We start from the raw sequence: 89529 nt of genomic DNA on the forward strand, positions 1-89529 counted from the left end.
GGAAGAGATGGTGCGGTCGGGGTTGGTGATGGCCTGCCGCTTGGCTACCTGACCCACCATGCGCTCGCCGGTTTTGGAAAACGCCACCACGGACGGGGTCGTGCGGTTGCCCTCCGGGCCGACGATGACGACGGCTTCGCCGCCCTCCATCACTGCCACGCAGGAGTTGGTTGTACCCAAATCGATACCGATTACTTTAGACATAAAAATAACCTCCTATTAGAAACATAAAATAAACTTTTCAGAAAATTTAATTCGCCACGCGGACGGTGGCAAAGCGGAGAACCTTTTCTCCCATCATAAAGCCCGCCTGAAAAACATCCACCACCACGTTCTCGCCCACGTTTTCATCGTCAACGTGCATGACGGCATTGTGCCGGTTGGGATCAAAGGGCTGGCCAAGAGATTCCATCTCTGTAACGCCCAGTTTGTTCAGAACCTCTTTATACTGGGTGAAGATCATTTCAAGCCCCTTTTTGTGGGGGGAATCCTCGTCGCCCTCCGTTTTCATAGCTCGCTCCAGATTGTCGTACACGGGTAAAAAAGCGGTCACGGTGTCCATCTTGGCATCCTGATAAATGGACTCCTTTTCCTTTGTGGTGCGCTTGCGATAGTTTTCATATTCAGCAGTCAGCCGGGTAAACTGATCGGTGACGGCGGCCAATTGGCTTGCCGCCAGCTCCGCGGCCTCCATCTGCTCCCGAGTCAGCGTGAAGGTTTTCTCTTTCTTCTTGGACTCCTTTTTGGACTTTTCGTCCTTCTTGGGGGCGCTCTCCTGCGTCTCCGTCTGCTCCACTTCAGGGACAGTTGTCTGGTCCGTTTCCTGCTCCGGCGTTTGGTCAACCGGTTCTTTCTTTTCTTCGCTCACGTTTCCGAGTCCTCCTTTTTGGAAGGTAAATCTTTCTTTCCGAACATCCGCGCCATGCCCTCTGCAAAATAGCTGAGCCGCGCGGTGACAGATCCGTAATCCATGCGGGTGGGACCGACCACGCCGATCAGACCCCGCATATCGTCGCCAATGTCATAGCTGGCAACCACGACGCTGGTATCCAGCAGGGCCTTGCTTACGTTTTCCGGCCCAATGAGAATTTTCATAGAGGCGTTTTCGTCCGGGGTGGGCAGCTCTGCGCCCTCGTCACTGAGATAGCTCATCAGCTCGTGCGCCTTGTCCGCGTCCCGAAACTCCGGCAGCTTTAAAAGCTGGCTCGCGCCCACAGTCTGAACCTCTTTGCGCCCTGCCTCGTCCAGCACGTCCGTGGCGTATGCCACGGTTTGGCTCAACAGCAGGAACATTTGGGGGGAGATCTGGTCCGTCATGTGAAACAGCCGCTCGCTCATCTCGTCGGCGGTGCAATTGACGAAATGGGAGTTCAGCAGGTTCACAAGCGTTGGCACCTGCCCCGTGTCCAACTTCAGCTGGAGTCGGAGCAGCTGGCTCTTCACCCGGTTGTCGCCCATCATCATCACGGCGATAAAACTCTTTTCGTCCACCGGGAGAAGATCAAAATGCCGGGCAAAAAACTTTTTGCGTCCGGCAGTGGCGGTGTACACGGGATAACCCGCCAGCGCGCTGACAGCCTTTCCCGCCTGAGACACCACCCGATCCAGCTCCTCCATTTTTAAATGAAGTGCCGAATTCAGCTTCTCCGTCTCCACCACGCTGAGTTTCTGGCGTTCCATCAGCTCGTTTACATACAGGCGGTAGCCCTTGGGAGAGGGCACGCGCCCGGCGGAGGTGTGGGGCTGCTCCAGATATCCCTGCTCCACCAGGTCCGCCAGTTCGTTGCGGATGGTGGCGGAGCTGATCCTGCCCTCCATCTGCGCGGCAATGGCTTTGGAACCCACCGGCTCGGCGGTGGAGACGTAGTCCTCTACCACTGCCTTCAGTATTTGCTTTTTTCGATCTGTTAAGTCCATGATCCGCTCCTTACCAGAACGGTAAAACGAAGATTAGCACTCATTCTTCCTGAGTGCTAAAGCGAGTGTACCACCAGAGAAAACGATTGTCAATGGACGGATATAAACAAATTGTAAATAAAGGACTTTGCTCACAGTTTTTTTACAATCATGTGCTCTTTTTTGCTTTTTCGCAGAGACTGATTTTGCAAAAAAACCGGCCCGCAAAAGCGGGCCGGTTCCATTCATTCCATTGAAAAGGGAGCCGCTGTCTTCCACTTGAGGAGAAGCTGGCGTGCCTCCTCCGTGGTATTGAGGCATTCCGCTCGATCCAGCAGATAATTTGCGGCGTCCCGCCACTGGGCGGCGGGATAATCCTCCGGTAAAAACTTCAGCGCTGCGCAGACTGCCTGATTCTGGAAGTCAGCCGTTCTCAGATCGGAGAGATATACACAGTTCAGTTGCTTCATCAGGTCTTCCAACAGATTTCTGTCTTTTCTCATAATCCACCCCCGCCAAAAGTATTGTTATTTACTCTCATAATACAATATTACTCGCTAAAAGTAAATAATATTATTCTATCAGTCTGTAACAAAAAGCGGCTAATTTTGATAGGATGAAGTCAAATCGAAACCAATTGAATCCTGAAAGGGGGCGGAATCCGGCTTGCGCGAAAAATATCGAGAAAAATATCGGCTCTTGGGACTACGAATTTCTTATTATCGAAAGCTGCGGGGCTATACGCAGGAACAGCTGGCGGAATTGATCGGAAAAAGCTGGTCGTTTCTCAGTCAGATAGAGGCTAACAACGGAGCAAAGCTGAAGGGAATTTCTCTGGAAACCCTTTTCTCTATTTCTGAGGCACTGCAAGTCCCGGTCAGCCGGCTGTTTGACCAAGATTAAATTGGCTTTTCGCTAAATGGCGGAATTCCATTAAAATAAAAACGGATCGAATTAAGCGCTGTATTTTGAAAGCAAGTCCGTAACGGCTGTAAATAAGAAGGAACCCCAGCAAAAGCTGGGGTTCCTTCTTATTTATACACTTACGCCCACCGCGCAAAATCAGCAAAATGCTTTTCCGGCGGTTATGCGTTGGGAGCGGCCTCCGCAGCGGCCTTGGCCTTTTCAGCCTGAGCCTTCTTGATGGCCTTGTACTTTTCCTTCTCCTCAGCCGTTGCCTGGGGAAGAATCGCATCCCGGGGGCAGACCTTGGTGCAGAGCTTGCAGTTCACGCACTTGGCATAGTCGATAACGGCCACACCGTTCTCCACATGGATGGCGTCCTTCTTGCACTCCTTCTCGCACAGACCGCAGCCGATGCAGGAGTTGGCGCACACGCTCATTGCAGCCTTGCCCTTGTCCTTGTTGTTGCAGGCCACACGAACCTTTTTCGCCGCGGGGACGGAAACGATCAGCTTGCGCGGGCAGGCAGTGGCGCAGGCCATGCAGTCGGTGCACTTCTCGGGGTCCACAACGGCGCAGCCGTTGGGGCCGATAGACATGGCGCCAAATTTGCAGGCGGTCACGCAGGACCCAAAGCCCAAGCAGCCAAAGGAACAGTCCAGCGGGCCTGCGGCCACCTTGGTGGCGGAGATGCAGTCCTGCACGCCCCGGTACTCAAAGCGCTTTTTGGCGTTGGTGCCGCCGTTGCAGCGGACGAAAGCCACCTGCTTCTCGCTGGAACCGGCCTCCACACCCATGATGGCGGCAATCTTATCAGCGGAATTCGCACCGCCCACGGGACAGGCGTTGACAGGGGCAGAGCCGTCGAGAATGTGGCTGGCGCAGTCAGAGCAGCCGGCAAAGCCGCAGCCGCCGCAGTTCGCGCCGGGCAGCGCTTCCACAATCTCAGGCAGACGGGGATCGGTCTTCACGGCAAACACGATGGACGCCACGGCCAGAATCAGGCCGAAGATACCACCCAAAATGCCGAGGACCAGAATGGCATAGACAATATTCATGATTTCTTCTCCTCCTTAACCAAAGACGTTCGCCCCGGAGAAGCCCATGAACGCCAGCGCCATCAGGCCGGCGGTAACCAGCGCGATGGGGAAGCCTTCAAAAGCCTTGGGAGGATCGGCGAACACGGTGCGCTCCCGGATGCTGGCGAACAAAACGATGGCCAGCAGGAAGCCGAGACCGCCGGTGATACCGTACACCACGGACTCGATGAAATTGTAACCGTTCTGCACGTTCAGCAGGGCCACGCCCAGCACAGCGCAGTTGGTGGTAATCAGTGGCAGGTAGATGCCCAGAGCCGTGTACAGCGCGGGGAGCGATTTCTGAAGGAACATCTCCACGAACTGCACCAGCGCGGCGATGATAAGAATAAACGCCACGGTCTGCATGTACTCCAGTTTCAAAGGCACCAGCAAGAACTCGTTGGCCAGCCAAGTGAACGCGGACGCAAGGCCCATAACGAACGTGACGGCCACGCCCATGCCCACAGCGGTGTCAACTTTCTTGGAAACGCCCATGAAGGGGCAGATGCCGAGGAACTGGGAGAAGATGAAGTTATTGACCAGAATCGCGCCTAACGCGATGGAAAAGATCTCTTTCATGGCTTACTTCTCCTCCTTTGCGGCCTTTTTCGGCCTATTCAGTGCCCACTGCATCGCGGCAATCAGCGCACCCAGAACCATAAAGCCGCCCACCGGCAGCGTCAGCACGCCGATGGTCTGATAGCCGGAGGGCATGATCTGCACGCCGGCCAAAGTGCCCGCGCCCAGCAGTTCACGGACAATGCACATGGCCAGCAGCACCAGCGTATAACCAATGCCTTGGCAGATGCCGTCAACCGCGGATGCACCGATGCTCTCCTTAGAGGCGAAGGACTCCGCACGGCCCAGAATGATGCAGTTCACCACGATCAAGGGGATGAACACGCCCAAAGAGGACGCAATGGCGGGCAGGAACGCTTGCAGCAGCAGGTCCACGCAGGTAACGAAGCCCGCGACGACCACGATGTACATGGCGATACGAATCTTATTGGGAACGATTTTGCGGATGGCGGAAATCGCGATATTAGAGGCTGTCAAAATAATGAGCACGCTGACGCCCATGCCAAGGCCGTTCATGATCGAAGTCGTGATCGCCATGGTGGAGCACATACCCAAAAGCTGCACCAACACGGGGTTGTTGGTGATGACGCCTTCCTTAAACTGTTTTCCGAAGTTCATTGTTCAACTCCCCCTTTCTCAGCCCATAGCTTCCACGACGGCCAGCGCGCCGTTCACGCCGCTGGTAACGCCCTTGGAAGACACGGTAGCGCCGGTAATGGCGTCCACATTGGTGCCCACGGCCAGATCGCCGTCGGCATGGCTCATACCCACAAACTGGTCCAGCACACCCACGCCGCTGTTCGCCAGCGCTTCGTTGTTCATAACCCGGGTGCCGATGCCGGAAGTCTCAGCGTTTTTAACGATGGACACGCCGGTGACCGCACCTTCGCTGTCCACACCCACCATCATCACGATGGTGCCCTGAGAACCGCTGGCGTTTACCTTGACGGCATAGCCTGCGGCGGCTCCGTTGCTCTGCACTTCGTAAATCTCAGACACGGTGGTCTTATACTGTGCGGCAGCGGCGGTCATATCGTCAGTGATCGACAGCGGGTCGGAAAATGTACTTGCGGGGTCGGCAACCACGGCGGCCATAGCCTTTTCCGTGTTGGCCTTGTTGATGGCGGCAATGTTGGGGGCGGTCAACTGATTGACCAGACCCAGCAGGCCCGCCACAATGACGCAGGTGATCAGCAGAGTCAGCGTCAGTTTTATGATGTACTTGGGGTCCATGACCACCTTTTCCTTGGTCTTCACTTGTTCACTCATTTCGAAGCCGCCTCCTTCTTCTCGGATTTGACGACGCCGAAGCGCTGAGGCTTCACGTATTTGTCAATCAGAGCAGTCAGCAGGTTCATCACCAGAATGGAATAGCACACGCCCTCGCTATAAGAGCCGAAGTACCGGATGAAAATGGTGATGAGGCCGCAGCCGATGCCATAGATCAACTGGCCCTTGCCGGTGACGGGGGAGGTCGCGTAGTCGGTCGCCATGAAGAACGCGCCCAGCATCAGTCCGCCGCCAAACAGGTTGAACAGCATCCACGTCACAGGGTCATTGCCCCGGGGGAAGATGAGCGTCAGCACGGCCACGGTGGCGATGTACGCCACGGGGGTCTGCCAGGAAATGATCTTGCGGGCCAGCAGATAAATGCCGCCTGCAATGACCAGCAGGGCGGAAACTTCGCCCAAGGAGCCGCCGATGCGGCCCAAGAACATGTCCGTCACCGTAACGCCGGAATCCATCAGGCCCTGCAGATCATTGGCATGCAGGAACGCCATCGGGGTGGCGGCGGTCACCACGTCGGCCGTGGAGCCGAAGAGGGGGGACTTGGCCTGAAATTGGGCCCAAGTCGTCATGGTTCCGGCAAAGGAGGCCAGCATCATAGCACGGCCCACCAGCGCGGGGTTCACAAAGTTTTTACCAATGCCGCCGAAGAGCTGCTTGGCGACGATGATGGAGAAAAAGCTGCCCACAATGATGGCGAAATAAGTCACGTCCACAGGGCAGACAAATGCCAGCAGCATGCCGGTGACCACCGCGCTGAGATCGCCCACAGACTGGGGCCGCTTCAAAGCCTTGCGATACAGCCACTCCCACACCACGCAGCAGATCACGCTGGCGCAGGTAATCGTCAAAGCCCGCACGCCGAAGGCCCATACGGACCAAACCAGCGCGGGCAGCATGGCGATGATGACATCCAGCATAATGGAGCGAGTGTTTTCCGCGGCGCGAATGTGCGGAGAAGACGTGGCGATCAGTTTCAGATTCTTATAGTCGGTCATCTCTCACGCCTCCTTCTTCTCGTGTTTTGCGGCCGCCTCGGCGGCGGCTTTTTCAGCAGCGGCCTTGTCGGCGGCTGCTTTGTCCTTCACCAGCTGCTTACCGGTCTTGAACATATGGGTCAAATGCATCCGGGCGGGGCAGACATAAGAACACGCACCGCACTCCATGCAGTCCATGATGTTGGCGGCGCTCAATTCATCGGTCATTCCCTTAGAGGCGTACTGATACATGAACAGCGGCTCCAGATGCACCGGGCAGGCGGAAACGCACTTGCCGCAACGAATGCACTGGGGATGCTCCACGGTCTGCTCCTCGTTCTCGCAGAACGCCAAAATAGCGCCGGTGCCCTTGGCCACGGGGATATCCGCCGTGTACTGGGCCATGCCCATCATGGGGCCGCCGGCAATCAATTTATATGTATGCTCCTTCAGGCCGCCGCAGGCGTCCAGCAGGTTTGCCACGGGGGTGCCGATGGGGCACTCCAGATTCTTCGGGTCAATGACGCCGGAACCGGAAACGGTGACCAGCTTGCGCACCACGGGCATACCGGTGGTAATGGCCCGATAGATCGCGCAGGTGGTGTTGATATTGAACACGGCACAGCCAATGGCGGAAGGCAGTCCTCCGGGAGGGACCTGCTTGCCGGTAACGGCCTGACAGAGCTGTTTTTCACCGCCCTGAGGGTACCGGCAGCGCAGCGGCTCCACCACTGCGGGCGCGTGTTTTTCAGCGATGACCTTGTTCATGGCGTCGATGCCGTTTTTCTTGTTGTCCTCAACGCCGATAACGACCTTGTCCACGCCAAACATTTTCGCCAGATACACGCAGCCGCCGATGATCTCCTCGGGACGCTCCAGCATGGTGCGGTGGTCGCCGGTGATGTATGGCTCGCACTCCGCGCCGTTGATGATGACCGTGTCCACTTTGCCGATGCCGCCGGAGATCTTCACATGGGTGGGGAACGTAGCGCCGCCCATACCGACAATGCCGGCGTTTTTGACGATCTCAACCATTTCCTCGGCAGTCAAAGCGTCGGGGTTTGCAGGGGCTTTTACTTCTTCGCTCAGTTCGTCCTTCATGTCGTTTTCGATCACGATGGACATCATGTTGCCGCCCATGGAATAGGGGCGCGGCTCCACAGCCTTCACCGTACCGGAAACGCTGGCATGGATCGGTGCTCCCAACCCGCGGAATTCGCCGATTTTCTGGCCCATCTTCACATGATCGCCGACTTTGACAACGGGAGTGCACGGTGCGCCAAAGTGCATGGACATGGGAATGACCACCTCAGCCGGGGGTGCCAGCTGTTCGATGGCCTTTTCATTGGTGGCGGCTTTCATGTCGTGGGGATGAACACCGCCAAAGAACGCTTGTGCCATAGTTTTCACCTCATTTTTAGTCCTGGTGAGCGCTTTTAAAGCTGCTCTACCACATACTGCGGTTTATTTTACACCAAAAGCGAATAAATGTCCAGACTGTGAACACCGGTTTTCACGGAAATTTGTGCTTTTTTTAACGAATATTGTACGCCGCCTCCCTTGCCTGCTTTTCTTCGGACTTGCCAAGTTTCCCTCCGCGTGATACACTGGCAATACGATGTGCCGTCATTGTGCGCATTGCGCTATTATATACGAACCGCTCCGTGGTTAGTATATATTGGTTAAAACATATATGCCATAATGGCGCACGCGCCTATGGCATATGCTATCAGGATACCGCCGCCGATTTGCGGCGGTACGGAAGGAGCGTTTTTATGGGTGAAGTGATCGACCGGCCGGGTCTTAAGGCAGAAATGAAGGAACTTTTGCGCAGCGCAGAGGTAAGTCCCAAGGGGTTTGTGGCATTATATCTGCTGCTGACTTTAGTAATGAGCATGGTAGATGCCTTTGCGAATACCAGCGGCGTCTCTTACGCCAACCCGCTGGGAATATTTGTGCGCATTTTGACCTCGCTTTTGGGCGCTGTGCTGTCCATTGGGTTTATCCTGTACTGCATGGCGGTGCGCCGGGGCCAGCGGGCGGAGTATATGACGCTGTTTGACGGATTCTCTTTTGCCGGAAAGGTGATCGGCCTTGCCATTGTGCAGGCGTTTTTCATCTTCCTGTGGTCCTGCCTGTTCGTGATCCCGGGAATCATCGCGGCGTATCGCTACCAGTTCGCCTATTTCAATCTGTGCGAAAACCCGGAGCTGGGCTGCATGGACGCGCTGGATTTAAGCAAGAAGCAGACCATGGGCTATAAGGGCCAGCTGTTTACGCTGGATCTGAGCTATATTGGCTGGGGCATACTGGCCGCTCTGCCCATGTCTATCTGGACGGGTTACCTCTCCTACACAGCGACTTATACAATGCTGTCGGGGGCGGAAGCTTTTCCTCTGTCCACCGGCCTGTCGCTGGGTGCCAGTCTGCTGTGCGGCTTGTGGGCGGTTGCGGTGGAGATTTTCTATCTGCCCACTTATCAGTGCACCCAGCTGGGGTATTACGAAACCGCCAAGCGCACCAGCGGCGTCTCTCCGGTGTCGTTTTCCGATCAGCCGGGCATTGACGACGGAAACGACGACAACTCCATGTTCTAATCACTTTTCAATTTTTTTGCGGGAATTCCATTCTTACATTTATTAAAATAACAGTCTATGTTTGATGGCTGTTTCATTAAAGAGACGTATAAAAAAGAAGAACCGGCGGGGCAGCGGCCCCACCGGTTCTTTTTTCTGTATCTGCGCTCAGTCCTTGTGCATACCGCCCAAGCGGCGAAGATTCTCCATCGCCTCGGCGTACTCCTTCGCCATGGCGGAGGGATTGCCCCGCAGAATCCGCAGGGACTGGCGATAGGTTTTGGCGGTGCGGGCCTTGATGACAGCCTGCCGCTCCCGCAGTTTTTTTACCGCGTCGTCAAACTCCGCCCGCTTCTGGGCAAAGGCCTCGCCGCATTCCAGCCGGTCCCGGCAGGACTCCATCGCGCTGGCCACGTTCTCAAGGGCGCTGAGTTTCGCCTCAGATAAGGTGCGCAGTGCGTCGGCCAGACGCTCCTCCCGATGGAGCTTGCGCTCCGCCTTGTTCTCAAGTCGCTCCTGCCGCTCTGTTCTCAAGCGGTCCTGAAGCAAAATGCGCTCCACCTGCGTCCGATCCCGGAACTTTTGAAGGTCCTCCTCCGCAAAGGCGGAGACAATCTCCACCCGCCGGGCCAGACGGCGCAATTCTTCGTTTTCCTCGGTGAGCTTTTCCAGCATGGCCCGCAGATCCAGTGCGGCCCGAACAGACTGCACAGCGTCCACGCTGAACGCCGCCACCAGCGCCAGCGCCAGCGGCACAGCAAACACACTGGGAATCGCCAGCACCAGCCGGGCAATGGGGGGATGAATAAATTTCACCAGCAGAATGGAAAAAAAGCCCCACGCAAACGTGCTGGTAAAACAGATGTATCCGTTCAAATTCAGCTTTTGATTGGAATAATCCCAGTAACGCACTTTAAAAAGCCGCTCCATCACCGCACCGGTGACGTATTCCAACAGCGTGGCTGCCGCGGCACCGCATAAGTACAGCAAAACCGGGTAATTCCGCACCGGAAGGGTGAACAGCAGAATCAAAATGGCCCCCGAGCCATAAATCGGAAGCAGCGGCCCGTGGAGAAATCCCCGGTTCACCCACCGACGCTGGCGGGCGGAGACGTAACAAGACTCCCAAACCCAGCCGCACAAGCAATAAAAAAAGAAAAACAGGACCCACTGGTCCGCCGTATAGGCGCGCAAGAAAAACCCCTCCCAGATCATAGTCTCGTCAGTCTACCCCAAACGCTTTAAAAAATCAACCACCCAATTTTAAATTTTTAAAAGAGCGGGTGAAAACCCGGACCGTAATACGGTCCGGGTTTTCCTGCATGTTTCTTTTACAGAAGGTTATAAAGGATCTTGGCCATCTGGCCACGGGTGATAGCGGTGTTGGGACGGAACGTCTTGTCCTCATAGCCGCCGATAACTTTCTGGGCCACCATGGTCTGAATGTAATAAGAGGCATAGGCCGGGATGCTGGCTGCGTCGGTAAAGCTGAGGGCCGCCGTGGCGTATCCCTTCTGCTGTGTCCGGCCGATCATGGTCGCCGCCTGCGCGCGGGTCAGGCTGGCAGAGGGATGGAAGTAAATCTTTCCATTTTCCTCAGAGCCGTTGAGGATCCCCATGGAGTAAAGAGTCTTAATGGCCGTCTTGGCATACTCGCCGATCTCGCCGTTGTCCGCGAAGGGGAGCGTACGGTCAGCGTACTGCGTCCCGTCCAGCCCCAAATAGCGGTAGAGCATCACAGCAAACTGCTGGCGCGTGATGGATTGGTTGGGACGGAACGTGCCGTCCTCAAAGCCGGTGGTGATGCCGGTGGTCTTCAGCCAATCCACATAGGTTCCCGCCCAGTACGACGCAGTGTCGCTGAACTGGGCCGTGCCGCTGGTTGCGGCAATGTCGCAGGATGCCCGGCCAATGTTGCCGGAGGCGTCCTTGGCAGTGACGGTAACCCGGTGGGCATTGCCGTCGCCAACGTTGAGCGCCGCGGTAAGAGTTCCCTTGGCCGCGTCATAGGTGAAGGAGACGGCCTTGCCGTCCACCGTGACGGCTACGCCGCTCTGGGCGGGGAATTTATCCGCCGCGTCGGTAATCTTGGCGGTGAGCGTCGCGCCGGAGACGGAGGCGGTAACCTCCGGCGGCGCGGTATCCACCACGTTGTTGTAAGACGCCACGATCTGATCCAGATACAGCGTGCCGGAGGAAGTGGTCACCGACCCGTCCGCATTCAGCATCTGGGTGAGTTTGAGTCCTTCAAAGGAGACGGTTCCGGTGGGGAGGGCAACCGTGATCTGCTTCCAGCCGGTAAAGTCCACATTGCCCGCCGGAGTCTCTGCGGTATTGGTTCCGTCAGAAGTCACCATGGTCAGCGCACTGCCGGAGTTGTCGCCGTACATCCAGAAACTCAACTGGGTATAGGCGCTGCCAATGGAATAGGGCGCGGCAACCAGCAGCGAGGCGTTGCCGTCTGCGCCGATGGTATAGTTCACCGCAGCGGCGGCCTTGCCGTACTTCACCACATTCATATCCTTGGTCTGGGCGATGGTCGCGCCATAGCTGTAAGAGGCAAGCGCAGGCACCCCGGCCTCGAAATCCTCCACCGTGGCAAGGGCGATGTTGGATACGGACACTTGGATCGTTGCGGTCTTGCCGCCTGCGGAAACCGTCAGCGTTCCGCTTCCGGGGGAACCGGCGGTGAATTTTCCGGTCTTATCCACTGTGCCGATGTTTCCGGTGACAGACCAGGTAAACGCCTCCTGATCCGCCTTCAGCGCGAAATGCCGATAGACAGCGGAAGCAGTCAGATTCACCGTTCCGCCGGGGGCCACGGTCAGCGTGGTAATGGCGGCGGACCCGTTTTTCACAGAAATGGAGTCCGGCGTGGTAATGGCGTGGACCACAGTGGAGCCGGACTGGCCGCCGCTGGAAGCTGTAACCGTCACGTCGCCGCCGCTGGCGGGCGTATCCAAAACGCCGTCTTGAATCTCTCCGGCGCTGGTACTGAGGGTATAGCTCCTGCCGCTCATGGGAATGTAGTTGGTATCCACAGCGGAAGCCGTAATCTTCACCTTGCTGCCCGCCAAAACATAATCATTGTCGGCGGAAACGTAGAAGTGACCCAGTTCTCCGCTGGGCTGGTTGGAGGACACCAGGAAAATTTGATTGCTGACGGCCCGTTCACTGCCGCCGGAGGGCTTGTTAATAGTCTTTGCGGTTGTGGCATCCGGCTGGGTGACGGTGAACGTGGTGGAGCCGCCGCCATCCAAACACAGCGCGGTGACACAGCCCAGTTCGATCAGCCGCTGGGCCACCTGCGTCATGGACGCGCCGATGGAATGCCCGGTCTTCCGTCCGTCAATCGTGTAAAACACCAGCGTACCGTCCGCCTTTTGGCCCACGGCAGTGCGCGGGTTCACCTCGGAGGGAAGGCCCGAAACCACCGCGCCGTTTTGCACCAGAGAGTACAGCGCACCCACGGCGTACTGTACATCCACCCAGTCGCCGGTGGAGGGAGCGGCGGTCAAAGTCACCGTGCCCCCTACGGGGATATTCTTCAGGGCGTTCACATGATAAGCGTCCGCCTGATTGTTGACGGACAGAACCACCTTTCCCTGTGGAACAGCGGTGCCCGCCGCGTCGGTGAGGACGCTGTCCACCCGAAGCACCAGAGGGTCGCCGTTCATGGCAAGGGTGCCGCTTTCGATGGTGCAAACCACATCCACGCCCGGTTCCGTGGTTCCGGTGGTGTGCTTGGAATTAAAATCGTATGTATAGAGATAAATACCGCTGGTGGAAACGCGGGCCTTATTTACGCTGGTCAGTTGCCGCGTCACGCGGGTAGGAAACCCACTGTCGTCCAGCAGTTCGTAGCCAAGGTCCGCGGTAACCTTCATCACCGGCTTTCCCAGCACGGCGGAGCCGTTTGCCCGGAAGCCGATGGCCCAGTAGCCGCCGTCTGAGCTTTTCAGCTCGCCGTTGGATACCACGATCCCGATCGGCAGGCCGTTGTTCACGTTGTAAAAGTCTCCGTTCATTCCCGCCACCACGCGGTAGCCCTGCTGTTCCAGAGCCGAGGCCGTGGAGGAAATGGTGTTGCAGGAAGAAAGAGCGCCGCCGTAAGTGACGATGGGCGTCACAGAGGTGTTCGGCGTATAGGTCACAAAATTTTCCGTTCGCAGATCACTGTAAGCATTGCTCCAAAAAACATTGGTAGACAGCTGCGTCTCCTGATGCACCAGAGTGTCCTTCTGCGTCAGGTCGTCGCCCAGCGCGACGGACGCTGCGGCGGGAACAGTCAGGGCAAAGAGGATGGACATGGACAGGGCGCAGGATAAGATGCGGCGCAGGTAGTTTTTCATTTTTTCGTTCGTGCCTCCATAGTCGTTTTGGTTTTGATTCCTCGTTCACATAACATTTTCAGAATACCACGGTTTCAAAGAAAAGTAAATCCCGCCCCGGCCTGTTTTCCCAATGTAATCTCTGGAAGTCCCATGACGTACAAGCCTCATTACAAAGACGCTTTTGCGCAAAGAAAAGTTGCAGGCCGCGGGAAAATTTACAAACTTTCCGGCGGCCTGCTTTTCTTTTATTCCTCGGCTTCTTTCAGCCGCTCTTTCAAGGGACTTTCCATGGCGCTTTGAACCGCGGCGGCATCCTTATACCGCTGAACGGCAGCGCCCGCGTCCTTTACCGGCGTGATGGTACCCGCGCCGGCGATACAGCCGCCGGGACAGGCCATGCCCTCCAGCAGGAATCCATCCCGCTTTCCGGCCTTTGCCAGCATCAGCATTTTGCGGCATTCCCGCAGGCCGTCGGCATAGTCGATCAAAACCTCACGATCGGGATCAATGTGCTTCACGGCCTCCACCACTGCGGCGGCCACGCCGCCGCCCACGGCAAATCCCCGGCCTGCGCCGGTGCCCGTGCTGAAATCGTCGGCGGGGTCTTCCTCCAAGGTGGCAAAGTCGATGCCCTTGGCATCAAACATGCCCTGCAGTTCCTCAAAAGTCAGCACATAGTCCACGTCGGAACGGATCGCCTTGCGGTTGGCCTCCAGCTTTTTCGCGGCGCAAGGCCCGATGAAGCAGATGCGCGCCTTGGGGTGCTCTTTTTTCACCAGCCGCGCGGTGATGACCATGGGCGTCAAAGCCATGGAGATATAGTCCTTAAACTCCGGAAACAGCTTTTTTGCCATTACGCTCCACGCCGGACAGCAGGAGGTTCCCATAAAGGGCTGATTTTTCGGCACATTCTCCAAAAAGTCCTCCGCTTCTTCAATCGTGCAGAGGTCGGCGCCGATGGCTACCTCCACCACGTCGGCAAAACCGCAAAGACGCATAGCCGCCTTCAGCTTCGCCGGGGAAGCGTCCTTGCCAAACTGAGAAACAAACGCCGGAGCCACGCAGGCAATTACCTCGTTGTGGCGCTTCATGGCGTGAATAATCTGGAAAATCTGGCTCTTGTCCGCGATGGCGGCAAAGGGGCAGTTCACAAGGCACATGCCGCAGGAGACACACTTGTCGTAATTAATCTTCGCGCGGCCCCGCTCATCCGATTCGATGGCGTCCATGCCGCAGGCGGCGGCACAGGGCCGCTCGATCTTTGTGATCGCGTGATAGGGGCACTGGTTGACGCATTTGCCGCATTTGATGCACTTGCTCTGGTCAATGACGGACCGCTTGTCCTTATCCAGATAGATCGCGTCCTTGGGGCAGACCACCTTGCAGGGGTGGGACATGCAGCCCTGACAGCTGTCGGTCACCCGAACCTGCTTGGGGGGGCAGGCATTGCAGGCAAACGTGATGACGTTGACCAGCGGCTCTTCAAAAAACTTGTCGTCCGCTGCCGCCGCCTCTTCAATTCCGGCGCTGGCGGGGGCGCGCACGTCCACGGGCTGAAGCGGCAATCCGCAGGCCAGCCGAAGCCGCTCCTGCACAATCGCGCGAGCCAAAAAAACATTGCTGCGGTACTGGGATTCCTCTCCGGGGACAATTTTATAGGGGATCATATCGATCCGGGAATAGTCCCCGCCCTCATAGGCAAGCCTTGCCACCTCGGTAAACACGTTTCGCCGGATATCGTCCACGGCGCTGTGGATGCCTCGCACTGCAGTATCCTCCATATTTCTTAGGTTTCTATGACGCTTCCATTCGGAAGGTCTTTCAATTATATACAACGAAAGAGCAGACTTCAAGTTAGAAATCCGTTAATATCACTACAAAACAGCAAATATATTGATGTATCTTGCGCCAAGGGCGTGCGCGTTGGCTTTTCCAATTTCTCCGTCTGGTTTTCCGCCCATTTTTTTCCTTCCTTGCGGCGGGTTCTTCGGTCGTACCGGATCGGAAAAGCGAGGCTTTAGGAGACTGATAAACGCTCCCGCTTTTTTCTTTTGGGGTGAAAAAAGGCAATGGGCCGCCGAAAATCGGCGGCCCATTGCCTTTGAGAGAGAAAAGAGAAAAAGCGTCTCGGGACTCAGGGGCGGCGACCCCGCTTCCTTAAGACTGTTTGCAGTATAGCGGAGAAAGATTAAAAATTCCTTGAAAAAAACAAAAACATTTTATGAACAAACACTTTTTCGTGTACAATGAAAAAAGCAGTCTGCCTGACAAGTCAGAGAAGTCTTAAGTTCTGATTAAGAAACGGCACTTATAATCTCTGATTGTTAAAAAGGGCCTTGCGCCCACCCGCGCAGAACGCGCGAGAATAAAGGAGGGTTTTCTTTGGTCGAAGTGCAAAACCTTGTAAAGTGCTATGGCGGCCGCAGCGCCGTGGATCACCTGAGCTTTACGGTGGAGGACGGACAGGTCTTCGGATTTTTGGGCCCTAATGGCGCCGGAAAGTCCACCACGATGAACATCATGACGGGGTATCTGGCTGCCACGGAGGGCACCGTTCTCATTGACGGACACGACGTGGCGGAGGAGCCGGAGGCCGCCCGGCGATGCATCGGGTATCTGCCGGAGCAGCCGCCGCTGTATCCGGACATGACGGTATTGGAATATCTGCAATTCTGTGCGGAGCTGAAGGAGATTCCGAAGTCCGAGCGGGAAAATCAGATCGGTCAGGCCGTGTCCATGACCCATTTGGAGGATCAGACCCGCCGTTTAATTCGCAATCTCTCCAAGGGTTTCCGCCAGCGGGTAGGCTTGGCGCAGGCAATTCTGGGCTTTCCAAAGGTCATCATTCTGGACGAGCCAACCGTGGGTCTGGACCCCCGGCAGGTTGTGGAAATCCGGGAGTTGATTCACACGCTTGCCAAAGACCACACGGTCATTCTCAGCTCCCACATCCTCTCGGAGATTCGGGCGGTGTGCGACCGGGTGCTGATTATCCGCAAGGGAAAGTTCGTGGTCTGCGACACGCCGGAGGCGCTGGAGGAAAAACTCTCCGCCAACGACCGTCTGGAGCTCTTGGTAAAAGGCACGCAGGAATCGGCCGAGTCTGTCCTTGATACGGTGGAGGGTGTGATCGGCCACACCGTGTCCGACGTGACGGAGGACACCGTGCGTCTGGAAGTTCGCAGCGACGGCGACCGGCGCGAAGCGCTGTTTTACGCGTTTGCACAGGCCCGCTGTCCGCTGCTGGAACTGCGCAGCCGGATGGCCTCTTTGGAAGATGTGTTCTTGGATTTGACGGACGAAAGCGACGAGGTGGCCGCCCGGGCGGCGGCTCTGCTGACGTGCGGCGAGGTCCTTGAGCAAAACGCCCCGAAAACAGCTGCGGCAAAGACCGCCGGGGAAGAAGATACCCCGTTCAGCGCGCCGGAAAAGGAGGAAAACGCACAATGACAGCCATTTACAAGCGCGAACTGCGCGCGTATTTCAACTCCATGACCGGGTGGATTTTCATAGCCGCGCTCAGTGTGTTCATCGGCATTTATTTCACCGCCTATAACCTGCTCAGCGGCTACACTTATTTTTCTTACGCCCTGAGCGCCACGCTGGTGGTGTTCATGGCGCTGGTCCCGGTACTTACCATGCGGTCATTGGCCGAGGAACGCCACTCAAAAACCGACCAGCTGCTGTTGACCTCTCCCGCCTCGCTCACCGGCGTGGTGCTGGGAAAATACTTCGCCATGCTGACGGTGCTGGCCGTGCCGGTGCTGCTGGCGTGCCTGTGCCCGCTGATTATCCGCATGAACGGCACCGCTCACTTTAAGGCGGACTATGCCACGCTGCTGATCTATTTTCTGCTGGCCGCAGTGGAGATCGCCATCGGCATGCTGATCTCCGCCCTGACGGAAAGTCAAGTCATCGCCGCCGTGGGTACCTTCTGTCTGCTGCTGGTCTTGTATCTGTGGAACGGCCTTATCAGCCTGCTGCCCACCTCGGCCGCCGGATCTCTGGCGGGACTTCTCGTGGTTCTGGTCCTTGTCTGCCTGCTGCTGAGTGCCCTGTCCGGCAGCTGGAAGCTGAGTGGAGGCGTGCTGGTTCTGGGTGCTGCCGCCATCATCGCACTTTATAGCAGGGATTCCGGCACTTTCGCCAATCTCCTGCCCAACGCACTGGGAAATTTCTCCCTGCTGGATGCATTCAACAGTTTTGCCTCCGACCATGTTTTTGACATTCCGGGGCTTCTGCTGTATCTGTCCCTGATTGCCCTTCTGGTGTTTTTGACCGTGCAGGTTCTCCAGAAGCGGCGCTGGAATTGAGAGGGGGAGCGCAAAATGTCTATTTTTAAAAATAAACCGGCGGCGCAGACCGCTGTTTCAACCGAAACCGTCACCCTGGCTCGCCGGGACCATCGCAAGGGGATGTTCTCTGCGGGAATCGTTGCTCTGGCAGTGGCGGCCGTGATCGTCTTCAATCTGTTGGTGGCCCAGATTCCCGCGGCAAAATCGCAGATTGACCTGACGGACACAAAGATTTATAATATTACAGACGTTTCGGTGAACTATCTGAGTAATCTCACCGAAGATGTGGCCATCCATGTGCTGGCGGACGAAACCAGCGTGGACTCCCGCATTGTGCGGTTTCTGGACAAATACGTGTCCCTGTCCGACCGCCTGAGCCTTGAATACGTAAACCCCACGGTGTACCCCTCCGTTTTGTCGCAGTACGGCGCGGACGCCAATACCATCGTGGTCACCTGCGCGGCAACCGGGCGGCAGGAGATCGTGAACATTGACGACATCATCGGCATCAACGAGATGATGTACTATATGTATCAGCAGAAGCAGGAAACGGACTTTGACGCCGAGGGCAAGCTCACCTCTGCCATTGACGGGGTTCTCACCGACGCGCGCCACACCGCTTATCTCACCACCGGACACGAGGAGGGCGCGTTGTCTCAGGCCGTCACCGACGCGCTGGGCAAGCTCCACATGACCGTGAAATCCGTGAACCTCTTGACCGAGGGCGCCATACCCGACGACTGCGACCTTTTGATTGTGGATGCGCCCACCCGGGACTTGGCGGACGACGAGCTTGCCATGCTGCGGGCGTATCTCGCGCAGGGCGGGCAGGTGATCTACTCCATGGCCTCCAAGCTGGAGGAACTGCCCAATTTTGCCGCGCTCTGCTCGGATTACGGTTTGAGCGTTGCTCCGGGCCTTGTGACCGATATGCAGCGGTACTATCAAAATACCCCGTTTTTGTTCTTCCCCACGCTGGATACCTCTGTGGACGCAGCCAAAGCTGTGAGCAGCGACGCCACGCTCCTGCTGTACGGTTCCCGGGGTATGACGGCCACCAACCCGGTGCGGGACACCATCACCGTCTCTCCCTTTCTCACCACGTCGGACGACGGCGTCGCCGTTAACGCGGACAACAGTCAGGTTTCCGGCAGCTATGTGGTTGGCGCGGTGGCCACAGAACCCATTGACGACAACATGACCGCCCGGCTGACGGTGTTTGGCAGCGACTCCCTGTGCGGCGACTCCGTCACCTCCAGCTTTGCCAATGTGGACAATGCCGCGCTGTTCATGGCCTCTGTCACCGCCGGGTTTGACGACGTATCTTCCATCAGTGTGGAGCCGGTGTCTTTGGCCGAGGAGAACAACACCGTCACCACCGGCGGGCTGTGGGGACTGCTGTTTATCTTTGTGATTCCCGCCGCGCTGCTGATTTTCGGCTTCGTCCGCTGGACGCGGCGGCGCAAACTCTAAAAGGAGGAACCTTCCCCCATGAACGCAAAACAAAAACGAACACTTCTGATTCTTCTGACCGCAGTGGTGCTTTTGATCGCGGTGTTGCTGGGCGTGCGGGCCGCGAAAAACCGGGCCCAGCAGGCGGAGCAGGACGCTGCCGCCGCGGCAGCCGCCGCCGGCGTGATTACCGACGCCGCCTCGTCCTATAAGGAGCTGTCCTATCACAACGGAAACGCCACGCTCTCCTTTGCCCTCAACGACGATGGACAGTGGTACTGGACCAATGATCCCGATTTCCCTCTGGATCAGGACTATCTCATTAAAATAGTCAACACCCTTTCCGCGCTGAAGCCCCAGCAGACCATTACCGAGGGCGACACGCTGGATGCCTACGGCCTCGACGAGCCATCCCAGACGCTGACCGCCACCTCGGACAACGGTCAGACTACCACCATCGCTCTGGGCAACGCCACTTCCGACGGCAACAGCTATTACATGCTGATGAACGGGTCTGAAACGCCGGTTTATATCATTTCCGACGAGCTTTCCCGTGAAATGGCCGTGGGGATTTACGACATGTGTCTTCTTCCGGACTTTCCCACTCTGACGGAGGCACAGCTGAATTCCGTAACGCTGGCCGGTCCCGTGACCACGGTTCTCACCGCCTCTCATGAGGAAAATTCCGGCGGGGACTCCGCCGCGTCTTCTTCGTCTTCCGGAGAGGAGATCTCCACCGCTTGGCGTTCTGGCGGGGCCAACGTCACCGACAACAAACAGGTTCAGGGCATCGTGAAGCAGATTTTGGGACTGCGTCTGGACGCCTGCGTGGATTACCGCCCCTCCAACGACGCGGCGGCCCTGTGCGGTTTTGACGAGCCCAGTTCCGTCATCACCGTGAAATACACCGGAGACGGCGGCACGGAGGAAACGCTGACCCTGACCATTGGCAATCCGGTGCTGGACGGCGACGGGCGCTATGTCCGTGTGGACGAAGACACCACTGTCTACCGCATGACGGCGGACAAATTGGATATGCTGATGAAGGTGTCCGTCAACGGGTTGGAGAACGCCTCCACATCCTCTGATACAGCCCCCGCCGCATCCTCCGCGGGCTGATTGCTATCTTTCAGCTTATTTGGTAAAATGAGGGGGAATTGATTCCCCCTCATTTTTATCTTAATGGATCTTATTTTTCAGGGAGGTGTTTTCCCATGCGAGTTTTAATCGTGGAAGATGAAACGCGTTTGGCCGCGACGCTGCAGGATCTGCTGGAAATGAACGGCTACACCGCTGATGTGAGTCACGACGGCGAAAGCGGTCTGGACAATGCCCTTACTTCCATCTACGACGTGATTTTGCTGGATGTGATGCTCCCCAAGCTCAATGGGTTCGATGTGCTTCGCCGTCTGCGGGCGGAGGGAAACGCCACGCCCGTTTTAATGCTCACCGCCCGATCCGAAGTCTCCGACAAGGTGCAGGGGCTGGATTGCGGCGCGGACTATTACTTGACGAAACCTTTTGAGCCAAAGGAGCTTTTGGCCTGCATCCGGGCGCTGACCCGCCGGACTCCCGAGCTGCGGGACACCGGAACGTTGACCTGCGGCGATCTGCGGCTGGAAACGTCCAACTTTACCCTTTCCTGTGCCGACCGGTCCGTCCGATTGAGCCGAAAGGAATTTGACATGATGGAAGTGCTGATGCTGAATCAAAAGCTGGTCCTTACCAAGGAAAAGCTGCTGCTGAAGGTCTGGGGCTACGAGTCCGAGGCGGAGGACAACAATGTGGAGGTTTATATCTCCTTTCTTCGCCGCAAGCTTGCGCACCTGCGCTCCACGGTGAAGATCACCACCATCCGCATGGCGGGTTACAGTCTGACGCCGGGGGAGGACCCGACATGATCCGAAAGCTGCGGCTGCAAGTGCTGGCGGTGTGTATGCTGTTGGTGACGGCGCTGCTTGGAGGCATGTTTTTTTCTATGTATGCCTCCGCCAAGCGGGGACTTCAAAACAGCACACAGGAACTGCTGCGCCGCGTAATCGTCAGCGATCCCCGGGTGAATCAGGGCCAAACCGGTATCATGGTGGGCGGCAACCAAGTCCAGCTGCCCTATTTCACCGTGGAGATCTGGAACGGCACGGTCTATGTCACCGGCGGCACCTATTCCGATCTGGAAGACACCGCCGCTCTGCGGGATATTCTGCAAAGCTGCATGGAACAGGGCGCCGAAACAGGCACCGTCTCCGCCTATAACCTCCGCTTCCTGCGGGTGGATAACCACTTTTTCGAGCGCATCGCCTTTGTGGATATTTCCATGGAGATGTCCGCGCTCCACACCATGATGCGCTCCTCCCTGCAGATCGGCGCGGCGGCGCTGCTGGTGCTTTTGGGCATCTCGATTCTGCTGGCTTGGTGGGTCACCCGCCCGGTGGAGCGGGCATGGAACCAGCAGCACCAGTTTTTGTCCGACGCGTCCCACGAGCTGAAAACGCCGCTGACCGTCATTCTCTCCAACGCGGAGCTGATGGGTTCCGTCCCTTTGGACCCCCGGCCCGCCCGCTGGGCAGACAACATTCAATCAGAGGCCCAGCAGATGAAAGCCCTTGTAGAGGAAATGCTGACTTTGGCTAGGGCAGACAACATGGTCCGCACCAGCGTTTTTTCCGCCGTCTCCTTGTCCGACGCGGCCACAGACTGCGCTCTGCTGTTTGAACCGGTGGCATTTGAGGTGGGGAAGACGCTGCGCTATGAAGCCGTCGCTCCGGATATCTCGGTCAACGGCGACTTGGACAAGCTGAAGCAGGTGATCTCCATTCTTTTAGACAATGCCATTAAATACGGCGCCGAAGGCGCACCCATTGAGCTGTCCCTTCAAAAGGCGGAGCGCCACGTAAGGCTTCAGGTAACAAATCAAGGCCCGCCCATTCCGGCGGAGCAGCTGACCCATCTGTTTGAGCGATTCTATCGGGCGGATGCCTCCCGCGGGGAAAAGGCCGGTTTTGGACTGGGCCTGTCCATCGCCCGAACCATTGCCGCGGAGCACAAGGGCACTTTGCGCGCCGAGTCCGACGCGGAATCCACCCGTTTTGTTCTCACGCTTCCTCTTCTCCGAAAATAACGCTTTTTAAAATAAACCGCCGAATCGGACGCTTTTGGGGAGAGCGTCCGGTTCGCTTTTTTTGTCTCGGCTCTTAGCCGTGCTTTGCGGCGGGTGGGCTGACATGAATAATTTTTACAATTCAGGAAACTCTACCGGAAATAACATCGGAGGCGGTTTTATGGATATTTCTACAAAGGAATACGCGCAGCTGGTCAAACAGAAGTCAAAAAAATCCCCCATCGTGAAAAACACGGTCCTTGCCTTCGTCATCGGCGGAGCGATCTGCGTGATCGGACAGCTGATTATGAACGGCTGGGGCGCTGCGGGCCTTGACAAAGAGGACGCGGGAACCGCCACCTCCTGTTCACTGGTGTTTCTCTCCGCACTGTTCACGGGGCTGAACCTTTATAACAAGCTGGCCAAATACGGCGGCGCAGGCACGCTGGTTCCCATCACGGGATTTGCCAACGCCGTGGTTTCACCCGCCATTGATTTTCGCAGCGAGGGCTTTGTCACCGGCATGGCGGCAAAAATGTTTTTGGTGGCGGGGCCGGTGATCGTCTTCGGCACGCTGGCGTCCGCGATCTATGGCGTGGTGCTGATGTTGATGCCGTAGTCCTTGATGCGTCTTGTTTTTAAAAAATCTCCCGCAAAAAAGCGGGCCGTCGCAAAGGGCTGCGGCGGCCCGTTTTTCCGCCCTGAAAGGTAGGAAAAAGAGTACGCATTTTTTAGTGGTTTTTGGCGTTTACATAACAGCGTGGAAAACTCAGTGGAAAATGTGCAAAACCCAGAAACGAAGGTTACTTGATAAGGTGACATATAGGTTATGGTAAAATTTACGTAAGAACATTCGCAGGGAAAAGATTCAGCCGGTGCGATGAAATTTCCGCATCTGCCCCGGTCTTGAATTTTTTTCCGCTGTATGATACGATATTTTTAATATGGCAAACAAAACGGAAAGGAAACAGGCAATGGCAGCAAAAAAGAACTATGGCAACGAGAGCATTTCCTCTTTAAAGGGCGCGGACCGGGTGCGGAAACGCCCCGGCGTTATTTTCGGTTCTGACGGATTGGAGGGCTGCGAACACGCGGTCTTTGAAATTCTGTCCAACGCCATTGACGAGGCCCGCGAGGGCCACGGGAGCCTGATCACCGTCACCCGATATGCCGACCGCTCCATCGAGGTGGAAGACCTTGGCCGGGGCTGTCCGCTGGACTGGAACGAAAAGGAACAGCGCTGGAACTGGGAACTGGTCTTCTGCGAGTTGTATGCCGGCGGAAAATACGACAACAACAGCGGCGACAACTACGAATACTCCTTGGGCCTCAACGGCCTTGGTTCCTGCGCCACGCAATACGCCTCCAAATATATGGACGTTGCCGTCCGCAGAGACGGGAAAAAATATACGCTCCATTTTGAGCAGGGCGAAAATGTCGGGGGCCTGCACGAGGAGCCAACCGACCGGGGAAAGAAGACCGGCACCACCATTCGGTGGCTGCCGGACTTGGACGTGTTCACGGATACCGCCATTCCGGCAGAATATTTCAAGGACGTGATGAAGCGGCAGGCGGTGGTGAACGCAGGCGTGACCTTCCGCTTCCGCAACGAGGCCGTCCCCGGCCATTTCGAGACGGAGGACTTCGTCTATGAAAACGGCATTGTGGACTATGTGACCGAGCTGGCGGGAGAGGAGAGCCTCACCGCCCCGGTATTTTGGGAGACGGAGCGCAAGGGCCGGGACCGGGCGGACAAGCCGGAATATAAGGTGAAACTCAGCACAGCCTGCTGCTTTTCAAACCGGGTCAACATCATCGAGCACTATCATAACTCCAGCTGGCTGGAGCACGGCGGCAGCCCGGAAAAGGCCACAAAATCCGCGTTCGTCTCCGCCATCGACCAGTATTTGAAGCAAAACGGAAAATACCAGAAAAACGAGAGCAAGGTTACCTGGAACGACGTGGAGGACTGTCTAGTTCTGGTTTCCAACAACTTCTCCACCGCCACCAGCTATGAAAACCAAACGAAAAAGGCCATCACCAACAAATTTGTGCAGGAGTCCATGACGGACTTTTTGAAAAGCAATCTGGAGGTCTATTTCATCGAGAACCCCTTTGACGCGGAGAAGATCGCCGAACAGGTTCTCATCAACAAACGCAGCCGGGAAAGCGCGGAAAAGGCCCGGCTGAACATCAAGAAAAAACTCTCCGGCAGCATCGACATTGCCAACCGGGTGGAAAAGTTCGTGGACTGCCGGTCCAAGGACGTGAGCCGCCGGGAAATCTATATCGTGGAGGGCGACTCCGCTCTGGGCAGCGTGAAAATGGGCCGGGACTCGGAATATCAGGGTATCATGCCCGTCCGCGGCAAGATTTTGAACTGCCTGAAAGCGGACTACGCCCGGATTTTTAAAAGCGAAATCATCACCGACCTGATGAAGGTGCTGGGCTGCGGCGTGGAGGTCAAGGACAAGCACGTCAAGGATCTGGCGGAATTTGACGTGGGGAACCTGCGCTGGAACAAGGTGGTCATCTGCACCGATGGCGATGTGGACGGTTTCCAGATCCGCACACTGATTTTGACCATGCTTTACCGCCTGACCCCCACCCTCATCCGGGAAGGATACGTCTATATCGCGGAAACCCCCCTCTTTGAGATTACCTGCGGGGAGAAGACGTGGTTCGCATACTCCGACAAGGAGAAAAACGACATTGTGAAGGACCTTGCTGGAAAGAAAATCAAAGTGGACCGGTCCAAGGGCCTTGGTGAAAACGAGCCGGAGATGATGTGGCTCACCACCATGAATCCCGCCACGCGGCGGCTGATTCGGGTGCAGCCCTCCGACGTTGCGGAGACATCCCGGGTCTTCGACCTGCTGCTGGGAGACAATTTGCAGGGCCGGAAAGACCACATCGCGGAAAACGGGTTTAAATATCTGGAGATGGCGGACATCTCCTGATTCTAGAATCTATAAAAAGGCCGTAAAATGGTTTATATAACGCGCAGCGCGTTGACTGTTGCATCCAATGTACTGACGTGCAAGTGCGGCAGCTCCGGCGAAGGGATTTCACCGGAAAACAATTTACGGATACCGGCAGTCCGGCTTTCCGGATCGGCCTTCTTCCGCGCAAAATTTTCTCAGCCCTTCGCTCCCTGCATCCGCATTTGCAGGGACGGACCGCGCTGGACAAGAAAGCAAGGCGGCCACCGCCGCATATGAGGATTGATACGAATGCCAAAGAAAAAGCGCCCCGAAGAAATTGATCACAAGGAAGTAAACCCCAACGTGATGGGACTGCACGCCGCCGTGGTGGCCCAGCCCATCACCGACACGCTGGAAGTCAACTATATGCCCTACGCCATGAGCGTCATCGTCTCCCGGGCCATCCCGGAGATCGACGGATTCAAGCCCTCCCACCGCAAGCTTCTGTACACGATGTACAAAATGGGACTGCTCACCGGCGCACGGACGAAGTCTGCCAACATCGTGGGCCAGACCATGCGCCTGAACCCCCACGGAGACGCCGCCATTTATGATACCATGGTGCGCCTCAGCGTGGGCTACGGTGCATTGCTGACCCCCTTTGTGGACTCCAAGGGCAACTTCGGCAAGTCCTACTCCCGCGATATGGCTTGGGCCGCCAGCCGGTACACAGAGGCAAAGCTGGCCCCCATCTGCGCCGAGATTTTTAAGGACATCGACAACGACACGGTGGATTTCATTGACAACTACGACAACACCATGAAGGAGCCGGCCCTTCTGCCCACCACGTTCCCCAACATTCTAGTTTCCGCCAACAGCGGTATCGCCGTGGGCATGGCGTCCCAGTTCTGCGGATTCAATTTAAAAGAGGTATGCGACACCACCGTCGCCTATCTCAAAAATCCGGACTGCGCCCTGACCGACACCTTATTAGGCCCCGATTTTCCCACCGGCGGCGAGCTGATCTGCGAGCCGGCGGCGTTGGAGGAGATTTACCGCACCGGCCGGGGCGGCGTGAAGGTCCGGGCCAAGTGGCGCTATGTCAAAGACGAAAACCTGATCGAAATTTACGAAATCCCTTATTCCACCAGCATCGAGGCCATTCTGGACAAGGTTGCCGAGCTGATTAAGGCGGGGAAAATTAAAGAGATTGCCGACATGCGGGATGAGACGGACCGCTCCGGCCTAAAGCTGACCATCGACCTCAAGCGGGGCGTGGACCCCGACCGGCTGATGGCAAAGCTCTTCAAGCAGACGACGCTGCAAGATACGTGCAGCTGCAACTTCAACGTTTTGATTGCCGGAATGCCCAAGGTGCTGGGCGTGCGGCAGCTGCTGGAGGAGTGGTGCGCATGGCGCAGGGAATCTGTACGGCGGCGGGTTTATTTTGTTCTGGGGAAGAAGAAGGACAAGCTGCACCTGCTCAAGGGCCTCAAGCGCATCCTGCTGGATATTGACAAGGCCATAAAAATCATTCGGGAGACAGCGGAGGAAGCCGAAGTCATCCCCAACCTGATGATTGGCTTTGGCATCGACCAAACACAGGCAGAATATGTGGCCGAAATCAAGCTGCGCAATATCAATAAGGAATACATCCTCAAGCGGGTTCAGGAAACAGACGCCTTGCAGGATGAGATTGAGGACTTGGAGGACCTTCTGGAAAGCCCGCAGCGGCTGAAAAAGGTCATCATCAGCGAACTGAACGAGGTTTCAAAAAAATACGGCCAGCCCCGCCGAACCACACTGATTTACAGCCACGAGGTGGAGGTCTTTGACGAAGAGGACACGGTGGAGGATTATCCCGTCAGTGTCTTTTTGTCCCGGGAGGGGTACTTTAAGAAAATTCCCCCTGCGTCTTTGCGAATGAACAGCGAACAAAAATATAAAGACGGAGACACACTGCGCCAGACCTTTGAAACCAGCAATGCGTCGGAAATCATGTTCTTTACCGACCGGTGTCAGGTCTATAAATGCCGTATCTGCGACTTTGAAGACCTGAAGGCAAGCGTCTTGGGAGATTATCTGCCCACAAAACTTGGGATGGACCCGGAGGAAAGCCCGGTGTTCGCCTGTCTGCCGGGAGACTATTCCGGCGCGCTGCTGTTCTTCTTTGAAAACGGCAAGGCCGCCCGAGTGAATCTGACGGCGTATCAAACCACCTCGAACCGCCGGAAACTGACCGGCGCCTATTCCGACAAATCGCCGCTGGCGGCCATCTGCCACCTAAACGAAGAGGAGGAGCTGGCTCTCTATTCCAGCGAACCCCGTGCGCTTATTTTCAGCACCGCTCTGCTCACACCCAAGACTACCCGATCCACGCAGGGCGTGGCAGTGATGACCATGAAGCCCAAGTATCATTTGGAAAAGGCCGTGCCTCTTGCGGAAAGCGCCATCGTCAACCAGAGCCGCTACCGCGTCCGGTCGGTCCCCGCCGCCGGGTCGCTGCTGCGCGGTGAGGATTCCGAGGAAAAGCAGATCGGTCTTCTGGACTGATTTTTACAGCCATTTCAGCCTTTTGGAATAGAGCGGATAGAAAGGATCGGTGGATATTATAAAAAAGATCTTGAGGAGTTACAGCATTATCACCCTAGGGTCCGTTATCTTTGCACTGTCCTTTAACTGGTTTTTTGAAGCGAACCAAATCGGTATGGGCGGCCTGACCGGTCTTGCCCAAGTAATTAACGTGCTGCTGCCTTGGGCGTCGGTCGGTATTTTGTCGGCGGTGCTGAACGTACCGCTGTTCCTTCTGGGGTGGAAGCTCATCGGACGGCATCTGCTGATTTCCTCTCTTTTTTCCATGCTGGTCAGTTCCTTGGCCATCGACGGCATCGCTCTGCTATACAAATTCCCGCCCATGGACACCATGCTGGCCTGCCTTGTGGGCGGGGCTCTTTTGGGCGTGGGCGTGGGGCTGGTCTTTTCTCAGGGCGCCACCACTGGAGGGACCGACATCGTGGCCCGTCTTTTAAAATTAAAATTCCCATGGCTCCCCATGGGAAAGCTCATTCTGATTCCGGACTTTGTGGTGCTGGCGCTGATCGCCGTGGTCTTCGGCAGTGTCAACGCCGCGTTGTACGGCCTGGTCGCCTTGTTTGTCTCCACCGTGGTGATTGATAAGATTCTCTACGGTCTGGATGAATCCAAGGTGGCGTACATCATTTCCAACAGCTGGAGAAAAACGGCGGACGCCATTTTGGCCCGGGACCGGGGCGTCACCATTTTGAACGCTTCGGGCGCCTATACGGGCGACGAGAAGCATGTGCTGTTGGTGGCATTCAAACAGCGGGAGATCGTGGAGGTAAAGCGCATTGTCCACGAGGCTGATCCCGGCGCATTTTTGATTGTCTGCGACGCCCACGATGTGTTGGGCGAGGGATTCGGGGAATATAAGAAGGAGGAGATTTGACGATGGCGGATTTGAAAAAAGCGGCGGAGAATCTGAAAGCGCGCGGTTTCAGTGTCCAGACATTTCAGACGGCGGAGGAAGCGGCGACCTATCTCAACGGGGCTATTGACGGAAAAACGGTGGGATTTGGCGGCTCCGTAACGCTGCGGGATATGGGCTTGTATGAGAGCCTTTCCACTCATAATTCCGTGTACTGGCACTGGCAGGGAACTCCCATCTCCACAGGCGAGGCGGAAAAGGCGCAGATCTACCTGTCCTCTGTCAACGGATTGGATGAAGAGGGCGACCTCATCAACATCGACGGCAACGGTAACCGGGTTGCCTCCATGCTGTATGGTCACGAGAAGCTGTATCTGGTGGTGGGCCGCAACAAGCTGGCCGGTACTTACGACGAGGCGCTGTGGCGCGCCCGAAACATTGCCGCGCCGAAAAACGCCCAGCGGCTTCAGACGAAGACTCCCTGTGCCGTGAACGGCGACCGGTGCTATGACTGCAAGAGTCCCGCCCGCATATGCCGGGGACTGGCGGTGCTGTGGCGGCCCATGAGCGGCATGGAGACGGAGATTGTTTTGATTGATCAGGACCTGGGATTCTAAAAGCGGCGCAAAACGGTTTCCTATTTTTTTCTAACAAACGAAAGGAGGCGCGGACGGATGAAAAAGCGCATGTGTTTGCTGCTGGCAGGGTGTATGCTGCTCTCCGGCTGCGCCTCTCTGCTCGACCGGGAGTACAGCACGGTGGAGGCTCATTCCAGCAAGTTCTGGGAGAGTGAGGCCACCGGCATTCTCCGGGCGGAGAGCTATCAGGACGTGGTCAACGACCTGATGCTGCTGATCGGCCAGCATACGGAGCAGGCAGTAATCCGTCTTTACACCTATGACGACGGCGTCTCCGTGGCGGACGGGCTGGAAAAGGCCGCCGCCGAGGTGCAGCAGGAAACCGCCCTCGGAAATTACGCGGTGGAATATATCACTTCCTCGTCCACTGCCCAAAGGGGATATTACGAGCTTTCCGTCCAGCTGGGCTATCGCCGCACCATGGAGCAAATCGCATCCATCGTCAATGCCACCAGCGTTGCGGCGGTGCAAAGTCTTTTGGAAACGGCGCTGGACGACGGAAAGACAGAGCTGACGGTCCGCGTGGGCTATTGGCAGGAGGAGGATAGGGCCGCGGTGGACCAGACGGTGTCCGACCTTCGGACGCAGCGAGAGCTGGCTGAGACACCGGAATGGACCGTGTCTTACTATCCGGCATCCGGCCCCGTGGGTCTGATTGAATTTAATCTGGCTTCGGCCGCTGAAAAGACCATGCATCCGGTAGAGGCGACAGATGGAACGACGGGTGCATTCCTGGAAAATCCACAAAATCCGTAAATAAGGGTTGACAGAAACCTCTTTCTTTGTTAAAATAACTCTTGTTTCGCGGGCATAGCTCATCTGGTAGAGCGCCACCTTGCCAAGGTGGAGGTAGCGAGTTCGAGCCTCGTTGCCCGCTCCATTGAAGCACTCTCCACCCAATAGGGTGGGGAGTGCTTCTTTTTTGATGCGCAGGACTTTTAGCTGAAATACAGATCTCTCTAAACATCTGGTACACACGCCTTGTTCCGCATACGGCACTTTGAAAGATTTCCTGCAAAGAGTTCGCGAAGAAACCGATATAGCGTCTAAATTGCATATAATTGTAGGCAATATATATGAAAAATCCTTCATTTTTTGTATCCAATTGTGCTTTTTAACGTGTCCCCCCACTAGACATTTCCTCTGGTTTGTGTTAGGCTCGATGATGCGATTACGAGCAAGCTGCTTCAGTTTAAAAGGTGGCATGAACTGAGACAAGGCGTTTGTAGGTCGGCAGAGTGTTTGGAAGAGCTCTGTCAGCTGTGCGGGCAGCCGGAAACAGCTATAATATGAATAAGAGGTATTGAAATGGAATCCTATGAGTTTGTATTTGATGTCGCCATCATTATTTTGGTGACAAAGGTTTTCAGCATCATGTCCAAACGGGTGGATATGCCGCAGGTGGTCGGGTCCTTGGTTGCAGGACTTCTGTTGGGTCCAAGCATTCTGAATCTGGTGCAGCCCAGCGACTTTCTTTCGATGCTGTCGGAACTCGGCGTGATTGTTCTGATGTTCAGTGCAGGCTTGCAGACGGACATCAGTGAACTGAAGAAATCCGGCAAGGCGGCCTTTTTTATCGCCCTGATCGGCGTACTGGTTCCTTTGGCCGGCGGCTACGCGCTGGCTGCGGCCTTTAACGGCGGCGGCGACCCGCTGAAAAATATGTTTGTCGGCACGGTGTTTACCGCCACCTCCGTGTCCATCAGTGTGGAAACGCTGAAGGAGATGGGAAAGCTCTCCACCCGATCCGGCAACGCGATTTTGGGCGCGGCGCTGATCGACGATGTGCTGGGCCTGATCTTGCTGACGCTGATCACCAGCGCATCCAGTGGCAATGTCAGTATCTGGCTGGTGATGCTTAAGATCGCGGCGTTCTTTGTGATGACGTTGATTATGGGATACTTTCTCCACAAGCTCATTCAAAAGTGGATGGTTTCGGCCCGTTGGAACCGCAAGCGCTTTGCCGTCATTTCCATCGCGTTTTGCTTCTTCTATGCTTATGTCGCCGAAACATTTTTCGGCGTGGCAGACATCATCGGCGCGTTCTGCGCGGGTCTGATTATCGCCAACACTGCGCGGGCGATTTACGTACAGTCCCAGTGTGAAACTCTGTCCTATATGTTTCTCTCTCCCATCTTCTTTGCCAGCGTTGGTTTGAAGGTGGTTCTGTCCTCCATGGACGCGCGGGTTATGGTTTTGGCAGTTGTTTCTATCGTGGTGGCAATTGTAACGAAGGTTGTCGGCTGCGGCTTGGGCGCAAAGATGTTTCATTATACCAACGCCGAAAGCCTGCGAATTGGCGTGGGTATGATTTCCCGCGGCGAGGTCGCTCTGATTGTGGCCAACAAGGGCATTGCCAGCGGATTGATGGACCCTGTGTTTCTGGCTCCCATGGTGCTGATGGTCGTCGCCTCCACCATTGTGACTCCCATTCTGCTGCGGGCTGTGTATCCCAAGAGTCCTGCAAAGGATTACAGCGATCTGGTTCACAGCGACTTGGTTGAAAACTTTGAAGAGGTCAAGCAGTTCGATGAGGCCGCCCAGACCATGCTGGAAATCCACAATAAACTGAAGGGAGACGCCCCTCAGGGTCTGCGGCATAAGGAATCGGCAGGGGAAACGTCCTCTGAAGGCGGTAAACCCGTGGCACAGAACCACAAAAAGTGCCCAAAAAAGAATCCGGGAGAAGTCTGAATTCTTTAAAAAAGCAGGCAAGCGCGAAAATGTGGCGCTTGTCTGCTTTTCTTTATATGAAAACTCCTTCCTTTTTTCTCAATTTTCACCTCTTAAGCACCGTTTTCCACAATATTATACCTTTTTGTTGAAAATTTTCCTGTTTACCAATTTTCCTTCTAACGAAAGTATGGAAACTTTTTTTGAAACGTGGTAGACTATCTCCATCATCTAAATAAAAAGCGAGGAGAAAACCGATGGCAACATTAGAAGAGATTAAAAACGACCGGATCAAGCTGAATCGCTTTATGACGTATAACTCCATTGAGCTGAGTTCCTTGGAGGAGGACCGGGCGGAATGCCGCCTGACGCTGCGGCCGGAGAGCACAAACCCCCACGGAATGCTGCACGGCGGCGCATTATACACCATGGCGGACAGCACCGCCGGTTCCGCCGCCCACTCCGACGGGCGCATCTATGTGACACAGAGCAGCTCCATGAACTTCCTGTCCAACATTAAAGAGGGAACCGCGGTGGCAATCGGGACTGTGCGGCACCGGGGCAAAAAAACCTGCCTTGTCAATGTGGACATCAGTGCCGAAGCTACCGGAAAACTGCTGGCCACCGGCAGTTTCACGTTCTTCTGCATTGGTACGGAATAAGAGTTTGCATTTTCAGGTTTTTAACCGCTCAACGAATTTTCCGCGCCCACAGGTTCAATCACCTGCGGGCGCAGATTCTGTCCGATGCGGTTTTTTCCGGGTGAGAAAGTGATATCCGCCTTGCATAAAAGAGCGAAAAACTGTAAAATGGACGCTGCGATTGTAATTTACCGGCAAAGGAGGCCGCCGCCTTGAAAGAAGACCAAAAAAAACTGGGGCTGTACGTCCACATCCCCTTCTGTGCAAAAAAGTGCGATTATTGTGATTTTTATTCCCTGCCCGGCGCGGAGGGACGGATGGATGACTATGTGCAGGCGCTGGAAGCCCAATTGGCTGAGATTGCGCCCCGCGCAGAGCACCATGTGGTGGACAGCATTTATTTTGGCGGAGGCACCCCCACGCTGCTGGGCGTCAAGCATCTGACACGCCTTTTGAAAGCCATTCAAAAGAAATACAGCGTCACAAAGGACGCAGAGATCACACTGGAGGCAAACCCCGAGTCCGCCGGAAACTTTAGAGATCTGCGCGCTTTGCGCAAGGCGGGATTCAACCGCCTGAGCCTTGGTATGCAGTCCGCCAATGACGAAGAATTGCAAGCCATCGGCCGCATCCACACCGCCGCGCAGGTGAAAACAGCGGTGGAAGCGGCGCGGAAGGCCAAATTTACCAATCTCTCTCTGGATTTGATTTATGGACTGCCGGGACAATCTCTGGAGACTTGGCAGAAAAACCTGCATGCCGCCATTGACTTGGCCCCCCAGCACATCTCCTGTTACGGACTGAAGGTGGAAGAGGGAACGCCCCTCTTTTTGCGGCGGGACAGCGAGCAGTTTCCCAGCGACGACGCACAGGCAGAAATGTATCTCTGGACGGTGGACTGTCTCCATCGCCACGGTTTTTTCCAGTATGAGATTTCCAACTTTGCCCGGACAGGCTTTGAGTCCCGGCACAACTTAAAATATTGGACGCTGGGCGAGTATGCGGGCTTTGGCCCCGGAGCGCATTCGGACTTTGGTAATGTGCGCTATGCTTATGAAAAGGATTTGGACGGCTATCTCTCCGGTATGAAGGCCGGAGGGCCTCTGCTCTCCGAAAACGAGCGCATTCCGCCTCTGGATCGGGACACGGAGTGGATCATGCTGGGACTGCGCACAGTTTTCGGGCTGGACCCCAAGGTGTTTGAAAACCGGTTCCGGCGCCGGTTTGACTGCTTTGTGCCATTCCTCGAGGAGTGCCGTCAGGCGGGCTACGCGGTTGAGGAGGACGGTCGCTGGCGCTTGACGCCCAATGGCTTTCTGGTGTCAAACCAGATCATCGGCGGGATGCTGGACGCGCTGGGCGCGGATAAGAAGCGGCGGGAAGCGGCTCGCGCCAGAGGGGATTTCCGCGTGGATCTGGGCTGCGGCAACCCTCCGCAATAAAATAAAACGGCTCTCTCCATTGCTGGTGAGAGCCGTTTTTATAAGATTCGCTGCGTTCTTTTCAATCTGCCGCCCAGTAGAATTCGGGGCGGCAGACTTTATTTGCTTTTTGCCTCCAAGAATTCGGCCATCTGGCGGGCAACCAGCTTTCCGGCCAAAGCGGCCTCCTCCGGAGAGTTTCCGGCGGCCCCCACTTCCAGCAAAAGGGAACCGGTGGTGGCGTGCTGATTATAACGAGAATTTCGTAAGAGGATGGGACGCAGCAGCGTGGGGTACGTCTGCGTGATATTCTGCTGCACCGCCACCGCCAGCTTCAGATTTTCCATCCACTTGGGATGGGGCAGGCCGCTGCCGTCGCTGCCCACCACAATCGTCACCTGTGCGGCATTTCCCACCCCTTCCACCGGAGAGATTACCTTGTATTCATTGCCTTCTGTGTCCTCGATGGCGTCCCGGTGAACGTCCAGAATAAAGTGGATGGAGGGGTACTGCGTGAGATAGCTCTCGATGGCCTTTAAGGACCGATCATACGACCCGGAATAAGAGGGGTAGTCGTACAGCGTCCGGTCATGGAGGACGGAAATGCCCGCCTCGCCAAAGGTCTGGGCCATCACATCACCCACGGCCACTACATTGTATCGGGTGTCGGTACTGCGGTGATTTCCGGAGTATTCCACCTCCACCCCCGGCGCAGGGGTATAGGCCTCGCTTCCGTGAGTATGGATAATTAGAATTTGAGGCTCTTCGTCGGTCAGTCCCGCGTCAAAAGAAGTCGTCAGGTCCTGAATGCTCAGGGCGTGTTCGGTACTGTTGGTAATATAGACCTTGCCTGTGACGGTATACCCCGCATCCCCCGTGGGCACCAGTGTTTTCGCGGTAACGCCGTTTTCCGGGATATTCTCTGCGGGAACCGGAGATGTATCCAACGGCGTTTCTTCCACCGGAGTCTGCGCCACCGGTTCTTGGGGAGCATCCGGCATCTCCGTGGACAAAAGCTGCGCCACGGTTTCCCGCGCGGACAGCAGCAGGGGAGACTCCGCAATTGTCAGCACGGCGGCGGGAGACAGTCCGTCCTCCGGCCCCAAATCGCCCAGTTCCCATTGCAGCGCCGACAGAGGCGCCGACGCCTCCTGCCGCAGGGCCGAAATCGCGGAGGCGATGGTGTCGCTTCCGGCTGTGACCGCCACGCCCCACAGGGTACACGCCGCCAGACCCATGGCCCCAAGCCTGCGGGGACCGCTTCGCTTTTTCGCGGCTGTTTTCATTTGCATCACCTCTGTGGACAACCTATGCGCTATCAGCCAAAAAAAGAATCGCCGGCCTATAAAGGCCGGCGATTTTCACGTCGTATTTTTAAGACATCCCCAGTGCTTATGCAAACAGGCCCTCAGTCCTCGATATACTCCCGCACCCGGTAGGTTGCGCCCACTTCTTCTTCGCAGATGCGGCGGCAATTTTCAATCTCCTCCTTGGGAATCGTATCTACCACGGTCATCATCACCTTGGGGACGTACTGCCGCAGCTCCTTAGCAAAGTCCTTCATCGCCTGATACGCCCCGCTCTGCGCCGGATGGCACAGGGCGTTGTACTTCTCCGCCGTATCGGTATTCAAGGAGATGGAAACCATGTCAAACCGCCCGGCAAAGTCCGGGGCGATGTTCCGTCCGTGAATCAGACTGCCGGTGCCGTTGGTGTCCATCCGGGTAAAGATTTTTTTACCTTGAGCCTTCAGTTGGTCGATCACCCAGCAAATATCCTCCATGCGATAGCTGGGCTCGCCAAAGCCGCAGAACACCAGCTGCTCATACTTGCTCAGGTCCCGCTTTTCGATGTCCGCCAGAATTTCCTCCCGAGTAGGCTCCCGCTCCAGCCACAGGTTGTGCGTATAAATACTGCCGCTGCCCTTGTTGTGCCGCAGACAAAAATTGCAGTTGAAGTTGCAGCGGTTGGTGGTGTTCACATATAGGTTGCCGCCGTATTCATAGGTGATGGTAAAGCCTTTTTTCTTTTCCATGATGTTCAAACCTCAATTCCAAACAATTGTTTTCCGTTTTGCGCGGCAATTTGCGCCAGCTTCTCTGGGGCCATATTTTTCCACAGGGCCAAGGTCTGTGCGATATACAAAAGATTTCTGCTGTCGTTCCGTTTCCCACGGTTCGGAACGGGGGAGAGGTAAGGGGAGTCCGTCTCCAACAGGATGCGCTCCGGCGGCGTCACCGCTGCCACCTCCTGCGCTTTGCGGGCGTTTTTATAGGTAATCGGGCCGTCAAACCCCAGATACCAGCCTCGCTTGAGAAGAACTTCCGCCATTTCCGCACTGCCGGAATAGCAGTGGAACACGCCCCTCGCTTTCGGAAACTCCTCGATGATGGCCAAGCTGTCTCCGTGGGCGTCCCGGTCGTGGATAATCACGGGAAGGTCCAACTCCACCGCCAACGCCAGCTGACGGCGGAAAATATCCTGCTGAAATTCTCTGGGTGGATTGGTGTCCCAATGATAATCCAATCCGATCTCTCCAATGGCAACCGCCTTTGGGTGCGCCGCCAGACGGCGGATCATTTCCACTTCCGCGTCGCCGCACCCACCGCAGTTCTCCGGGTGAAGACCCACGGCGGCGTAGACATGATCAAACCGTTCCGCCAGCGCCACGGCGGCCCGGGAGGATTCCACATCGCAGCCGGGGTCCACCATAAGGTTCACGCCAAATTCCGGCAGGGCGGAGAGCAGCGCGTCCCGATCCGGGTCAAACGCCGCGTCGTCATAATGAGCATGGGTGTCGAACAAGAAGATTCCTCCGTTTCCTGCATTTATGCCATCAGTATAATCTCTTTCCCCACTTCCCGCAAGGGGAAAACGAAACCCACCCCGCCGAATGGCAGAGGTGGGCTTCGTCTATCAAGCATCTTATAGGTTTTTATCGCTTGCGGCGCAAGGAATTGCTCTCAAAAAACGCAGCGGAGCAGACTTTGCCCCAACGACGATTAGCACATTTTCGCGCCGGCGGGAATCGCGTCGTCCACCATCAAAAGGTGAAGGCACTCCTCGCCCTTTTCCGTGTGGACGGCGGAGATCAGCATCCCGTTGGACTCCTGCCCCATCATCTTGCGGGGAGGCAGGTTCACAATGGCCACCAGCGTCTTGCCCACCAAATCCTCCGGCTGATACCACTTGTGAATGCCGGAGAGAATCTGCCGGTCCGTGCCGGTTCCGTCGTCCAACGTGAATTTCAGCAGCTTTTCGGACTTTTTCACAGCCTCGCAGGCCTTCACCTTCACTGCCCGGAAATCGGACTTGCAGAATGTGTCAAAATCCACCTTTTCCGTCAGCTGAGGTTCCAGCTCGATTGCGGGAAGATTTTCCCTTCTGGCGGCCTCCTGCACCGCGTCCAGCGCCTGCAGTTCCTTTTCCACATCAATACGCGGGAAGATATTCTCCCCCTTGTGGACCTTGGCGGCAGCGGGCAGCACACCCCATTTGGCGGCGGCTTCCCAATCGGTCATCTCCGTAGATGCGCCGATCTGGTCAAAAATCTTGGCGCAGCTGTCGGGCGTGAAGGGCAGCAGCAGTGTTCCGCAGATGCGCAGCGTTTCCAGCAGGTTGTACATCACCCGGGCAAGACGCGGCTTTTTCGCCTCGTCCTTTGCCAGAACCCACGGGGCCGTCTCGTCGATATATTTGTTGGCCCGGGAGATGACCTTGAATGTCTCCTCCAGACCGTTTTGCATCTGGAACTTTTCCATCTGGGCCTCGTACTTGTCCCGCAGGGCGGAGGCCATGGCGATCAACTCGCCGTCCATCGGGTCTTCCTCCTGAACTGCGGGCAGCTGGCCGTCGAAATACTTTTCCACCATGGCGGCGGTGCGGGAGAGGAGGTTGCCAAGATCGTTGGCAAGGTCGGTGTTGATGCACTGGATCAAAAGCTCATTGGAGAAATTGCCGTCCTGTCCGAAGGGGAAGGAGCGCAGCAGGAAGAAGCGCAGCGCGTCCGTTCCGTACCGCTCGGCCAGCAGATAGGGGTCCACCACATTGCCCTTGGACTTGGACATCTTGCCGCCGTCCAGCAGCAGCCAGCCATGGCCGTAGACATGCTTGGGCAGGGGCATTTCCATGCTCATCAGCATGGCGGGCCAGATAATGGAGTGGAACCGGACGATCTCCTTGCCCACGAAGTGGACGTCGGCGGGCCAATATTTGTCATAGTCATGATACTGCTCGTTCAAAAAGCCCAGTGCCGTGGTGTAGTTAAACAACGCGTCCACCCACACATAGACCACATGGCCCGGGTCAAAATCCACAGGCACACCCCAAGTGAAGCTGGTGCGGGAAACGCACAGGTCTTCAAGGCCCGGGTCGATGAAGTTGTGGATCATTTCGTTGACGCGGGTGCGGGGCTGAAGGAAATCGGTGTTTTCCAGCAGGTCCCGGACTTTGTCGGCATACTTGCTCAGGCGGAAGAAATAGGCTTCCTCCTCCGCGTCCTGCACCTCCCGGCCGCAGTCGGGGCATTTGCCGTCCTTGAGCTGGCTCTCCGTCCAGAAGGATTCGCAGGGCTTGCAGTATTTGCCCTTGTATTTGCCCTTATAGATATCGCCGTTGTCGTGCATCTTCTTGAAAATCTTCTGCACGGCGGCAACGTGGTACTCGTCGGTGGTGCGGATGAAGCGGTCGTTGGAAATGTTCATCAGCTTCCACAGGTCCCGGATTCCCTTGGGGCCGTCCACAATATTGTCCACGAACTGCTGAGGCGTGACCCCAGCCTCTTTGGCCTTGTCCTCAATCTTCTGTCCGTGCTCGTCCGTGCCGGTGAGGAACATCACATCCTTCCCCTTCAGGCGCTGATACCGGGCGGTGGCGTCCGTTGCCACGGTGCAGTAGGTGTGGCCGATGTGCAGCTTGTCCGACGGGTAGTAAATCGGCGTTGTGATATAGAATCTCTCTTTTTCCATGGAAATTTTCCTCCTTTTCCGCCCCCCGAATGGAAGAGGGCGGTAATAAACGTCTGTAAATTTAAAGTATATGCCAAATAGCGGAAAATAACAACCGCCTCAGGAAGTTTCGTCCGCCAGACTGCCCCGTTTTTTCCACCGGCCGGAGAGATAATAGGTCACACACAGCACAAAGCCGCCTATCCACCCGATTCCAAACCCATAGAACATATAGGCGGGGCCAAAGTGGTTCGCCAGATAGTAAACCGCCGGAACACGCAGCACGATCATGGACAGGATCGTGACCGTCATGGGAAACACGCTTTCTCCCGCTCCGCGCATTGCGCCGTTGAGAATGTACATCACGCCGAACAGGGCATAGGGCGGCATGATGGCCCGGATATAATAGTTCCCCGCCTCCGCCACCGCCGCTTCGGGGGAGAAGAGGTGAAACAACCTGTCGGACCAAACCAAAAGTACCACCGTCATCAAAAGACACCACACCACCGTGGCCGTCACCGTCATGCGCACTCCTTGCCGCACTCGCTCCGGCTTTTTCGCACCCACATTCTGGCCAACAAAGGCGGTAACGGAGTTGGTAAGGGCCTGCACCGCCAGAAATGCCATGCTGTCCAGCTTATTGCCCACGTTGTAGGCGGCGGTGTACGCCGTACCGAAGGTGTTGACTTTGCTCATTACCGTCATCACGCCGATAGACACCAGAGACATCTGAAATCCCGCGGGAAGGCCAATGCCCAACACCTGACGGAAAAGCGTTTTGTCAAACCGAAAACAAAAGGGGTGAATGGCAATTTGAGGGTATTTTCGATTGATGTAAAGCAGACCGAACAGCCAAGAAAATGTCTGGGAGATGATGGTGCCCAGCGCCACGCCGGCAACGCCCATTCCCGCGCAGAGCACCAGAATCAAATCCAGCGCAATGTTCAGTCCCGCGGCAACGGCCAGAAACAGCAGGGTGGTCCGGCTGTTGCCGATACCGTTGAGGATACCGGCGTTGGTGTTATAGCCGATGGTCCCCACCAGCCCGGCGCAGACGATCATCAGATAGACCCAAGCCTCATGATAAGCCGCCTCATCCACCCGCAGCAAAAAGAGCAGGGGTTTGACCAGCAGCAATGCCAGAATCGTCACAGGAATGGCCGACACAAGGAACGTGGTGTAAATCGTGTCCACCGCGTCCCGCACCCGGTCCAGCTTTCCCGCGCCGTAATACTGGGCAATCACCACCGTGCCGCCGTTGGCAATCCCCATAAACAGCGAGGTGAACATGAAGATTACCGGAAAGCCGACGCCCACGGCGGCCAACGCTGCATCGCCCACATAGTTTCCCACGACCCAAGAATCCACCATGTTGTAAAGCTGCTGGAGAAAACTCCCCAGCAGCAGAGGAAGCGCAAACAGGAAAATATGTCGCGCGGGGCTGCCGACCGTCATGTCCCGCAGACCCCGATTCTCGTTTTCCATGAAATCTTCCATCCTTGTCCCATAAAATCACATGATTCTCATTGTACTATTTTTTTCCCATTGGAGCAACGGTTTGGTGCAAAAAACATTGTCATTTTCCACGGTTCCGGGTAAACTGTGAAAAATGACTGTATTACAAGGAGGATTATATGAAGCTGGTATCATGGAACGTGAACGGCCTGCGGGCCTGCCTTGGAAAAGGCTTTTTAGATTTCTGCGCCGAGGCGGACGCGGACGTAATCTGCCTGCAGGAGACGAAAATGAAGCCGGAGCAGGCGGAGTTTGACCTGCCGGGCTATGAAAAATTTTGGAACAGCGCCGATAAACCCGGCTATTCCGGCACGGCGGTATTCACCCGCATTCCGCCACTGAACGTGACCTATGACTTCGGCGGGGACGAACACCGCCACGAGGGCCGGGTCATCACCGCCGAATTTGAAGAATTTTATCTGGTGTGCTGTTATACGCCCAACTCTAAGGACGAGTTAGCGCGAATCGACTACCGTATGCAGTGGGAGGACGATTTCAGAGCCTATCTTCTGGAGCTGGACCGGACAAAACCGGTGGTGCTGTGCGGCGATTTAAATGTGGCGCACGAGGAAATAGACTTGAAAAACCCGAAAACCAACCGGGGCCACGCGGGCTTTTCCGATCAGGAGCGGGGGAAGATGACGGAGCTTTTACGCGCCGGTTTTTCTGACACCTTCCGAACCCTTTACCCCGAGCGGATCGCCTATTCCTGGTGGAGCTACCGGTTCCGCGCCCGGGAGAAGAACGCGGGCTGGCGCATTGATTATTTTATCGTCTCCCAGCGGATGCAGGAGCAGGTGCGGGAGGCTTTGATCTACGATCAGATTTTCGGCAGCGATCACTGCCCTGTGGGTCTGGAACTGGCGCTTTAACCCAGCAGGGCGGCCATGTCCTCAATTTCCAGCTCTTGAAGCGCCCAGTTGACCCCGTAACCCAGCATCCGGGACAGTTCCTTTACCTGCGCGTCAATATCCCGGGGCGTCACGGTGAGGGGCTGGCGGCGGCTGCGCAGCTTTTTCTCGTCAAATTCCGTCACCCCGGACTCTTCCAAAAGGTCTGCCGCCAGCGTGGCCGCGTCCACCACCGTGGGAATTCCCACGGCAAAGACCGGCACGCCCAAGGACTCCTTGTTCAGCGCCGAACGCTGATTTCCCACGCCGGAGCCGGGGACGATTCCGCTGTCGCTGAGTTGGACGGTGGCACAGACGCGGCCCGTTCGCCGGGAAGCCAGCGCATCCACGGCGATGACAAAATCCGGCTCTACCTCTTTTACCAATCCCCGCACCGCCTCGGCGGATTCCACCCCCGTGGTTCCCAAAACACCCACGGAAAAGGCCGACACCGGGCGAAAGCCTCCAAACTGGCGGGGCATGGCGGCCAGCAGATGCCGCGTGATTAACACGCTTTCCACGCACAGCGGACCCACCGCGTCCGGCGTCATAGCCCGGTTTCCAAGACCGATTACCATGGCCGCCCCATCTCCGGGCAGCATGGCCTTTAATTCCGCGCCGAGCGCCCGGACCGCCCGCTCGAAATAGCCCTCTTTCCTCTGCCAATAGTCGGTGAGATCCAGCGTTAGATAGGTTCCCACCGGTTTTCCAAGCGTCTTTGCCCCTTGTCCATCCAAAATTTCCACCCGCGTCACCGGATAGCCCTCCCGGCGGGATTTTCCGGCCTTGACACCTGAGAGCTTTGCGGTTTTTTCCGCGCTCTCCTGCCACAATTCCCGGGCCTCCATCGCCAAATCCGTCCGTTTGATATACATTTTCTGTAAGCCGCCTCCCACTAAATGTTGTGCATTTTCGTTATGTTTTCCGGAAGCAGATACAATATGCAAAAAATCAAAGTTTTTTCTGAAAAAAGGCTTGCTTTTTGTTCAAAGAACTGTTAAAATATCATTCTGCACGGTGAGATCATAAAATCTCACGTATATTGAGTTTGCCAAAGGAGGTGTTTGGTTTGCCGAATATCAAGTCTGCCAAGAAGCGCGTTCTGATCGCCGAGGCGAGAAACGCCCGCAACAAGGCTGAGAAATCCGAGCTGAAGACTGCCATCAAGAAGTTCGAGGCTGTTGCCGCAGAAGGCAATCGCACCGAGGCCGATGGCGTGTACAAGGTCGCAGTGAAGAAAGTCGATCAGGCTGTTGCCAGCGGCGTTCTGCACAAGAACACGGCTGCGCGCCGCAAGAGCGCGATGACCCTGAAGCTGAATAAGATTGGCTAAGAACGAGACGTCCGCATTTGCGGGCGTCTTTTTTTGAGAAATTTTAGTTTTTGCGGAAACACCTTACAATTGCGGCTGTTTATCCGTAAATGGTCTAACTTTTTCAACAATTCTTTCTCGTTTTGTGGAAAACTTTCTTATTCACCCCGAAGAAACGACAATTCGTTTACAGACTGTTCACAGGAAATGCATAATTCCGCCATGTTTATCGGGTATCTTAAGAATCAGCAAAGGGGACTCCCACCCCGATGCGTTTTCTCCCTCCTAAAACACACACAGCAGAAAAGACCGCTTCGGCGGTCTTTTTTGCGTTGATATGCAGAAAATTATTTTACTGTTCCATATCTCTTTTGCAGAGGGTTTTGACGGTATTTTCCGTTCTTGCGAAAAGTCCCTGCGTGGTATACTATAAAGACAAATCATTTTTACTCAGGAGGCGTTTTTGCATGAAAGACGGTTTTATCTCTGTCGCCTGCGGAAGTCCCCGGATTCATCTGGCTGACTGTGCCCGCAATGCGGAGGAGACGTTCACCCTGATGCGCAAAGCAGAGAAGGCGGGCGTTAAAGTTTTGGTCCTTCCGGAGCTTGGATTGACGGGCTATACCTGCGGCGACCTTTTTTATCAGGAGACTTTGCTGCGGGGCGCAGAGGAAGCCCTTGCCACCGTTTTAGAAGCCACCCGGAATCTGGAGGTGGTAACGGCAGTAGGTCTTCCCGTCCGGTGTAATAACAAATTGTATAACTGCGCTGCAATTATACAAAAAGGATGTATTTTAGGAGTCGTCCCTAAGACGCATTTGCCAAATTACAGCGAGTTTTACGAAAAGCGCCAGTTTGCACCTGCGCCGTCAGAGGGTGATTTTATTACGCTCTGCGGGCAGGAGGATGTGCGCTTTGGGGCCTTGCAGACTTTTGCCTGCACAGAAGTTCCCGGTCTGGTGCTGGGCTTTGAAATCTGCGAAGACCTGTGGGCGCCGGATTCTCCCTCTGTGAAAATGGCGCAGGCCGGGGCCACCGTGATTGGAAATCTCTCCGCCAGCAACGATCTCATTGGCAAGGACCAGTACCGCCGTCAGCTGGTGACCATGCAGTCGGCAAAACTTCTGTGCGGATATGTGTACACCAGCTCGGGGGAAGGGGAGTCCTCTTCCGATGTAGTGTTCGGCGCGCATCAGCTGATTGCCGAAAATGGAACCCTTTTGGCGGAGAAGCGGTTTGAGGGCGGCCTGCTGATTTCCGAGATCGACGTGCAGCGGCTCTGCTATGAACGCCGCCGCACGCAGAGTTTTGCAGACCTCTCTTGGGAGGAAAAATACGAGCATACGTTTTCCCTCACCATGGGAAAAACGAAACTGACCCGCTATATTGCGCCCATGCCCTTCGTCCCCGAGGGAAAGGGGGACCGGGATCAGCGGTGTCAGGAAATTTTGTTGATTGCGTCTCTGGGCCTCAAGCAGCGGCTGGAACACACCGGGGCAAAAACCGCCGTGGTGGGCCTGTCCGGCGGGCTGGACTCCACGCTGGCGGTGCTGATTACGGGTCTTGCCCTAAAGATGCTGGATCGGCCCATGACGGACATTGTGGCGGTGACCATGCCCTGCTTTGGCACCACGGACCGGACGAAAAACAACGCCGTGATTTTGGCGGAGCGGCTGGGGGCCACCCTGAAAACTGTGGACATTTCCGCCTCCGTCCGCAGTCACTTCAAGGATATCGGCCATGATATGGCGGATCACTCCGTCACCTTTGAAAACGGACAGGCCCGGGAACGGACGCAGGTTTTGATGGACGTGGCCAACCAGACGGGCGGCCTTGTCATCGGCACCGGCGATCTCTCCGAACTGGCATTGGGTTGGTGTACCTACAACGGGGACCACATGAGCAATTATGCGGTCAACACCTCGATTCCCAAGACGCTGGTGCGGCACTTGGTGGCGTATCTTGCCCGGGATAATCAAGACAAGGACGCGGATCTGACCGTTGTCTTGGAGGATATTCTGGACACGCCGGTGTCCCCGGAACTTCTGCCGGCAGTGCAGGGAAATATCTCCCAGAAGACGGAAGACTTGGTAGGTCCATATGAACTCCATGACTTCTTTCTGTATTATCTGCTGCGGTGGGGCTTCAGCCCGAGCAAAATCTATCGGCTGGCTATGGATGCCTGGGGGAAAAAGTATGACCGCACGGTCATTTTAAAGTGGCTGAAAACCTTTTACCGTCGGTTTTTCTCTCAGCAGTTTAAGCGCAATTGCCTGCCCGATGGGCCAAAGGTTGGCTCTGTGGCGGTTTCTCCCCGGGGCGACTTGCGAATGCCCAGCGACGCAAGTATGAATCTCTGGCAAAGTGAGTTGGATTCGCTGTAAGCATTCATATTTGAGGAGCAAGTCGCCAAAAAAGGGCTCCCACAGCAAAGTCACTTCCTTTGCTGTGGGAAAAGGAGGGGCAAGGAAGCGCGCGAAGTTGTTGCCGCAGGCAGAAACGGAGCAGCGCAGACTTTGCCACGACGCGCGAATGCCCAGCGACGCAAGTATGAATCTCTGGCAAAGTGAGTTGGATACGCTGGAATAAAACCTTGATCTCGGCGTGGAGGCCGTTTTTAACGGCCCCCACGTCTTCTTTTAAAAGGAGTTTTCATGAAAACTGTCACCATCTACACAGACGGAGCCTGTTCCGGAAATCCCGGCCCCGGCGGCTGGGGAGCCGTCCTCCTGTACGGCGCGCACCGGCGGGAACTCTCCGGCGGTGAAGCAGACACCACCAATAACCGCATGGAGCTGACCGCCGTAATTGAGGCGTTATCACTTTTGAAAGAGCCTTGTACCGTCGACCTTTGGAGCGATTCCAAATACGTGATTGACGGGCTTGAAAAGGGCTGGGCAAAGGGCTGGCAGAAGCGGGGATGGGTCAAGTCCGATAAAAAGCCCGCCCTGAATCCCGATCTCTGGGAAAAACTGCTGGCACTCACGGATACTCATACCCTCCGCTACCACTGGGTTAAGGGTCACGCCGATACCGCCGAAAACAACCGCTGCGACGAATTGGCAGTGGCCGAGAGCAGAAAGTTTAAATGACACTCTATTACGGAGCATTTCATAGAGCAAAAAAGGATCAGGAATGGCGCTTGCCATTCCTGATCTTTTTTTATTGAATTTTTCTGTGCCTCACAGACAGAAAGCTCATTTAAAGCGGCTTACGCCTCCGGCTCGTCCTGCGTCGGCTCTTCCGCGGGAAGAACCTCGCCCTCGCCCTGAGAAAGCTCTCCATCCTCCTGAACAGGCTCCGCTTCTTCCTTATCGGTCAGTGCCATGGAGATGACCTGATCCCCGTCCTCCTTAAAGCGCATGACGATAACGCCCTGCGTGGCGCGTCCCGCTACGCGGATGCTGTCCACCGCAGTACGAATCATGATGCCGCTCTGGGTAACCAGCAGAATATCTTCGCTTCCGTCCACGACTTTGACGCCCACCACAGGGCCGGTTTTATCCGTCACCATATAGTTCTTGATACCAAGGCCGCCGCGGTTCGTGATGCGGTAATCCTCCACGGGGGTACGCTTACCATAGCCCTTCTCCGTGATGGAGAGGACGGTATTACCCTCTGCGGCCCGGGCGGCGGCAACCACATAGTCGCCCTCCCGCAGGCGGATACCGCGAACACCCATAGCGTCCCTTCCCATAGGCCGAACGTCCGTCTCGTCAAAGCAGACGGCCTGTCCATCGTGGGTGGCAATGAGAATTCTCATGGTGCCGTCCGTCTCCCGCACGGTAATCAACTCGTCACCCTCGTCCATCCGCAGGGCGCGGATGCCGTTATTGCGCAAATTTCTCAGCGTATTGGCTGGCAGACGCTTCACGGTTCCGTTTCGGGTCACCATGAAGAGGAACCGGCCGTCATCCTCAATGGAGCGGGTGTGGATCATGGCCTGAACCCGCTCGCCCTGCTCAATCTGCAAGATGTTGATGAGGTTTGTGCCCTTGGCGGTCTTGCCCGACTCGGGAATCTGATAGCCCTTCTTGCGGTAGACCTTTCCGGTATCCGTGAAGAAGAGGATATAGTCGTGGGTGGAGGCGGTAAACACATCCACCACCACGTCCTCGTCCCGGGTTGTAATGCCCTTTTTGCCCATGCCGCCCTTGGACTGCGCGGTATACTCGCTGACCGGGGTACGCTTGATATAGCCCGCCTCCGTCAAGGTGAAGACGCACTCTTCCTCCTCGATCAAATCCTCGATATCAATTTCGTTTTCTACATCCTGAATCTCGGTCTTGCGGTCATCGCCGTATTTCTCGGCAATGGCCATCAGTTCTTCTTTCAAAACGGCGCGGATCATTTCATTAGAAGCCAAGAGTTTTTCAAAGTAAGCGATTTTCTCTTCCAGCTCCTTATACTCCGTCTCCAGCTTCTCCCGGTTCAGACCCTGCAAGGCAATCAGCCGCATGTCGCAGATGGCCTGCGCCTGAATCTCGTCCAGACCGAAGCGGCTCATCAAATCCTGCTTGGCGCTGTCGTAGCTGGAACGAATGACCTTGATGACCTCGTCGATGTGATCCTGCGCAATCAGCAGGCCCTCCAGCAGGTGAGCGCGCTCCTGCGCCTTGCGCAGATCGTATTTTGTCCGGCGGACAATCAGCTCTTCTTGGAAGCGCAGATACTCGTCAATGATGTGCCGCAGAGACAAAATTTTCGGCTGAGACTGATTATCCACCAGTGCCAGCATGTTGATGGCAAAGCTGGATTGCAGCGCGGTCTGGGAAAACAGGCGATTCAACACCACCTGCGGATTCGCGTCCCGCTTCAGCTCAATAACCACCCTCATACCGTTTCGGTCGGATTCGTCACGGATGTCGGAGATACCCTCTAACCGCTTGTCCTCTACCTGTTCCGCCATGTTTTTAATCAGCAGACGCTTATTCACCTGATAAGGGATTTCCGTCACCACGATGCGGGTCCGATCCTTGCCAAATTCCTCAAACTCCGTCCGGGCGCGGATCACCACCCGGCCCCGGCCGGTGGCATAGGCCGCGCGAATGCCGCTGCGGCCCATAATAATGCCCTTGGTGGGGAAATCAGGACCCTTTACGTGCTGCATGAGATCAGCGATCTCTGCCTCCGGATTATCCAGCACACAGATGCAAGCGTTGATGACCTCCCGCAGGTTATGGGGCGGGATGTTGGTGGCCATGCCGACGGCGATGCCGCTGGAGCCGTTGACCAGCAGATTGGGGAAACGGGCGGGAAGAACCCGGGGTTCTTTCCGCGTCTCGTCAAAGTTGGGGTCCCAATCCACGGTATCTTTTTCAATGTCCCGCAGCATTTCCTCGGAAATTTTGGAAAGGCGCGCCTCCGTATAACGGTAGGCAGCGGGGGGGTCGCCGTCGATGGAACCAAAGTTGCCGTGTCCGTCCACCAGCACATAGCGCATGGAAAAGTCCTGCGCAAGGCGCACAAGCGCGTCGTACACGGATTGATCGCCGTGGGGGTGATATCTACCCAGAACATCGCCGACGGCCGTAGCGCACTTGCGGAAGGCCTTCTCGAAGGTCAGGCCATCTTCATACATGGCGTACAGAATCCGGCGGTGAACGGGCTTCAAACCGTCCCGCACGTCTGGCAGGGCGCGGCCCACGATGACGCTCATGGCATACTCAATATAGGATTTCTGCATTTCGGAAACGAGGGGAGACTGTTCAATCTTTTGATTGGGGAACCGAATCTCCTCGGGATCATACTGGGGTTTCTTACTCATTTCGGTTCTCCCTCCTTAATAGTCCAGATTGACCGCGTATTTCGCGTTCTTCTCAATAAATTCCTTCCGCGGCTCCACCTTTTCACCCATCAGGATGGAAAAGGTTTCGTCGGCGGCCACGGCGTCATCCAGCGTAATGCGGCGCAGCGTCCGTTTTTCCGGGTCCATGGTGGTTTCCCATAGCTCATGGGGGTTCATTTCGCCAAGGCCCTTATAGCGGCTGATCTCAATCTTTGCATTGGGATTGTCCGCCCGCATTTCGTTGGAGATCACGCGGCTCTCATCCTCGGAATAAGCCACGCGGGAGTTTTTGCCCCGTGTCAGCTTGAACAGGGGGGGAACAGCGGCATAAACATAGCCGTGCTCAATCAAGGGCCGCATAAAGCGGAAGAAAAAGGTCAGCAGCAGGGTGCGGATATGAGAACCATCCACATCGGCATCCGCCATGATGACGATTTTATGATAGCGGAGCCTCGTCAGGTCAAATTCGTCGCCGATGCCCGCGCCCAGCGCGGTAATAACCGGCTGGAGCTTGTCGTTGCCATATACTTTATCGGCCCGGGCCTTCTCCACGTTCAGCATCTTTCCCCACAGAGGAAGAATGGCCTGAAACCGGGAGTCCCGTCCCTGTGTGGCGGAGCCGCCTGCGGAGTCACCCTCGACGATATAGATTTCTGTCAATTCCGGGTTTGCCTCGTTGCAGTCCCGCAGCTTGTCCGGCATAGCCGCGCCGCCCAAAGCGGTCTTGCGGCGAATGGATTCCCGGGCTTTTCGGGCGGCCTCACGGGCGCGGTTTGCGGTGAGGGACTTGTCCAAAATCATGCGCCCCACCTGCGGGTTTTCCTCCAGATAGGTGTCCAGCTTGTTGGAAACAAGATTGTTTACCAGCGTGCGGATTTCACTGTTGCCCAGCTTTGCCTTGGTCTGCCCCTCGAACTGGGCGTCGGTCAGCTTCACGGAAATCACGCAGGTAAGACCCTCCCGGCAGTCCTCGCCGGAAATCTTGTCCCCATCCTTCAGCATTCCGATTTTCTTGCCGTAGGCATTGAGCACATTGGTCAGCGCCCGCTTAAAACCCTCCTCATGCATACCGCCCTCGGGCGTATGGATGTTGTTGGCAAAGGACAGCATGGTTTCGTTATAGCCATCGTTATACTGAATAGCAATCTCCGCCATGGAATCGTCCTTGGTGCCGGACATATAGATCACATCGCTGTGCAGCGCATCCTTCGCCCGGTTCAGCCACGTGACAAATTCCCGGATGCCGCCGGCATAGTGCATTTCGTCGGACTGCTCCCGGCCCTCTCTCAGGTCCACAGTTCGGATCTTCAGACCGGCATTCAAAAACGCCTGTTCCCGCATCCGGGTATGAAGAATGTCATACTCATATTCGGTTGTATCCCGGAACATCTCCGGGTCGGGCTTAAAGGTGACGGTGGTGCCCGTGTGATCGGTGGTTCCCACCACCTTCATCTCCTGCGTAATACCACCGCGGGAAAAACGCATCTCATAGATGTTTCCGTCCTTGTGGACCTGTACGACCAGCCACTCGGACAGGGCGTTGACCACCGATGCGCCCACGCCGTGGAGTCCGCCGGAAACTTTATAGCCTCCGCCGCCGAATTTTCCGCCGGCATGCAGCACAGAGAACACGACTTCAAGCGCCGGACGGCCGGTCTGTGCCTGAATGTCCACGGGAATACCGCGGCCATTATCTACCACGGTAATGGTTCCGTCGGCATTAATCTGCACCAGAATTTCCGTGCAATACCCTGCCAACGCTTCGTCGATGGCGTTATCTACGATCTCATACACCAGATGGTGCAGACCGGAAGACGACGTGGACCCGATATACATGCCGGGCCGCTTACGAACCGCCTCCAGCCCCTCCAAAACCTGAATTTCTGAGGCATCATACTCGTTTTCTGAACCGACTGTGGTTGAATTTAGCATTTCATTTTCTGCCATTTGGTTTCTCCTTCCGTATGCAAGGCAAGAAGAGCCGGGTCCGCCGACCCGCGGGCCCGCTTCTCCTTGCCCCTGAGTAAAGTATTATGAATATTTATACACTGATAAACAGCATTCTTTTTCTCTTTGCCGCCTTTTCAATCAGCCCTGCAAAAAGAAAAATGTTGGTTCTTTTCTTGCTCTCGACTGCAAGTTCGTAAGTGGCATCCTGCAAAGCATTTCAAATGCTCTGTTTTTACAATTCCAATTGCAGGCTCTCCGCCCTGCGCTGCAAAGTCGTGGGACTGAGTTGAGAGAGATAGACGATCTGGGCGTGGTAAGGGTGATCGCACACCACAAAGGATTTTGGCAGAGTACCGGAAACATCCAGCACCACGCCCTCCGCCTCCGCTTTTGCAAGATACTCCCGCGTGCGCTTTTCATAGCTGCATTTGTCCAGATCAAAAATACCGACCACCCGTTTTTCCGGGACAATTTCGTTTTGACCAATGTGAAGATACAAGATACAAGTCCCTTTCTCAACGCGCCTCTTTTTAGAGACTCACGTTTCACGTGAAACATTGTGTTTTCAGGCATTTTAGAATGATTCCAGCACCTTTCCGGCGGCAATGTGAAAGACTTTTCCACCCAGTAAAACCGGCAGTCGGTCATCCTCGCAGCAGGTGATAAAAACCTGCCCCCCTGAAATGCGGTTCAGAACAAATTCCTGCCGCCGGGGATCCAGCTCAGAGAGAACATCGTCCAGCAAAAGAATAGGCGCTTCTCCGGTGACATTTTTATAAATTTCTCGCTCTGCCAGCTTTAAACTCAATGCCGCCGTCCGGGTCTGCCCTTGAGAAGAATAGGTCTTTGCATCTCGTCCATCAATTTCCACCAATAAATCGTCCTTATGCGGGCCGGACAAGCATAATCTGGAACCAAGCTCCGCCTGTTTGTGGGATTCCATATGCGCGCGAAGCTGATCGGTCAAAAGCGGCAGTCCTTCCAACGGATTTAAAACCGTGGAGACTGTTTTGTAATTGACAGAGAGTTTTTCTTTTCCGCCGGAACAGTCCGCATGGTTGGCGGCGGCGCAAACCGCCAATTTTTCAGTAAATTGAGCCCGATAATGAATGATAACCGCGCCGCTTTGAATCAATCGTTCATTAAACTCCGGCAGCATATCCAAAAGTCCGGGTTGTTCCTCACAGTCCCGTAAAATTCTGGTTTTGTGAGCATAGACCCGGCGATACGCCGCCAAGGCCGCCGCATATCTGGGTCGAAGCTGGCAGAGTGCCTGATCAAGAAATTTTCTTCGCGCCGCCGCGCCTTCCCGAATCAAAAGCAAATCCTCCGGACAGAAAAAAACAGTTTGAAACACCTGAGAAAGTTCCGATGAGGTTTTTGCCGGGACCTTATTAACCCAAAGTTTTCGCCGTTTTTCTCGATACAGCTCCGTCCGCAGTACAAACTCCCGATCACGGGCAAAAATTTGCCCCTGAATCAGAGCATTTTCCGCCTGAAATCCTATGAGTTCCCGGTCACTCTTTGCCCGACTGGAATGACCGCAGGAAAGATATTGAATAGCTTCCAGTAGATTGGTTTTTCCTTGGGCATTTTCACCAAATATCACATTGCAGTCTGTGTCAAATGCCACATCCTGTCGGTTATAATTGCGAAAATGTTCAAGGGTAAGACGATCAATCCGCATAAGATGGCGTGCAGTCCTCTCCGTCAATTCGCGCCACATCACCGGGGCGCAGTTTTTTTCCCCTCTGGGTGCAGATCTCGCCGTTGACCAGGACTTCTCCGCCCTGAATCCGTTCTTTCGCTTCGCCGCCGGAGGAAACCAGATTGGCCAACTTCAAAAGATCCTGCAATTTCACATACTCCGTTGTGATTGTTATTGTTTTCATATTAATCCTGCGCTTTCAGCCGCACCGGAAGTACCATATAAAGAAAACGCTCTTCCCCCTCGGTCGGAACAATTACAGCGGGAGAGACTCCGGTGTTCAACTCGATTTTTACCGTATCGGCAGGGGCATAACGCAAAGCCTCCATCAAATAGCGGTTATTGAAGCCGATTTCCAGCTCTCCGCCGTCGCCCGCCAAACGGCAGACATCCTTTGCTTCTCCGTTGGCGGTTTTTGCAGAAAGGAGAACTCTGTCATTTTCAAAAAGGCACCGTACCGGACTTTTCAGCTTTTCAGAGATCACGACGCTGACACGATCAATGCTCTGGATCAATTCCTTGGTATCCGCAACGACAGAAATTGGATTTTTGCGTGGAACCGCGTTTTTATAATCCAAAAATTCGCCTTCCAAACGTCGGCAAATCAGCTGCGTCGTACCCACTTCAAACAAAATATGCCGTTTTCCCAGAGTAATGGAGGCCAAATCCTCCACATCGTCGCAAATTTTTTCAACTTCGCTCAAAGCAGAGCCGGGAGCAACGAAGGAAAAGTAACCTCCGTTGACCTTTTCCAACGGTTCTTTACGAACAGCCAGACGAAAACCATCCACAGAAACGACGGTTAGGCCGTCTTCACTGATTTCAAAGAGGGAACCGGTGTGAACCGGACGGCTCTCATTGGTAGAGACGGCAAAAAGTGTCTCTTCAATCATGGAGCGCAGCGTTTTTTGCTGAAGAGAAACCGAATATTCGTCTTCCACTTCCGGGAGTTCCGGGTAATCCGCGGCGCTCAACCCCATAATATTGAAATCCGCGTCGCCGCAATGCAAATGGACCACCATCTTTTCATCCGAGGAAAAAGTGATGATATCATCCGGCATCCGGCGAATAATGTCACCAAAAAGGCGTGCATTTAGGACCAGATCACCGGGTTCTGTAACGTCGGCGGACAAAAGAGTGCGGATTCCGGTCTGCATATTGTAGCCGGAGACAGTGACGCCTTCTGCCGCGTGGAGCAAAAGACCCTCCAGAGCGGGAATCGAGCTTTTTTGAGACACGGCGCGGGAAGCCACGCCCACGGCACTTTGCAGCAGTGCTTTTTCACAAGAGAATTTCATAGGCCACTTTCCTTTCTGTCGGAGATGTTTCTTTTTTTATAAAAGAAGGCAGGAGCATGAGAAGATTTGCTTTCGTCGTCTTTTAGAAAAGAAAAATAGATCTTTTTAGTCATAGTTGTAGTAGAGGGACGAAAACAGTGGAAAACCTTGAAAACCATTGAAAAACCAGAAAAAGTTTTACTGGGAGCAGTACGGAATAACTCCATGGTTTTTCCACAGGGGGTCAGAAAGAGCAAGTTTTCCACATTTTCGTTTTCCTTTTCCACAAGGAAATGGGGAAAACTCAGTGCTTTGAACTGATGTTTGTTTTGATCTCTTTCACCGTTTCTGCGAAGGCGGCGTCGGACTTCATCTGCTTTTCAACCTTCTCAATGGAATAGAGCACCGTGGAGTGGTCGCGGTTGCCAAAAAACTTGCCAATGTCGTCGCTGGAGAGGTTTGTCATGCTGCGAATCAGATACATTGCCACCTGTCTGGCGGCCACGGCTTCCCGCACGCGCTGCTGCCCCCGAATCACTTCGGCGTCTACACCGTAATACTTGGAAACAAAATCCACGATGGAATCCGGCGTGGGAATGTTTTCACCTCGACGAAGAATGTCCTGAATGGCGCGCTTAACCAGCTCTTCGTCTACATCGTCTCCTAAAAGATCTTTGTAGGCCAAGAGCTTATTAATCGTTCCTTCCAATTGCCGAACGTTCGAGGTAACGCGTTCGGCGATGTAGATAGCCACCTTGTTGGGAATTTCCATGCCCAATAAAGCCGCTTTGTTTTTGATAATGGCAAGGCGCGTTTCATAGTCGGGGGGAGCCACGTCCACCAGAAGACCCCATTCAAAACGGGTGCGAAGACGGTCCTCCAACTGTGTCATCTCAGAAGGGGGGCGGTCAGAGGTTAAAACAATCTGTTTACCGGATTCATAGAGGTTGTTGAAGGTATGGAAAAATTCCTCCTGCGTCTGCTTTCGTCCGGCGATGAACTGCACGTCATCGACCAGCAGGAGGTCCGCTTTCCGATATTTCTCCCGCATCTCAGCGGTTTTTCCCTCTCGAATGGCGTTGACCAGCTCATTGGTCAGGTCATCGCCCTTTACGTAGGCAATTCTTGCGTTGCGGTCATTTTTTTGAATGACGTGGGCAATGGAATAGATCAGATGCGTTTTGCCAAGACCGGAATCTCCATAAATTAAAAGGGGGTTATAGTTTTTTGCCGGATGTTCTCCCACAGACATGGAGGCGGCATAGGCCAGTTTGTTGCTGGGACCCACCACGAAAGTTTCAAAAGTGAACTCGTCAGAGGTGAAGGCTTCCGACTTCTTTTTCTGCACGCCGCCGGAAAATTCTGCGTATTCCTCGGAAGTGAGAACCTTTACCTCAAAATCGGTTGAAAAAATATCATGGAGAACCGCCTTGATATTTTTCATGAACAGACTTTCAATATAATTTTTCTTGAAGTCGTTGGGACAATGGAGATAAAAAACGCCGTCCCGGAGATCTACAGCCTCCAGTTCATCGAACCAAGTGGCAATGGTTGTCTCCGAGAGGTCGCGTTTCAGCTGGGTGAGGACATTTGTCCAGACGTCGGCTACGGAATTCAAAAGAAAGACACCTCTCTCTCCCTGCGGGCAGGGGAAATCAAAATACACTTAATTATAGCAAAAAACGTGAAAAATTACAACACATATTCTAATAAATAAGTACGAAAATGAAACGGGCCGCAACCACAATATCTGGAGAAGATGAAAGAAAAAAACGAATATTTTGTGGTTTTTTAGTTTAGGTTCTCAAAAGAAGGAAAATAGGCGGAAATTTTTGATATTTGCAAGTTTTTATTGACAGTTTTTTGATTTGCATGTATACTAATTCGAGCGCTGGATTTGCGCTCTTATTTTGTTTACTGCGCGGCGGCAACGCCGTGTCGAGTAAGCGCCGCCAAAAGGCGGCCGGAAAAGTTTTTTACAGGAGGTGTCTCAACATGGCAACGAAACGTACCTATCAGCCCAAGAAGCTCCACGGTCAGAAAGTCCACGGCTTCCGCAAGCGGATGGCTACCGCCAACGGTCGCAAGGTTCTTGCTCGCCGTCGCGCCAAGGGCCGTGCCCAGCTCAGCTACTAAGGAGCCGCGTGCGCGGAAATTGCCGCGGGAGACCTGCTGAACAAAATAGACAGGGACGGCAGGAAACCGGTTTTCCTCCGTCCCTTATTGGCTTTGTTCAGTTGGTTCAGTCATCGGAAAGAACGGGAGAATACATGAAAAGAGCCGTAACGCTGAAAAAAAATCATGAATTTCGCCGCCTTTACAGCAGGGGGGCTTCCGCCGCCGGATACGGTCTTGTGATCTACTGCCGGAAGAACCGGCTGGGCCGCAATCGACTGGGAATCACAGTGTCCACCAAAATCGGACACGCCGTGGTTCGAAACCGGGCGCGCCGCAGACTGCGGGAGACTTTTCGACTGAACGCGGATCAGCTGCGGCAGGGGTATGACATCATTCTGGTTGCCCGGCACCGGGCGGTGGACATGCCATGGAAGGATTTGAACGCCAGCTTTTTGAAACTTTCAAAAAAGCTGGGGCTTTTGGAGGAGGTTTCTTAAGTGAAACGGGTTTTGCTGGCCATGGTAAAATTTTACCGTGTGGCAATTTCTCCGTATCGCCCCTCTTGCTGTCGGTTCTATCCGACCTGTTCTCAATACGCGCTGGAGGCCATCGAAAAATACGGTGCGCTGAAGGGTGGATACCTGTCTTTGCGCCGGATTCTTCGCTGCAATCCGTTCCACAAGGGGGGCTACGACCCTGTACCCTGAGCGTAGTAAGACTTGAATACGAAGGAGTCTCCAAATGGGATTTTTCGGAACCCTGGGATATTACGTTTGTATCCCGTTTGCCGCACTTTTGCGGCTGTTTTACAACCTGACCGGCTCCTATGGTCTGTCCCTGATCTTCTTTACGCTGGTAATCAAGCTGGTGCTGCTGCCCTTCCAGATGAAGAGCAAAAAGAGCATGGTGCGCATGAACCGCATGAGCGGGAAGATGCAGGAGATTCAGAAGAAATACGCCAACAACCCGGCTAAACAGCAGGAAGAGACGCAAAAGCTGTATGCCGAGCAGGGCGTGAACCCCATGAGCGGCTGCCTTTGGAGTTTGCTGCCCATGTTTTTCCTGATTGCGCTGTATGCCATTATCCGTCAGCCCATCACTCACTTCATGATGCTGGATTCCAGCGTGGTGGATTCGGCGCTGTCCGCGCTGCAGAGTGCGGGTATTGATATTTCCAACATCGCCATCGCCGCGAAGGACGGCACGATGCAGGTTACCGCGTTTGGTCAGATTATGATGGTCAACGCCATTAATACCCAGCTGCCTGACTTCGCCGCAACCATTCCCGGTTGGATCAGCGTGAATTACAGCTTCTTGGGGATGGATTTGTCCGTTTTGCCCAGCAATGTAATCAAGGCATTCACGTTTACGTGGAGCAATATCGGCGTGGTGCTGATGCCCGTAGTCTCCGCAGCGCTCAGCTTTTTGATGAGCATGGCGTCCATGTCCGGACAGAGCAAGCAGGGTCCTGCCGCCAACCAGATGAAGATGATGATGTGGATGATGCCGCTCATGTCTTTGTGGATTGGTTTCACGCTGCCTGCGGCTCTGTGCGTCTACTGGATTGCGCAGAGTGCTTTCTCCGCGGTTCAGGAGTGGTTTATGGGTAAATTCTATAACCAGAAGATCGAGGAAGAGGAAAATCAGCGTCAGGCTGTGATTGAGGCCGACCGCAAGCGCCGGCAGGAAGAGGCCAAGCAAAAGCAGGAGGAGCAGCGCCGTCAGTCGGCTCAGAAGCCCTCTTTGAAAGAAAAGCGCAAGGCCGCTCAGGATGCCAAGGTCAACAAACCCAAGAAGGCCAGTACCAATGAAAATGGCCGCGTGGGTGACCGTCCCTATGCCCGCGGCCGCGCCTATCAGGAGAATCGGTTCAACGATTCCAACGAGAAATAAGGAGCTTGTTGCCATGAGTTATATTGACGTAACGGGCAAGACAGAGGAGGAGGCCCTCGCCCGCGCTCTTTCGCAGCTGGGCATGGACCGGGACGATGTGTCCGTCCAGATTCTGGAGCGGGCAAAAAATGGATTTCTCGGCATCGGAAGCGCGCCGGCTAAGGTGCGGGTGACCTATGGCGAGGATGAGGAAAAAACCTCCCCTGTCTCTGCAAAGCCTAATCCGGAGAAATCGAAAACCGAAAGAAAACCCACGGAAAAACCTGCGGCTCCGGTTCAAAAACCCAAGGTGGAAAAGCCCGCCGTGAAGGCGCAGGAGCCTGTTCAAAAAACACAGCGGCCCGTGGCCGCTGCGGTGACTGAAACGGCGACCCCTATTGGGGAAGAGGTTCAGGATGAAAAGGCAGACGCCATCCGCACCTTCCTCTCCGGGCTGATGGAGAAGATGGAAGTGGAGAGTCAGGTCCATGTGTATCTGCCCGAAAAGGGACGGTATCAGGTGATTTTGACCGGACCCAATCTGGGCCAGATTATTGGGCGCCGGGGCGAGACGCTGGATGCAATTCAGCAGCTGACCAGCTATTCCGTGAATCGGTCCAGCAGCGGACGAATCCGGGTGACCCTTGACGCGGAAAACTATCGCGCCAAGCGGGAGGAAAGTCTGGAACACCTCGCTCACAAGGTGGCGCTGAAGGTGGTCAAGTACCGCCGCAGCGTGACGCTGGAACCCATGAACGCTTATGAGCGGCACATTATCCACACCGCCTTGCAGGAGGAGCCCAATGTGTCTACCGGGTCCATCGGCACGGAGCCGAATCGGCGGGTCGTTGTGTCCTACGAGCGCTGAACGCGAGCCTTTTGAAAAATACCCGTCCGGTCAAGCAAGACCGGGCGGGTTTTTCACAAAGTTATCAAAAATTGTGGAAAAAGAAAGCGGTTTTTCAGGGGGCGGCATCTAAAAAGCCATGTTTTGGATGAAATTCTGCTCAGTATCCACAATTTTTGAATGTGTGCTGAAAAAAGATGCTTCCAATCAGATGCAAATCATCTTAAAAAAAACGCGGATTAATTGAAAAAAAGCCTTTGTAAATAGATATAGGCAATTCAATTGCAAGGAATTGCCATAAGAACCTTCTTGACAATTGAAAAGAAAGGTGATAAAGTGACACACGATATCTAAAAAAGCTGTGAAAGGGAGTAGTATCCCCCGCTGCCGGGCAAAGAGAGAGGGCGTTTGGTGAAAGCCCTTGCCGGAATGGGGAGAAGGCGTCCTTGAGCTGTGCGGCTCAGCGAAAGCAGGCCGCGCCGGATCCCGCCGTTATCGGGTCAGAGTGCGCATTCGTTTGGATGCGAATTCAGGTGGTACCGCGGACAACCGTTCGCCCTGAGCTTTGCTCGGGGCGTTTTTGTTTTTTTACGATGAAATTTAAAGGCGGAAAGGGAGAATTACTGATGAAAAATACGGAAAAAACCATGGAAAAAATTGTGGCACTGTGCAAAAATAGAGGCTTTGTGTTCCCCGGCAGCGAGATTTACGGAGGTCTTGCCAACAGCTGGGACTTTGGGCCTTTGGGCGTGGAGATGAAGAACAACGTCAAGCGGGCTTGGTGGAAGAAATTCGTGCAGGAGAATCCCTATAACGTGGGACTGGACGCCGCCATTTTGATGAATCCCCAGGTTTGGGTGGCCTCCGGCCATGTGGCCACGTTTAACGATCCCCTGATTGACTGCAAATCCTGCAAAATGCGCCACCGGGCCGACAAGCTGGTAGAGAATTATAATCAGGAGAACAACATCACGGATGTGAATGTGGAGGCGATGACCGGCGAGGAGCTGGTGGCCTATATCCGGGAGAAAAACGTGCCTTGCCCCGGCTGCGGCAAGTCTGAATTTACCGATATCCGCAAGTTCAACCTGATGTACAAGACCCATCAGGGCGTGACGGAGGATTCCTCCACCGAGGTGTATCTGCGTCCTGAAACCGCACAGGGCATTTTTGTCAACTTCCCCGGCATCCAGCGCACCACCCGCCGCAAGCTTCCCTTTGGCGTGTGTCAGGTGGGCAAGTCCTTCCGCAATGAGATTACGCCGGGCAACTTCATCTTCCGCATCCGGGAGTTTGAGCAGATGGAGCTGGAATTCTTCTGCAAGCCCGACACCGATCTGGAGTGGTTCCAGTATTGGCGGAACTACTGCCACGAGTGGCTGAAGAACCTGAATGTGAAGGACGAGAACCTGCGTCTGCGTGACCATGAGAAGGAAGAGTTGAGCTTCTATTCCAAGGCCACCACAGACTTTGAGTATAAATTTCCCTTTGGCTGGGGCGAGCTGTGGGGCGTGGCCGACCGGACCAACTACGATTTGACACAGCATCAGGAGCATTCCGGTCAGGACCTGACCTATTTCGATCAGGAGACGGGCGAGCACTATATTCCCTATGTCATCGAGCCTTCTCTTGGAGCGGACCGCATGATGCTGGCGCTGCTGGTGGAGGCCTATGACGAGGAGGTTGTGGACGCGGAGAAGAATGATACCCGTGTGGTCATGCGGTTCCATCCCGCCATCGCGCCGTTTAAGGCGGCGGTTCTGCCTCTGAGCAAAAAGCTGGGCGACAAGGCCCGTGAAATCCAGCAGATGCTCTGCTCCGACTGGATGGTGGACTTTGACGACACCGGTTCCATCGGCAAACGCTATCGCCGGGAGGATGAGATCGGCACGCCGTACTGCATCACGGTGGACTTCCAGACTGTGGGCGATGCGGAGAAGGGCGAGCCTGCCGACAACTGTGTTACCGTTCGTGACCGGGACACCATGGAGCAGGTCAGAATACCCATCGATCAGCTGAAGGCGTATCTTGCCGAAAAGCTGGCCTACTAAGGCTGTACCGCGTGATTGAGGGCGCATTCAGCGCCGCATTGCGTGGGTTTCCTAAACAATAGAGAGCGGGACACGGAAGCACCGTGTCCCGTTTTCCCCTGAAAGCGAGCGAATGGATTGAAGAAAGCATTTCTGAAAATTGGAAAAGCGGCACTGGTTCTGCTGGCGGCCTTGGTGTTTGGCGGCGCGGCGGCCTTTGCCATGGAGTGGATTGCGCTGGGAGACGCTCAGGCGGCATTGGATTGGTGCCGTGGGGCGCTGGCTCCATTCTGCCTGACGGCAACGTTTTATGGGGGAGCCGCGCTGTTTTTGGCCCTTTTAACCGGTCGGCTCTGGATCGGAACACTGGGAGTCTCCGCCGTGGCGGTGGGGCTGGCGCTGGTGAGCTATTTTAAGTTTGCTATCAACGGTTCTCCGCTGGAGCTGGAGGATTTCGGCATGATCGGCCAGTTGAATCAGGTCATGGGCGTGGCGGGGAATTTAACCATCCCCGGCTTTGCTTGGGCGGCCATGGGTATGCTGGCGCTGGTAACGTTGTTTTTTCTTCTGCTGGGGAAAAAGTTGACACTTGGCTCCGGGCGGACACGGTTTTTGCTGCTGTCTTTGGAGCTTGCACTGATTTTGGGCTTGACAATTGGGCCGGGCGCGTCTGCGCTGGGACAAGCCTTCTCGGTAAACACAGCCGACCGCATCATGTCCACCGTGTCCTATCGGGATTATGGACTGACACTGGGTCTTTGGCGGGATGCGTGTCTTCTTTCCAACCGTGAGCCGGATGGTTATGACGCAGCGTACATGGATGGAGTGGTAAAACGGCTGGATGAGATTTTGAAACCAACGCAGCCCACTGCGTCTGCACAGGATACACCCAATGTGATTTTCATCCTCTCGGAGTCTTTTTATGACATGACCCGCCTGCCGGGACTCAGCCTTTCCGCCGATCCGGCGGAAAACTTCCATCGGCTCAGTGAGGAGGGAATCTCAGGCCGCTTTTATACCAGCTACCTGGGCTATGGAACCGGCTACATTGAGCAGTCTATTTTCTCCGGCCTGACGGGGAAGGATTTGGCCCCCGGAACCAATATCTGTTTCCGGGACGATGAGGATTACAGCCTTCTGGACTCTATCGTAACGCCCTTTCAAAAGGCGGGGTATGAGACGGAAATGCTCCACGCCTATAACAACAGTCTCTATAACCGCATGGTGACCTATCCGCGGCTGGGCTTTAACCGACTGCTGTTTTCTGCCCAGATGCAGGCGCTGGACTTGAACATTCAAGGCAGTCCCTACGCCGGAGGATATTACCTCAGCGACCATGTGTTTACACAGGCGCTTTTAAGCCGACTGGATGCGGCCAACGCGGACGGAAAAAAGGCGTTTCTCTTTGGCATTTCCATGGAAAATCACCAGCCCTTTGACCCGGAAAAGTTTGGCTACGAATGCCAGATCAGCGTGACCAGCGAGCAGCTGGATCAAAGGAATTTGGCCATTACGCGGGTGATGCTGGAGGGGTTGACCCGGGCGGATGAGGCGCTGGGGGAGTTGGCGGATGCCCTGCGGGAGCGGGATGAGCCGACCGTGGTGGTCTTTTTCGGCGATCATCGCCCCAACCTTTTTATGACCGACGGAGGCACGGTTTACAGCCATCTGGGGCTTTGCGACGGAAACGACTGTTCCAACTGGGACATCAATCAGGTGGCGGACCTCTATTCCACCGACTATCTGATCTGGGCCAACAATGCGGCGCTTTTAAAGGAGCCTGCCGGAACCCGGCAGGACACGGGATTAACATCTCTCGGCCCCGCGGTTTTGAATGCGGCGGACATGCCCAAAACTCGATACTGGGCGATGCAGGAGCGGCTTTCCAAAGCGCTGTTGGTGAATACGGATCTCTACTGTGTGACAGCGGAGGGAACCCCCTATTGGAATGTCACCGACGCCCAGCTGACCGACGAGGATCGGGAGCTGATGGAACTGCGGGACGCCATTGTCTATGATACATATTACGGAAATCGGTATGTCACCAACAGAATGAATCAAACAGTCGGCGCGTGAAGCGTCAATCAATGGAAAACCGCCGGATGCTGAAAGCATCCGGCGGTTTTTTGCCGAGGAAGTCAGATATAAAAACTTAAAAGGCCATTTTCCAAAATGCCTCGATTTCTACCCGGCTGGACTGCACGGAGCCTTGCGCAAATCCATTTCGTCCGCCGCCTCGACCGTGGAGAGCTGCGTTCAGCGCCTTCACCAGCGGGGAGATATCCTCGCCGTCAGACCGAACCAAAGCATAGGCATACTGCCCGTCCTCTCCGGCGAAGACCGCCGCAAGGCCACAACAGGTTTTTCCCACCGCGTCTGCCAGTTTGCGCACGCCGTCGAGTCGGAGAGGGGGCTGAAACAGGATTACGTCGCCCTTTCCGGTCTGCTGTTCGGCAAGAGAGGCAAACACCTCGTCCTCCAACTGGGTTTGCCGGGCCTTAGCGGCGTTCAGCTCCGCTTCCAGCCGTTCCACCGCGGCGGCAGTTTCAAAGGCCTTTACACTGAGCCGCTGGCCCACCGCCCGGTTTTGCTCCCAGTTTTTTGAGAGAAACTCCAGCGCCCGCCGGCCGCAGAGAATTTCCATGCGGACGCCCTCTCGAAACTTTTGGGAAGAGAGGATTTTTACAAGTCCCACCTGTCCGCTGCGCAAAACATGGGTACCACAGCAGGCGCAGCAGTCCGCTCCGGGAAAGCGCACGATGCGCACCTGTCCGGTCAGCTCCTTTTTAGAGCGGTAGTCGATGGTTTGCAGCGCCTCGCGGGAAGGGAAGGTAATTTCGATGGGAACGTCGGCGTAAATATAGTCGTTGGCCCGGCGCTCTGCTTCCAGAACTTGTTCCCAAGAGATTTCGGCGTTGTAATCGATGGTGATCGTGTCTGCGCCCATGTGGAAACCCACATTGTCGCAGTGGAATGTTTCGCAGAGGATGCCGCTGAGAATGTGTTCCCCGGAGTGCTGCTGCATGTGGTCAAAGCGCCGCACCCAGTCGATCACGCCGGAAACGGTTTCCCCAATCTCCACGGGTTTTTCACAATTGTGGAAAACAACACCGTTTTTTTCGTGAACGTCAATGACAGAAACGCCGTTTAACGTTCCCTGATCAGCGGGCTGACCGCCGCCCTCGGGATAGAAGGCGGTACGGTCTAACACTACGGAGAAGCCGCTTTTCAGCGGCTGACAGTCCATAACCGTCGCCGTAAACTCCTTTAAAAACGGGTCGGCGTAATAGAGTTTTTCTGTTTCCATGTGGAAAACTTCCTTTCGTGTTTCAAAACTGGAGATTATCCGGCACGAAATCGGTCTGTCCGACAACGAACCGGCAACGTTGGCTCACAGAAGACCCAGAGCCATTTTCCACTGGAGCACGCGGCCGCAGGCGGCGTCGATCAATTTCTCATCCAGTGTTCCATCCTTCACGGCGGCGATAACCTGAGGAATCTGCTCCCGATAATCCGTGGCAATCAGCAAATCGTTCCCCGCCTGAATCGCCAGCGCGGCCACAGAGCCGTTGTCCGCATAGGCTTTCACCGCGTCCATCACCAGATCGTCGGTCATGACCACATTGTTTTCACAGCCCGCATCCGCCATCAGTTTGCGCAGTTTTTCGTGGACAGCGGGGGAGAGGGAAGCGGGCAGGTCCGGGTCCATGCATGTGACAATGTTGTGGCTCACCAACACGGCGGTCATTCCACCGCCACGATGCAAACCGGAGGTAAAGGGTAAAAAATCGGAGGTTTCAAAGGTTTCCAACGACCGGTTATCCACGGCGATTCCAGTGTGGGTGTCGGCATTGTTTCCGTAGCCGGGGAAGTGCTTCAAAACGCTGCCCATGCCGTCGCTGGTCATGGCACTGGTGACGATGGAGGTATAGCTGCTTGTTTGGGCGGCGTCCTGTCCAAAGCTGCGGTCAAAAATAAAGTCTTTCGGGTCGGTGGATACGTCGGCCACCGGCGCGAGATTGACGTTGAAGCCCAGCGCTTTGAGAAGCACGTCCTTTTCCCGGGTGTCACGGATAATGGCCTGTAAATCGCCCTGCGCATAAAGCTGCTGAGGGGATTTAAATTTTTGACTGCGGATGTGGGGATTGGAGGAGACGCGCACCACCGTGCCCCCCTCCTCGTCCACGCCGATCAACAGGGGAATGTCCGCCATGTCCTGGTCGTGTTGAATGGTTTGAATCAGCTCGTTTGCAGTCTTGTCCTTCGTGTCCCGGCCAAAGAGAATATAGCCGCCCAGATGATAGGTATGAACATCGTTTGCCGCGTCCGATTCCGGTACCCGGGCGAAAAACAACTGACCGACTTTTTCCTCAAGAGACATCTGCGAGACGATTTCAACCGCCCGCTCTGCGTCGGTGAGAATGGGTGCGGCGGGCGCGGCTTCGCTGGATGCGGAACCGGCGTTTTCCGCCGGAGAACTCTCCGCCGAAGCGGAGGAGGAAGCGGGCTGAGATGCGCAGGACATCAGGAAAAGCAGGCTGACAGCCGTCAGCACCGCAGCAAGCATTCGTTTCATAGACGCCTCCCAATTAAAAATCTGATAGGGTCAGTTTATCACAGTTTTGTGGAAAAAGAAAGGAACCGGCGCGCTGATTGCACGCCGGTTCCGCTCAAATTGTGGAAAACAAAGCCGGGAAAGTTAATCCTGAGGCTTCACGAGGGCAATGTGCAGCTCGTCCAGCTGCTTCTGAGTCACCTCGCCCGGGGCGTCCATCATCACGTCCTGCGCGTTTTTGTTCATGGGGAAGGGAATGATTTCCCGAATGGAATCCTCGCCCGCCAGCAGCATGACCATGCGGTCCACGCCCGGGGCAATGCCTGCATGGGGAGGTGCGCCATAGGTAAAGGCGTTGTACATGGCGGGGAACTTGGCCTTCACGTCGTCCTCGCCCAGACGCACCAGCTCAAAGGCCTTGACCATGATCTCCGGGTCGTGGTTCCGCACTGCGCCGGAGGAAAGCTCCACACCGTTGCACACCAGATCATACTGGTCGGCGGTGATGGAGAGGGGGTCAATCTCGCCGGATTCGGCTTTCAGCAGAACATCCAGCCCGCTGGAGGGCATGGAGAACGGGTTGTGGCAGAATTCCAGCTCGCCGGACTCGTCGCCGACTTCGTACATGGGGAAATCCACGATCCAGCAGAAGGCATACTGTTCCTTGTCCATGTGACCGGGGACAGCCGCGCCCAGCGTCTTCACCAGCACGCCCGCTGTCTTCTGGGCGGCAGTCAGCTTACCCGCGGACAGGGCCACAAAATCGCCAGGCTTTAGCCCCAGAGCGTTGACCACCGCCTCCTTGCGTTCGGTGACAAACTTGGAGATTCCGCCAACCAGCTCGCCGTTTTCGTCCAAACGGAACCAATAGGCCTTGTTGCCCGCCTGCGTCTCCACGTCAGCAAGGGTCTTGTCGATAAACTTCCGTGTCTCCTTGAAGTCCGACACGACCACGGCCTTTACCGTGCTGCCCGCAAACGGCTCAAAGCCGCAGTCCGTTAAAACGGCGGTTGCGTCCTGCACCGTCAAATCAATGCGCAGGTCCGGCTTATCGGAGCCGTATTTTTCCATGGACTCCAGATAGGGAATGCGGGTAAAGGGCGCTGCGCTGGCCCGGTCATAGGCCCCGAACTTGGCAAAGATCGGGGGCAGAACGTCCTCCAGCACGGCAAACACGTCCTCCTGAGACGCGAAGGCCATCTCCATATCCAGCTGATAAAACTCGCCGGGGGAGCGGTCGGCCCGGGCGTCCTCGTCCCGGAAGCAGGGAGCGATCTGGAAGTACCGGTCAAAACCGGAAGTCATCAAAAGCTGTTTGAACTGCTGGGGAGCCTGAGGCAGCGCGTAAAACTTGCCGGGGTGGTTCCGGGCGGGCACCAGATAGTCCCGCGCGCCCTCGGGGGAGGAGGCGGTGAGGATGGGGGTAGTAATCTCCAAAAAGCCGTGGTCCGTCATAGCCTGACGCAGGGCGGAAACCACCTGACAGCGAAGAATAATGTTCTTCTTCACGTCGGGGTTCCGCAGGTCAAGGTAGCGGTACTTCAGGCGGGTCAGCTCGTCGGCCTCTCGGCTGCGGTTGATAGGGAAGGGCAGCTCGTTGTGGCGGCAGCGGCCCAGAACCTCGATGGATTCGGGCACGATTTCGATGTCGCCGGTGGGGATTTTGCTGTTTTTGCTGGCCCGCTCCCGGACGGAACCGGTCACGGAAATGGTGGATTCCTTGTTGATGGCCTTCAAGGTTTTGACCATTTCCTCCGTCTCGGCTACCACCTGCGTGGTGCCGTAAAAATCCCGAATCACGGCGAAGGCCAGCTCGCCGCCAACCTCTCGGACATTTTCCAGCCACCCCACGATGGTGACGGCTTTTCCCGCGTCGCTGATGCGCAGCTCCCCGCAGGTATGGGTACGTGATTGTGTCATGATGGTTCCTCTCTTTGTGTTGAATTCATTTAAAGTGAACGTTCTTGATCGTTAGATGGGCAAATTTCCGTGTTAGGAGGGAGTTTTCCGGCGAACTCCAAACCCAAGTGTGGGTACAGTCCCAAAAGAAGTGTCAGCAGCTGTGCTTCAAAATCTCCTGTTTGTATAATTAAAACGGATTATTACAAAATGGATTTTGAATTTCCATCATATTTGCCGGTTCTCTGCATAACACAGCTCGGGAAAACCACTTTCCACGGGACAGTGGAAAATCTGCCTTCAAAAAAGCGGCCTTATTCGGAAATGACGGTTCCCTTGTTCCGCTCGGCCAGCCCAGCCTTAATGCGGTAGACGGTGGCGGCGGCGTCCAGCTTCGTCTGCTCGCCGGAGATCATGTCCTTGCAGGCCACGATGCCCGCTTTGATTTCGTCTTCGCCCAAAAAGACTACGTAGGGAATCCGCAGCTTGTCGGCATAGGAAATCTTCGCCTTGAACTTCTTGTCCTCGCAGTGCAGCTGCGCCCGAATGCCATTTTCCCTCAGGAGCGTGGCAAAGGAAATGGCGGGAGCCAGATCGTCCGTCATGGGCAGGATCAACACGTCGGTGGGGGCAGTGGGCAGATCGGGATTCAGCAGTCCCTGCTCGCCCAGCACGTAAAACAGGCGGGTCAGTCCGATGGAGATGCCAACGCCGGGGAGCTGCTTTTCCGTGTAATACTCCGCAAGGTTGTCGTATCGGCCGCCGGAGCAGACGGAACCAATCTCAGGGTGATCCAGAAGCGCGGTTTCGTAAACGGTGCCGGTGTAATAGTCCAGACCGCGGGCGATGGTCAGATCCACTACAAAATTCTCGTCGGGAACTCCAAAAGAACCAAGATATTTGACCACCAGCGTCAGCTCGTCCAACCCCTCGTCAAACAGGGGATTGCGTCCGCGATAGCCCTCCAGCGCCTGCAAAATCGCCTCGCTGCCGCCGGTGATGGCAATAAACTTTAAAACCTCGTCGGCTTTCTCCGGGGAGATGGAGTAATCGTCCACCAGAATGGCCTTCACCATATCCGCGCCGATTTTATCCAGCTTGTCCACGGTGCGCATCACGTCGCCAGCCTGCTCCGAAAGTCCCAGCATGGCGTAAAACCCGTTTAAAATCTTCCGGTTATTCACCCGGATTTGGAACCGTTTCAGGCCCAGCGTGGAGAAAACCTTGTAAATGATGGCGGGAATTTCCGCATCGTTGATGGGGGCCAGCTTGCCGTCTCCGATGATGTCGATATCCGCCTGATAAAACTCCCGGAAACGGCCCCGCTGCGCCCGCTCGCCGCGATAGACCTTGCCGATTTGGAAACGGCGGAAGGGGAAGGAAAGCTCGTTGTAGTGCAGAGCCACATACTTGGCCAGAGGCACCGTCAGGTCAAAGCGGAGGCTCAGGTCAGCGTCGCCCTTGGAAAAGCGGTAGATCTGTTTTTCCGTCTCGCCGCCGCCCTTGGCCAGCAGAACTTCGCTGGCCTCGATAATGGGGGTGTCCAAAGGCGTAAAGCCATAGAGGGAGTAAGTCTCGCGCAGAACCTCCATAATGCGCTCCATCTGCTGCTGGGGCGCGGGAAGCAGCTCCATGAAGCCGGAAAGAGTGCGGGGTTTCAAAGTTGCCATAATAAAAAACTCCTTTATTCGTATTTTTTCTATTTGAAAGCAACGTAAAAATGATAAAAAGGCGCTCTCGTCCCCTTGGTTTGGGACGAGAGCGGAAAACGCTTCGTGGTGCCACCCAAATTCAAGAGGGGAACAGACTCCGCCTCTCCTTTTGGCCTCCATCGGTACGGGGAGGGACCGTGGGCGTCTCCGCCCCCGCTCCGCCGCTGTCCTTGGCCCGGTTCCACCCAAACGCTCTCAGCCATCGGCGTTTTTCTCTGTGGGTTGGTTTACGGGTTACTGCTGCGGCATCAACGCGGTATTTGAAAAGGCTGTGGGCGCGCTCAGCCCTGCGGATGGGTCTTGGGATTGACGATGTCACGCCAGTCCAGATCGCCCCGCGCAAGACCGAGAACCAGCATTTCCGCCGTGGCGATATTACTGGCGTAAGGAATGTTGTTCTGGTCGCACAGGCGGGAGATGTAGGTCACGTCTTCAGCCATGCTGGGGCTGTTGGGATCATCAAAAAACAGAACCAGATCGATCTCGTTATAGGCGATACGGGCGCCAATCTGCTGGCAGCCGCCATGGGCAAAGGACAAAAAGCAGTGAACGTCCAGCCCGGTAGCCTCGGAAACCATGTGGCCGGTTGTGTTGGTGGCAAACAGGGTGTGCTTGGAGAGAATTCCGGCGTAAGCTGTGCAGAACTGGACCATCAGGTCTTTCCGGTTGTCGTGGGACATAATTGCAATATTCATAGGAAAACTCCTTTCTATTTTATGCGCATCAGGGGAACGCGCTGTCCCATGAGACGCCGGGTTATATTTCGATAGGCGGTGGAGGCCAGAGTGTCGTCCGTCAGCAGTAATGGGACGCCCCGGTTCAGCGCCAGCGGCAGTCCGTCGTCCTCCGGCACCACCCCAATCAGGGGCAGGCCTGCGGTGTCAATGGCGTCGTCAATGGTGGCGTGCATGTTCCGAAGCAGTTTTTTGCGCACCCGATTGACCACCAGATGCAGCCTTCCCCGAGGAAAGGATTCCAGTTCCATCACAGTATGCTGTGCGTCCCGCAGGGATGCGGCGTCCGACGTGGTAACGAGAATGCAGCGGTCCGCCCCGCACACGGCGAGACGAAATCCGCCGTCCAGCCCGGCTGGGGCGTCTAGCAGACAATAATCATACCGTCTGCGGACCTGCCCCATCAGGACACGAAACTGATCTTCGCTCACAGGACGGCCCCGGTTGCGCACCGGCGCGGTGAGCAGATCCAGCGTGGGGAGCCGGGATTGGCTGACCACCGCCTTTTCCAGCGTACAGCGGCCCTGCGCCACATCGGAGAAGTCCATCAGGGCTTTATCCGTCAGACCAAGCGCCAAATCCAAGTTTCGAAGGCCAACATCGCAGTCAATGCAAAGAACATGCTTTCCTGCCTGCGCCAGAGCGGACCCGACCCCTGCCACAAAGGAGGTTTTGCCGGTGCCACCCTTCCCGGAGACAACGGCGATACATTCACCCATCTGGACCTCACCTCTTTTATATCCTGATTCTACAGGATGAATTCGCCAAAATCAAAACAATTTAATCAGTTGAAACAAAAATTTTGCGTATCTGCGTTTAAGCAGGGAATGGGCGTCACTTTGACGCGGAAAGGGGCGCTTTTTTGATCTTTGTGAAGGGCCGCGGATATTTCGGCGGCGTGGGCTTCACTTTTTCAATCAGAACCGCCCGGTGGACAACGTCTGTTCCGGGAATGACATAGTCCTTGGTTCCCGTAATCCGTCCGCCCAGAAGCTGAACCGCCCTTGCGGCGGCGTCCAGCTCCTCGCCGCTGTCCACGGATTTCATGGCCAAAAATGTGCCGCCGATCTTCACCAGCGGAAGGCATAGCTCCGCCAGAACCGGAAGGGAAGCCACGGCGCGGGAAACCGCCACATCGAAGGATTCCCGGTGCTCTGCCGCGAATTCCTCCGCCCGCTGGTGAACGCAGTGTACGTTGTTCAACCCCAGATCGTCGCAGACCTCCTGCAAAAAGGTGACGCGCTTGCCCAGAGAATCCAGCAGGGTCATTTTCACGGAATCGTCCAAAATGCGGATGGGCAGACCGGGAAAACCGGCGCCGGTGCCTACGTCCACCACCGCTTTGTCGGAAAAGTCCAGAATCTTCAACAACGCGGCACTGTCTAAAAAGTGAAGGCGGGCCACATCCATCGGATCTGTGATGGCTGTCAGGTTCATCACCTTATTTTTTTCCTCCAGCGCAGATGCATAGCGCAGCAGCGCAGGAACGCTGTTGCCGGAAAGGCCCAATTGGGAAAGGCCGTCTCGCAAAACTGTTTCCATCATTTCTGCTGTTCCTTCAAAAGATCCCGAATTTCTGTCAGCAGGGCTTCCTCTTTGCTGGGGGAGGGAGGAGGCGGGGGTGCAGCCTCTTTCTTCTTATGAAAGCGATTGATCCCCTTCACCAGACAAAAAACGGCAAAGGCGGTAATCAAAAAATTCAAAACCGCGGCCAGAAAGTTCCCGTAGGGAATGACGGTCAAGTTGTCCCCTACAACCACAGACATGGTGGAAAAGGAGACGTTCCCGGTCAGCAGGCTGATCAGCGGCATCATAATATCGTTCACCAAAGAGTCGGCGATGGATTTAAACGCGCCGCCCACGATCACGCCCACAGCCATATCCATCACATTGCCTCGGGCGATAAATTGTTTGAATTCGGAGATAAAACCGGTGGATTTTTCCGCCATGAGATACGTTCCTTTCTTTTTCATTAGTTACTTACTTTGAATCCGTTGCGGCCCAATGGATTCAGGAGTCTGACCGGAATGGAGCCGATTTAGAGCCGAAAACGATGCAGAGATGCCGAAACGACTGCGCTATTGGCTCTAAATCGGAACAACAATCCGTATTATTCTAACATAATTATACAGACTGAAATATTATGGAAAATTACTTGTGTTTGGGCGTCAGCTTTTCCTTGCCGCCCATATAGGGCTGCAGAACCTTGGGAATGAGAACGGAGCCGTCCGCTTGCAGGTTATTCTCCAAAAATGCAATCAGCATCCGGGGAGGAGCCACGCAGGTGTTGTTCAGTGTGTGGCACAGCTGCATTTTTCCGTCGGCATCCTTGTAGCGGATGCGCAGACGGCGGGCCTGTGCGTCGCCCAGATTGGAGCAGGAGCAAACCTCGAAATACTTCTGCTGGCGGGGGGACCAAGCCTCGATGTCGCAAGACTTGCACTTCAGGTCGGCCAGATCGCCGGAGCAGCACTCCAGCTGACGCACGGGGATGTCCAGAGAACGGAACAGCTCCACGGAATATTTCCACAGCTGCTCGTACCACTCCTTGGAGTCCTCGGGCTTGCAGACCACGATCATCTCCTGCTTTTCAAACTGATGGATACGGTAAATGCCCCGCTCCTCAATGCCATGGGCGCCCTTTTCCTTGCGGAAGCAGGGGGAGTAGGAGGTCAGCGTTTCGGGGAGAGAATTCTCCGGAAGAATCTGGTCAATAAAACGGCCAATCATAGAGTGCTCGCTGGTACCGATCAGATAGAGATCCTCGCCCTCAATTTTGTACATCATGCCATCCATATCGGTCTGGGACATGACGCCCTCCACCACGTTGCCATGAATCATGAAGGGAGGAATGCAATAGGTGAAGTTTTTGTCGATCATAAAGTCCCGGCCATAGGCCAAAACCGCTTCGTGCAGCCGGGCAATATCGCCCAGCAGATAGTAGAAGCCGTTGCCGGAGACGCGGCCGGCGGCATCCATGTCAATACCGTCAAAGCTCTCCATAATCTCCGTATGATAGGGGATTTCAAAATCGGGAACCTTTGCTTCACCGAACCGCTGAACCTCTACATTGGCGCTGTCGTCCGGGCCGAGAGGCACAGAGGAGTCAATGATCTGGGGGATGACCATCATGCGCTTGCGGATCTCCTCATCCAGCGCCGCCTCCTGTTTTTCAAGCTCGGCAAGGCGCTCCGCTTCGTCGGTGACCTGCTTTTTCACAGCCTCGGCCTCTGCCATCTTTGAGGGGTCCTTTTTTGCCTGACCCATCAGCATACCGACCTGCTTGCTGAGGCGGTTCCGGTCTGCCCGGAGCTGATCGGCCTCCACAATTGCGGCGCGGCGCTTCACGTCCAGCTCAATGACCTCATCCACGAGGGGGAGTTTCGCGTCCTGAAACTTTTTTCGAATGTTCTCCTTAACGGCGTCGGGGTTCTCCCGGACAAATTTGATATCCAGCATGTTCGTTTTCTCCTTCTAAATACCATATCGGTTTTGTGTTAGAATTTATAAGAGCCTTGTACGGTGGCTTTTTCACCGATGCGCCGGTGCAGTGTCGGGCCGATTCTCCGTGTTCGTTGTTCGGTGGAGGGATGGATATGGAGTGAAGCGCGCCCCCCGTCCACATCTTCCACCGCGCTCTGCGCGGGAGAAGAGAGGAGGAATCACGGAATGAGTGACCTTTCGCCCAAAGGCGGAAGAGAGGGATATGAAGTTTATTCCGACGACATGACGGCTTCTTTCAATTGCTGATAGCGCTCGGCGGGGGAGACAACGTCGCCGATGGCGTCTTTCGAGAGCAGAGCGGGCTGGCCGGCATCCTCCATCGCCTGAATGGTCTGCTTACAAGCATTGCTGTCCTTGGCGGAAAACTCTTGCTGCAAGGTATACAGAGCCAGCAGGGCTGCGGTTTTATCAGAGCCGGTAGACTGCGCGGAATTCAATTCATCCAGTTGGGACTGAAGCGTTTCAATCTGCTTGTTGGCGTCCGTCAGCTGGGACTGAAGACGCATAATTTTATCTTGACTTTCCTGCAATTCCTGCAGCGTGGAAACGGAGCTTTGCAGAGTGCCGATGACCTCCTCGTTGCTGCGCTGGTGCATAAAAAAGGACAGCGCCATGAGCAAAAAGGCCATGATAAACAGGATCATGATATAGACAATAACGGGTTTGTTTTTCTGTCCCTTGGGAGAGGCTTCAGGCGCGGGAGTCGCATCATCGGCGCCCTCGCTGCGTTTTTCCAGTTTCATGGTTGGATAATTCCTCATTTCTGATCGGACTGGGTACGACGCACCTTCAGAAGCGCCAGCGCTTCCAACAGATCGTTTAAATCGTCCACTCCGTAATATTCCAATTCAATGCGGCCCTTTTTCCGGCCGGTAACAATTTTAACGCCGCGGCCCAGATGGGAAGCCAGATCTTTTTGTGCCTCAGCGGCATAGTCTACTTTTTCGGGGGGCGGGGCCTCAGGCTCCTTTTCCTCTGCGCTCAGCTTTTTAGCCAGTGCCTCCGTCTGGCGGACGGACAGCCCGCCGGAGATCACGCACCGAGCCGCACTCTCCTGCAATTCCGGGGACAGCGGCAGCAATGCTCTTGCGTGTCCGGCAGACAGGGAACCATCCTCCACCAACGCTTTTACAGCAGGGGAGAGGGTCAGAAGACGCAGAGCATTAGCCACGGTGCTGCGGGACTTGCCCACAGCCGCGGCCGCCTCCTCCTGCGTCATGTGATAGGACTGAACAAGAGACTGGAATCCGGCGGCTTCTTCCATGGGGTTCAAGTCCTCTCGCTGGAGGTTTTCGATCATAGCCAGCTCTGCGGCCTTTCGGTCGTCGGCCTCAATAACCACCACCGGAACCTGACTCAGACCCGCCATGCGGGCGGCGCGCCACCGCCGCTCTCCGGCAATAATCTGATAATAACCGGAGGCCAGCTTTCGCACGGTCAAAGGCTGAATGATCCCGTGGCGGCGAATGGAATCCGCCAGATCATTCAGAGCATCCTCGTCAAAGGATTTGCGGGGCTGACTAGAGCAGCTCTCCACCTGAGAGATGGGGAGGGAAAAGGTGCCGGATGTCTCTGTTTTCAGCACATCGTCTCCCAACAGGGCGCCAAGGCCCCGGCCAAGTCCGGATTTTTGCAATGCCATAGCGGCTCCTTTCCAAAATCAGAGATTCTTCTGTAAAAATTCGGCGGCCAGCGCGCCGTATGCTTCCGCGCCCCGGGATGTGCGGTCATATGTAAAGATGGGTTTTCCGTGGCTGGGGGCTTCGGAAAGCCGGACGTTTCGGGGAATCACCGTGGTATAGACTTGACCGGGGAAGTAGTGCTTTACTTCTTCCGCCACCTGAAGAGCAAGGTTTGTCCGCCCGTCAAACATGGTGAGCAAAACGCCTTCCAGTTCCAGCTTCGGGTTCAAGGAACGGCGGACAATGCGCACGGTGTTCATCAGGTCGCTGAGCCCCTCCAGCGCAAAATACTCACCCTGCACCGGCACGAGAATCGAGTCGGCGGCGCAAAGCGCGTTCAGCGTTAAAAGTTCCAAAGAGGGAGGACAGTCGATAAAAATGAAATCGTAATCCTCCGCCACCTGCGCCAGCGCGTCCTTCAGCAGATACTCCCTGCGCTCCATGGTAATCAGTTCAATCCCGGCGCCTGCCAGCGCTTTATTGGAGGGGAGTACATCGCCGTATTTCGTGGAAACCACGGCGTCCTTTGCCGCTGCTTCGCCAATCACCACTTCGTACACGCCCTTGGACAGGGTCTTGTCCACGCCCATGCCGGAGGTGGCATTTGCCTGCGGGTCAAAGTCGCACAAAAGCGTCCGCTGACCCGCGTCCTTTACTGCGGCGCACAGATTCACACAGGATGTGGTTTTTCCCACACCGCCTTTTTGATTTACAACCGCGATTATTTTCGCCAATACAGCACCCGCTTTCCCAAAAACAGCAGCCCGCCGGGGCAAAACCTTTTATAAACGACCCGGCGCGGCTTTCTGCAAATTCATTAAAAAGAATGGCGTTGCAGTCTCTTTCTGTCATGCGAGTATCATTATAACAAGATTCATTTTGAGATTCAAGGCAATTGCCGCAGAAAAACAATAAAACAGAAGAATTTTCGAATGAAATGCAATTTATGTGTAGTTTGTTCGGTTTTAGGCCATTTAAAACAAGAGAGCCAACGCTTTTTCGCGTGGACACACCGGACAGGAATGTTTCACGTGAAACATTCCGTGAGACTTGGATATATTTTGTGCGCAAACGCAGACAAGCTCATTCACTGAAATTTTAGAAAAATAGTAAAAGCATTTCGTGCAACCAAAAAGGGGAGGAGGGTATCGCAAAAAAGTATTCGCAAAATAAAAGGAAAGGGGAAGAATGTTTCACGTGAAACATTCTTCCCTTAAACGGTTCAAATAATAAGCAGTGCAGTTCGAGGAGGCAGTTCTAATTTTAAAACTCCGTCAACCGGGGAGAAGGCTCGACCGGTTAGAAAATCGCGGGCGGCAGAAAAGACCCAGGGAACTTCCATCGTCAGCGGTTCACGCCCCGCGTTAAACACGGCGGTGGTTGTCTCGTCCTCCCAGCTGCGGGAAAAAGCCAGCCCCGAGCCAGCGGCATATAGATAGCGAATATCGCCCCGCCGCAGAGAAACGCGGCTGTGACGAAGCTGCCCCAGACGAACATAAAACGCCCGCAGAGCCTGATCTTCCTTTCCCCATGGATAAGTGCCGCGGTTAAAGGGGTCTTCCCAACCCTCCATTCCGGCCTCGTCACCGTAGTAAATCATGGGGGAGCCGGGAAAAGCGTATAGTAAAGCCGCCGCAACCCGAAGAAGCGCCAGACCCTCGGTCCGCTGGTTGGGAGAGAGCAGAAAGTCCGCCCGCTCCGCCTTTGATTCCGGGACAGTGGGCGCGCCCAGCACCGTCAGGATGCGGGCGGTGTCATGGGTGCCGAGAAAATTCATAGCGCTGTAAAACGCGGGGGGAGGGTAGTTCTCCCGAATTGTCTCCATGGCCTGCACAAAGCTGCAAGCATCACCGCCCTGCAAATAAGCCAGCGCCGCCGTGCGAAACGGATAATTCATCAGCCCATGGGTTTCGCTGCCCAGCAGATACTTCCGTCGTTTAGAATAAGCAATCTTATTGGAGCCGTCCTCCCAAACCTCGCCCAGCAAAATACTGCCGGGCTTAGCGGTGTCCACCGCACTGCGCAGACGGGCAAGAAACTCGTCGGGCAATTCATCAGCCACGTCCAGCCGCCAGCCGGAGGCACCGGCCCGCAGCCAGCGGCGAATGACCGAGTTCTCGCCGTCGGCGATAAAGGCCCCGTAAGACGCAGAGCTTTCGTTGACAGCGGGCAAGGTTCGGATTCCCCACCAAGCCTCGTAATCATCAGGCCAAGGGTGGAAGGTGTACCAGTTGAAATAGGGGGAGTCCTGACTCTGGGCCGCACCCACAGTTGGGTAAAACCCCTCGGCGTTAAAATAGACACTGTTAGATCCGGTGTGATTAAAAACGCCGTCCAAAATCACCCGAATGCCATGGGTTTCCGCCTGCGCGCAGAGAAACCGAAAGTCCTCTTCTGTGCCCAGCATAGGATCAATTTTGGTATAATCCGCAGTGTTGTACCGGTGGTTGGAGGCAGATTCAAACACCGGGCAGAGATAAAGCGTGGTGACATGCAGCTGTTCCAGTTCTGCCAGACGGGAGGCAATACCTTGCAAAGAACCGCCAAAGAAGTCTCGGTTGCGGACCGCGCCGGTTTCATCGGGCCTCCAGTCCGGCGTGTCCTCCCAGTTTTCATGAACCATTCGGTCCCCTACCATTCCAGCGGGATCAGGGACGGACAGACGGCAAAAACGGTCTGGGAAAATCTGGTATGTAATCCCCTCGCCGAACCAGCGGGGCGTTGGATGGGAATCGTCATATACCGTCAACTGCCAGTCGGCGGGGAATCCGTCGCTGCGATAGCCGGAGCCGTCCAGATCACAGCCGGAGCCGTCCTCCCGCCAGAAGCGGAAATGGTACCAGAGAAGCTCCGGTTGCTGCGGCGCGTCTAAAGTCATGGAAAAGCGAAGACGGTCGCCCTCCGGGCCGTCGCAGTGCAGCTCGTGCTCCTCCCGCAGACCGGAAAACTCCAGATGAATGACCAGTGCGCAGTGGGTAAAGCCCTCCCGCGCCAGCGGGCGTACACAGAAAAGAACACTTTGGCGGCAGCGCACAGCGCCAAAGGGCGCTTTGCACAGCTCGCAGCGGGGATCAAAAACAAAGGGTTCGCTCATAACAAAGGAACAGTCCTTTCCAAAAATGCGGGCAAAAAAGCGGCGCAGTCAGAATTACCGGCGGGCCGGGCTTTGCCCGCCCGAGGACGGCCAAGCAACCGCCCTGCGGAATCCTGACCGCGCCGCGTACAAAGCGGTTCTGCGGGAATCAAAGGAGAAGGGAGGATGCTTACGGAAGCAGTTGATCTTCTCCGACAATCACAGTGCCGATTTCCTCTTTTGTGAAGTAAGCGTTGAGAATATCCACGGCGGCAGTTGCCAGAGCCGCACCGGAACCGCCCTTTTCGATGACAATAGCCACGGCAATTTCCGGTTCGTCGAAGGGGGCAAAGCAAACAAACACGCCGTTGTTTTTAATATCCTTGGAAATCTGGGCGGTGCCGGTTTTAGCGCCTGTTTCCACCACACAGCTGCGGAAATAGCTGGCGAGGCTGCCCTTGGTAGTCAGGTCGTGCATACCGTTTTTCACTGCGGCCAGATTTTGCGACTTGATGTCGATGGTGTTCAGCGGGTCGGGCACGCCGGTATAGACAATAGAAGAATTATCATAGGACTTCACGGATTTGAGCAGATGAGCCGCATAGTGGTCGCCGCCGTTGACAAGGGTGGCAATATAGTTGGCCAGCTGCAAAGGCGTGAACAGATTGTCCGACTGGCCGATGGCCGCCATGACGGTGTTGCCGCCGTACCACGTCTGACCCACAGACTCGGAATAGGCAGGCCCGGCCAAAATACCGGCGTCATCTCCGATTTCAATACCCGTCTTGCTGCCAAGGCCGAAGGCGGCGGCGTATTGGTCCAGTCGGTCGATGCCCAAACGATAGCCCATGGTGTAAAAATAGTAGTTGCAGGAGTTGGTGATGGCCTGTGTAACATTTTGCAGGCCATGGCCGCTGCGTTTCCAGCACCAGGCGCTGAAGGGTTCGGTTCCTGCGACCATATCGGGGTAATACCACCGGCCTGTGTCCCGAATCTGCTCCGTCAAAGTCACCACGCCGGATTCCAGAGCGGCAATGGCGGTACAGGGCTTGAAGGTGGAGCCGGGGGCATAGCGGCCCTGCGTTGCGCGGTTATAATAGGGCTTTCCCGGGTCGCTGCCCAAGGTGGCGTAATCCTGACTGTATGTGGCAAGATTGAACGTGGGATAGGAGGCCAGAGCGAGCACCTCTCCGGTTTTTACTTCAATCACCGCCGCGCCCGCGCCGCGGGTAACGTTGCCATCCTTATTTAGATTGGTAATAGTGTCTGACAAAGCCTGCTCCGTGGCTTCCTGCAGGCCCAAATCAAGTGTCAATGCCACGGTGTTTCCCGGCTCCGGCTCGGTGGTGTAAATCTCGCTGGTGATCTTACCCTCGGAGTTGGAGGAGATCAGACGCTTGCCGTCGACGCCCCGAAGGTAATCTTCAAACGCCAGCTCCACGCCGGATTTGCCGATCCAGTCCTCTCCATTATAAATGTTGGGGTCTGCGGCGGCCAGCTCCTGCTCGTTGATGCGGCCCACCGTTCCGAGAACATGGGCGGCAGAGGCGGTGTTGTACTCCCGGACAGAGGACGTGGAGACTTTTGCGCCCCGGTAGTTTCCGTCCTTTACCAGAGAGATCAATTCGGTGTCCACATCCTCTGCAAAAACATAGGCCGTGGTATTGATGATTTTACGAACCTCCAGCTCATAGCGCACGCCAACGACCGCCCGGGCGTCCGCGTCGGACCAGTCCGCCGGAATGGTGAAAAAGGTCCGCATCTGCGCCATCAAATCGGCAGGGGAGATGATGGAAGAGAGCAGGGCGTCGGTAACATTGTCCTTTTGTACGTTGGTGGACAGAGCCTTAAGGCTGGTTTGAAGAAATTTGGAGAACCGGTCCCGCTGAACCGTTCCAGCGGCGTCAACAATATAGGCATAAGGTGCGGACTTGCTGACGGGCAAATTGTCGTTCCAGACCACGCCACGCTGGCGGCACAGCTGAATCAGGCGCAAAATGGCCTCGTTCTCGTCATCTTCTTCGTTCAACAGGGACTTATCAAACGTCAGGGCATAGGTTTGCCGGTTGGAAACCAGAACCTGCCCGTTGCGGTCAGTGAGAATCCCGCGGGAGGCCTCCACCGTCTCCGTGCTGGTGATCGTGCGCACAGACTGCTCCCGATAATAGTCCCCCTGATTGATCTGTGTGTCGTACATGACACAGGTGTAAGTAATCAGGACGCAGAGCAGGAAACCGCCCAGAACGTATAAGCGGCGGTTGCTGTTGGGAATTGTTTCGTTCAAGGGAGTACCTCCAGAAAGTTAAACAAAAGCTGCGGCGAATTGTTTAAAATCTGCGGAGCAAGCCGCAGAGCGCATTTCGCGCCGCGTCGTTTATAAACGGGTGGGTTGGTTTTCAAGGCTCTTGCGCCAGACAAGCCGAAACAGAAAGTAAACGGGCAGAACCAAAGGAATGGACAGCGCCAGCTCCCGCCCGCAGACGGAGGCCGTCTCTGCCCATGCCGGACGGGAGGAGAACACAAAAATCAGCCCATGGAATGCACCGGTCAGGACAAATGCGGCCGCAGAGGTCACCACAGCGCTGAGAAAACCCGAGGATAGCACCTTTCGGGCCAGCGTTCCCGCCAGCAGGCCGGACAGAGGGAAAATCAACGTGTAAAAACAGGGAATGGGAGCGGAAATCGTCAGGTCGCAGACCACGCCAAGAGCCAGCGAGTAGACCATCCCGGACAAAGGCCCCTCCAGCGTGGAGACGACTGCGGCCAGAATGGGATAGATAAAGGGGAACACGCCCAGAACCGTCACATATTGCAGAACCAGCCCCTGTCCCACGCAGCACAGCAGCGTTGCCAGAGCATACAGCCCCCATTTATGAATGGTTTCCTGTCGGGGAGTCATAAAAGCCGCCTTTCAGTCCACAATGTCGAAGGATTTGATGATAAAGACCTGACTCAAAGCGTCAAAGTCCACGCTGGGAAGCAAAACGGCATAGGATGTGGCCCCGGAATCGTCGGTCTGGACTTCTTCCACCGTGCCAATCACAAGGCCGGAGGGATAGTAGCCGCCAAGACCGGAGGTCACCACCAGATCGCCGTTTAAAAGCTGCGCTCCGGCAGGGAGATAATCCAGCCGCAGCCGGCCCTTGCCCATCAGGGAGAAGTCCCCCTCAGCCACGCCGATGTCGTCTGTGCGGAAAATCTGAGCGCCCAAAGAGGTGTCCGTGTCGATAATGTTCAGTACAGAACACCAGTTGGTTCCCACCTCGCTGACCACGCCCACCAGATACCCGCTCTCAGTGACCACGCAGTCGTTTTTCTCCACGCCGTGCTCCGTGCCGCGGTTGAGCGTGAGGTAACTTGTCCAGTTGGAGGTGGAGTGCTCTGTAATGGTGGCAGCTTCAAAATCGCTGAGGTCCCGCCGCTGTTCCCGCAGATTCATCAGGGTCCGCAGACGTTTGTTTTCCTCGCTGTCGCTCTGGGCCTGACGGACCTGAGCCTCCATTTTGGCGATCTGCTGTTTCAATTCCTCGTTTTCCGCCTTCAGTGCCGTGGTGTCTTCATAATAGTTCTGCTTATCCGTCACCCAGTCCGCAATGGCGGTATAGGCCGCCCGAAAAGGGGAGGTAACCGTCTGCGCCAGATTCACCAGCGGGGAGGAGGTGGTGCTGAAAACGGACAGCAGAGCAAGACCCACGGCGATCACCGCCGTGGCAAACAATACCCAGAGTCCATATCGCTTCAGAAAATCTTTCAAGTCAACGACCTCGATCAGTCCTCAAGAATTCAAATCAATTAAAAAAAGCTGACGCCGAACCGTCCCAGCATCCGGCTCAGCCGCAGCATGGGAAGGCCCATCACGTTATAGAAATCGCCGTGGATTCCCTCCACCAAAAGCGCGCCGAGGCCCTGCACCCCATAGGCTCCGGCTTTGTCCATCGGTTCGCCGGTGCGGATATATTGCAGCAGCTCCATCGCAGAAGCGGTACGGAACAAAACCTCGGTGGATTCAGACTCCGTAAAGACCAAATCTCCCTGACGGACGGAAACGCCGGTACAGACCATGTGCGCGCGCCCCTGAAGCCGCGTCAGCATCCGCAGGGCGTCCGCCTCGTCGGCGGGCTTTCCAAGCCGCTCCCCATCCACAAACACCATGGTGTCCGCGGCAATCACGATCTCGTCCGGCGCGGCGCTTTCAGCCACGGCGTCGCACTTTTTCCGGGAGATATACTCCACGGTCTGTGTGGGATTCAATCCGGCGGGATAGCTTTCGTCGATATCCGGCGAGCGAATCTCAAAATCGGCAATCCCCATGCGGCGAAGAAGCTCCTGCCGCCGGGGAGAGCCGGAAGCCAATATAATTTTAGACATCTTTTGTCCTCCTGATTCCAAAAGCGGCCTCAGGCCGCTGAAAAAGCTGTTTTCAAGCTGTGCGCATCCCCTCTGAAGATGCAATTTACTTCCCTGTGGAGCCAAAGCCGCCCCGGTCCGGGCCGTCCAAATGCTCCACCGCCGTGAATTCCAGCCGGGGCTGGTGCTCCATCAGGCGGAACTGGCAGATGCGCGTCCCTTTTTCCACGGTCACATCCCGGGTGGCGTAAGCGGGGAAGCGCCACAGGTCATTGTCCCCGCAGTAGCTGTTGTCTACCACACCCATGGAATTGGTCTGCAAAATACCGTAATTCTTAAATGTGGAACTGCGGGGGACAATGTGGGCCTCATAACCCTCCGGCAGGGCAATGGCCACACCCAGAGGAATCAGGCGGAATTCACCCGCCCGCAGCGTCACCGTCTCCGACGCTTGAAGATCAATCCAGTCGGACTTTCCGTCCACGTAGCGCAGCGGCTCCAAATCGCCGCAGAGATAACGGACCTTAATATTCATTCATAGTACTCCAAAATCAATACGAATTGTAAAAGAATCTGTAAATATTACGAAGCGGATTGCAAAATGTCCTTATTCAACGCCCCGGTCAAAGAGACCCCGGGTAAATTCCTCCGGGACGGCTCCTCCGGTTTGATAGGTGTGGAAAATTCGGACGCACTCTGCCGCCGCCTCATCCGTGAACCGCAGGCGGGCAAAGGTCAGCCCAAGACGTTTCCAGTCATCCCGGTCGGCCAGATACAGCGGCTTGCAGTTTTCCACTTCGGTTCGGTGGCCCCAGACGGAAAGCAGGGGGAAAGACGCGCCGGTGCGGTCCACCAGAGCGTGAGGCCGTTCACAGGAACAGCCATCTCCATTTCGGGCCAGACAGTTCTCCGTAATCATCAAAGGCAGCCGCCCATAAACAATGGCCTCTGTGGGCAAAACCTTGGGCAGGTCCCGCATCTGGGCACCTCGCAGCTCAAAGGACAGCGTGGCGGAGCGCAGGCCCTTGCCCGCGAGATATTCGAGCGCCCGTCCGTTGAAAACATTCAGACCGAAATCCCCGTCCATGGACAGTTCGCTTTGGCGCAGCAGGGAGAGATGCCCCAAATTTCCCGCCAGCCCGGCAGAAACACCCAGAGCTTTGGCCCGGTCCAGCAATTCAAGAAGCCTTGGTTCATCCCGATCCCGCCACACGCGGGGGAGAATGACACAGTATTCCCCGTCAAATTCCGGCAGAGAAGACAGTGTATCAAAAAGATCCAGCGGGAGATCAATGCGAGCGGGGGCGCAGGCCAGCAAATCCTCCGTCAGCTGATCTACCCGGGCCAGAGAGCAGGTCAGCGCTGGGGCGTCTGCTGCGCAGCTTGCTTCCGCAAGTGCCGGGAGGGGCAAAACCCGCCGCTTGGGCGGCGCGGTGCGCAAAGCGGACAGGGCCGCGAGGCCGTCTCGCCGCAAAGCGTTTACCGCCGCTGCGGGAAGGGAAAGGCCGTCGTCTGCCGACACCGATATCTGCTCGCACCGATAGGCGGTGCCGCCGGTCTTTTTCAGCCGGACTTCCAGTTCCTCAGCCGTGACGGCCCGGTTCCGAGCCGCTTCCGGCACAGGGCCGGAGACGGTGGCGGCGTGGCCGTCCGCATCCCGGACGGTCAGCGTGCAGGGAGCGTCCTTGCGGAACGCCGCGTCCATGGTCACATCCACCGTCCGCAGTCCGCCTTTTTCCACGGCGGCTTTTGCCGCCGCAAACAGTTCCTTTGGCTCTTGCGCATCTGCCGGACGAATGCCGAACAGCGCGGGCCCGGTCGTGCCCTGCCAGTATCCATCGGTAAAACCGGTGCGGGAAAAGGCCGCTTCCAGCGCGGCGGATTCCTCTGCCGTTGGGCCGCGCCGCTCCCGCAGGAGCCGGGAATAGATCCCGGTGACCACTGCCACGTATTCCGGGCGCTTCATCCGCCCCTCCAGTTTCAGGCAGGCCACGCCCATCTTCGCCATGGCCTCCAGATTGCCGGCCAGACAGTTGTCCTTAAGGCTCAAGGGATAGCTGCTTTTTTTCGGCTTTCCCGCAAAAGGAGGGGGATTTGACTGACGGGCCGCGCCGTCTCCCGGGGTTTCCGCCAGCGTATAGGGCAATCGGCAGGGCTGGGCGCACCGGCCCCGGTTTCCTGACCGTCCGCCAATCAGGGCGCTCATGGCGCACTGGCCGGAGTAGCACATGCAAAGCGCCCCGTGAACAAAGACCTCGATCTCCGCCGGGCAGTTTTTGCAAATATGGGCGGTATCCTCCGCCGAGCACTCCCGGGCGATGACCACCCGCTCGCACCCGTCCTGCGCGGCCTCCCGCGCTCCGCCGGAGGTGAACAGGCTCATCTGGGTGCTGGCGTGAAGGGGGAGGTCGGGCAGGGCCGCGCGCATCAGGTCAAAAAGACCCAGATCCTGCACCAGCACCGCGTCCACCCCCAGAGCAGAGGCGGTTTTTGCGCACTGAAGCGCCGCATCCAGCTCCCGGTCGGTTACCAAGGTATTCAGCGTCAAATAAACCTTGACGCCCCGCTCGTGACAATAGGCCAGCGCCGCGGAAAATTCCTCGTCGGAAAAGTTTTTGGCGCTTTGCCGGGCATTGAAACTGCCCCAGCCCAGATAGACCGCGTCCGCGCCGCATTCCACGGCGGCGCGCAGAGATTCCGGGGACCCGGCGGGGGAAAGAAGCTCCGGACGCATCAGTGGCGGTTTCCGTTTCCGCCGTTTTTCGCATCCAATTTCTGCTGAAGGCGGAAAACCTCCCGCTTCAGATCGGATGCCTCCGCCTGCGCGCGGTTGGCTTCGTCCACATAGCCCTTGATCTGGCTCCGCAGTTTTTCCGCCGCCTCATAGGATTTGAACAGCTCGTCCGTAATGTTGGCCGCAGCCAGCACGGCGGCGTCTGTCCGGCCCACCTTGCCTACGTTGAGCATCTCGTTCATCTTCTCGCTGACGTAACTCCCCACTCTTTCCATGTATTCCGGGGATTCATCGGCCACAAAATTGTAGTCCTCTCCGCAGATCGTCATGGTGACACGGTTTTTCATACTGCGATTCCTCCTCTTTTGAAACTACCGCCCATAGAGCGGCATACTAACCCATTTTTATAAGTAAATATTATAACACATCTGTCTGTGAGATTCCAGCTTTTTTCGGCTCCCGCCTAAAGTTTTGGACTTGTCAGAAGCGGCCAAGTCGTATACAATGGGGAATGTCAAAAAACTGGTGCCACTTTGGCGGCCCAGATCTACACAAGAGAAAGGGGCGAACCGGGTGGCGGGGATTTTAAGACCGATGGGCGACGAGAGCGTCACCGTGTCCGGCGCGGCCCTGCGCCGCCTGCTGGAGCGGGGAGACGGGGATGCTGCGCTGCTGTATTTGGCGCTTTTGCGCCACCACGGCATGGTTCCTCCCCGGTCCTTGGCGGGAGAGCTGCGATGGGAGCGGCCCCGCATTGAGGCAGCGGAAGAGGCGCTGCGCCAGCTGGAACTGGTCTCCGCCCCGGCGGCGGAGATTCCGGAGCCGGCGGACGAAAAGCCGGACTATCATCAGGAGGACGTCACAGGCGCGCTGGCGCGGGACGAGCAGTTCCGCCTGCTCACCGCCGAGGTGGAGCGGAAGCTGGGCAAAAAACTGTCCACGCCGGACCTAGGTACCCTTCTTGGCCTGTATGACTATCTGGGCCTGCCCTCCGACGTGATTTACCTTCTGGTGTGCCACTGCGCGGAGCGCATTCAGCGGCGGTACGGCGAGGGTCGCCGCCCGACTCTGCGCCAGATTGAAAAAGAAGGGTACTCCTGGGCGCGGATGGGAATCGACACCCAGACCGGCGCGGCGGAGTATTTGAAGAAGTACGCCATGCGGCAGGAATCCATGCCCGCCTATATGCGGGTGCTCCAAATGGGAGATCGGCTCCCGGTGGCGGCGGAAGAAAAATATCTGGCCGCGTGGCAGGAGTGGGGATTCCCGCCGGAGACGGTGGCCGAGGCCTATGAGAAGACAATCTTGAAGTGCCATGAGCTGAAGTGGCCCTACATAAACGGCATCCTGAAAAAGTGGCACGAGGCGGGGCTGCACACTCCGGAGCAGATTGCGGCAGGGGACCGGCCCCGACCCCGGGGCGAACTGCCCCACCGGGATCAGCGCCCGCCGGAAGACGAGATGCGCCGGTATGTGCAGGCGCTGCACCGGGGAAAAGAGTAAGGGGGAAACGGAGTGTCCTACGACGGAAAAATTATGCGTCGGGCCATGGCCCGGCAGGAGGCGGATCGCCGCCGTCGGGAGGAGAGCTTCCGCCGCCGGCAGGAGCAGGTCTATGCCCGCGTTCCCCGGCTCAGGGAGATCGACGGAGAGCTGACCGCCACCATGAGCCGCATCATTGCCTCTGCTCTGCGCCGGGGAGCGGACCCTCGTCCGGCGGTGGCCGTTTTGCGGGATAACAATATGAGTCTGCAGCAGGAGCGGACGCGCCTGCTGTCGGATTTGGATTTACCGGCGGATTATCTGGAATACAAGCCCGCCTGTCCGCTTTGCAATGACGTAGGGACCCGGGGCGAGGCGGTGTGCGCCTGCCTGCGGCGGTACTATGCACAGGAGCAGCAGGCGGAGCTGTCCCGCTCTTTGGATTTGTCGGGGCAGAGCTTTGACACCTTTTCTTTGGACTGGTACGACCGCCTGCCGGACACGCATTTCGGTATGTCCCCCCGGGAGAACATGGAGACGGTGTATGAAGTCTGCGCCAACTATGCCCACGCCTTTGGAAGGCGCTGCGGAAATCTTCTGCTGTATGGCAAGCCGGGACTGGGGAAGACCTTCCTCTCCGCCGCCATTGCGGGGGAGGTCAGTAAAAACGGATTTTCTGTGGTATATGACACGGCGGCTCATGTGTTTGCTCGGTTTGAGGACCGAAAATTCGGCCGGGATGAGGGAGAGGGAGCCGCGGAGGATATTGAGCGCATCCTTCGGTGCGACCTGCTGATTTTGGATGATTTGGGCACAGAGATGACCACCACGTTTGTCCAAAGCGCGCTGTATGAAATCGTGAATACCCGCCTTTTGGAGCGCCGGGCCATGATTTTGAACACAAACCTTTCTCCGGATGAGCTTTCCCGTCGGTATGGCGGACAGATTGCCTCCCGGTTGGAGGGGGAATATCAGATTTTACCGTTTTTCGGGCAGGACATCCGAAGACTGAAAAAGGAGCGGGGCTGAGGCGTTTGAAGGAAGGAGTGTCTTCCTATGGAAATCACGGGAAAAACGTGGGTGCTGCTGGTCGTACTTTTGCCGCTGACCGTCTTTAATACGGTTCGCATGGTTCGGGCGGGACAGTCCGTGCGGGCGGTTTTGTATGTGCTGGCTCTGGCTGCGGGGCTGACTGCCGCGGCGCTGGTCGCTTATTACGCCAGCCGTATTTCATAGCGGTGTGTCTCCGTGGGAGAACCTTGGAGCAAGGCCGACCGAAAGGGGAGAGACGGTATGCAAAGCACCCGTTTGTTTCAAATCCTTTACTGTCTCTTGGAACGGGACGGCATGACGGTTTCCCAGCTGGCGGAAAAGCTGGAAGTTTCCACCCGCACGGTGCGCCGTGATCTGGACGCGCTCTCTGCGGCTGGAATTCCGATTTATGCGGCCCGCGGACGGAAGGGCGGCGTTCGCCTGCTGCCGGATTTTGTACTGTCAAAGACCCTGCTCTCAGCCAGAGAGCAGGATGAAATCCTGACCGCTCTCCAAAGTCTCAAAGCCACCGGTTCCGGTGTGGAGAGCGAAGTGCTGACCCATTTGAACGGCCTGTTCCGCCGCAGCGCCACCGACTGGATTGACGTGGATTTTTCTCCGTGGGGCGGGGGCCCAGCCGCAAAAGCCTTGTTTCCCCAACTAAAGGACGCGATTTTGGAGCGGCGGCGGGTGACGTTTGACTATTTTGCATCCAACGGCACATCCAGCCGAAGGACGGTGGAGCCGTGCCGCCTGTGCTTTAAGGGGGCCAATTGGTATTTGCAGGGCTGGTGTCTTTCCCGGAAGGATTTCCGGGTGTTTCGCCTTAGCCGCATAGAGCGCCTTGCGGTGGAGACAGAAACGTTCGCACCCCGGAGCGTGCCGCCTGCGCTGGACGGTGAGGATGCCAGCCCGCCTGTCCGTCTTTTCCCTCTGACAATTCGGTTTTCTCCGGCCATGGCGTTTCGGGTATACGATTCCTTTCGGAGGGGAGAGATCGAACGCGCTGACGACGGCAGCTTTCTTGTCCGCACCATGTGGCCTGCGGGGGATTGGGCGCTGGGCTATCTGCTCTCCTTCGGGGCGGCGGTGGAGGTATTGGACCCACCGGAGATGCGGGAGGCACTTCGGCAGGAAATGAGCCGGATGCTGAAAAAATATCAATAACTTTTGGAAAAGCGGACAGACTCTGTCCGCTTTTTTCTGTTATTGTGTGGATACAAAACAAGAAGCGCCGCGATTGCGGCCACTTAAAAATTAGGAGGATGGAATCATGGAATACGAGATTGTGGAGCTGAAGGCCCGCACTGTGGTGGGCATGGGGATTCGTACCCGAAATGACGCGCCGGATATGGCGCAAAAGATTGGCGGCGTCTGGGCCGCGTTTTTGGGCGGTGAGCGGACAAAGGTAAACAGCGCGCCGGATGCGCCCTGCCTTGGCCTGTACACGAATTACGACTGGGCGGACGTCAGTTACGATATGCTGGCCGCAACGCAGGGAGAAACCTGCCCGGAGGGTTTTCGGCGTGTGGAAATTCCAGCGGGGAAGTATGCGAAGTTCACTTTTCACGGCGATGTGCAAAAGGCCACGGCGGAGGCTTGGGGCAGGATTTGGGCGGAGCCGCTGCCCCGGGCCTGCCAGGTGGATTTTGAGGAATACGGCCAGCCCGGCCCGGACGGTCAGGCGGACATCAGCATCTACGTTGGTTTGGCGGATGTGTGCCAGTCCTGCGGGATGCCCATGACTGAGGAGGCCCAGCGCGGCACGGAGAAAGACGGAAGCAAAAGCGCGGAGTACTGCTGCTATTGCCGGAAAAACGGCGCCTTTACCGCTGATTGCACCATGGAGGAAATGATTGATTTCTGCTTGGATACGGAAGAGGGCAAGAAGCTCTATACCGACCGGGAGCTGGCCCGCAGCCAGATGCTGGCGTATTTTCCCACGCTGAAGCGGTGGAAGGATCAAGCAAAAAAGTAAAGCATCCCCTATATAATGTCTGCTGAACAAAGCAAAAACACAGTGATATCAACACTTGCAAGGTGTTTTTGCTTTGTTTATGTGCAAGGTTTTGACCGAAAACCGTTAAAAACCTTGCACATTTGATTTGCGGCGTGTGTCCGCAGATCAAATTAGACAGTCATCAAGGCATCTGAAACGGGAAAACCCGCGGGTTTTCCCGTCCAAAAGGGCAGGAACTGTCCTTTTGGCAAATGCGATACGCAAATTGCATTTGTTCAGTGGACATTATATACGCGAATTAGCGGACTCTTAAATTAAAAATCCCCGGACGGTTTTAATACAAAT

At 55.8% G+C, this 89529-nt stretch carries 79 protein-coding genes, 1 tRNA gene and 1 other annotated feature (1 of these 81 only partly in view); of the genes, 34 read left to right on the forward strand and 46 right to left on the reverse strand.

What is annotated here, in order from left to right:
- The 4 genes from dnaK to ON16_RS06510 all read right to left on the reverse strand — a co-directional run.
- A protein-coding gene (gene dnaK, locus ON16_RS06495) for a molecular chaperone DnaK (RefSeq protein ID WP_040660467.1) crosses the window boundary here: on the reverse strand, positions 1-204 show its beginning. 1653 nt of this gene lie to the left of the window's left edge; 204 of the gene's 1857 nt are visible here — the first part of the coding sequence; its start codon is at positions 202-204; the stop codon falls past the left edge of the window.
- 46 nt (positions 205-250) lie between these two features.
- Positions 251-868 (reverse strand): nucleotide exchange factor GrpE, encoded by a 618-nt coding sequence (grpE, locus tag ON16_RS06500; RefSeq protein WP_040660469.1) that lies wholly within the window; start codon positions 866-868, stop codon positions 251-253.
- Positions 865-1917, reverse strand: coding sequence for a heat-inducible transcriptional repressor HrcA (gene hrcA, locus ON16_RS06505; RefSeq protein WP_040660471.1), 1053 nt, complete (start codon positions 1915-1917; stop codon positions 865-867). Before hrcA ends, grpE begins: the two co-directional genes overlap by 4 nt.
- A gap of 224 nt (positions 1918-2141) precedes the next feature.
- Positions 2142-2399 (reverse strand): hypothetical protein, encoded by a 258-nt coding sequence (locus ON16_RS06510; protein WP_040660473.1) that lies wholly within the window; start codon positions 2397-2399, stop codon positions 2142-2144.
- Positions 2400-2595: 196 nt separating this feature from the next.
- Here ON16_RS06510 and ON16_RS06515 point away from each other — a divergent pair, with 196 nt between their 5' ends.
- Positions 2596-2799 carry a helix-turn-helix domain-containing protein gene (locus ON16_RS06515; protein ID WP_323406086.1) on the forward strand — a complete coding sequence of 68 codons (204 nt, stop codon included), beginning with the start codon at positions 2596-2598 and terminating at the stop codon, positions 2797-2799.
- A 182-nt stretch (positions 2800-2981) separates the two neighbouring features.
- Here ON16_RS06515 and ON16_RS06520 read toward each other — a convergent pair whose 3' ends face one another.
- The 6 genes from ON16_RS06520 to rsxC are packed head-to-tail and all read right to left on the reverse strand — an operon-like array spanning position 2982 to position 8122.
- A complete protein-coding gene (locus tag ON16_RS06520; RefSeq protein ID WP_040660477.1) occupies positions 2982-3857 on the reverse strand; it encodes an RnfABCDGE type electron transport complex subunit B in 876 nt (291 codons plus the stop codon).
- A 15-nt stretch (positions 3858-3872) separates the two neighbouring features.
- Positions 3873-4457 carry an electron transport complex subunit RsxA gene (gene rsxA, locus ON16_RS06525; RefSeq protein ID WP_040660478.1) on the reverse strand — a complete coding sequence of 195 codons (585 nt, stop codon included), beginning with the start codon at positions 4455-4457 and terminating at the stop codon, positions 3873-3875.
- Positions 4458-4460: 3 nt separating this feature from the next.
- Entirely contained in the window at positions 4461-5075 is a 615-nt protein-coding gene (gene rsxE / locus ON16_RS06530) for an electron transport complex subunit RsxE (protein ID WP_040660480.1), read from the reverse strand.
- 18 nt (positions 5076-5093) lie between these two features.
- Entirely contained in the window at positions 5094-5726 is a 633-nt protein-coding gene (locus ON16_RS06535) for an RnfABCDGE type electron transport complex subunit G (protein ID WP_243441781.1), read from the reverse strand.
- Positions 5723-6742, reverse strand: coding sequence for an RnfABCDGE type electron transport complex subunit D (locus tag ON16_RS06540; protein WP_040660482.1), 1020 nt, complete (start codon positions 6740-6742; stop codon positions 5723-5725). Before ON16_RS06540 ends, ON16_RS06535 begins: the two co-directional genes overlap by 4 nt.
- A 3-nt stretch (positions 6743-6745) precedes the next feature.
- Positions 6746-8122 (reverse strand): electron transport complex subunit RsxC, encoded by a 1377-nt coding sequence (gene rsxC, locus ON16_RS06545; RefSeq protein ID WP_040660484.1) that lies wholly within the window; start codon positions 8120-8122, stop codon positions 6746-6748.
- Between the two features lie 374 nt (positions 8123-8496).
- On the opposite strand from rsxC, the gene ON16_RS14980 reads away from it, so the two are divergent.
- The gene (locus ON16_RS14980) at positions 8497-9318 is read left to right on the forward strand and encodes a DUF975 family protein (RefSeq protein WP_051131587.1); all 822 of its coding nucleotides are present in this window, start codon (positions 8497-8499) and stop codon (positions 9316-9318) included.
- A 147-nt stretch (positions 9319-9465) separates the two neighbouring features.
- Here the strand turns inward: ON16_RS14980 and ON16_RS06555 are convergent, their stop codons facing one another.
- The 3 genes from ON16_RS06555 to ON16_RS06565 all read right to left on the reverse strand — a co-directional run bounded on the left by ON16_RS06555 (position 9466) and on the right by ON16_RS06565 (position 15397).
- A complete protein-coding gene (locus ON16_RS06555; protein ID WP_051131588.1) occupies positions 9466-10491 on the reverse strand; it encodes a putative ABC transporter permease in 1026 nt (341 codons plus the stop codon).
- Positions 10492-10628: 137 nt separating this feature from the next.
- The gene (locus tag ON16_RS06560; RefSeq protein ID WP_040660487.1) at positions 10629-13649 is read right to left on the reverse strand and encodes an S-layer homology domain-containing protein; all 3021 of its coding nucleotides are present in this window, start codon (positions 13647-13649) and stop codon (positions 10629-10631) included.
- Positions 13650-13876: 227 nt separating this feature from the next.
- A complete protein-coding gene (locus tag ON16_RS06565) occupies positions 13877-15397 on the reverse strand; it encodes a 4Fe-4S dicluster domain-containing protein (RefSeq protein ID WP_040660489.1) in 1521 nt (506 codons plus the stop codon).
- Between the two features lie 616 nt (positions 15398-16013).
- Between ON16_RS06565 and ON16_RS06570 the strand changes: the two genes are divergently transcribed.
- The 16 genes from ON16_RS06570 (at position 16014) to hemW (ending at position 34238) form a co-directional block, all read left to right on the forward strand.
- The gene (locus tag ON16_RS06570) at positions 16014-17081 is read left to right on the forward strand and encodes an ABC transporter ATP-binding protein (RefSeq protein ID WP_040660491.1); all 1068 of its coding nucleotides are present in this window, start codon (positions 16014-16016) and stop codon (positions 17079-17081) included.
- Entirely contained in the window at positions 17078-17944 is an 867-nt protein-coding gene (locus tag ON16_RS06575) for an ABC transporter permease (protein WP_040660492.1), read from the forward strand. The genes ON16_RS06570 and ON16_RS06575 overlap by 4 nt, the downstream gene beginning before the upstream one ends.
- 15 nt (positions 17945-17959) lie before the next feature.
- A complete protein-coding gene (locus tag ON16_RS06580; protein WP_051131589.1) occupies positions 17960-19399 on the forward strand; it encodes a GldG family protein in 1440 nt (479 codons plus the stop codon).
- Between the two features lie 18 nt (positions 19400-19417).
- Positions 19418-20497: a DUF4340 domain-containing protein gene (locus ON16_RS06585; protein WP_040660494.1), complete on the forward strand. Its 1080-nt coding sequence runs from the start codon at positions 19418-19420 to the stop codon at positions 20495-20497.
- Between the two features lie 95 nt (positions 20498-20592).
- Positions 20593-21279, forward strand: a complete 687-nt coding sequence (locus tag ON16_RS06590) for a response regulator transcription factor (RefSeq protein WP_040660496.1) — start codon at positions 20593-20595, stop codon at positions 21277-21279.
- Positions 21276-22496, forward strand: a complete 1221-nt coding sequence (locus tag ON16_RS06595) for a sensor histidine kinase (RefSeq protein WP_040660498.1) — start codon at positions 21276-21278, stop codon at positions 22494-22496. The genes ON16_RS06590 and ON16_RS06595 overlap by 4 nt, the downstream gene beginning before the upstream one ends.
- 160 nt (positions 22497-22656) lie before the next feature.
- Positions 22657-23094 carry a stage V sporulation protein AC gene (gene spoVAC, locus ON16_RS06600; protein WP_040660499.1) on the forward strand — a complete coding sequence of 146 codons (438 nt, stop codon included), beginning with the start codon at positions 22657-22659 and terminating at the stop codon, positions 23092-23094.
- Between the two features lie 355 nt (positions 23095-23449).
- On the forward strand, positions 23450-25435 hold the full coding sequence (locus ON16_RS06605; RefSeq protein ID WP_040660501.1) for a DNA gyrase/topoisomerase IV subunit B: 1986 nt from the start codon (positions 23450-23452) through the stop codon (positions 25433-25435).
- 273 nt (positions 25436-25708) lie between these two features.
- Positions 25709-27952, forward strand: a complete 2244-nt coding sequence (locus ON16_RS06610) for a DNA gyrase subunit A (protein WP_040660503.1) — start codon at positions 25709-25711, stop codon at positions 27950-27952.
- Positions 27953-28022: 70 nt separating this feature from the next.
- Positions 28023-28865, forward strand: coding sequence for a YitT family protein (locus tag ON16_RS06615; protein WP_243441783.1), 843 nt, complete (start codon positions 28023-28025; stop codon positions 28863-28865).
- A gap of 2 nt (positions 28866-28867) precedes the next feature.
- A complete protein-coding gene (locus ON16_RS06620; RefSeq protein ID WP_040660506.1) occupies positions 28868-29461 on the forward strand; it encodes a lactate utilization protein in 594 nt (197 codons plus the stop codon).
- Between the two features lie 57 nt (positions 29462-29518).
- Positions 29519-30238 (forward strand): hypothetical protein, encoded by a 720-nt coding sequence (locus ON16_RS06625; RefSeq protein WP_051131590.1) that lies wholly within the window; start codon positions 29519-29521, stop codon positions 30236-30238.
- Between the two features lie 48 nt (positions 30239-30286).
- Positions 30287-30362: transfer RNA gene (locus ON16_RS06630), tRNA-Gly, on the forward strand.
- Between the two features lie 428 nt (positions 30363-30790).
- Positions 30791-32176 (forward strand): cation:proton antiporter, encoded by a 1386-nt coding sequence (locus tag ON16_RS06635; RefSeq protein WP_081579612.1) that lies wholly within the window; start codon positions 30791-30793, stop codon positions 32174-32176.
- A 236-nt stretch (positions 32177-32412) separates the two neighbouring features.
- Positions 32413-32817 (forward strand): PaaI family thioesterase, encoded by a 405-nt coding sequence (locus ON16_RS06640; RefSeq protein WP_040660508.1) that lies wholly within the window; start codon positions 32413-32415, stop codon positions 32815-32817.
- Between the two features lie 191 nt (positions 32818-33008).
- Positions 33009-34238 carry a radical SAM family heme chaperone HemW gene (hemW, locus tag ON16_RS06645; protein ID WP_040660511.1) on the forward strand — a complete coding sequence of 410 codons (1230 nt, stop codon included), beginning with the start codon at positions 33009-33011 and terminating at the stop codon, positions 34236-34238.
- A gap of 98 nt (positions 34239-34336) precedes the next feature.
- On the opposite strand, the gene spoIIP is transcribed toward hemW, so the two are convergent.
- The 5 genes from spoIIP to ON16_RS06670 form a co-directional block, all read right to left on the reverse strand.
- Entirely contained in the window at positions 34337-35503 is a 1167-nt protein-coding gene (spoIIP, locus tag ON16_RS06650) for a stage II sporulation protein P (protein WP_040660512.1), read from the reverse strand.
- 122 nt (positions 35504-35625) lie between these two features.
- Complete coding sequence (locus ON16_RS06655) at positions 35626-36252, reverse strand: TatD family nuclease-associated radical SAM protein (RefSeq protein WP_040661019.1); 627 nt, start codon at positions 36250-36252, stop codon at positions 35626-35628.
- Positions 36253-36257: 5 nt separating this feature from the next.
- Positions 36258-37022 (reverse strand): TatD family hydrolase, encoded by a 765-nt coding sequence (locus ON16_RS06660; protein WP_439645731.1) that lies wholly within the window; start codon positions 37020-37022, stop codon positions 36258-36260.
- A 197-nt stretch (positions 37023-37219) separates the two neighbouring features.
- Positions 37220-39184: a methionine--tRNA ligase gene (gene metG, locus ON16_RS06665; RefSeq protein WP_040660514.1), complete on the reverse strand. Its 1965-nt coding sequence runs from the start codon at positions 39182-39184 to the stop codon at positions 37220-37222.
- Positions 39185-39283: 99 nt separating this feature from the next.
- On the reverse strand, positions 39284-40648 hold the full coding sequence (locus tag ON16_RS06670; protein ID WP_243441784.1) for an MATE family efflux transporter: 1365 nt from the start codon (positions 40646-40648) through the stop codon (positions 39284-39286).
- Between the two features lie 149 nt (positions 40649-40797).
- Here ON16_RS06670 and ON16_RS06675 point away from each other — a divergent pair, with 149 nt between their 5' ends.
- Positions 40798-41550: an exodeoxyribonuclease III gene (locus tag ON16_RS06675; protein ID WP_040660517.1), complete on the forward strand. Its 753-nt coding sequence runs from the start codon at positions 40798-40800 to the stop codon at positions 41548-41550.
- Here ON16_RS06675 and gpr read toward each other — a convergent pair.
- Entirely contained in the window at positions 41547-42443 is an 897-nt protein-coding gene (gene gpr / locus ON16_RS06680) for a GPR endopeptidase (RefSeq protein WP_040660519.1), read from the reverse strand. The two genes, ON16_RS06675 and gpr, sit on opposite strands and share 4 nt — an antisense overlap.
- Positions 42444-42637: 194 nt before the next feature.
- On the opposite strand from gpr, the gene rpsT reads away from it, so the two are divergent.
- The 3 genes from rpsT to rnhA all read left to right on the forward strand — a co-directional run bounded on the left by rpsT (position 42638) and on the right by rnhA (position 45972).
- Positions 42638-42901, forward strand: coding sequence for a 30S ribosomal protein S20 (gene rpsT, locus ON16_RS06685; RefSeq protein WP_040660521.1), 264 nt, complete (start codon positions 42638-42640; stop codon positions 42899-42901).
- Positions 42902-43347: 446 nt separating this feature from the next.
- On the forward strand, positions 43348-45264 hold the full coding sequence (locus ON16_RS06690; protein ID WP_040660522.1) for an NAD(+) synthase: 1917 nt from the start codon (positions 43348-43350) through the stop codon (positions 45262-45264).
- A 270-nt stretch (positions 45265-45534) separates the two neighbouring features.
- The gene (gene rnhA / locus ON16_RS06695) at positions 45535-45972 is read left to right on the forward strand and encodes a ribonuclease HI (protein ID WP_040660524.1); all 438 of its coding nucleotides are present in this window, start codon (positions 45535-45537) and stop codon (positions 45970-45972) included.
- A gap of 119 nt (positions 45973-46091) precedes the next feature.
- Here the strand turns inward: rnhA and gyrA are convergent, their stop codons facing one another.
- From gyrA to dnaA, 7 genes are all read right to left on the reverse strand, one after another.
- Positions 46092-48647 (reverse strand): DNA gyrase subunit A, encoded by a 2556-nt coding sequence (gyrA, locus tag ON16_RS06700; protein ID WP_040660526.1) that lies wholly within the window; start codon positions 48645-48647, stop codon positions 46092-46094.
- Between the two features lie 15 nt (positions 48648-48662).
- Positions 48663-50615, reverse strand: a complete 1953-nt coding sequence (gyrB, locus tag ON16_RS06705; RefSeq protein ID WP_040660528.1) for a DNA topoisomerase (ATP-hydrolyzing) subunit B — start codon at positions 50613-50615, stop codon at positions 48663-48665.
- Positions 50616-50850: 235 nt separating this feature from the next.
- The gene (gene remB / locus ON16_RS06710; protein WP_040660530.1) at positions 50851-51117 is read right to left on the reverse strand and encodes an extracellular matrix regulator RemB; all 267 of its coding nucleotides are present in this window, start codon (positions 51115-51117) and stop codon (positions 50851-50853) included.
- 75 nt (positions 51118-51192) lie between these two features.
- A complete protein-coding gene (gene recF, locus ON16_RS06715; RefSeq protein WP_040660532.1) occupies positions 51193-52305 on the reverse strand; it encodes a DNA replication/repair protein RecF in 1113 nt (370 codons plus the stop codon).
- Complete coding sequence (locus tag ON16_RS06720) at positions 52295-52510, reverse strand: RNA-binding S4 domain-containing protein (protein ID WP_040660534.1); 216 nt, start codon at positions 52508-52510, stop codon at positions 52295-52297. The genes recF and ON16_RS06720 overlap by 11 nt, the downstream gene beginning before the upstream one ends.
- Position 52511: 1 nt before the next feature.
- Entirely contained in the window at positions 52512-53624 is a 1113-nt protein-coding gene (gene dnaN, locus ON16_RS06725) for a DNA polymerase III subunit beta (protein WP_040660537.1), read from the reverse strand.
- Between the two features lie 283 nt (positions 53625-53907).
- Positions 53908-55221, reverse strand: a complete 1314-nt coding sequence (dnaA, locus tag ON16_RS06735; RefSeq protein WP_040660540.1) for a chromosomal replication initiator protein DnaA — start codon at positions 55219-55221, stop codon at positions 53908-53910.
- 377 nt (positions 55222-55598) lie between these two features.
- On the opposite strand from dnaA, the gene rpmH reads away from it, so the two are divergent.
- The 7 genes from rpmH (at position 55599) to ON16_RS06770 (ending at position 62546) form a co-directional block, all read left to right on the forward strand.
- A complete protein-coding gene (gene rpmH, locus ON16_RS06740; RefSeq protein WP_040660542.1) occupies positions 55599-55739 on the forward strand; it encodes a 50S ribosomal protein L34 in 141 nt (46 codons plus the stop codon).
- Positions 55740-55873: 134 nt separating this feature from the next.
- Complete coding sequence (rnpA, locus tag ON16_RS06745; RefSeq protein WP_040660544.1) at positions 55874-56218, forward strand: ribonuclease P protein component; 345 nt, start codon at positions 55874-55876, stop codon at positions 56216-56218.
- A complete protein-coding gene (yidD, locus tag ON16_RS06750; RefSeq protein WP_040660545.1) occupies positions 56219-56428 on the forward strand; it encodes a membrane protein insertion efficiency factor YidD in 210 nt (69 codons plus the stop codon).
- A gap of 34 nt (positions 56429-56462) precedes the next feature.
- Positions 56463-57614 carry a membrane protein insertase YidC gene (gene yidC / locus ON16_RS06755; RefSeq protein WP_040660547.1) on the forward strand — a complete coding sequence of 384 codons (1152 nt, stop codon included), beginning with the start codon at positions 56463-56465 and terminating at the stop codon, positions 57612-57614.
- A gap of 13 nt (positions 57615-57627) precedes the next feature.
- Positions 57628-58461 carry an RNA-binding cell elongation regulator Jag/EloR gene (gene jag, locus ON16_RS06760; RefSeq protein WP_040660549.1) on the forward strand — a complete coding sequence of 278 codons (834 nt, stop codon included), beginning with the start codon at positions 57628-57630 and terminating at the stop codon, positions 58459-58461.
- A gap of 331 nt (positions 58462-58792) precedes the next feature.
- Positions 58793-59004, forward strand: a binding site (T-box leader).
- Between the two features lie 62 nt (positions 59005-59066).
- Complete coding sequence (locus ON16_RS06765) at positions 59067-60491, forward strand: glycine--tRNA ligase (RefSeq protein ID WP_040660551.1); 1425 nt, start codon at positions 59067-59069, stop codon at positions 60489-60491.
- Positions 60492-60608: 117 nt separating this feature from the next.
- Entirely contained in the window at positions 60609-62546 is a 1938-nt protein-coding gene (locus tag ON16_RS06770) for an LTA synthase family protein (protein ID WP_040660553.1), read from the forward strand.
- A gap of 76 nt (positions 62547-62622) precedes the next feature.
- Here the strand turns inward: ON16_RS06770 and ON16_RS06775 are convergent, their stop codons facing one another.
- The 20 genes from ON16_RS06775 to ON16_RS06870 form a co-directional block, all read right to left on the reverse strand.
- Positions 62623-63777: a serine-tRNA(Ala) deacylase AlaX gene (locus tag ON16_RS06775; protein WP_040660555.1), complete on the reverse strand. Its 1155-nt coding sequence runs from the start codon at positions 63775-63777 to the stop codon at positions 62623-62625.
- Between the two features lie 84 nt (positions 63778-63861).
- The gene (locus tag ON16_RS06780; protein ID WP_040660557.1) at positions 63862-65046 is read right to left on the reverse strand and encodes a glycoside hydrolase family 3 N-terminal domain-containing protein; all 1185 of its coding nucleotides are present in this window, start codon (positions 65044-65046) and stop codon (positions 63862-63864) included.
- Between the two features lie 123 nt (positions 65047-65169).
- Positions 65170-66945, reverse strand: a complete 1776-nt coding sequence (aspS, locus tag ON16_RS06785; RefSeq protein ID WP_040660558.1) for an aspartate--tRNA ligase — start codon at positions 66943-66945, stop codon at positions 65170-65172.
- 293 nt (positions 66946-67238) lie between these two features.
- A complete protein-coding gene (gene hisS / locus ON16_RS06790) occupies positions 67239-68594 on the reverse strand; it encodes a histidine--tRNA ligase (protein WP_040660561.1) in 1356 nt (451 codons plus the stop codon).
- 323 nt (positions 68595-68917) lie between these two features.
- Positions 68918-69331, reverse strand: coding sequence for a methylglyoxal synthase (locus tag ON16_RS06795; protein ID WP_040660563.1), 414 nt, complete (start codon positions 69329-69331; stop codon positions 68918-68920).
- 14 nt (positions 69332-69345) lie between these two features.
- Positions 69346-70089, reverse strand: coding sequence for a septum site-determining protein MinD (gene minD / locus ON16_RS06800; RefSeq protein ID WP_040660565.1), 744 nt, complete (start codon positions 70087-70089; stop codon positions 69346-69348).
- Between the two features lie 115 nt (positions 70090-70204).
- On the reverse strand, positions 70205-70915 hold the full coding sequence (gene rsmG / locus ON16_RS06805; RefSeq protein ID WP_369384298.1) for a 16S rRNA (guanine(527)-N(7))-methyltransferase RsmG: 711 nt from the start codon (positions 70913-70915) through the stop codon (positions 70205-70207).
- Positions 70912-71319 carry a large-conductance mechanosensitive channel protein MscL gene (mscL, locus tag ON16_RS06810; RefSeq protein WP_040660568.1) on the reverse strand — a complete coding sequence of 136 codons (408 nt, stop codon included), beginning with the start codon at positions 71317-71319 and terminating at the stop codon, positions 70912-70914. Before mscL ends, rsmG begins: the two co-directional genes overlap by 4 nt.
- Positions 71320-71521: 202 nt before the next feature.
- Positions 71522-72829, reverse strand: a complete 1308-nt coding sequence (gene serS / locus ON16_RS06815) for a serine--tRNA ligase (protein WP_040660571.1) — start codon at positions 72827-72829, stop codon at positions 71522-71524.
- 254 nt (positions 72830-73083) lie between these two features.
- Positions 73084-73617, reverse strand: a complete 534-nt coding sequence (locus ON16_RS06820; RefSeq protein ID WP_040660573.1) for a hypothetical protein — start codon at positions 73615-73617, stop codon at positions 73084-73086.
- Positions 73618-73631: 14 nt separating this feature from the next.
- Entirely contained in the window at positions 73632-74516 is an 885-nt protein-coding gene (locus ON16_RS06825; protein WP_040660575.1) for a ParB/RepB/Spo0J family partition protein, read from the reverse strand.
- Positions 74517-74534: 18 nt separating this feature from the next.
- Positions 74535-75290, reverse strand: coding sequence for a ParA family protein (locus ON16_RS06830; protein WP_040660577.1), 756 nt, complete (start codon positions 75288-75290; stop codon positions 74535-74537).
- Between the two features lie 488 nt (positions 75291-75778).
- Positions 75779-77650, reverse strand: coding sequence for a glycoside hydrolase family 13 protein (locus ON16_RS06835; protein WP_040660580.1), 1872 nt, complete (start codon positions 77648-77650; stop codon positions 75779-75781).
- A gap of 169 nt (positions 77651-77819) precedes the next feature.
- Entirely contained in the window at positions 77820-79913 is a 2094-nt protein-coding gene (locus ON16_RS06840; RefSeq protein WP_040660582.1) for a penicillin-binding transpeptidase domain-containing protein, read from the reverse strand.
- A 90-nt stretch (positions 79914-80003) separates the two neighbouring features.
- Positions 80004-80528, reverse strand: a complete 525-nt coding sequence (locus ON16_RS06845; protein ID WP_040660584.1) for a hypothetical protein — start codon at positions 80526-80528, stop codon at positions 80004-80006.
- 12 nt (positions 80529-80540) lie between these two features.
- On the reverse strand, positions 80541-81383 hold the full coding sequence (gene mreC, locus ON16_RS06850; protein WP_040660586.1) for a rod shape-determining protein MreC: 843 nt from the start codon (positions 81381-81383) through the stop codon (positions 80541-80543).
- Between the two features lie 38 nt (positions 81384-81421).
- The gene (locus tag ON16_RS06855) at positions 81422-81997 is read right to left on the reverse strand and encodes a Maf family protein (protein WP_040660589.1); all 576 of its coding nucleotides are present in this window, start codon (positions 81995-81997) and stop codon (positions 81422-81424) included.
- An 85-nt stretch (positions 81998-82082) separates the two neighbouring features.
- The gene (locus ON16_RS06860) at positions 82083-82511 is read right to left on the reverse strand and encodes a dUTP diphosphatase (RefSeq protein WP_040660592.1); all 429 of its coding nucleotides are present in this window, start codon (positions 82509-82511) and stop codon (positions 82083-82085) included.
- A gap of 72 nt (positions 82512-82583) precedes the next feature.
- Positions 82584-84710, reverse strand: coding sequence for a U32 family peptidase (locus ON16_RS06865; RefSeq protein WP_040660594.1), 2127 nt, complete (start codon positions 84708-84710; stop codon positions 82584-82586).
- Positions 84710-85057: a cell division protein ZapA gene (locus tag ON16_RS06870; RefSeq protein ID WP_040660596.1), complete on the reverse strand. Its 348-nt coding sequence runs from the start codon at positions 85055-85057 to the stop codon at positions 84710-84712. The genes ON16_RS06865 and ON16_RS06870 overlap by 1 nt, the downstream gene beginning before the upstream one ends.
- 226 nt (positions 85058-85283) lie before the next feature.
- On the opposite strand from ON16_RS06870, the gene ON16_RS06875 reads away from it, so the two are divergent.
- From ON16_RS06875 to ON16_RS16350, 5 genes are all read left to right on the forward strand, one after another.
- Entirely contained in the window at positions 85284-86213 is a 930-nt protein-coding gene (locus ON16_RS06875) for a DnaD domain-containing protein (RefSeq protein ID WP_243441785.1), read from the forward strand.
- Positions 86214-86225: 12 nt separating this feature from the next.
- The gene (locus ON16_RS06880; protein ID WP_040660598.1) at positions 86226-87221 is read left to right on the forward strand and encodes an ATP-binding protein; all 996 of its coding nucleotides are present in this window, start codon (positions 86226-86228) and stop codon (positions 87219-87221) included.
- Between the two features lie 27 nt (positions 87222-87248).
- Positions 87249-87428: a hypothetical protein gene (locus tag ON16_RS06885; protein ID WP_040660600.1), complete on the forward strand. Its 180-nt coding sequence runs from the start codon at positions 87249-87251 to the stop codon at positions 87426-87428.
- Between the two features lie 57 nt (positions 87429-87485).
- Positions 87486-88391 carry a helix-turn-helix transcriptional regulator gene (locus ON16_RS06890; RefSeq protein WP_040660602.1) on the forward strand — a complete coding sequence of 302 codons (906 nt, stop codon included), beginning with the start codon at positions 87486-87488 and terminating at the stop codon, positions 88389-88391.
- Between the two features lie 106 nt (positions 88392-88497).
- Complete coding sequence (locus tag ON16_RS16350) at positions 88498-89202, forward strand: zinc ribbon domain-containing protein (RefSeq protein ID WP_081579613.1); 705 nt, start codon at positions 88498-88500, stop codon at positions 89200-89202.
- Positions 89203-89529: the final 327 nt, after the last annotated feature.

Origin of the sequence: Oscillibacter ruminantium GH1, assembly GCF_000307265.1 — a bacterium.
Lineage (GTDB): Bacteria > Bacillota > Clostridia > Oscillospirales > Oscillospiraceae > Oscillibacter > Oscillibacter ruminantium.

Bases quoted from the DNA above. Each gene is read 5' to 3' on its own strand.
- mscL (WP_040660568.1), bottom strand. From the start codon at position 71,319: ATGGCGGAAAAATCCACCGGTTTTATCTCCGAATTCAAACAATTTATC.
- ON16_RS06720 (WP_040660534.1), bottom strand. From the start codon at position 52,510: ATGAAAACAATAACAATCACAACGGAGTATGTGAAATTGCAGGATCTT.
- ON16_RS06595 (WP_040660498.1), top strand. From the start codon at position 21,276: ATGATCCGAAAGCTGCGGCTGCAAGTGCTGGCGGTGTGTATGCTGTTG.
- jag (WP_040660549.1), top strand. From the start codon at position 57,628: ATGAGTTATATTGACGTAACGGGCAAGACAGAGGAGGAGGCCCTCGCC.
- ON16_RS06865 (WP_040660594.1), bottom strand. From the start codon at position 84,710: ATGCGTCCGGAGCTTCTTTCCCCCGCCGGGTCCCCGGAATCTCTGCGC.
- ON16_RS06885 (WP_040660600.1), top strand. From the start codon at position 87,249: ATGGAAATCACGGGAAAAACGTGGGTGCTGCTGGTCGTACTTTTGCCG.
- ON16_RS06510 (WP_040660473.1), bottom strand. From the start codon at position 2,399: ATGAGAAAAGACAGAAATCTGTTGGAAGACCTGATGAAGCAACTGAAC.
- rsmG (WP_369384298.1), bottom strand. From the start codon at position 70,915: ATGATGGAAACAGTTTTGCGAGACGGCCTTTCCCAATTGGGCCTTTCC.
- ON16_RS06870 (WP_040660596.1), bottom strand. From the start codon at position 85,057: ATGAAAAACCGTGTCACCATGACGATCTGCGGAGAGGACTACAATTTT.
- ON16_RS06585 (WP_040660494.1), top strand. From the start codon at position 19,418: ATGAACGCAAAACAAAAACGAACACTTCTGATTCTTCTGACCGCAGTG.
- spoVAC (WP_040660499.1), top strand. From the start codon at position 22,657: ATGGATATTTCTACAAAGGAATACGCGCAGCTGGTCAAACAGAAGTCA.
- hrcA (WP_040660471.1), bottom strand. From the start codon at position 1,917: ATGGACTTAACAGATCGAAAAAAGCAAATACTGAAGGCAGTGGTAGAG.
- metG (WP_040660514.1), bottom strand. From the start codon at position 39,184: ATGGAAAAAGAGAGATTCTATATCACAACGCCGATTTACTACCCGTCG.
- ON16_RS06820 (WP_040660573.1), bottom strand. From the start codon at position 73,617: ATGAAACTGGAAAAACGCAGCGAGGGCGCCGATGATGCGACTCCCGCG.
- ON16_RS06775 (WP_040660555.1), bottom strand. From the start codon at position 63,777: ATGGAAACAGAAAAACTCTATTACGCCGACCCGTTTTTAAAGGAGTTT.
- gpr (WP_040660519.1), bottom strand. From the start codon at position 42,443: ATGTATATCAAACGGACGGATTTGGCGATGGAGGCCCGGGAATTGTGG.
- ON16_RS06655 (WP_040661019.1), bottom strand. From the start codon at position 36,252: ATGGAAAAGAAAAAAGGCTTTACCATCACCTATGAATACGGCGGCAAC.
- rsxC (WP_040660484.1), bottom strand. From the start codon at position 8,122: ATGGCACAAGCGTTCTTTGGCGGTGTTCATCCCCACGACATGAAAGCC.
- ON16_RS16350 (WP_081579613.1), top strand. From the start codon at position 88,498: ATGGAATACGAGATTGTGGAGCTGAAGGCCCGCACTGTGGTGGGCATG.
- ON16_RS06780 (WP_040660557.1), bottom strand. From the start codon at position 65,046: ATGAAACGAATGCTTGCTGCGGTGCTGACGGCTGTCAGCCTGCTTTTC.
- aspS (WP_040660558.1), bottom strand. From the start codon at position 66,945: ATGACACAATCACGTACCCATACCTGCGGGGAGCTGCGCATCAGCGAC.
- ON16_RS06535 (WP_243441781.1), bottom strand. From the start codon at position 5,726: ATGAGTGAACAAGTGAAGACCAAGGAAAAGGTGGTCATGGACCCCAAG.
- rnpA (WP_040660544.1), top strand. From the start codon at position 55,874: ATGAAAAGAGCCGTAACGCTGAAAAAAAATCATGAATTTCGCCGCCTT.
- ON16_RS06835 (WP_040660580.1), bottom strand. From the start codon at position 77,650: ATGAGCGAACCCTTTGTTTTTGATCCCCGCTGCGAGCTGTGCAAAGCG.
- dnaN (WP_040660537.1), bottom strand. From the start codon at position 53,624: ATGAAATTCTCTTGTGAAAAAGCACTGCTGCAAAGTGCCGTGGGCGTG.
- ON16_RS06845 (WP_040660584.1), bottom strand. From the start codon at position 80,528: ATGACTCCCCGACAGGAAACCATTCATAAATGGGGGCTGTATGCTCTG.
- rsxE (WP_040660480.1), bottom strand. From the start codon at position 5,075: ATGAACTTCGGAAAACAGTTTAAGGAAGGCGTCATCACCAACAACCCC.
- minD (WP_040660565.1), bottom strand. From the start codon at position 70,089: ATGGGTGAATGTATCGCCGTTGTCTCCGGGAAGGGTGGCACCGGCAAA.
- rpmH (WP_040660542.1), top strand. From the start codon at position 55,599: ATGGCAACGAAACGTACCTATCAGCCCAAGAAGCTCCACGGTCAGAAA.
- ON16_RS14980 (WP_051131587.1), top strand. From the start codon at position 8,497: ATGGGTGAAGTGATCGACCGGCCGGGTCTTAAGGCAGAAATGAAGGAA.
- ON16_RS06795 (WP_040660563.1), bottom strand. From the start codon at position 69,331: ATGAATATTGCAATTATGTCCCACGACAACCGGAAAGACCTGATGGTC.
- ON16_RS06640 (WP_040660508.1), top strand. From the start codon at position 32,413: ATGGCAACATTAGAAGAGATTAAAAACGACCGGATCAAGCTGAATCGC.
- ON16_RS06675 (WP_040660517.1), top strand. From the start codon at position 40,798: ATGAAGCTGGTATCATGGAACGTGAACGGCCTGCGGGCCTGCCTTGGA.
- ON16_RS06670 (WP_243441784.1), bottom strand. From the start codon at position 40,648: ATGGAAAACGAGAATCGGGGTCTGCGGGACATGACGGTCGGCAGCCCC.
- ON16_RS06890 (WP_040660602.1), top strand. From the start codon at position 87,486: ATGCAAAGCACCCGTTTGTTTCAAATCCTTTACTGTCTCTTGGAACGG.
- ON16_RS06610 (WP_040660503.1), top strand. From the start codon at position 25,709: ATGCCAAAGAAAAAGCGCCCCGAAGAAATTGATCACAAGGAAGTAAAC.
- ON16_RS06590 (WP_040660496.1), top strand. From the start codon at position 20,593: ATGCGAGTTTTAATCGTGGAAGATGAAACGCGTTTGGCCGCGACGCTG.
- gyrA (WP_040660526.1), bottom strand. From the start codon at position 48,647: ATGAGTAAGAAACCCCAGTATGATCCCGAGGAGATTCGGTTCCCCAAT.
- spoIIP (WP_040660512.1), bottom strand. From the start codon at position 35,503: ATGAAAACAGCCGCGAAAAAGCGAAGCGGTCCCCGCAGGCTTGGGGCC.
- ON16_RS06765 (WP_040660551.1), top strand. From the start codon at position 59,067: ATGAAAAATACGGAAAAAACCATGGAAAAAATTGTGGCACTGTGCAAA.
- ON16_RS06620 (WP_040660506.1), top strand. From the start codon at position 28,868: ATGGCGGATTTGAAAAAAGCGGCGGAGAATCTGAAAGCGCGCGGTTTC.
- recF (WP_040660532.1), bottom strand. From the start codon at position 52,305: ATGCGGATTGATCGTCTTACCCTTGAACATTTTCGCAATTATAACCGA.
- hisS (WP_040660561.1), bottom strand. From the start codon at position 68,594: ATGGCAACTTTGAAACCCCGCACTCTTTCCGGCTTCATGGAGCTGCTT.
- ON16_RS06540 (WP_040660482.1), bottom strand. From the start codon at position 6,742: ATGACCGACTATAAGAATCTGAAACTGATCGCCACGTCTTCTCCGCAC.
- ON16_RS06825 (WP_040660575.1), bottom strand. From the start codon at position 74,516: ATGGCATTGCAAAAATCCGGACTTGGCCGGGGCCTTGGCGCCCTGTTG.
- ON16_RS06520 (WP_040660477.1), bottom strand. From the start codon at position 3,857: ATGAATATTGTCTATGCCATTCTGGTCCTCGGCATTTTGGGTGGTATC.
- ON16_RS06690 (WP_040660522.1), top strand. From the start codon at position 43,348: ATGAAAGACGGTTTTATCTCTGTCGCCTGCGGAAGTCCCCGGATTCAT.
- ON16_RS06625 (WP_051131590.1), top strand. From the start codon at position 29,519: ATGAAAAAGCGCATGTGTTTGCTGCTGGCAGGGTGTATGCTGCTCTCC.
- ON16_RS06575 (WP_040660492.1), top strand. From the start codon at position 17,078: ATGACAGCCATTTACAAGCGCGAACTGCGCGCGTATTTCAACTCCATG.
- yidC (WP_040660547.1), top strand. From the start codon at position 56,463: ATGGGATTTTTCGGAACCCTGGGATATTACGTTTGTATCCCGTTTGCC.
- ON16_RS06560 (WP_040660487.1), bottom strand. From the start codon at position 13,649: ATGAAAAACTACCTGCGCCGCATCTTATCCTGCGCCCTGTCCATGTCC.
- rnhA (WP_040660524.1), top strand. From the start codon at position 45,535: ATGAAAACTGTCACCATCTACACAGACGGAGCCTGTTCCGGAAATCCC.
- ON16_RS06855 (WP_040660589.1), bottom strand. From the start codon at position 81,997: ATGTCTAAAATTATATTGGCTTCCGGCTCTCCCCGGCGGCAGGAGCTT.
- rsxA (WP_040660478.1), bottom strand. From the start codon at position 4,457: ATGAAAGAGATCTTTTCCATCGCGTTAGGCGCGATTCTGGTCAATAAC.
- ON16_RS06635 (WP_081579612.1), top strand. From the start codon at position 30,791: ATGGAATCCTATGAGTTTGTATTTGATGTCGCCATCATTATTTTGGTG.
- ON16_RS06860 (WP_040660592.1), bottom strand. From the start codon at position 82,511: ATGAATATTAAGGTCCGTTATCTCTGCGGCGATTTGGAGCCGCTGCGC.
- gyrB (WP_040660528.1), bottom strand. From the start codon at position 50,615: ATGGCAGAAAATGAAATGCTAAATTCAACCACAGTCGGTTCAGAAAAC.
- ON16_RS06580 (WP_051131589.1), top strand. From the start codon at position 17,960: ATGTCTATTTTTAAAAATAAACCGGCGGCGCAGACCGCTGTTTCAACC.
- serS (WP_040660571.1), bottom strand. From the start codon at position 72,829: ATGCTGGATATCAAATTTGTCCGGGAGAACCCCGACGCCGTTAAGGAG.
- ON16_RS06605 (WP_040660501.1), top strand. From the start codon at position 23,450: ATGGCAGCAAAAAAGAACTATGGCAACGAGAGCATTTCCTCTTTAAAG.